The sequence below is a fragment of the Pseudomonas sp. NFACC37-1 genome, from assembly GCF_900101575.1.
In the GTDB taxonomy this organism is placed as follows: Bacteria; Pseudomonadota; Gammaproteobacteria; order Pseudomonadales; family Pseudomonadaceae; genus Aquipseudomonas; species Aquipseudomonas fluorescens_AA.
Map to the genome: position 1 here is coordinate 14071 of NZ_FMUZ01000003.1, position 113867 is coordinate 127937.

110 protein-coding genes (1 of these 110 running past the window's edge) are annotated in these 113867 nt (G+C 61.9%); 78 read left to right on the forward strand and 32 right to left on the reverse strand.

Annotated elements, in window-relative coordinates; translation table 11 throughout:
• Window positions 1-77 precede the first annotated feature (77 nt).
• Window positions 78-896, reverse strand: a complete 819-nt coding sequence (gene suhB / locus BLP82_RS04455) for a type III secretion system regulator SuhB (protein WP_003185165.1) — start codon at window positions 894-896, stop codon at window positions 78-80.
• A 144-nt stretch (window positions 897-1040) separates the two neighbouring features.
• Here suhB and trmJ point away from each other — a divergent pair, with 144 nt between their 5' ends.
• The 22 genes from trmJ (at window position 1041) to BLP82_RS04565 (ending at window position 20531) form a co-directional block, all read left to right on the forward strand.
• The gene (gene trmJ / locus BLP82_RS04460) at window positions 1041-1811 is read left to right on the forward strand and encodes a tRNA (cytosine(32)/uridine(32)-2'-O)-methyltransferase TrmJ (RefSeq protein ID WP_038856918.1); all 771 of its coding nucleotides are present in this window, start codon (window positions 1041-1043) and stop codon (window positions 1809-1811) included.
• Window position 1812: 1 nt separating this feature from the next.
• Window positions 1813-2589, forward strand: coding sequence for a serine O-acetyltransferase (gene cysE, locus BLP82_RS04465; protein ID WP_092165673.1), 777 nt, complete (start codon window positions 1813-1815; stop codon window positions 2587-2589).
• 250 nt (window positions 2590-2839) lie between these two features.
• On the forward strand, window positions 2840-3331 hold the full coding sequence (iscR, locus tag BLP82_RS04470; RefSeq protein ID WP_003185160.1) for a Fe-S cluster assembly transcriptional regulator IscR: 492 nt from the start codon (window positions 2840-2842) through the stop codon (window positions 3329-3331).
• 50 nt (window positions 3332-3381) lie between these two features.
• Window positions 3382-4596: an IscS subfamily cysteine desulfurase gene (locus BLP82_RS04475; protein WP_092165674.1), complete on the forward strand. Its 1215-nt coding sequence runs from the start codon at window positions 3382-3384 to the stop codon at window positions 4594-4596.
• 43 nt (window positions 4597-4639) lie between these two features.
• Window positions 4640-5026 (forward strand): Fe-S cluster assembly scaffold IscU, encoded by a 387-nt coding sequence (gene iscU, locus BLP82_RS04480; RefSeq protein WP_003185157.1) that lies wholly within the window; start codon window positions 4640-4642, stop codon window positions 5024-5026.
• Between the two features lie 24 nt (window positions 5027-5050).
• Window positions 5051-5374, forward strand: a complete 324-nt coding sequence (gene iscA / locus BLP82_RS04485) for an iron-sulfur cluster assembly protein IscA (protein WP_003185155.1) — start codon at window positions 5051-5053, stop codon at window positions 5372-5374.
• An 8-nt stretch (window positions 5375-5382) separates the two neighbouring features.
• Complete coding sequence (hscB, locus tag BLP82_RS04490) at window positions 5383-5904, forward strand: co-chaperone HscB (RefSeq protein ID WP_092165675.1); 522 nt, start codon at window positions 5383-5385, stop codon at window positions 5902-5904.
• A gap of 50 nt (window positions 5905-5954) precedes the next feature.
• Window positions 5955-7817 carry a Fe-S protein assembly chaperone HscA gene (gene hscA / locus BLP82_RS04495; protein ID WP_092165676.1) on the forward strand — a complete coding sequence of 621 codons (1863 nt, stop codon included), beginning with the start codon at window positions 5955-5957 and terminating at the stop codon, window positions 7815-7817.
• Window positions 7818-7820: 3 nt separating this feature from the next.
• Window positions 7821-8162, forward strand: coding sequence for an ISC system 2Fe-2S type ferredoxin (gene fdx, locus BLP82_RS04500; RefSeq protein WP_042727996.1), 342 nt, complete (start codon window positions 7821-7823; stop codon window positions 8160-8162).
• Between the two features lie 13 nt (window positions 8163-8175).
• Window positions 8176-8376 (forward strand): Fe-S cluster assembly protein IscX, encoded by a 201-nt coding sequence (iscX, locus tag BLP82_RS04505; protein WP_072408088.1) that lies wholly within the window; start codon window positions 8176-8178, stop codon window positions 8374-8376.
• 87 nt (window positions 8377-8463) lie between these two features.
• Window positions 8464-8889 (forward strand): nucleoside-diphosphate kinase, encoded by a 426-nt coding sequence (gene ndk, locus BLP82_RS04510; RefSeq protein WP_042727994.1) that lies wholly within the window; start codon window positions 8464-8466, stop codon window positions 8887-8889.
• 28 nt (window positions 8890-8917) lie between these two features.
• Window positions 8918-10066, forward strand: coding sequence for a dual-specificity RNA methyltransferase RlmN (gene rlmN, locus BLP82_RS04515; RefSeq protein ID WP_053118626.1), 1149 nt, complete (start codon window positions 8918-8920; stop codon window positions 10064-10066).
• Between the two features lie 12 nt (window positions 10067-10078).
• Window positions 10079-10837, forward strand: coding sequence for a type IV pilus biogenesis/stability protein PilW (gene pilW / locus BLP82_RS04520; protein WP_072408090.1), 759 nt, complete (start codon window positions 10079-10081; stop codon window positions 10835-10837).
• On the forward strand, window positions 10837-11871 hold the full coding sequence (locus BLP82_RS04525) for a RodZ domain-containing protein (RefSeq protein ID WP_092165685.1): 1035 nt from the start codon (window positions 10837-10839) through the stop codon (window positions 11869-11871). Before pilW ends, BLP82_RS04525 begins: the two co-directional genes overlap by 1 nt.
• Before the next feature lie 3 nt (window positions 11872-11874).
• Complete coding sequence (ispG, locus tag BLP82_RS04530) at window positions 11875-12984, forward strand: flavodoxin-dependent (E)-4-hydroxy-3-methylbut-2-enyl-diphosphate synthase (RefSeq protein WP_003185136.1); 1110 nt, start codon at window positions 11875-11877, stop codon at window positions 12982-12984.
• A 24-nt stretch (window positions 12985-13008) separates the two neighbouring features.
• Entirely contained in the window at window positions 13009-14298 is a 1290-nt protein-coding gene (gene hisS / locus BLP82_RS04535) for a histidine--tRNA ligase (RefSeq protein WP_092165686.1), read from the forward strand.
• 40 nt (window positions 14299-14338) lie between these two features.
• The gene (locus BLP82_RS04540) at window positions 14339-14980 is read left to right on the forward strand and encodes a YfgM family protein (protein ID WP_025212011.1); all 642 of its coding nucleotides are present in this window, start codon (window positions 14339-14341) and stop codon (window positions 14978-14980) included.
• Window positions 14973-16124, forward strand: a complete 1152-nt coding sequence (gene bamB, locus BLP82_RS04545) for an outer membrane protein assembly factor BamB (RefSeq protein WP_092165687.1) — start codon at window positions 14973-14975, stop codon at window positions 16122-16124. Before BLP82_RS04540 ends, bamB begins: the two co-directional genes overlap by 8 nt.
• A 201-nt stretch (window positions 16125-16325) precedes the next feature.
• Window positions 16326-17798 carry a ribosome biogenesis GTPase Der gene (gene der / locus BLP82_RS04550; RefSeq protein ID WP_053118638.1) on the forward strand — a complete coding sequence of 491 codons (1473 nt, stop codon included), beginning with the start codon at window positions 16326-16328 and terminating at the stop codon, window positions 17796-17798.
• 325 nt (window positions 17799-18123) lie between these two features.
• Window positions 18124-19272, forward strand: coding sequence for a pyridoxal phosphate-dependent aminotransferase (locus BLP82_RS04555; protein ID WP_092165688.1), 1149 nt, complete (start codon window positions 18124-18126; stop codon window positions 19270-19272).
• A complete protein-coding gene (locus BLP82_RS04560; protein ID WP_092166074.1) occupies window positions 19260-20054 on the forward strand; it encodes an amidohydrolase in 795 nt (264 codons plus the stop codon). The genes BLP82_RS04555 and BLP82_RS04560 overlap by 13 nt, the downstream gene beginning before the upstream one ends.
• A 63-nt stretch (window positions 20055-20117) precedes the next feature.
• Window positions 20118-20531, forward strand: coding sequence for a hypothetical protein (locus tag BLP82_RS04565; RefSeq protein WP_092165689.1), 414 nt, complete (start codon window positions 20118-20120; stop codon window positions 20529-20531).
• A 184-nt stretch (window positions 20532-20715) separates the two neighbouring features.
• Here the strand turns inward: BLP82_RS04565 and leuA are convergent, their stop codons facing one another.
• The 3 genes from leuA to xseA all read right to left on the reverse strand — a co-directional run bounded on the left by leuA (window position 20716) and on the right by xseA (window position 25064).
• Window positions 20716-22395, reverse strand: coding sequence for a 2-isopropylmalate synthase (gene leuA, locus BLP82_RS04570; RefSeq protein WP_060739084.1), 1680 nt, complete (start codon window positions 22393-22395; stop codon window positions 20716-20718).
• 464 nt (window positions 22396-22859) lie between these two features.
• Window positions 22860-23681, reverse strand: coding sequence for a peptidoglycan DD-metalloendopeptidase family protein (locus BLP82_RS04580; RefSeq protein WP_092165695.1), 822 nt, complete (start codon window positions 23679-23681; stop codon window positions 22860-22862).
• A gap of 3 nt (window positions 23682-23684) precedes the next feature.
• Entirely contained in the window at window positions 23685-25064 is a 1380-nt protein-coding gene (xseA, locus tag BLP82_RS04585) for an exodeoxyribonuclease VII large subunit (RefSeq protein WP_060739082.1), read from the reverse strand.
• A gap of 229 nt (window positions 25065-25293) precedes the next feature.
• On the opposite strand from xseA, the gene BLP82_RS04590 reads away from it, so the two are divergent.
• The 4 genes from BLP82_RS04590 (at window position 25294) to guaA (ending at window position 30143) form a co-directional block, all read left to right on the forward strand.
• Window positions 25294-26061 carry a sulfite exporter TauE/SafE family protein gene (locus tag BLP82_RS04590; protein WP_092165696.1) on the forward strand — a complete coding sequence of 256 codons (768 nt, stop codon included), beginning with the start codon at window positions 25294-25296 and terminating at the stop codon, window positions 26059-26061.
• Window positions 26062-26127: 66 nt separating this feature from the next.
• Window positions 26128-26676: a sugar ABC transporter ATPase gene (locus BLP82_RS04595; protein ID WP_072408104.1), complete on the forward strand. Its 549-nt coding sequence runs from the start codon at window positions 26128-26130 to the stop codon at window positions 26674-26676.
• A 294-nt stretch (window positions 26677-26970) separates the two neighbouring features.
• Window positions 26971-28440 (forward strand): IMP dehydrogenase, encoded by a 1470-nt coding sequence (guaB, locus tag BLP82_RS04600; RefSeq protein ID WP_060739079.1) that lies wholly within the window; start codon window positions 26971-26973, stop codon window positions 28438-28440.
• A 125-nt stretch (window positions 28441-28565) separates the two neighbouring features.
• On the forward strand, window positions 28566-30143 hold the full coding sequence (guaA, locus tag BLP82_RS04605) for a glutamine-hydrolyzing GMP synthase (RefSeq protein WP_092165697.1): 1578 nt from the start codon (window positions 28566-28568) through the stop codon (window positions 30141-30143).
• Window positions 30144-30638: 495 nt separating this feature from the next.
• On the opposite strand, the gene BLP82_RS04610 is transcribed toward guaA, so the two are convergent.
• Window positions 30639-30965: a hypothetical protein gene (locus BLP82_RS04610; RefSeq protein ID WP_092165699.1), complete on the reverse strand. Its 327-nt coding sequence runs from the start codon at window positions 30963-30965 to the stop codon at window positions 30639-30641.
• A gap of 211 nt (window positions 30966-31176) precedes the next feature.
• On the reverse strand, window positions 31177-32088 hold the full coding sequence (locus BLP82_RS04615; RefSeq protein ID WP_092165701.1) for a LysR family transcriptional regulator: 912 nt from the start codon (window positions 32086-32088) through the stop codon (window positions 31177-31179).
• A 101-nt stretch (window positions 32089-32189) separates the two neighbouring features.
• Between BLP82_RS04615 and BLP82_RS04620 the strand changes: the two genes are divergently transcribed.
• Together BLP82_RS04620 and BLP82_RS04625 are read left to right on the forward strand one after the other, a co-directional pair.
• Window positions 32190-32516: a nuclear transport factor 2 family protein gene (locus BLP82_RS04620; protein WP_092165703.1), complete on the forward strand. Its 327-nt coding sequence runs from the start codon at window positions 32190-32192 to the stop codon at window positions 32514-32516.
• Window positions 32513-33295 (forward strand): SDR family oxidoreductase, encoded by a 783-nt coding sequence (locus BLP82_RS04625; RefSeq protein WP_092165705.1) that lies wholly within the window; start codon window positions 32513-32515, stop codon window positions 33293-33295. The genes BLP82_RS04620 and BLP82_RS04625 overlap by 4 nt, the downstream gene beginning before the upstream one ends.
• A 142-nt stretch (window positions 33296-33437) precedes the next feature.
• On the opposite strand, the gene BLP82_RS04630 is transcribed toward BLP82_RS04625, so the two are convergent.
• Window positions 33438-34049: a TetR/AcrR family transcriptional regulator gene (locus BLP82_RS04630; protein ID WP_092165707.1), complete on the reverse strand. Its 612-nt coding sequence runs from the start codon at window positions 34047-34049 to the stop codon at window positions 33438-33440.
• Between the two features lie 104 nt (window positions 34050-34153).
• On the opposite strand from BLP82_RS04630, the gene BLP82_RS04635 reads away from it, so the two are divergent.
• The 3 genes from BLP82_RS04635 to BLP82_RS04645 all read left to right on the forward strand — a co-directional run bounded on the left by BLP82_RS04635 (window position 34154) and on the right by BLP82_RS04645 (window position 36172).
• Window positions 34154-35068 (forward strand): SDR family oxidoreductase, encoded by a 915-nt coding sequence (locus tag BLP82_RS04635; RefSeq protein WP_092165709.1) that lies wholly within the window; start codon window positions 34154-34156, stop codon window positions 35066-35068.
• A 299-nt stretch (window positions 35069-35367) separates the two neighbouring features.
• Window positions 35368-35643 carry a hypothetical protein gene (locus BLP82_RS04640; protein WP_092165711.1) on the forward strand — a complete coding sequence of 92 codons (276 nt, stop codon included), beginning with the start codon at window positions 35368-35370 and terminating at the stop codon, window positions 35641-35643.
• 4 nt (window positions 35644-35647) lie between these two features.
• Complete coding sequence (locus tag BLP82_RS04645) at window positions 35648-36172, forward strand: helix-turn-helix transcriptional regulator (protein WP_092165713.1); 525 nt, start codon at window positions 35648-35650, stop codon at window positions 36170-36172.
• A 38-nt stretch (window positions 36173-36210) separates the two neighbouring features.
• Here BLP82_RS04645 and treR read toward each other — a convergent pair whose 3' ends face one another.
• Window positions 36211-36915 carry a trehalose operon repressor gene (gene treR / locus BLP82_RS04650; RefSeq protein ID WP_092165715.1) on the reverse strand — a complete coding sequence of 235 codons (705 nt, stop codon included), beginning with the start codon at window positions 36913-36915 and terminating at the stop codon, window positions 36211-36213.
• A gap of 244 nt (window positions 36916-37159) precedes the next feature.
• Between treR and treP the strand changes: the two genes are divergently transcribed.
• From treP to tadA, 8 genes are all read left to right on the forward strand, one after another.
• Entirely contained in the window at window positions 37160-38602 is a 1443-nt protein-coding gene (treP, locus tag BLP82_RS04655) for a PTS system trehalose-specific EIIBC component (RefSeq protein WP_092165717.1), read from the forward strand.
• A gap of 70 nt (window positions 38603-38672) precedes the next feature.
• Window positions 38673-40316 (forward strand): alpha,alpha-phosphotrehalase, encoded by a 1644-nt coding sequence (treC, locus tag BLP82_RS04660; protein WP_092165719.1) that lies wholly within the window; start codon window positions 38673-38675, stop codon window positions 40314-40316.
• A gap of 142 nt (window positions 40317-40458) precedes the next feature.
• Window positions 40459-41682, forward strand: coding sequence for a maltoporin (locus tag BLP82_RS04665; protein ID WP_092165721.1), 1224 nt, complete (start codon window positions 40459-40461; stop codon window positions 41680-41682).
• A 71-nt stretch (window positions 41683-41753) separates the two neighbouring features.
• The gene (gene ptsP, locus BLP82_RS04670) at window positions 41754-44288 is read left to right on the forward strand and encodes a phosphoenolpyruvate--protein phosphotransferase (RefSeq protein WP_092165723.1); all 2535 of its coding nucleotides are present in this window, start codon (window positions 41754-41756) and stop codon (window positions 44286-44288) included.
• 2 nt (window positions 44289-44290) lie between these two features.
• Window positions 44291-44578 (forward strand): PTS sugar transporter subunit IIB, encoded by a 288-nt coding sequence (locus tag BLP82_RS04675; protein ID WP_092165725.1) that lies wholly within the window; start codon window positions 44291-44293, stop codon window positions 44576-44578.
• A 105-nt stretch (window positions 44579-44683) separates the two neighbouring features.
• Window positions 44684-45076 (forward strand): DUF6632 domain-containing protein, encoded by a 393-nt coding sequence (locus BLP82_RS04680; protein WP_092165727.1) that lies wholly within the window; start codon window positions 44684-44686, stop codon window positions 45074-45076.
• 195 nt (window positions 45077-45271) lie between these two features.
• Window positions 45272-46648, forward strand: coding sequence for a multicopper oxidase family protein (locus BLP82_RS04685; RefSeq protein ID WP_072408147.1), 1377 nt, complete (start codon window positions 45272-45274; stop codon window positions 46646-46648).
• On the forward strand, window positions 46648-47145 hold the full coding sequence (tadA, locus tag BLP82_RS04690) for a tRNA adenosine(34) deaminase TadA (protein WP_060739067.1): 498 nt from the start codon (window positions 46648-46650) through the stop codon (window positions 47143-47145). The genes BLP82_RS04685 and tadA overlap by 1 nt, the downstream gene beginning before the upstream one ends.
• 109 nt (window positions 47146-47254) lie before the next feature.
• Here the strand turns inward: tadA and cmoB are convergent, their stop codons facing one another.
• From cmoB to BLP82_RS04735, 8 genes are all read right to left on the reverse strand, one after another.
• On the reverse strand, window positions 47255-48211 hold the full coding sequence (gene cmoB, locus BLP82_RS04695; protein WP_092165729.1) for a tRNA 5-methoxyuridine(34)/uridine 5-oxyacetic acid(34) synthase CmoB: 957 nt from the start codon (window positions 48209-48211) through the stop codon (window positions 47255-47257).
• A complete protein-coding gene (gene cmoA, locus BLP82_RS04700) occupies window positions 48208-48951 on the reverse strand; it encodes a carboxy-S-adenosyl-L-methionine synthase CmoA (protein WP_092165731.1) in 744 nt (247 codons plus the stop codon). Before cmoA ends, cmoB begins: the two co-directional genes overlap by 4 nt.
• A gap of 152 nt (window positions 48952-49103) precedes the next feature.
• On the reverse strand, window positions 49104-49739 hold the full coding sequence (locus tag BLP82_RS04705; protein WP_092165733.1) for a lysoplasmalogenase: 636 nt from the start codon (window positions 49737-49739) through the stop codon (window positions 49104-49106).
• A 2-nt stretch (window positions 49740-49741) separates the two neighbouring features.
• Entirely contained in the window at window positions 49742-50134 is a 393-nt protein-coding gene (locus BLP82_RS04710; protein WP_014336724.1) for a protease inhibitor I42 family protein, read from the reverse strand.
• Window positions 50135-50349: 215 nt separating this feature from the next.
• Window positions 50350-52764 (reverse strand): endopeptidase La, encoded by a 2415-nt coding sequence (gene lon, locus BLP82_RS04715; protein WP_092165735.1) that lies wholly within the window; start codon window positions 52762-52764, stop codon window positions 50350-50352.
• A 210-nt stretch (window positions 52765-52974) separates the two neighbouring features.
• Window positions 52975-54288 (reverse strand): MFS transporter, encoded by a 1314-nt coding sequence (locus BLP82_RS04720; protein ID WP_092165737.1) that lies wholly within the window; start codon window positions 54286-54288, stop codon window positions 52975-52977.
• A gap of 414 nt (window positions 54289-54702) precedes the next feature.
• Window positions 54703-55944, reverse strand: coding sequence for an HlyC/CorC family transporter (locus tag BLP82_RS04730; RefSeq protein WP_092165741.1), 1242 nt, complete (start codon window positions 55942-55944; stop codon window positions 54703-54705).
• Between the two features lie 12 nt (window positions 55945-55956).
• On the reverse strand, window positions 55957-56769 hold the full coding sequence (locus BLP82_RS04735) for a cytochrome C assembly family protein (RefSeq protein WP_060739059.1): 813 nt from the start codon (window positions 56767-56769) through the stop codon (window positions 55957-55959).
• Between the two features lie 195 nt (window positions 56770-56964).
• On the opposite strand from BLP82_RS04735, the gene ffh reads away from it, so the two are divergent.
• From ffh to BLP82_RS04790, 11 genes are all read left to right on the forward strand, one after another.
• Entirely contained in the window at window positions 56965-58341 is a 1377-nt protein-coding gene (gene ffh, locus BLP82_RS04740) for a signal recognition particle protein (protein ID WP_060739058.1), read from the forward strand.
• 251 nt (window positions 58342-58592) lie between these two features.
• Window positions 58593-58844: a 30S ribosomal protein S16 gene (gene rpsP / locus BLP82_RS04745; protein ID WP_003198088.1), complete on the forward strand. Its 252-nt coding sequence runs from the start codon at window positions 58593-58595 to the stop codon at window positions 58842-58844.
• Window positions 58845-58849: 5 nt separating this feature from the next.
• Complete coding sequence (gene rimM, locus BLP82_RS04750; RefSeq protein ID WP_058544503.1) at window positions 58850-59386, forward strand: ribosome maturation factor RimM; 537 nt, start codon at window positions 58850-58852, stop codon at window positions 59384-59386.
• Window positions 59368-60141 carry a tRNA (guanosine(37)-N1)-methyltransferase TrmD gene (gene trmD / locus BLP82_RS04755; RefSeq protein ID WP_170842268.1) on the forward strand — a complete coding sequence of 258 codons (774 nt, stop codon included), beginning with the start codon at window positions 59368-59370 and terminating at the stop codon, window positions 60139-60141. The genes rimM and trmD overlap by 19 nt, the downstream gene beginning before the upstream one ends.
• 45 nt (window positions 60142-60186) lie before the next feature.
• Window positions 60187-60537: a 50S ribosomal protein L19 gene (gene rplS, locus BLP82_RS04760; RefSeq protein ID WP_003175895.1), complete on the forward strand. Its 351-nt coding sequence runs from the start codon at window positions 60187-60189 to the stop codon at window positions 60535-60537.
• A 132-nt stretch (window positions 60538-60669) separates the two neighbouring features.
• On the forward strand, window positions 60670-61566 hold the full coding sequence (xerD, locus tag BLP82_RS04765) for a site-specific tyrosine recombinase XerD (protein ID WP_092165743.1): 897 nt from the start codon (window positions 60670-60672) through the stop codon (window positions 61564-61566).
• A gap of 187 nt (window positions 61567-61753) precedes the next feature.
• The gene (locus BLP82_RS04770) at window positions 61754-62485 is read left to right on the forward strand and encodes a DsbC family protein (RefSeq protein WP_092165745.1); all 732 of its coding nucleotides are present in this window, start codon (window positions 61754-61756) and stop codon (window positions 62483-62485) included.
• A gap of 132 nt (window positions 62486-62617) precedes the next feature.
• Complete coding sequence (locus BLP82_RS04775) at window positions 62618-63922, forward strand: homoserine dehydrogenase (protein ID WP_072408170.1); 1305 nt, start codon at window positions 62618-62620, stop codon at window positions 63920-63922.
• A 104-nt stretch (window positions 63923-64026) separates the two neighbouring features.
• Complete coding sequence (gene thrC, locus BLP82_RS04780) at window positions 64027-65436, forward strand: threonine synthase (RefSeq protein ID WP_063322824.1); 1410 nt, start codon at window positions 64027-64029, stop codon at window positions 65434-65436.
• Window positions 65437-65556: 120 nt separating this feature from the next.
• Window positions 65557-66945, forward strand: coding sequence for a transporter substrate-binding domain-containing protein (locus tag BLP82_RS04785; protein WP_092165747.1), 1389 nt, complete (start codon window positions 65557-65559; stop codon window positions 66943-66945).
• A 163-nt stretch (window positions 66946-67108) separates the two neighbouring features.
• Entirely contained in the window at window positions 67109-67396 is a 288-nt protein-coding gene (locus BLP82_RS04790; protein ID WP_060739052.1) for a DUF3509 domain-containing protein, read from the forward strand.
• Between the two features lie 325 nt (window positions 67397-67721).
• Here BLP82_RS04790 and BLP82_RS04795 read toward each other — a convergent pair whose 3' ends face one another.
• Window positions 67722-68921, reverse strand: coding sequence for a CaiB/BaiF CoA transferase family protein (locus BLP82_RS04795; protein ID WP_092165749.1), 1200 nt, complete (start codon window positions 68919-68921; stop codon window positions 67722-67724).
• A 147-nt stretch (window positions 68922-69068) separates the two neighbouring features.
• On the opposite strand from BLP82_RS04795, the gene BLP82_RS04800 reads away from it, so the two are divergent.
• From BLP82_RS04800 to BLP82_RS04810, 3 genes are all read left to right on the forward strand, one after another.
• Entirely contained in the window at window positions 69069-69611 is a 543-nt protein-coding gene (locus BLP82_RS04800) for a YaeQ family protein (RefSeq protein ID WP_003198109.1), read from the forward strand.
• A gap of 167 nt (window positions 69612-69778) precedes the next feature.
• Window positions 69779-71488, forward strand: a complete 1710-nt coding sequence (gene recJ / locus BLP82_RS04805; protein WP_092165751.1) for a single-stranded-DNA-specific exonuclease RecJ — start codon at window positions 69779-69781, stop codon at window positions 71486-71488.
• Between the two features lie 391 nt (window positions 71489-71879).
• Window positions 71880-72986 carry an NADH:flavin oxidoreductase/NADH oxidase gene (locus tag BLP82_RS04810; RefSeq protein ID WP_092165753.1) on the forward strand — a complete coding sequence of 369 codons (1107 nt, stop codon included), beginning with the start codon at window positions 71880-71882 and terminating at the stop codon, window positions 72984-72986.
• A gap of 113 nt (window positions 72987-73099) precedes the next feature.
• On the opposite strand, the gene BLP82_RS04815 is transcribed toward BLP82_RS04810, so the two are convergent.
• Window positions 73100-74728: a glucan biosynthesis protein D gene (locus BLP82_RS04815; protein ID WP_060739047.1), complete on the reverse strand. Its 1629-nt coding sequence runs from the start codon at window positions 74726-74728 to the stop codon at window positions 73100-73102.
• Between the two features lie 360 nt (window positions 74729-75088).
• On the opposite strand from BLP82_RS04815, the gene BLP82_RS04820 reads away from it, so the two are divergent.
• Entirely contained in the window at window positions 75089-75274 is a 186-nt protein-coding gene (locus tag BLP82_RS04820; protein WP_003198116.1) for a hypothetical protein, read from the forward strand.
• 44 nt (window positions 75275-75318) lie between these two features.
• On the opposite strand, the gene BLP82_RS04825 is transcribed toward BLP82_RS04820, so the two are convergent.
• The 9 genes from BLP82_RS04825 to BLP82_RS04865 all read right to left on the reverse strand — a co-directional run bounded on the left by BLP82_RS04825 (window position 75319) and on the right by BLP82_RS04865 (window position 84450).
• Window positions 75319-75618 (reverse strand): type II toxin-antitoxin system RelE/ParE family toxin, encoded by a 300-nt coding sequence (locus tag BLP82_RS04825; RefSeq protein WP_063322817.1) that lies wholly within the window; start codon window positions 75616-75618, stop codon window positions 75319-75321.
• Window positions 75581-75844 carry a CopG family ribbon-helix-helix protein gene (locus BLP82_RS04830; RefSeq protein WP_063322816.1) on the reverse strand — a complete coding sequence of 88 codons (264 nt, stop codon included), beginning with the start codon at window positions 75842-75844 and terminating at the stop codon, window positions 75581-75583. The genes BLP82_RS04825 and BLP82_RS04830 overlap by 38 nt, the downstream gene beginning before the upstream one ends.
• 146 nt (window positions 75845-75990) lie before the next feature.
• Window positions 75991-77415, reverse strand: coding sequence for a gamma-aminobutyraldehyde dehydrogenase (locus tag BLP82_RS04835; protein ID WP_092165755.1), 1425 nt, complete (start codon window positions 77413-77415; stop codon window positions 75991-75993).
• 147 nt (window positions 77416-77562) lie between these two features.
• The gene (locus BLP82_RS04840) at window positions 77563-78381 is read right to left on the reverse strand and encodes an ABC transporter permease (protein ID WP_092165756.1); all 819 of its coding nucleotides are present in this window, start codon (window positions 78379-78381) and stop codon (window positions 77563-77565) included.
• Window positions 78371-79318 (reverse strand): ABC transporter permease, encoded by a 948-nt coding sequence (locus BLP82_RS04845; RefSeq protein WP_092165758.1) that lies wholly within the window; start codon window positions 79316-79318, stop codon window positions 78371-78373. Before BLP82_RS04845 ends, BLP82_RS04840 begins: the two co-directional genes overlap by 11 nt.
• 1 nt (window position 79319) lies before the next feature.
• Complete coding sequence (locus BLP82_RS04850; protein WP_092165760.1) at window positions 79320-80357, reverse strand: ABC transporter ATP-binding protein; 1038 nt, start codon at window positions 80355-80357, stop codon at window positions 79320-79322.
• A gap of 226 nt (window positions 80358-80583) precedes the next feature.
• Window positions 80584-81735: a putative ABC transporter substrate-binding protein YdcS gene (gene ydcS / locus BLP82_RS04855; RefSeq protein WP_060739040.1), complete on the reverse strand. Its 1152-nt coding sequence runs from the start codon at window positions 81733-81735 to the stop codon at window positions 80584-80586.
• A gap of 137 nt (window positions 81736-81872) precedes the next feature.
• Window positions 81873-83330: a gamma-aminobutyraldehyde dehydrogenase gene (locus BLP82_RS04860; protein WP_092165762.1), complete on the reverse strand. Its 1458-nt coding sequence runs from the start codon at window positions 83328-83330 to the stop codon at window positions 81873-81875.
• A gap of 205 nt (window positions 83331-83535) precedes the next feature.
• Window positions 83536-84450: a LysR family transcriptional regulator gene (locus BLP82_RS04865; RefSeq protein WP_092165764.1), complete on the reverse strand. Its 915-nt coding sequence runs from the start codon at window positions 84448-84450 to the stop codon at window positions 83536-83538.
• 184 nt (window positions 84451-84634) lie between these two features.
• On the opposite strand from BLP82_RS04865, the gene BLP82_RS04870 reads away from it, so the two are divergent.
• The 15 genes from BLP82_RS04870 (at window position 84635) to BLP82_RS04940 (ending at window position 101235) form a co-directional block, all read left to right on the forward strand.
• Window positions 84635-85345 carry a tellurite resistance TerB family protein gene (locus tag BLP82_RS04870; protein WP_060739037.1) on the forward strand — a complete coding sequence of 237 codons (711 nt, stop codon included), beginning with the start codon at window positions 84635-84637 and terminating at the stop codon, window positions 85343-85345.
• 258 nt (window positions 85346-85603) lie between these two features.
• Window positions 85604-87226 (forward strand): methyl-accepting chemotaxis protein, encoded by a 1623-nt coding sequence (locus BLP82_RS04875; protein ID WP_092165766.1) that lies wholly within the window; start codon window positions 85604-85606, stop codon window positions 87224-87226.
• Window positions 87226-87762, forward strand: coding sequence for a chemotaxis protein CheW (locus BLP82_RS04880; protein ID WP_092165768.1), 537 nt, complete (start codon window positions 87226-87228; stop codon window positions 87760-87762). Before BLP82_RS04875 ends, BLP82_RS04880 begins: the two co-directional genes overlap by 1 nt.
• The gene (locus BLP82_RS04885; protein ID WP_092165770.1) at window positions 87759-89024 is read left to right on the forward strand and encodes a CheR family methyltransferase; all 1266 of its coding nucleotides are present in this window, start codon (window positions 87759-87761) and stop codon (window positions 89022-89024) included. The genes BLP82_RS04880 and BLP82_RS04885 overlap by 4 nt, the downstream gene beginning before the upstream one ends.
• Window positions 89021-89689, forward strand: a complete 669-nt coding sequence (locus BLP82_RS04890; RefSeq protein WP_092165784.1) for a chemotaxis protein CheW — start codon at window positions 89021-89023, stop codon at window positions 89687-89689. Before BLP82_RS04885 ends, BLP82_RS04890 begins: the two co-directional genes overlap by 4 nt.
• On the forward strand, window positions 89686-91950 hold the full coding sequence (locus BLP82_RS04895; RefSeq protein WP_092165786.1) for a hybrid sensor histidine kinase/response regulator: 2265 nt from the start codon (window positions 89686-89688) through the stop codon (window positions 91948-91950). The genes BLP82_RS04890 and BLP82_RS04895 overlap by 4 nt, the downstream gene beginning before the upstream one ends.
• On the forward strand, window positions 91947-92957 hold the full coding sequence (locus BLP82_RS04900) for a chemotaxis response regulator protein-glutamate methylesterase (protein WP_092165788.1): 1011 nt from the start codon (window positions 91947-91949) through the stop codon (window positions 92955-92957). The genes BLP82_RS04895 and BLP82_RS04900 overlap by 4 nt, the downstream gene beginning before the upstream one ends.
• A 45-nt stretch (window positions 92958-93002) precedes the next feature.
• On the forward strand, window positions 93003-94004 hold the full coding sequence (locus tag BLP82_RS04905; protein WP_092165790.1) for a response regulator: 1002 nt from the start codon (window positions 93003-93005) through the stop codon (window positions 94002-94004).
• 295 nt (window positions 94005-94299) lie between these two features.
• A protein-coding gene (prfB, locus tag BLP82_RS04910; protein ID WP_095963568.1) for a peptide chain release factor 2 occupies window positions 94300-95395 on the forward strand; the annotation gives its coding sequence in 2 pieces (ribosomal slippage) (window positions 94300-94371 and window positions 94373-95395; 1095 coding nt in all).
• Between the two features lie 108 nt (window positions 95396-95503).
• The gene (gene lysS, locus BLP82_RS04915) at window positions 95504-97006 is read left to right on the forward strand and encodes a lysine--tRNA ligase (protein WP_092165792.1); all 1503 of its coding nucleotides are present in this window, start codon (window positions 95504-95506) and stop codon (window positions 97004-97006) included.
• A gap of 101 nt (window positions 97007-97107) precedes the next feature.
• Window positions 97108-97824 carry a TetR/AcrR family transcriptional regulator gene (locus BLP82_RS04920; RefSeq protein ID WP_053118752.1) on the forward strand — a complete coding sequence of 239 codons (717 nt, stop codon included), beginning with the start codon at window positions 97108-97110 and terminating at the stop codon, window positions 97822-97824.
• Window positions 97825-97989: 165 nt separating this feature from the next.
• The gene (locus BLP82_RS04925; protein ID WP_092165794.1) at window positions 97990-98544 is read left to right on the forward strand and encodes a hypothetical protein; all 555 of its coding nucleotides are present in this window, start codon (window positions 97990-97992) and stop codon (window positions 98542-98544) included.
• A 36-nt stretch (window positions 98545-98580) separates the two neighbouring features.
• Entirely contained in the window at window positions 98581-99858 is a 1278-nt protein-coding gene (locus BLP82_RS04930; protein ID WP_053118756.1) for a flavohemoglobin expression-modulating QEGLA motif protein, read from the forward strand.
• 145 nt (window positions 99859-100003) lie between these two features.
• The gene (locus BLP82_RS04935) at window positions 100004-100909 is read left to right on the forward strand and encodes an alpha/beta hydrolase (protein WP_092165796.1); all 906 of its coding nucleotides are present in this window, start codon (window positions 100004-100006) and stop codon (window positions 100907-100909) included.
• A complete protein-coding gene (locus BLP82_RS04940; RefSeq protein WP_092165798.1) occupies window positions 100906-101235 on the forward strand; it encodes a PA3694 family proteiin in 330 nt (109 codons plus the stop codon). Before BLP82_RS04935 ends, BLP82_RS04940 begins: the two co-directional genes overlap by 4 nt.
• A gap of 86 nt (window positions 101236-101321) precedes the next feature.
• Here BLP82_RS04940 and BLP82_RS04945 read toward each other — a convergent pair whose 3' ends face one another.
• The 3 genes from BLP82_RS04945 to BLP82_RS04955 form a co-directional block, all read right to left on the reverse strand.
• Window positions 101322-102110, reverse strand: a complete 789-nt coding sequence (locus tag BLP82_RS04945) for a lipotoxin F family OmpA-related lipoprotein LptF (RefSeq protein ID WP_092166076.1) — start codon at window positions 102108-102110, stop codon at window positions 101322-101324.
• A gap of 51 nt (window positions 102111-102161) precedes the next feature.
• Entirely contained in the window at window positions 102162-102575 is a 414-nt protein-coding gene (locus BLP82_RS04950) for a DUF4398 domain-containing protein (protein WP_003198164.1), read from the reverse strand.
• Between the two features lie 388 nt (window positions 102576-102963).
• Window positions 102964-103308 (reverse strand): hypothetical protein, encoded by a 345-nt coding sequence (locus BLP82_RS04955; protein WP_003198166.1) that lies wholly within the window; start codon window positions 103306-103308, stop codon window positions 102964-102966.
• Between the two features lie 180 nt (window positions 103309-103488).
• Here BLP82_RS04955 and ppc point away from each other — a divergent pair, with 180 nt between their 5' ends.
• The 7 genes from ppc (at window position 103489) to BLP82_RS04990 (ending at window position 110931) form a co-directional block, all read left to right on the forward strand.
• Entirely contained in the window at window positions 103489-106119 is a 2631-nt protein-coding gene (gene ppc, locus BLP82_RS04960; RefSeq protein ID WP_092166078.1) for a phosphoenolpyruvate carboxylase, read from the forward strand.
• A 291-nt stretch (window positions 106120-106410) separates the two neighbouring features.
• Window positions 106411-107058: an adenylate kinase gene (adk, locus tag BLP82_RS04965; protein WP_092165800.1), complete on the forward strand. Its 648-nt coding sequence runs from the start codon at window positions 106411-106413 to the stop codon at window positions 107056-107058.
• A gap of 94 nt (window positions 107059-107152) precedes the next feature.
• The gene (gene tsaB, locus BLP82_RS04970; protein ID WP_092165802.1) at window positions 107153-107830 is read left to right on the forward strand and encodes a tRNA (adenosine(37)-N6)-threonylcarbamoyltransferase complex dimerization subunit type 1 TsaB; all 678 of its coding nucleotides are present in this window, start codon (window positions 107153-107155) and stop codon (window positions 107828-107830) included.
• Between the two features lie 362 nt (window positions 107831-108192).
• Window positions 108193-108501 (forward strand): hypothetical protein, encoded by a 309-nt coding sequence (locus BLP82_RS04975; RefSeq protein WP_060739023.1) that lies wholly within the window; start codon window positions 108193-108195, stop codon window positions 108499-108501.
• Window positions 108501-109361, forward strand: a complete 861-nt coding sequence (locus BLP82_RS04980; protein WP_092165804.1) for a DUF72 domain-containing protein — start codon at window positions 108501-108503, stop codon at window positions 109359-109361. The genes BLP82_RS04975 and BLP82_RS04980 overlap by 1 nt, the downstream gene beginning before the upstream one ends.
• A 33-nt stretch (window positions 109362-109394) precedes the next feature.
• Window positions 109395-110216 carry an isocitrate lyase/PEP mutase family protein gene (locus BLP82_RS04985; protein ID WP_092165806.1) on the forward strand — a complete coding sequence of 274 codons (822 nt, stop codon included), beginning with the start codon at window positions 109395-109397 and terminating at the stop codon, window positions 110214-110216.
• Window positions 110217-110232: 16 nt separating this feature from the next.
• Complete coding sequence (locus BLP82_RS04990) at window positions 110233-110931, forward strand: extensin-like domain-containing protein (protein WP_092165808.1); 699 nt, start codon at window positions 110233-110235, stop codon at window positions 110929-110931.
• 1 nt (window position 110932) lies between these two features.
• On the opposite strand, the gene BLP82_RS04995 is transcribed toward BLP82_RS04990, so the two are convergent.
• Window positions 110933-111553 (reverse strand): energy transducer TonB, encoded by a 621-nt coding sequence (locus BLP82_RS04995; RefSeq protein WP_092165810.1) that lies wholly within the window; start codon window positions 111551-111553, stop codon window positions 110933-110935.
• Window positions 111554-111644: 91 nt separating this feature from the next.
• Between BLP82_RS04995 and BLP82_RS05000 the strand changes: the two genes are divergently transcribed.
• Window positions 111645-112427 (forward strand): class I SAM-dependent methyltransferase, encoded by a 783-nt coding sequence (locus BLP82_RS05000; RefSeq protein ID WP_092165812.1) that lies wholly within the window; start codon window positions 111645-111647, stop codon window positions 112425-112427.
• 123 nt (window positions 112428-112550) lie between these two features.
• Here BLP82_RS05000 and BLP82_RS05005 read toward each other — a convergent pair whose 3' ends face one another.
• Window positions 112551-113186 (reverse strand): TetR/AcrR family transcriptional regulator, encoded by a 636-nt coding sequence (locus BLP82_RS05005; protein WP_092165814.1) that lies wholly within the window; start codon window positions 113184-113186, stop codon window positions 112551-112553.
• A 94-nt stretch (window positions 113187-113280) separates the two neighbouring features.
• Here BLP82_RS05005 and BLP82_RS05010 point away from each other — a divergent pair, with 94 nt between their 5' ends.
• Window positions 113281-113867 carry the 5' portion of an efflux RND transporter periplasmic adaptor subunit gene (locus BLP82_RS05010; RefSeq protein ID WP_092165816.1) on the forward strand. Its footprint extends 514 nt past the window's final position, so the window shows 587 of its 1101 coding nt (coding positions 1-587); it begins with the start codon at window positions 113281-113283; its stop codon lies beyond the right edge, outside the window.

The window sequence follows — 113867 nt, forward strand, 5'->3', positions numbered from 1 at the left end:
GCGTGGGAACGATCAATTACCGAAATTCAGGCATAAAAAAAGCACCCCGAAAGGTGCTTTTTCTATAGCGGAGCTGCTTAGCGCTTCAACGAAGCCGGCAGATGCGGCTGGATAGCAGTGAGCACAGCCTTGAAGCATTTGGTGTTGCCGGCAACGATGTGGCCTTTTTCAAGGAAGTCGTGGCCGCCGGTGAAGTCGCTCACCAAGCCACCGGCTTCCTGGATCAGCAGGGCGCCCGCTGCCATGTCCCACTCGGACAGGCCCGACTCCCAGAACGCATCGAAACGACCCGCCGCCACATAAGCCAGGTCCAGGCTCGCAGCGCCAGCGCGGCGGATGCCGGCGGTCTGGCCGACCAGGGCGCGGAACATGCCCAGGTAGTTGTCCAGGTTGTCCATCTGGTCATCACGGAACGGGAAGCCGGTACCCAGCAGGGCGCCGTCCAGGCTGGTGCGGCCGCTGACGCGCAGGCGACGACCGTTCAGTTGGGCGCCACGGCCACGGCTGGCGGTGAATTCTTCCTGGCGAACCGGGTCCAGCACGACAGCGTGTTCCAGGCGGCCACGGTATTTGCAGGCGATGCTGACAGCGAAATGAGGAATGCCGCGCAAGAAGTTGGTGGTGCCGTCCAGCGGATCGATGATCCACAGGTACTCTTCGCCTTCGATGCCAGTGCCGGCGTGCATGCCGGTCTCTTCACCGAGGATGGAGTGGTTCGGGTAAGCCTTGCGCAGGGCGTCGACGATCTTCTGTTCGGCGGCGCGATCGACCTCGGACACGTAGTCCTTGGCGTCTTTTTCATCGACCTTGATGGTATCCAGGCGCTCGATGGAGCGGAAGATCAGTTCACTGGCGCTGCGGGCGGCGCGCAGCGCGATATTCAGCATGGGCTGCATGGATGTGTCACCTAAGGTTGTTAAAGAAAGCCGCGCATTCTATCAGAAAGTTTTCTCAGGAGAAGGTTGGTGTTCGCTTTCATAGCTTAACGGTAGGTGCTTCTGTAAGATTTGCTCCCTTTATCGTGTTCGAGAGCGCCTCCCTTGTTGCAGAACATTCGTGTCGTCCTGGTCAATACCAGCCATCCGGGTAACATCGGCGGAGCTGCGCGGGCCATGAAGAACATGGGCCTGTCGCGCCTGGTGCTGGTCGAGCCGCGCTTGTTTCCCCATCACGAAGCCGACGCCCGGGCCTCCGGCGCCGGCGACATCCTGGCCAACGCGCAAGTCGTCGCCACCCTCGAAGATGCCCTGGTGGGTTGCAACCTGGTGCTTGGAACCAGCGCCCGCGACCGGCGTATTCCCTGGCCGCTGCTCGACCCCCGGGAATGCGGCACCAAAGTGGTCGAGGAAGCCGCGCAAGGTTTTGAAATCGCCCTGGTGTTCGGCCGTGAAGACTCCGGCCTGACCAACGACGAGCTGCAGCGATGTCACTTTCACGTGCATATCCCTTCCGACCCTGAGTTCAGTTCCTTGAACCTGGGCGCGGCGGTGCAGGTGTTGAGTTATGAAGTGCGCATGGCTTGGCTGGCGGCTGAAGGCAAGCCCAGCAAAGTCGAAAAAACCGAGGTCACGTCGCCGCGCAGTGAGACACTGGCGACCATGGACGAGTTGGAACGATTCTATGAGCACCTGGAGCAGACCCTGGTGGACATCGAGTTCCTCGACCCGGAAAAGCCGCGGCACTTGATGGCGCGCCTGCGTCGGTTGTACGGACGAAGCTCGGTCAGCCGGGCGGAGATGAATATATTGCGCGGCATCCTCACGGAAACCCAGAAGGCGGCCCGTGGCGAGCTGATTAAGCGGAAGAAATAAAATGTTCGAACGTTTGCGTGAAGATATCCAAAGCGTTTTCCATCGTGATCCGGCGGCGCGCAATGCCTTTGAAGTGCTGACCTGCTACCCGGGCATGCACGCCATCTGGATCCATCGCCTGTCCGGCGCCTTGTGGAACATGGGCTGGAAGTGGCTGGCGCGGCTGGTCTCGAACTTCGGCCGCTGGCTGACCGGGATCGAGATCCACCCGGGCGCCAAGGTCGGCCGTCGGTTCTTCATCGACCACGGCATGGGTATCGTCATCGGCGAAACCGCCGAGATCGGCGACGACGTGACCCTGTACCAGGGCGTGACCCTCGGCGGCACCAGTTGGAACAAAGGCAAGCGTCACCCAACCCTGGAAGACGGCGTGGTGGTCGGTGCCGGCGCCAAGGTGCTGGGGCCGTTCACGGTGGGGGCGGGGGCGAAAGTCGGCTCCAACGCCGTGGTGACCAAGGCCGTGCCGCCGGGTGCGACGGTGGTGGGGATCCCGGGGCGGATCATCGTCAAGTCCGATGAGGAGCAGGATGCTCGCCGCAAGGCCATGGCCGAGAAGATCGGCTTCGACGCCTACGGTGTCGGCGAAGACATGCCCGACCCGGTCGCCCGGGCTATCAACCAGTTGCTCGATCACCTGCAGGCCGTCGATGGGCGCCTGGAGGGGATGTGCGGCGCCCTGAAGGACCTGGGCAGTAATTACTGTGCCAAGGACCTGCCTGAACTGCGCGAGGAAGACTTTGCGTGTGTGAAGGATAAGGATGAGAGCCAGGCCAGCTGAAACCCTGCTGGCCTCATCGCGAGCAAGCTCGCTCCCACAGGAATCGCATCAGCACCCGTGATCCAATGTGGGAGCGAGCTTGCTCGCGATGAACGATAACGCGGTATCACTGGTCGCCACTGGCCAGCCTTTGCTATCATGCGCGCGCTCTTTCGCGGGTAAACCTGAGTAAAGTACTAGGTCTTATACTTGACTTAAATACTCGGGAATTGCATACTCGCCCCCATTCCGAACTCCGTGGTAATTGTCCATGCGACTGACTACAAAAGGCCGATACGCCGTGACCGCAATGCTGGATCTGGCATTGCATGCGCAGCACGGGCCGGTGTCCCTGGCCGATATCTCCGAGCGCCAGGGCATTTCCCTGTCTTATCTTGAGCAGCTGTTCGCCAAGCTGCGCCGCAGTAACCTGGTGTCCAGTGTTCGCGGCCCCGGCGGCGGCTACCAGCTGTCGCGGGACATGCAAGGCATCCAGGTCGCCCAGGTGATCGATGCGGTGAACGAATCGGTCGATGCGACCAAATGCCAGGGCCTTGGCGACTGCCATGGCGGCGATACTTGCCTGACCCACCACTTGTGGTGCGACCTCAGCCTGCAGATCCACGAATTTCTGAGCGGTATCAGCTTGGCTGACCTTGTAACTCGCCGTGAGGTGCAAGAAGTAGCCCAGCGTCAGGACCAGCGCCGTTGCAACAGCAAGGCGCCGCACCTGGACAAGATTGAAGCGTCCGCCGTCGAATGACCGCCGCAGAGCAAGCGGAACGCCAGCCAGCCTGATTTAGGAGAGAGTCCATGAAATTGCCGATTTACCTTGATTACTCTGCGACCACCCCGGTTGATCCGCGTGTTGCGCAAAAAATGAGTGAATGCCTGCTGGTCGACGGAAACTTCGGTAACCCGGCGTCCCGTTCCCACGTGTTTGGCTGGAAGGCCGAAGAGTCGGTCGAAAACGCCCGTCGCCAGGTCGCCGACCTGGTCAACGCCGACCCGCGTGAAATCGTCTGGACCTCCGGTGCCACCGAATCCGACAACCTGGCAATCAAGGGTGTCGCGCATTTCTACCACACCAAGGGCAAGCACCTGATCACCTCCAAGATCGAGCACAAGGCTGTCCTGGACACCATGCGCCAACTGGAGCGTGAAGGCTTCGAAGTCACCTACATCGAGCCCGGCGAAGACGGCATCATCACCCCGGCCATGGTCGAAGCCGTCCTGCGCGACGACACCATCCTGGTTTCGATCATGCACGTGAACAACGAAATCGGCACCGTCAACGACATCGCGGCCATCGGCGAACTGACCCGCTCCAAGGGCGTCCTGTTCCACGTCGACGCGGCCCAGTCCACCGGCAAGGTCGACATCGACCTGTCCAAGCTGAAAGTCGACCTGATGTCGTTCTCGGCCCACAAGACCTACGGCCCTAAAGGCATCGGCGCCCTGTACGTCAGCCGTAAGCCGCGTGTTCGCCTCGAGGCGACCATGCACGGCGGCGGTCACGAACGTGGCATGCGTTCCGGTACCCTGGCGACCCACCAGATCGTCGGCATGGGCGAAGCCTTCCGCGTCGCCAAGGAAGACATGGCCGCTGAGAACGTACGCATCAAGGCCCTGAGCGACCGCTTCTTCAAGCAGGTCGAGCACCTCGAAGAACTCTACGTCAACGGCAGCCTGACCGCCCGCGTACCGCACAACCTGAACCTGAGCTTCAACTATGTTGAAGGCGAGTCGCTGATCATGGCGCTCAAGGATCTGGCCGTGTCGTCCGGTTCGGCGTGCACCTCGGCGTCCCTGGAGCCTTCGTACGTACTGCGCGCCCTGGGCCGCAACGACGAACTGGCCCACAGCTCCATTCGCTTTACCTTCGGCCGTTTCACCACCGAAGAAGAAATCGATTACGCCGCGCAGAAAGTCTGCGAGGCCGTTACCAAGCTGCGCGCTTTGTCGCCGCTGTGGGACATGTACAAAGACGGCGTCGACATTTCGAAAATCGAGTGGGCGGCGCACTGAAGAAGTCGCCACCAGAGCGACTCACTGATGAGGATTGAAGCAAATGGCATATAGCGAAAAGGTCATCGACCACTACGAGAACCCGCGCAACGTCGGCAAGATGGACGCGCAGGATCCTGATGTCGGCACCGGCATGGTCGGCGCCCCGGCGTGCGGCGACGTCATGCGCCTGCAGATCAAGGTCAACGAGCAAGGCATCATCGAAGATGCCAAGTTCAAGACCTACGGCTGCGGTTCGGCCATCGCGTCCAGCTCCCTGGCCACCGAGTGGATGAAGGGCAAGACCCTTGATGAAGCCGAAACCATCAAGAACACCCAGTTGGCCGAAGAACTGGCCCTGCCGCCAGTGAAGATCCACTGCTCGGTACTCGCCGAAGACGCCATCAAGGCCGCCGTTCGCGATTACAAGCAGAAGAAAGGCTTGATCTGATCCGCGTACGGTAAGGAGTTTTCCATGGCTATCCAGATGACAGAAGCGGCAGCTAACCATATCCAGCGCTCACTTGCGGGGCGCGGCAAGGGTGAGGGTATCCGCCTGGGTGTACGCACCACGGGCTGTTCTGGTCTCGCCTATGTACTGGAATTCGTCGACGAAGTGGGCGAAGACGATCAGGTGTTCGAAAGTCATGGTCAGAAAGTGATCATCGACCCGAAAAGCCTGACGTACCTGGACGGCACCGAACTGGATTTCGTCAAGGAAGGGTTGAACGAAGGCTTCAAGTTCAACAACCCTAACGTGCGCGGTGAATGTGGCTGCGGCGAAAGCTTCAACATCTGAGGCGGCTTGTGGGTACTCCTTGTCATTTTGCGTTGTTCCAGATGCAGCCTGCGTTCCAGCTGGATCTCGAGCAATTGTCCGCGCGTTATCTTGAATTGGCCCGTGGCGTCCATCCCGACCGCTTTGCCGATGCCTCCGAGGCGGAGCAGCGGCGGGCGCTCGAGCAGTCGGCGAACCTCAACGAGGCTTACCAGACGCTCAAGAGCCCTGCCAAGCGCGCGCGCTACCTGCTCGCCATCAGCGGCCATGAGTTGCCGCTGGAGGTCACGGTCCACGATCCCGAGTTTCTTTTGCAGCAGATGCAGTGGCGCGAAGAACTCGAGGACCTGCAGGACAGCGCCGACCTGGCCGGTGTCGCGGTATTCAAGCGGCGCTTGAAAGACGCCCAGCAAACACTGAACGAAAGCTTCGCAGCCTGCTGGAACGATGCCGCGCAACGCGAACAGGCCGAACGCCTGATGCGGCGCATGCAGTTCCTCGACAAGCTCACCTACGAAGTGCGCCAGCTAGAAGAGCGCCTCGACGATTAACCCAGTGCCGCTCCGGTCGCACGCCTGATTACAGATAAGTCCTGATTACGATGGCCCTACTGCAGATCGCCGAACCCGGCCAAAGTCCACAACCGCACCAGCGTCGCCTGGCTGTCGGGATCGACTTGGGTACCACCAATTCCCTGGTCGCTGCCTTGCGCAGCGGTCTTTCCGAGCCGCTGGCCGATGAGCAAGGCCAGGTGATCCTGCCGTCCGCCGTGCGTTATCACGCCGACCGCGTCGAAGTGGGCGAGTCGGCCAAGCTGGCCGCCGCCACCGATCCTCTGAACACCATTGTCTCGGTCAAGCGCTTGATGGGTCGTGGTCTGTCCGACGTCAAGCAATTGGGTGACCAGCTGCCGTACCGCTTCGTCGGTGGCGAATCCCACATGCCGTTCATCGAAACCGTGCAGGGCCCGAAAAGCCCGGTCGAGGTTTCCGCCGACATCCTCAAGGTCCTGCGCCAGCGTGCCGAGGCGGCGTTGGGCGGTGAACTGGTGGGCGCGGTCATTACTGTCCCGGCCTATTTCGACGACGCCCAGCGCCAAGCCACCAAGGACGCCGCCAAGCTGGCCGGCCTGAACGTGCTGCGCCTGCTCAACGAGCCGACCGCCGCTGCCGTGGCATACGGCCTCGACCAACACGCCGAAGGCCTCGTTGCCATCTACGACCTGGGCGGCGGTACATTCGATATTTCGATCCTGCGCCTGACCGGCGGTGTTTTCGAAGTCCTGGCCACCGGTGGCGACAGCGCCCTGGGCGGCGATGACTTCGACCACGCCATCGCCGGTTGGATCATCGAGCAAGCCGGCTTGTCCGCCGACCTCGACCCGGGTGCGCAACGCCAGCTGCTGCAAACCGCCTGCGCGGCCAAGGAAGCCCTGACCGACGCCGCCACCGTTGAAGTCGCTTATGGCGACTGGAAAGCCGCGCTGACCCGCGAAGCCTTCGATGCCCTGATCGAGCCCATGGTCGCCCGCAGCCTCAAGGCCTGCCGCCGTGCCGTGCGTGATTCCGGCATCGAGCTCGAAGACGTCAAGGCCGTGGTCATGGTGGGTGGTTCGACCCGCGTGCCTCGGGTTCGCGAAGCCGTCGCCGAGGCCTTTGGCCGCCAGCCGCTGACCGAAATCGATCCGGACCAGGTGGTCGCCATCGGCGCCGCGATCCAGGCCGATACCCTGGCCGGCAACAAGCGCGACGGCGGCGAACTGCTGTTGCTCGACGTGATTCCGTTGTCCCTGGGGCTGGAAACCATGGGCGGCCTGATGGAGAAGGTGATTCCACGCAACACCACCATCCCGGTTGCCCGCGCCCAGGACTTCACCACCTATAAAGACGGCCAGTCGGCCATGATGGTCCACGTGCTGCAAGGCGAGCGTGAACTGATCAGCGACTGCCGTTCCCTGGCCCGTTTCGAACTGCGCGGCATCCCGCCGATGGTGGCCGGGGCGGCGAAGATCCGCGTGACCTTCCAGGTCGATGCCGACGGTTTGCTCAACGTCTCCGCCCGCGAACTGGCTTCGGGCGTGGAGGCGAGCATCCAGGTCAAGCCGTCCTACGGCCTGACCGACGGCGAAATCGCCAAGATGCTCAAGGATTCCTTCCAGCACGCCAGCGACGACAAGGTGGCCCGTGTGCTGCGCGAGCAGCAGGTCGACGCCCAGCGCCTGATCGAAGCCGTGCAGGGGGCCCTTGAAGCCGACGGCGAGCGTTTGCTGGATGCCGAAGAACGCATGGTCATCGAGCTGCAGATGCAGGAACTGTCCGAATTGATCAAAGGCACCGATGGTTATGCCATCGAGCAGCAGACCAAGCGTCTGTCGCAAGTCACGGATGCCTTTGCTGCCCGCCGCCTGGACTCGACGGTGAAAGCCGCCCTGGCGGGGCGCAACCTGAATGAAATCGAGGAATAACTGATGCCGCAGATCATTTTTCTGCCACACGCCGAGCATTGCCCGGACGGTATGGTGGTAGAGGCCGAAACCGGCAAGTCCCTGCTTGAAGTGGCCCATGACAACCACATCGAGATCGAGAGCGCCTGCGGCGGCGTTTGTGCCTGCACCACGTGCCATTGCATCATTCGCGAGGGTTTCGACTCGCTGAATGAAGCCGATGAGCTGGAAGAGGACTATCTTGATCGGGCGTGGGGCCTGGAGCCGACGTCGCGCCTGACCTGTCAGGCCAAGGTCGGCACCGAAGACCTGGTGGTCGAAATCCCGAAATATTCGCTTAACCATGCGGCCGAAGCGCCGCACTGATGGTGACACTGTCATGAGCTATGGTTGGAATGACGTACAACGCATCGCGGAAGAGTTGGCCGAGGCCCACGAAGGGCTCGATCCGTACTCTGTAGGTTTCGTCCGTCTGCAGCAGATGATCCTGGATCTGCCTGACTTCGATGCCACCTCTGGCCGAGTCGGCGAGAAGGTGTTGGAAGCGGTTCAGGAGCTCTGGGCCAAAGAATTGGACTGATCGCCTCGCAGGTTAGGCAATACCCAAGAACCCGCGTATAATTCGCGGGTTTAATTTTTCGTAAATTACCGTTTCTGGAGTTACACCATGGCTGTTCAACGTACTTTCTCCATCATCAAGCCTGACGCCGTTGCTAAAAACGTGATCGGCAAGATCGTTACCCGCTTCGAAGACGCTGGCCTGCGCGTTGTAGCTTCGAAAATGAAGCAACTGTCCAAAGCCGAAGCCGAAGGCTTCTACGCTGAGCACAGCGAGCGCGGTTTCTTCGGTGAGCTGGTTGCCTTCATGACTTCCGGTCCGGTTGTCGTTCAGGTGCTGGAAGGCGAAAACGCCATCGCTCGCAACCGTGAGCTGATGGGCGCCACCAACCCTAAAGAAGCTGCTGCCGGCACCATCCGTGCCGACTTCGCCGAGTCCATCGACGCCAACGCCGTCCACGGTTCGGACTCCGAAGCCGCTGCCGCTCGCGAAATCGCTTACTTTTTCTCCGCTACTGAAGTAACCACTCGCTAAGCCCAGGCTTTTGAGTGAAGGTGAATCCATGACTACATCGAACGGCAAAACCAACCTGTTGGGCCTGACCCAGCCGGAAATGGAGAAATTCTTCGACTCGATCGGGGAGAAGCGTTTCCGTGCCGGCCAAGTGATGAAATGGATTCACCATTTTGGCGTCGACGACTTCGACGCCATGACGAATGTCGGCAAGGCCCTGCGTGAAAAGCTCAAGGCTGTTGCCGAGATTCGCGGCCCCGAAGTGGTCAGCCAGGACATTTCCAGCGACGGCACCCGCAAGTGGGTGGTGCGCGTGGCGTCCGGCAGCTGCGTCGAGACCGTCTACATTCCCCAGGGCAAGCGCGGCACCTTGTGCGTTTCGTCCCAGGCAGGCTGTGCCCTGGATTGCAGTTTCTGCTCCACCGGCAAGCAAGGCTTCAATAGCAACCTCACCGCCGCCGAAGTGATCGGCCAGGTGTGGATTGCCAACAAATCCTTTGGCAGCGTCCCGGCGACCGTCGACCGTGCCATCACCAACGTGGTGATGATGGGCATGGGTGAGCCGCTGCTGAACTTCGATAACGTCGTTTCCGCCATGCACCTGATGATGGACGACCTGGGCTACGGCATCTCCAAGCGCCGCGTGACCCTGTCCACCTCCGGCGTGGTGCCGATGATCGATGAGCTGGCCAAGCACATCGACGTCTCCCTGGCGTTGTCGCTGCATGCACCCAATGACGCATTGCGTAACCAATTGGTGCCGATCAACAAGAAGTATCCGCTTAAGATGCTGCTCGAGTCGTGCCAGCGCTACATGTCGTCCCTGGGCGAAAAACGCGTGCTGACCATCGAGTACACGCTGCTCAAGGATGTGAACGACAAGGTCGAGCACGCGGTCGAGATGATCGAGTTGCTCAAGAACATCCCGTGCAAGATCAACCTGATCCCGTTCAACCCGTTCCCGCATTCCGGTTACGAGCGTCCGAGCAACAACGCGATTCGTCGCTTCCAGGATCAGCTTCACCACGCTGGCTTCAACGTCACCGTGCGCACCACCCGCGGCGAAGACATCGACGCCGCCTGTGGCCAATTGGTAGGACAGGTGCTGGATCGCACCCGTCGCAGCGAACGCTACATTGCCGTGCGTGAGTTGAACGCCGCGGACGATGCGGTGCAAAACGCTGCGAACAGTCACTAAGAGAGGAACTCTATGTCCCTGCGCTTCGCGCTCGTTTTGCTGTTGGCCGGCCTGTGTTCCGGTTGTGTTCTGTCGGGTGACTACAACCCGATGAAGACCAGCAAAGGGCGTGACGAGGCACGTGTGGCCTATGTGCAACTGGGCATCGGCTATCTGCAGCAGGGCATGACCGAACGGGCCAAGGTGCCGCTCAAGAAGGCCCTGGAGCTGGACGATTCCGACCCGGATGCCAACGCGGCCCTGGCCCTGGTGTTCCAGGCCGAGATGGAGTCGGAACTGGCCGACCAGCACTTTCGCAAGGCGCTGTCCGGCCGGCCCCAGGATGCACGGATCCTGAACAACTACGGCAGCTTTCTTTTCGAGCAGAAACGCTACAAGGAAGCCTATGAGCGCTTCGAGCAGGCTGCCGCCGATACCCTTTACCCTGAGCGTTCGCGGGTTTTCGAGAACCTCGGCATGACGGCCGCGCAGTTGGGCCAGCGTGACCTGGCCCGCCAGCAGCTCGAAAAGGCGCTGCGGCTCAACCGCCAGCAACCGCGGGCGCTGCTGGAAATGGCTGAGTTGTCCTACGAAGACAGGCATTATGTGCCCGCGCGTGACTACTACGAGCGTTTTAGCCTGCTGAGCGAGCAAAATGCACGTAGTCTATTGCTCGGCGTTCGGCTGGCACATGTGTTTGAAGATCGCGACAAGGCTGCGAGTTACGGCTTGCAACTCAAAAGACTCTATCCCGGTACGCCGGAATATCAGCAATACCTGTCGGAGCAATGATGAAAGCGGCGCATCCCGAAGTTGTAGCAGCGACTCGCGTAAATCCCGGTGAGACCCTGCGTCAAGCCCGCGAAAGCAATGGTTGGTCGCTGGCCGAAGTGGCCCTCAAGCTCAATCTTACCGTGGCTTCCCTCGGCAATCTGGAAGCGGGCGCGTTCGACAAGCTGCCCGGGCACACCTTCGCCCGGGGCTACATCCGCGCCTATGCCAAGTTGCTCGGCATGGACCAGACCGTGCTGGTCCAGCAGTTCGATCAATACACCGGTTCTGATGCCAAGGGCAGCAACGTGCACAGCCTGGGGCGCATTGAGGAGCCGGTTCGCGTTTCCCACACCATTTTGCGAATCGTCAGCCTGTTGCTGCTGATCGCGGTGATCGGTGGCGGTTTTGTCTGGTGGCAGGACCAGGCGTCCTTGCGCAACAAGGAGCCCGTCGCCATGAACCCCGAGCACGTCGAGGTCGAGGGCGCTGACGGCACCACCCAGATTCATCCGCTGGACGAGCCGGAAGACCAGGCTGTCGTCGAAGGCCAGGCCGAAGGCGAAACCACCCTGGCGTTGCCACAAAGCCAGGACGACGCCGATGCCCAAGCCGGTGCCGAGCCGGCTGTTCCAGCACCGACCACGCCGACTGCACCGGCTGCCCCGAACACCGGCAGCGCACCGATCGCCACGGCACCGGCCGCGCCGAGTACGCCAGCACAGACCGCAGCTGCGCCTGCGACCCACGCCGCGCCTACCACTCCAGTCGCCCCGGCAGCTCCAGCGGCCTCGACCCCGGCGCCAGTCGCGGGTGAAGGCCAGGTGCAGATCCAGTTTGTCGCCGACTGCTGGACGCAGATCACCGACGGCAACGGCAAGGTGCTGTTCAGCGGCCTCAAGCGCAAGGGTGACAGCACCGCCGTCAACGGCAAGCCGCCGTTTGCCGTACGCCTGGGGTATGCCCGTGGCGCCCAGGTCAGCTACAACGGCCAGCCGGTCGACATCGCTCCGTTCACCAGTGGCGAGACCGCTCGCCTGAAGTTGGGTCAATAAGTCATGCACGGCGAATCTCCAATCAAGCGTCGCGAATCCCGAAAGATCTGGGTCGGTAACGTGCCCGTGGGCGGCGATGCGCCTATCGCTGTGCAGAGCATGACCAACAGCGACACCAACGACGTGGCCGCCACGGTCGCGCAGATCAACCGCCTGGAAGCCGCCGGTGTCGACATCGTGCGCGTTTCCGTGCCGGACATGGACGCCGCCGAGGCGTTCGGCAAGATCAAGCAACTGGTCAAGGTGCCTTTGGTCGCCGACATTCACTTCGACTACCGCATCGCCCTGCGCGTGGCCGAATTGGGCGTCGATTGCCTGCGCATCAACCCGGGCAACATCGGTCGCGAAGACCGGGTACGTGCCGTGGTGGATGCCGCCCGCGACCGGGGCATCCCGATCCGCATCGGCGTCAACGCCGGTTCCCTGGAAAAAGACCTGCAAAAGAAATACGGCGAACCGACCCCGGCGGCGCTGGTGGAATCCGCCCTGCGCCACGTCGAGCACCTGGAACGCCTGAATTTCCAGGACTTCAAGGTCAGCGTGAAGGCGTCCGACGTGTTCATGGCCGTCGAAGCCTACCGCCTGCTGGCCAAGGAAATCGTCCAGCCGCTGCACCTGGGCATCACCGAAGCCGGTGGGTTGCGTTCGGGCACGGTGAAATCCGCCGTCGGCCTCGGTATGCTGCTCGCCGAAGGGATTGGCGATACCATCCGCATCTCGTTGGCGGCTGACCCGGTCGAGGAAGTGAAAGTCGGCTACGACATTCTCAAGTCCCTGCACCTGCGTTCCCGTGGCATCAACTTCATCGCCTGCCCGAGCTGCTCGCGGCAGAACTTCGATGTGGTCAAGACCATGAACGAACTGGAAGGGCGCCTCGAAGACCTGCTGGTGCCGCTGGATGTCGCGGTGATCGGTTGCGTGGTCAACGGGCCGGGCGAAGCCAAGGAGGCCCATATCGGCCTGACTGGCGGTACACCGAACCTGATTTACATCGACGGCAAGCCGTCGCAGAAACTGACGAATGACAATCTGGTGGATGAGCTGGAACGGCTGATTCGCCAGAAAGCGGCCGAAAAGGTCGAAGCCGACGCTGCAGTGATTGCGCGTGGTTGAGTCGAACGAATTTAAGGATTACCTGTGAGCAAGTCTCTGCAAGCCATTCGTGGCATGAACGACATCCTGCCCGAGCAGACGCCCCTGTGGCGCTATTTCGAGGGCACCGTGGCGCGCCTGCTGGATAACTACGGTTACCGGCAGATCCGCATGCCGATCGTCGAGTTCACCGAGCTGTTCAAGCGCTCCATCGGTGAAGTGACCGACATCGTCGAAAAAGAGATGTACACCTTCGACGACCGCAACGGCGATTCCCTGACCCTGCGCCCCGAAGGCACGGCGGCCTGCGTGCGTGCGGTGCTCGAACACGGCATCACCGGCGGCGGCCAGGTGCAGAAGCTCTGGTACGTCGGCCCGATGTTCCGTCACGAGCGCCCGCAGAAAGGCCGTTATCGCCAGTTCCACCAGATTGGCCTGGAAGTGTTCAACCTCGAAGGTCCGGACATCGATGCCGAGCTGATCGTCATGACCTGGCGCCTGTGGGGCGAGCTGGGGCTGCGTGACGCGGTCAAGCTCGAGCTCAACAGCCTGGGCACCAGCGAGTCCCGTGGCCGCTACCGTGAAGCGCTGGTGGAGTTTCTTTCCGCGCACCTGGACAAGCTCGACGAAGACAGCCAGCGCCGTCTCAAGACCAATCCGCTGCGCGTGCTGGACACCAAGAACGCCGAAACCCAGGCGATCCTGGCGGACGCGCCGAAGATGGCTGACTACCTCGACGACGAATCCCGTGCGCACTTCGAAGGGCTGAAGGCGCGCCTGGACGCCGTGGGCATTCCCTACGTGATCAACCCCAAGTTGGTTCGCGGCCTGGATTACTACAGCAAGACGGTCTTCGAGTGGGTCACCGACAAACTCGGCGCCCAAGGCACCGTATGTGCCGGCGGCCGCTACGACGGTCTGGTGGAGCAGATGGGCGGCAAGCCGACCCCGGGCGTGGGCTTTGCCATGGGCATCGAGCGCCTGGTACTGATGTTGGAAGCCTTGGACAAGGTGCCTGAAGAACTGTCCCGTCAGGTCGACGTCTACCTGTGCGCCTTTGGCGAGGCCGCCGAACTGGCCGCCTTATCGTTGAGCGAGCGGATCCGCGACCAGTTGCCCAACCTGCGCTTGCAGATCAACGCCGGCGCCGGCAGCTTCAAGAGCCAATTCAAGAAGGCCGACAAGAGCGGTGCACTGTATGCACTGATCCTCGGTGACGACGAACTGGCCCAACAAGTGGTAGGTTTCAAACCCCTGCGTGGCCAGGGCGAACAACAAAGCATTGCCTGGGATGCGCTTGCTGCACACCTGGCCACCTGCGTCGTGCAGGGTTGAAGCTGTCAAACAGCCGATTTAGCGATTAAGGAGTATTGGGGTGTCGAGTACCGAAGATGAACAGCTGGCGGATTTGAAGGACTGGTGGACGCGCAACGGCAAGCCGCTGGTCACTGGCGGCCTGTTGGCGCTGGTCATCGTGTTCGGCTGGCAGGCCTACCAGAAATACCAGAGCAACCAGTCGCAAGGCGCCTCGGTGCTCTACCAGCAATTGCTGGAAACCACCCTGACCCCGGACGGCAAGCCTGACCCTGCCCGCGTGGCGGACCTGGCCGGCAAGCTGGACAAGGAATTCGGCGGCACTGCCTACGCGCAGTACGGTCGCCTGTTCGTGGCCAAGGTGGCGGTGGACAGCGGCAAGTTGGACGACGCGGCCACCGAGCTCAAAGGTATCGTCGACAAACCGGCCAACCCGACCCTGGGCGAAGTGGCGCGTCAGCGCCTGGCGCAGGTGCTGGCGGCCCAGAACAAGGCCGAAGACGCCTTGAAGCTGCTCGACGGCGATGCCGACAAGGCGTTCCTGGCGACCCGCGAAGAACTCAAGGGCGACCTGCTGGTGCAGCTGGGTCGTGCCGATGAGGCCCATGCGGCCTACCAAAAAGCCAAGGCTGCGCTGTCGGATGAAGCCGCGGTCGGTGGCCTGCAAATCAAGCTGGACGACCTGGCCAAAGGGGATGCGTGACGTGATCCAGTGGAAACATGCAGCATTGCTGGCCCTGGCCATTCTGGCCGCGGGTTGCAGCAGCAACAGCAAGAAAGAACTGCCGCCAGCCGAACTGACCGACTTCAAAGAAGAAGTCGTGCTGCAGAAGCAGTGGAGCCGCTCCATCGGCGATGGCCAGGGTGAAACCTACAACATGCTGGTGCCGGCCATCGATGGCGACACCATCTATGCCGGCGACGTCACGGGCGTGGTCATGGCGATGGATCGCAGCAACGGCGACGTCAAATGGGAGAAAGATCTCGAACTGCCTGTTTCCGGCGCCGTTGGCGTGGGTTACGGCCTGGTCATGATCGGCACGCTCAAGGGCGAGATCGTCGCCCTGGACGCGAGCAGCGGTGAAGAGAAATGGCGCGCCCGGGTGACCAGCGAAGTGCTCGCACCGCCGGCCACCAACGGTGACGTGGTGGTGGTCCAGACCCAGGACGACCGCCTGATCGGCCTGGATGCCGCCACCGGCAACCAGCGCTGGTTGTATGACAGTACCCCGGCGGTACTGACCCTGCGTGGCACCAGCGCGCCGATCGTCACCAACCGCCTGGCGGTGGCTGGCTTGTCGACCGGTAAAGTGGTGGCCCTGGATGTTTCCAACGGCGTGCCGGTCTGGGAACAGCGCGTGGCGATTCCGCAAGGTCGTTCGGAACTGGAGCGCGTGGTCGATATCGACGGCGGCTTGCTGCTGTCCGGCGGTACGCTGTACGTCGCCAGCTACCAGGGCCGCGTGGCGGCACTGGACCTGGAAAGCGGTCGTCCGTTGTGGCAGCGCGATGCGTCCAGCTACGCCGGTGTCGCCCAGGGCTTTGGCAGCGTCTACGTGAGCCTGTCCTCGGGCACCGTCGAAGGCGTTGACGAGCGTTCCACCACCGCCTTGTGGAGCAACGACTCCCTGGCCCGTCGTCAACTGTCGGCCCCGGAAGTGTTCTCCAGCTACGTCGCAGTGGGTGACCTGGAAGGTTACCTGCACCTGCTCAGCCAGGTGGACGGTCGTTTCGTCGGCCGTGAGCGCATCGACAGCGACGGCCTGCGTGCCCGTCCGCTGGTGGTGGGCAACATGATCTATGTGTATGGCAACAGCGGAAAACTGGAAGCCCTGACCATCAAGTAAGGCTATGCTTGGGGCTAGATCTCAAGCGGCCCGTCCTTTGTGGGAGCGGGCTTGCTCGCGAATACGGTGTATCAGAAGAAAATTTGTTAACTGACACACCGCTTCCGCGAGCAAGCCCGCTCCCACAGGACTGCCTCCGAGCACCAGCCGCTGCCTCGCAGCGGCTTTTGTATTTTCTGAAATAACGAAGTGGAGAGCCGCATGGTTCCCGTAATCGCCCTGGTGGGCCGACCGAACGTCGGCAAGTCCACCTTGTTCAACCGCCTGACCAGGACTCGCGACGCCATTGTCGGCGACTTGTCCGGTCTGACCCGTGATCGCCAATACGGTGAGGCCAAGTGGCAAGGGCGTACCTATATTCTGGTCGACACCGGCGGCATCTCCGGTGATGAACATGGCATGGACGAAAAAATGGCCGAGCAGTCGCTGCTCGCCATTGAAGAAGCCGATGTGGTGCTGTTCCTGGTAGACGCCAAGGCGGGTTTTACCGCCGCCGACCAGATGATCGCCGAGCATTTGCGCAAGCGTAACAAGCGTTCCTACGTGGTCGCCAACAAGGTCGACAACATCGACCCGGACATGGCCCGCGCCGAGTTCGCACCGTTGGGCATGGGCCAGGCGATCCCGATCGCCGGCGCCCACGGTCGTGGCATCACCCAGATGCTGGAAATCGCCCTGGAGAGTTTCCCCAAGGACGACGCGGAAGAGCCGGAAGAGGGCGAGGAAGAGATCGTTGCCGAGGGCGAGGAAGCCAAGCGCATTCCGGGCCCGAGCGAAAAAGACGGGATCAAGATCGCCATCATCGGCCGTCCCAACGTGGGCAAGTCGACGCTGGTCAACCGCATGCTCGGTGAAGACCGGGTCATCGTCTACGACCAGCCCGGCACCACCCGTGACAGCATCTACATTCCCTTCGAGCGTAACGAAGAGAAGTACACGCTGATCGACACCGCCGGTGTGCGCAAGCGCGGCAAGATCCACGAAGAAGTTGAAAAGTTCTCCGTGGTCAAGACCTTGCAGGCGATCAAAGACGCCAACGTGGTGATCTTCGTGATGGACGCCCGCGAAGGCGTGGTCGATCACGACCTGAACCTGCTGGGCTTCGCCCTGGAAGCCGGGCGTGCGCTGGTCATCGCGATCAACAAATGGGACGGCATGACGCCGAGCGAGCGGGATTTCGTCAAGGTCGAATTGCAGCGCCGGCTGTTCTTCGTCGACTTCGCCGACATCCACTTCATCTCGGCCCTGCACGGCACGGGCGTGGGCAACCTCTACGCTTCGGTGCAGAACTCGTTCAAGTCGGCGGTCACCCGCTGGCCGACCAACCGCCTGACCCAGATCCTCGAAGATGCGGTAGGCGAGCACGCGCCACCGATGGTCAACAACCGTCGGATCAAGCTGCGCTACGCCCACTTGGGCGGTGCCAACCCGCCGATTATCGTGATCCACGGTAACCAGATCGAGAAGGTGCCCAAGTCATACGTCCGCTACCTGGAAAACACCTACCGTCGCGTCCTGAAGCTGGTCGGCACGCCGATCCGCATCGAGTTCAAGGGCGGTGAGAACCCGTACGAAGGCAACAAGAACACGCTCACCGACCGCCAGGTCAACAAGAAGCGCCGCTTGATGTCGCACCACAAGAAGGCTGACAAGAAGCGCCGCGACAAGCGTTGATTGGCTGCTCACTGAGGGGCGTTGCCCACAGTGACTGAGGCAGCACACGGAACCTGTGGCGAGGGGATTTATCCCCGCTGGGCTGCGAAGCAGCCCTAAAACCCTCAACTCGGTGTGTCAGGTAGATTGAACTCACTGCTTTGGGGTTGCTGCGCAACCCAGCGGGGATAAATCCCCTCGCCACAGGGTTCTGTGTCGGGATGGCTGTTATGTCATTGAGTGAGATCGGGTGCCCACCGCGGCACCCTTTTTCACGCCCGGCGATTGGGCTATCCTCGGGCTCTCCCGCGCCGCACCAGAGCCGGGTGCAGAGCAGGGACCCTTCATGATCACCAGCAAGTTGCCGAACGTCGGCATCACGATTTTCACCCAGATGTCCCAGCTCGCCGCGCAGACGGGCGCGCTGAACCTGTCCCAGGGCTTTCCCGATTTCGATGGCCCGCAGGCCCTGCGCGATGCGGTTGGCCGGCACATTGCTCAAGGCCATAACCAGTACTCGCCGATGACCGGCCTGCCGGCGCTGCGCCAGCAGATCGCGGCGAAGATCGCCCGCAGTTACGGCGCCAACGTCGATGCCGATCAAGAGGTCACCGTGACCCCTGGCGCGACCGAGGCGATTTTCTGTGCCATCGCGGCGGTGGTCCACAGCGGTGACGAAGTGATCGTTTTCGATCCTAGCTATGACAGCTACGAGCCTTCCGTTCTCTTGGCCGGTGGGCGCTGTGTGCACGTGCCATTGGGCCTGGATGACTTCGCCATCGACTTCGAGAAGCTCGGCGAGGCCCTGAGCCCGCGCACGCGCATGATCATCCTCAATTCGCCGCACAACCCCAGTGGTGCCCTGATCAGTCGTGCCGAACTCGATCAATTGGCGACACTGATTCGCGACCGTGACATCTACCTGGTCAGCGATGAGGTCTACGAACACCTGGTGTTCGACGGCGTCGCCCACGCCAGTGTCCTGGCCCACGAAGAGCTGTACCGCCGCGCCTTCGTGGTCAGTTCGTTCGGCAAGACCTACCACGTCACCGGCTGGAAAACCGGCTACGTGGTGGCGCCAGAGGCCCTGACGGCAGAGCTGCGCAAGGTGCACCAGTACGTCAGCTTCTGCGGCGTGACGCCGTTGCAGTACGCCCTGGCCGACTACATGGCCGAGCATCCGGAACACGTCGACGAACTGCCGGACTTCTACCAGGCCAAGCGCGACCTGTTCTGCGACCTGCTGGCCCCGTCACGGTTCAGCTTCAAGCGCGTGACCGGTACTTATTTCCAGTTGGTGGACTATTCGCGGATTCGCCCGGACCTCAATGACGTCGACATGGCGGTGTGGATGACCCGCGAGCATGGCGTGGCGACGATTCCGATCTCGGTGTTCTACCAGGACCCACCCCAAGGCCAGCGCCTGGTGCGCCTGTGTTTTGCCAAACGCGAGGAGACGCTGCGTGAAGCGGCGGAAAAACTATGCGTGATTTGAGCGCGTTGCCTGACCTCGACATTGCCCTGGTCCAGACCACCCTGGCCTGGCACGATCGCCGGGCCAACCTTGAGCATTTCGAAGCGCTGCTTGAGCAGGCACGTGGGGCTGATCTGATCATCCTGCCAGAGATGTTCACCACGGGTTTCTCCATGGAATCCGAGACCCTGGCGGAGCCGGAGAACGGCCCGACGCGCCAATGGCTCAAGACCCAGGCCGCGAAGCTGGACGCGGTGATTACCGGCAGTGTGATCATCCAGGCCGGCGACGGCAGCCACCGCAATCGCCTGCTGTGGGCGCGACCGGACGGTGAAGTGCTGCATTACGACAAGCGCCATCTGTTTCGCATGGCCGGCGAGCACAACCACTACACGCCGGGTGAGCGACAGGTGCTGTTCGAACTCAAGGGCTGGCGGATTCGCCCGTTGATTTGCTACGACCTGCGCTTTCCGGTGTGGAGCCGCGACGCCGAGGACACCGACCTTTTGCTGTACACCGCCAACTGGCCCGGAGCGCGGCGTATGCACTGGAATCGGCTCCTGCCGGCCCGGGCGATCGAGAACCTGTGCTATGTGGCAGCGGTCAATCGCGTCGGCACCGACGGCAAGGGCTTCGCCTACACCGGAGACAGCCAGGTGCTGGATTTCCAGGGTGAAACCTTGCTCAGCGCCGGTGACGCGGATGGCGTGTTCACCGTGTGTTTGAAGGCGGCGGACCTGGCGGCGTATCGCACGCGGTTTCCGGCGAACCTGGATGCCGATCGCTTCGAATTCACGAGTTGAAACGATTCAGCCTCAAGGAACGCTGTTGCGTGCCGATAACCGGTCAGCCAAGGAGAAGTCCCTATGACCAGTATCAGCGCAACCACCGTAAACCCTTATCCGTTGTCAGCCCCTAAAGTTTCCATCCGCGGGGCTGAAGAAGAGAAAGCGGTCAGTCCAGTGGCATCGACTGACACTGACGACAAAGACAAGACATTGCAGGTCGATACCCGCGGCGCGAATGTCGCTGGCGCTCCCGCCAGCGGCGGTGGGGACATCATCGAACAACTGAAAAAGCAGATCGAGCAGGCCGAAAAACTGCTGGCCCAGCAGCAAGCCCAGTTGGCCCGCGTGCAGAAGAGTCAGGCCAACGAAGAGCAGAAGACTCAGCAAGCCATGGCCATCCAGACCCAGATCATGGGTACCCAGGCGATGCTGCAAACCTTGCGGGCGTCGTTGTTGCAGGCCATGACCGTTTCTGTCGATACCCATGCCTGACAGTTTGGTTGTCTGACAGGCCGCCATCGCGAGCAAGCTCGCACAGTGGATCTGTGGCTACCATAAATCCACTGTGGGAGCGAGCTTGCTCGCGATGAGGCCAGTACAGTCAGCCCCCAACCATCAGCCAAACAAAAAGGCCCCAGGGTTCACACCCCGGGGCCTTTTTGCATTTCAGCCCAAATCAGGCCGCCTTGGCCTCCGGCTGGCTCAGCGAGCGGTTCAGTGCACTGAACAGGGCCTTGAAGCTCGCCGTGGTGATGTTCTCATCGATACCCACGCCGTGCACCGCACGCTCGCCGTTAACCCGTAGTTCGATGTACGCCGCAGCCTTGGCGTTGGTGCCAGCACCGATGGCGTGTTCGTTATAGTCCATGATCTCCACTGGAATCGGCAGGCCGGCCACCAGCGCTTCCAGGGCGCCGTTGCCTTTGCCGCGCCAGTGCAGGTTGGTCTCGCCCTGGCCCTTGCTCGCCACTTCCACCTCTACGGCGCTGTTGCCGTTCTCTTCCTGCAGGCGATGGCTGACCAGCGCGTACGGGGTGTTGGCTTGCAGGTATTCACGCTGCAACAGGCCGTGGATCTGCTGGGCGGTCATTTCCAGGCCCAGGCGATCGGTTTCGCGCTGTACCACCTGGCTGAACTCGATCTGCATGCGACGTGGCAGGCTGATGCCGTATTCCTGTTCCAGCAGGTAAGCGATCCCGCCTTTGCCGGACTGGCTGTTGACGCGAATCACCGCCTCGTAGCTGCGACCGATGTCGGCCGGGTCGATCGGCAGGTACGGCACTTCCCACAGGGTGTCCGGTTTCTGCTGGGCGAAGCCCTTGCGGATGGCATCCTGGTGCGAGCCGGAGAACGCGGTGTGGACCAGGTCGCCGACGTAGGGATGACGTGGGTGCACCGGGATCTGGTTGCATTCCTCGACCACTTTGCGCACGCCGTCGATGTCGGAGAAGTCCAGCTCCGGGTTGATGCCCTGGGTGTAGAGGTTCAGCGCCACGGTCACCAGGTCGACGTTACCGGTGCGTTCGCCGTTGCCGAACAGGCAGCCTTCGACACGGTCGGCGCCGGCCATCAGGCCCAGCTCGGTGGCGGCCACGCCGGTGCCACGGTCGTTGTGGGTGTGCAGGCTGATGAGCACGCTGTCACGCCGGGTGATGTTGCGGTGGAACCACTCGATCTGGTCGGCGTAGATATTCGGGGTAGCGACTTCCACGGTAGCCGGCAGGTTGAGGATCACCTTGCGCTCGGGTGTCGGGTTCCAGACTTCGATCACCGCGTCGCAGACTTCCTTGGCGAACTCCAGCTCAGTGGCGCTGAAGGTTTCTGGCGAGTATTCGAACTGCCATTGGGTTTCCGGCTGCTGGGCGGCGTATTTGACGAACAGCTTGGCCGCGTTCACCGCGATTTCCTTCACGCCTTCCTTGTCCTGGTTGAACACGATGCGGCGGAACGACGGGCAGGTGGCGTTGTACAGGTGGACGATGGCTTTTTTCGCACCGCGCAGGGATTCGAACGTACGGGCGATCAGGTCTTCACGGGCCTGGGTCAGCACCTGGATGGTGGTGTCATCCGGAATGTGGCCTTCTTCGATCAGCGTGCGCACGAAGTCGAAGTCGGTCTGGGAAGCGGCCGGGAACGATGCCTCGATTTCCTTCACGCCCACCGCCACCAGGGTTTTCCAGAAGCGCAGCTTCTTGACCGCGTCCATCGGCTCGATCAGCGACTGGTTGCCGTCGCGCAGGTCGGAGCTGCACCAGATCGGCGCGGCGGTGATGGTCTTCGACGGCCAGGTGCGATCCGGCAGGTTGATGGTCGGGAACGCGCGGTATTTGGAAGACGGGTCTTTGAGCATGCTCATGGGGAAATCCTTATTGTCGTGGCCGGAAAAAGGCGGCCTGCCGGTGGTTCGAATGGGGTGGCTTGAAGCCTGGACGAGATGCCGCGATTCAGCCCGGCAGTCGTGCGCTGACGAGGCACAGGCTGCGGTGCTGGCGAAGCTGGATGAGGGTGTGAGAGGTTTTCATGCTCCAACCCTAACCGCGTGAACGGCGGATCGCAAGCAGTCGGAAAAAATTGAGAGAACTTCTGCTTTTGAGCGGGTTTACGAGATTTAATCGCGGATATTAGAGATGTCGATATTGGAAATTGCGCCGATGTTTTGAGCTTGGCAATTCATAGGCGGGCGGTGATGCGGCTGCCGTCATCGCGAGCAAGCTCGCTCCCACAGCGGATCTCTGTGGGTTGCAAGGGGGCGTGGTCACAACACATCCCAATGTGGGAGCGAGCTTGCTCGCGATGAGGCCGGTAGCCCCGGCACACATCTCAGGGCTGGAAAGCACCGATGAAAATCGCCGGATCCACCCGCGCATCGTTCAGGCTGATATTCCAGTGCATATGCGGCCCGGTCGCGCGGCCGGTGGCGCCGACCTTGCCCACCACGGTGCCCCGGGCCAGTTGCTGGCCGACCTTCACGTCGATCTTCGACATGTGGCAGAACATGCTGATGAAACCCTGGCCGTGGTCGACGAACACCGTATTGCCATTGAAGAAATAATTGCCGGTGAGGATCACCTTGCCCGCGGCCGGGGTCTTGATCGGTGTCCCGGCGGGCACGGCGAAGTCCAGGCCGGCATGGGGGTTGCGCTCTTCGCCGTTGAAGAAGCGGCGCACGCCGAACTTGCTCGACAGCGGGCCATTGACCGGTTTGTCCAGCAACAGGTTGCTGGGAATGTTCGGGCTGAAGCTGCGATAGGCCTTCAGTTGTACCGCCAGCTCGGCGTCGATGCGCTTGAGGTCCGCCGGGTTCGGATTGACCTGACGCTTGTTCTTCAAGGTGATGTGTTGCTCGGGGTACTTTTTGTAGCCGACCACAAAGGGCTGGGTGCCGCCGCCGCTGCTGATCTGTTGGGTGCCGGGTTGGACCGTCAGCGGGATGCCGACAATCGCCAGCCAATTCTGCTGTTCCTTGACCACCAGCACCGGCTTGCCCTGGTAAGTGGCTTTGGGTGCCTGGGCCGCGCTGCCCAGGTCCACCACGGCCACGCCGCCGGGCACCGGCTTGTTCAACAAGCGAGTGATGTAACTGTCGGCGTGGGCATTGAAGGTCAGGCACAGCAACAGCAATGGGGTGAGATAGCGCGGCATGAATCAATCCAGTAAAGAAAGGGTGACCGGCGTCAGGTGATTGTCTTCGACCCGCACCAGCAGTTCGCCTTCGCCGAGCTTGGCGGTCAGGCGCTGGCCGGTCTGGGTTTGCCCGGCGCTGCGGATCGCATGGCCGCGTTCGTCGAGCAAGATGCTGTAGCCCCGGCCAAGGGTCGCCAGGGGGCTGACGATGTGCAGCGTCTGCATCTGGTTGTGCAATTGCACGCGGCGCGCCTTGAGGCCTTCACGCATGGCCCGGGGCAGGCGTTCGGCCAGGCTGTCCAGGCGCTGGCGCAACATGGCCAGCTGTCGGCCCGGGTGTTGCCCGGCGAGGCGGGTTTCCAGGCGGATCAGCCGCTCGCGGCGGGTATTGAGGTTGCGTTCGAAGGCCCGGCGCAGGCGCATGTCCAGGTCGTCGAGGCGCTGGGCTTGCTGGCGCAGGCGTTCGCCGGGATGACGCAGGCGCCGGGTGAGGCCTTCGAGACGCAACTGATCGCGCATCAGCCGGTCGCGCATGCGCATCACCAGCCGGCGATGCAGGCTTTCGACCCGGCGCACCAGATCGCCGGCATCCGGCGCCAGCAGTTCGGCGGCGGCGGACGGGGTCGGGGCGCGCACATCGGCGACGAAATCGCTGATGGACACGTCGGTTTCATGGCCGACGGCGCTGACGATTGGCGTGACGCAGGCATCCACCGCCCGGGCCACGGCTTCTTCGTTGAAGCACCATAAGTCTTCCAGGGAACCGCCGCCCCGGGCCAGGATCAGCGCATCGAAGCCACGGGCATCGGCCAGTTTCAGGGCGCGGACGATTTGCCCGGTGGCTTCGCGGCCTTGCACGGCGGTGGGAATCAGGGTCAGGGAGATCTGCGGCGCCCGGCGGCGGAACACGCTGATAATGTCGCGGATCACCGCGCCCGTGGGCGAACTGATAATGCCGATGCGTTGCGGATGGGCCGGCAACGGCACTTTGCGTTCGGCGCTGAACAGGCCCTCGGCGCTGAGTTTTTCCTTCAGGGCATCGAAGGCCAGGCGCAGGGCGCCATCGCCGGCCGGCTCCACGGTGTCGAGAATCAACTGATAATCGCCACGGCCTTCGAACAGCGAAACCTTGCCGCGCACTTTTACTGCCAGCCCATCCTTCAAGGCCTGGCGCACCCGCGCGGCATTCTGCCGGAACAGCGCGCAACGCACCTGGGCACCGCTGTCCTTGAGGGTGAAGTACACATGGCCGGAGGCCGGACGGGCAAGGTTGGAAATCTCGCCCTCGACCCAGATGTTGCTGAACACGTCTTCAAGCAACACCCGCGCACGGCCGTTGAGCTGGCTGACAGTCAGGACCTCGCGGTCCAGGCCCAGTCGGGCGAAGGGATCTTTAATCATGGGCGGCATGATAAGGGCATTCGCTGGTGAATCTCCATGTGTGCAAACAAATCGGATCGAGTTGCCTTCATCGCGAGCAAGCTCGCTCCCACATTTGATTTCCAGTGCGACATAGGTCCAGTGTGGGAGCGAGCTTGCTCGCGATAGCGATAGGCCGGTCACCACAAATGCTGGATATGCCCCGACACATCTGGCTAAAGTCCCCGCTTCGTCATCAAGGAAGTGCCGGATGAATCTTCTGTCGTGGTTGGGCCAGTGGGCATTTGCCCCCATGCAATGGCTGGCGATCGGCTCGGCCATTACCCTGGCCTATATCGTGTTCGGCATCGCCGGGTTCGGCACGGCGCTGGTGGCCGCGCCCATCCTGCTGCTGTTCATGCCCTTGTCGAAGATCATCCCGCTGCTGGTCCTGCTGGATTTTGTCGCGGCCTTCGGCAACCTGTTGCCATCGCGTAGGGACGTGTCCCGGCCAGAGCTACTGCGGTTGCTGCCGTGCATGGCACTGGGCTGCACCCTGGGAGTGATTTTCCTGCTTAACCTCAAGTCCGATCTGTTGTTGCTGTTGATGGGGCTGTTCATCAGCAGCTATGCCATCTATAGCCTGTTGATAAAAACCCGGCCGACGCAGTTGTCATCGCGGTGGGCGTTTCCGATGGGCACGGTGGGCGGGATGTTCGGGGCGTTGTTTGGCAGTGGCGGCTTTTTATATGCCATTTACTTGAATAGCCGCCTGCCCAAGGACCCGGCCCGGGCCACGCAAAGTGCCTTGATCAGTTGCAGCACGGTGGTGCGCTTGAGCCTGTTTATCGTCGCCGGTGTGTATGCCGAGCTACCCTTGCTGGTACTGGCGCTGTGTTTGTTGCCGGCCATGGCGCTGGGGCTGTGGGTGGGTCGTCGCCTGACCATGAGGTTGTCGCGCGAGGCGTTCGTGCGCTTGGTGACCTGGCTGGTGCTCGCCAGTGGCATTGCCTTGATCGGGCGTTACCTGAGTGCTTGACCTGGCTTGGCCAGGGATTAAGCTGCCGGCCTTTATTCGCCCCCATGGGAACCTCCAGGCCTCGTCATGAATTCGCAAAGCATCATCGTCCCGAAAATTTCCACCCTGCCGGTCCACGAGCCCCGGGCCCGGGCGATCGTGCGCTGGCTGGTGCGCAAAAATATCGTCGAAGAACAACTGACCACCTGCGGGCGCACCGGCAATCGCATGGCCCACGCCATCGCCCCCGGTGCCCGCGACGTGGTAATGCACCCCGAAGCCTTGCCGTTCGGCGAAGCGATCAATGGCCTGGAGATCATTACCAAGCGCTGCATCTATACGCCGGCCAAGGGCTTTCTCGAAGAAGCCGGTTGCGCCGAGTGCCGCAAGGAAGTCGGCGAAGCGTTGTTCGAAAGCCTGGAAGACTGGATGCCAGCGCGCACCGACAACTTCACCTGCCCCGAATGCGGCCATGAAGATGACATCAATGGTTTTCTGTTCCTGCAGCCGTGCGGCTTTTCCAACCTGGGGTTCATCTTCAATAACTGGCTGGAGGCGGGGTTCAAGCAGGACTTTCTCGATGAGTTCGCCGATTGGCTCGATCAGCCGGTGAGTTGGGTGCGGGTGGAGTTGTAGATAGGCAGGCTGGAGATTGCTTTCGTGGCGAGGGGATTTATCCCCGCTGGGGCGCGAAGCGGCCCTAAACCCAGGCTATGCGGTACATCAGGCATATTGAGTCGACTGCTTTGGGACTGCTGCGCAGTCCAGCGGGGATAAATCCCCTCGCCACAGGATCAGGAGTGCTCCAGAGATTGTAGTGATTAGCCCCGTCAATCAGCCCGCCAATAATAGACAGAGTTTTACATTGAGCCAGACGGGGTCCATGAGTATAATGGCGCGCTTCCATTTTCCCGCTCGGGAGCCCCCGCGATGCTGCGTATCAGCCAAGAAGCTCTGACCTTCGACGACATTCTCCTAGTGCCCGGTTATTCCGAAGTACTGCCTAACGAAGTCAGTCTCAAAACCCGTCTCACCCGTGGCATCGAACTGAATATCCCCCTGGTTTCCGCCGCCATGGACACCGTGACCGAAGCCCGTCTGGCCATTGCCATGGCCCAGGAAGGCGGTATCGGTATCATCCACAAGAACATGACCATCGAACAGCAGGCCGCCGAAGTGCGCAAGGTCAAGCGGTTCGAGGCTGGCGTGGTCAAGGATCCGATCACCATCGAGGCTGACGCCACGGTCCGGGATCTGTTCGAACTGACCCGCATGCACAACATCTCCGGCGTTCCGGTACTGCACGATGGCGACCTGGTCGGCATCGTCACCTCCCGCGACGTACGTTTCGAGAACCGTCTCGATGCTTCCGTCCGCCAAGTGATGACGCCCAAAGAGCGCCTGGTCACGGTCAAGGAAGGCACCAACAAGGACGAAGTCCGCGAGTTGCTGCACAAGCACCGTATCGAGCGCGTGCTGATCGTCGACGACAAATTCGCCCTCAAGGGCATGATGACCGTCAACGACATCGAAAAAGCCAAGGCCTACCCGCTGGCGAGCAAGGACGACCAGGGTCGTCTGCGCGTCGGCGCTGCGGTCGGCACCGGCAAGGACACCGGCGACCGCGTCGCCGCCCTGGTCAATGCCGGCGTTGACGTGGTGGTGGTCGACACCGCCCACGGTCACTCCAAAGGCGTGATCGACCGCGTTCGCTGGGTCAAGCAGAACTTCCCTGACGTGCAGGTGATCGGCGGCAACATCGCCACCGGCGAAGCCGCCAAGGCCCTGGCCGAAGCCGGTGCCGACGCGGTCAAGGTCGGTATCGGTCCTGGCTCGATCTGCACCACCCGTATCGTCGCCGGTGTCGGCGTGCCGCAGATCAGCGCCATCGCCAACGTCGCCGCCGCCCTTGAAGGCACAGGCGTGCCGTTGATCGCCGACGGCGGTATCCGCTTCTCCGGTGACCTGTCCAAGGCCATCGTCGCCGGTGCCTACTGCGTGATGATGGGTTCGATGTTCGCCGGTACCGAAGAAGCGCCGGGCGAGATCGAGCTGTTCCAGGGCCGTAGCTACAAGGCTTATCGCGGCATGGGTTCGCTGGGCGCCATGTCCCAGGCCCAGGGCTCTTCCGACCGTTACTTCCAGGACTCCTCCGCGGGTGCCGAGAAGCTGGTGCCGGAAGGCATCGAAGGTCGCGTGCCGTACAAAGGCACCCTGAGCGCCATCATCCATCAACTGATGGGCGGCCTGCGTTCCTCCATGGGCTACACCGGCAGCGCCGACATCGAAGAGATGCGTACCAAGCCGGAATTCGTGCGCATCACCGGCGCCGGCATGGCCGAGTCCCATGTCCACGACGTGCAGATCACCAAGGAAGCGCCGAACTATCGGGTCGGCTGATGCCGACAGCTATAAGCCACAAGTTATAAGCTGCAGGCGGGGCTGTGTTCATACAGCTACCGCGCAGCTTCCGATTACTTGCAGCTTGCAGCTTGAAGCTTGCAACTGCTTTATAGAGTTTTCCCATGGCCCTCGACATTCACGCTCACCGCATCCTGATCCTCGACTTCGGTTCCCAGTACACCCAGCTGATCGCCCGCCGCGTGCGTGAAATCGGCGTGTACTGCGAACTGCATCCGTTCGACATGGATGACGAAGCGATTCGCGAATTCGCTCCGAAAGGCGTCATCCTCGCCGGCGGCCCCGAGTCCGTGCACGAAGCCGACAGCCCGCGCTGCCCGCAAGCCGTGTTCGACCTGGGCGTGCCGGTCTTCGGTATCTGCTACGGCATGCAGACCATGGCTGAACAGCTGGGCGGCAAGGTCGAAGGTTCGGACCTGCGTGAGTTCGGTTATGCCCGCGTCGACGTGGTCGGCAAGAGCCGCCTGCTGGACGGTATCGAAGACCACGTCGACGCCGACGGTCTGTTCGGCCTGGACGTGTGGATGAGCCACGGTGACAAGGTCACCAAGATGCCGGAAGACTTCCACATCCTGGCCAGCACCCCGAGCTGCCCGATTGCCGGCATGTTCAACGATGATCGCCGTTACTACGGCGTGCAGTTCCACCCTGAAGTGACCCACACCAAGCAGGGCGGCCGCATCCTGTCGCGTTTCATCCTCGACATCTGTGGGTGCGAAGCCCTGTGGACCCCGTCGAAAATCGCTGAAGACGCCATCGCTCAGGTCCGTGCCCAGGTCGGCAGCGACAACGTGCTGCTGGGCCTGTCCGGCGGTGTGGACTCCTCGGTGGTTGCCGCATTGCTGCACAAGGCCATTGGCGACCAACTGACCTGCGTCTTCGTCGACAACGGCCTGCTGCGCCTGCACGAAGGCGAGCAAGTGATGGCCATGTTCGCCGAGAACATGGGCGTCAAGGTGATCCGCGCCAACGCCGAAGAGCAGTTCCTGAACAACCTGGCCGGCGAGTCCGACCCGGAGAAGAAGCGCAAGATCATCGGCCGCACCTTCATCGACGTGTTCGATGCCGAATCCTGCAAGCTGGACAACATCAAGTACCTGGCCCAGGGCACCATCTACCCTGACGTAATCGAGTCGGCCGGCGCCAAGAGCGGCAAGGCCCACGTGATCAAGTCCCACCACAATGTCGGCGGCCTGCCAGAGGAAATGAACCTCAAGCTGGTCGAGCCGCTGCGCGAATTGTTCAAGGACGAAGTGCGTCGCCTCGGTCTCGAACTGGGCCTGCCCTACGACATGGTCTACCGCCACCCCTTCCCGGGCCCGGGCCTGGGCGTGCGGATCCTCGGTGAAGTGAAGAAGGAATACGCCGACCTGCTGCGTCGCGCCGACCACATCTTCATCGAAGAACTGCGCAAGGCCGACTGGTACCACAAGGTCAGCCAGGCGTTCGTGGTGTTCCAACCGGTGAAATCGGTGGGCGTGGTCGGCGATGGCCGTCGTTACGCCTGGGTCGTGGCCCTGCGTGCCGTGGAAACCATCGACTTCATGACCGCTCGCTGGGCACACCTGCCGTACGAGCTGCTGGAAACCGTTTCCGGGCGCATCATCAACGAAATCGAAGGCATCTCCCGCGTCACGTATGACGTGTCGAGCAAGCCGCCGGCGACGATTGAGTGGGAATGATCCTGCGTCCGGCACTGACCGGCACGATCTAGCAAACCAATGCCCTGAAGCTCGCGTAATTGCGGGCTTTTGGCTTTTTTGGCCTGGCAAGTTCTGGCCGCTTTGTGCATCGCCGAGACGGTGTTTATGCGGTGTGGTACGGGGCATTGACTGAGCCAAATGCCCATGCCTAGCGCTCGATACCATGTCGCCTTAGCAGGCAAGGGCATGGTATCAAATCTCATGACAAGCCCGGTTTCATTGGGTTTTATCATTGTGCGCGAGTGCTTTTCCAAGCAGGGTATTTTTTACATGGAATCCGATTGATTGCCATGTTGACCGATACCAAGCCTATTTAGCGAACAGCACACTAGTCTAATCAAAATCAAAAAATTAAAGTTATGAAAAATCATAACTCGAAATCACTTCTCTCTAGGGAGCCAAGAGCAACTCTATATAAGGAGTAGAACTCAACTAAATATTCAAGAGGCTCTTGGTATACACTGTCTTTAAAAATCAACCACCGAATGGAGTAGCACTAACTGGTGGCTGACCTTTTTTAGCACAGGATGGTGGGTTGGTCATGCCAAAGGTCAAGAGGTTCCCGCCGTTGATAATGCAATTAAACTGTTGATTATCTTTGGACTTCAACGCGGCGAACGTATTGGTTCCTTCCGTCCGGCGGCTTACCAAAGTCAGCTCCTCAGGAGAATACCCTAGGGCCCCGCCAGCCTGGGATTTTATTTGGTCATCAGTGAGTATATTAGTTTTGCTAGCGATGACATTACATCCAGCTAGTGCCACCAAAACAGAAACCGCTGCAACAAGTTTTAATTTTGTCATGGTTTTCTCATTTTTTTAGGGTGAATTAGAATCCTGTCAGTAGTTTAGAATTAAGCCTCGCATAGAAACCATAGTATAAATGTGCTATGGCCAAATCGTGGAGCTTGCCCTTTAGAAGCGGAAATGCGCATGCTGCTGCCACCTCTTTTGTGCTGGAAGCCATAGCTCACTCCGTGGTGTTTGCCGACGCTATGGCGACCCTTCCTGAGGCCTAGCGCCGATCGAACGGTTTTCGATCCAGGAGACAGTCGATGAACGCCCCGAGGAGGGCTGGTCGATGCTGGCGGCTCGGATAGTAGAGGAACAACCCCGGGCGCGAAATCGACCAGTCCGGCAGGACCTGGACCAGCCGTCCCTGGGTCAAGAGCTCGCCCACGCCATCTCGCTCGAAGTGATAGGCAATGCCGAGCCCGTTCAGCGCAGCAGCAATGCCGATGTCAGCATGATTGGTGACGACGGGGCCGTCCACCGCCACTTCGAGCCGCTGCCCTCGTTTCTTGAACTCCCAGCGATATTGCCTGCCGTCCATCTGGAGCCGCCAGTTGATGCATGTATGGTTATGCAAATCGGCAGGTGACTTGGGGGTTCCTCTACGCGCGATATAGTCCGGGGAGGCCACGGCCACCATGTTCAGGTCCGGCGTGAGGCGCACGGCAACCATGTCTTTCTCGAGCTGCCCACCTACGCGGATGCCCGCATCAAAGCGGCCAGAGACAATATCGGCGAGCGCGTCGTCGACCACGATGTCGAGAACCACGTCAGGGTGTGCTTGATGGAAGCGTGAAAGCCGGGGCGCGATGATGGTCCGCGCTGCGATCCCCAGCGTGTTGATGCGAAGCGTGCCGCTCATCTGCCCTGTCGCCTCACTGGCTTGGGCGACTGCAGCAGCCATCTCCCGAAACAAAGGCGCTATGCGCCTGTAGAGCAGTTCGCCACTGGCCGATGGCGCGACGCTTCGAGTTGTGCGATTCAGAAGGCGAGCGCCGATGCGGCCTTCGAGCTGCCGGATGGTCTGGCTGAGTGCCGACGGCGATAGGCCCAAATGCTCTGCAGCTCGGGCAAAGCTTTGGCGCTCCACGACGGCTACGAAGGCCTTCAGTTCAGCGAAGTCGGATCCACGCATTCTGTATCGTTTCCTAAGTAAGCTATAAAGATTCTAGTGTATTCACTGAATTCAGGTAGGCGCGCATCCTAAGGCCTTCGCTGACCCCATGGAGCCAAAACTTGAATACCTTGACCCTTCCTGAGCCTATTGCCGCGTACTTCGCGGCGCAACACAACCCCGACGCCTTGGCGCGTTGCTTCACCGCGCAAGCCGTCATGAAGGACGACGGCCGTACCTACACGGGCGTCGACGCCATCAAGGCCTTTATGGCCGAGGCATCGGCCAAGTACAGCGCGACGAGCGTGCCGTTCGCCATTGAGGGAGAGGACGGCTTTCAAGTTGTCCGCGCCAACGTCACCGGCAACTTCCCTGGCAGCCCGATCGTTCTGTCCTACCGCTTTCGCCTTGAACGCGGCCTGATCGCATCGCTGGAGATCACGGCATGAGCTTCGACCTTCATCTGAATGGCCTGCGGACATTGGTCACCGGCGGCACGCTGGGCCTTGGCGCTGCCGTCGTGAAAACCCTTGTGGAGGCCGGCGCTCGGGTGGCGACATCCGCTCGCACCTTGCCAGCGGAGCCGGTGGAGGGCGTCAATTACGTGGCTGCCGATCTGTCGACGGCGCAAGGTGCGAATCATCTTGCTCAGACCGTCCTGCAGGACTGGGGCGGCGTCGATATCCTGATCAACGTGCTCGGCGGTTCGCACACTCCCGGTGGCGGTTTCGCCGCGATCAGTGATGAGCACTGGTTCGCCGAGCTGAACCTGAACTTGATGCCTGCCGTACGCCTGGATCGTGCGTTGTTGCCAGCGATGCTGGCTCAGGGCTCCGGCGTCATCATCCACGTCAGCTCCATCCAGCGCGTGCTGCCTTTGCCCGAGTCCACCACCGCCTACGCCGCAGCCAAGGGGGCCCTCACGACCTACAGCAAGTCTCTGGCGAGAGAGGTGACGCCGAAGGGCGTTCGCGTGCTGAGCGTTGCGCCGGGCTGGATTGAGACCGAGGCTTCCGTAGCGTTTGCGCAGCGGATGGCGGCGGACGCCGGAACGGATTACGAGGGCGGCAAGAAAATCGTCATGGATTGGCTGGGAGGAATTCCAGTAGGTCGACCGGCCACACCACAAGAGGTGGCCGATTTGATCGCGTTCCTGGCGTCCCCGCGGTCCGCTTCGATCGCAGGGGCCGAGTATCGGATCGACGGCGGCACCGTTCCGACAGTTTAGCCAACAGCCGCGACTGGCTGAACACTGGCCGCGTGACCTCGCAGCATGGCCCCGGCGTACGCCGAGGCTTTTCCCGAACCGGACGCGGCAGTTCTGTCGCGTCCGGTATCAATGTCCACCCGCAAGCGCCCCGTCGCTACAGTCAAAGCTCTGTTCTCAAACTGTCAAAGGCGTCCTGCAGGAAGTTGGCCACCGGCTTTCGCTGGCCAGTCTGATCCCGCCACGCCTGAAGCGCGAGTCTCATCGCACCGACGGACACCACGGCCACCATCCGAAGGGCCAACCGCCGCTCAGGTTGCCGCCAGACCTCGCACAGCGTGTTGAACAGCGCTTGTTCCTGTTGCGCGTAGTACGCCTGCTTGCGCGCAAGCAGCGATTCGCTCGAACGCATGAGATTGTCCACGGCTGTCATCTGCTCGGTCGTATAGCGCGCGATGTGCTTGACCATCACATCGCGAACAGCATCGAGTGGCGGTACGTCGGGCGATGTCTTCAGCAGATCGGCAATCAACCTGGCCGAATCGGCGTCCTGCCAGAACAAGATGATGTCGTCCTTCGATTTGAAGTACGAGAAAAACGTGCGGCGCGAGATGCCAGCCGCTGCCGCGATGGTGTCCAGCGTTGTGCCGTCGTAACCGTTGGCGAGGAACAAGCGCTGGCCGGCCTCGGCGATGCGCTGGCGTGTTTCGCGGCGTTTGCGTTCCCGCAAGCCTTCTGTGGGGGCTGCACCTGCGGGAGGGAAGGTTTCTGACATTCGATGGCCTATTGCATTGTTGCACTGAGTGCATTAAGTTTTAGCACTAGGTGCATATTTATATGCACCTAGTGTGCATTTCAACTTCTCGGCAGGCAAGCATCATGACCCACTGGACAGTTTCCGACATCCCTTCCCAACGCGGCCGTACGGCGGTCGTCACCGGTACTGGCGGCCTTGGGTTCCAAGACGCGCTGGCGTTGGCCCGTGCCGGTGCGAATGTCATCATCGCCGGTCGAAATCCGTCGAAAGGCGCCGCAGCAGTCGATCAGATTCGCCAAAGTGTTCCCGGCGCGAATGTGACTTTCGCGGCACTGGATCTCGCCAGCCTCGAATCCATCGAGGCGTTTGGCGAGAGCCTGCGGAGTTCGCGCGACAGCCTGGACTTGCTGATCAACAACGCGGCTGTGATGGCGCCGCCGAAGCGTGAGGTGACTTGCGACGGATTCGAGTTGCAGTTCGGCACGAACTACCTGGGTCACTTCGCCTTGACTGCCCAACTGCTGCCGCTGCTACGCAAGGGCAACAAGCCACGGGTGGTCAGTCTTTCAAGCGTCGCCGCCCGAAGTGGCACGATCAACTTCGATGATCTGCAAGCTCAGCGCAGCTACAAGCCGATGCCGGTTTACAGCCAATCGAAACTCGCTTGCCTGATGTTCGCCCTTGAATTGCAACGCCGCAGCGATGCTGCTGGCTGGGGCATCCAGAGCGTCGCTGCCCATCCGGGCATTTCGCGCACCGATCTGTTGCCCAATGGCGCCGGTGCATGGAGCGTTCCGGGTATGGCTCGTCGCTACATGTGGTTCCTGTTCCAGCCGGCAGCGCAGGGGGCGTTGCCGACCCTCTTCGCCGCGACCTCACCGCAGGCTCAAGGCGGTGTCTATTACGGCCCGGACAGGCTCAGCGAAATACGCGGCTATCCGGCCATTGCCAAGGTTCCTGCGCAAGCACTGGACACGAGCGTCGCTGCGAGGCTGTGGGTTGAGTCGCAAGGGCTTACGGAAGCGGTCTTTCGGTAAACCAGCCGTGCATAAATACATTGCCTATGCTTCGCGACTGCCAATCGCGCCTACATACCGCGGCAGTGTTGGGAGGGTGGTGCCGTCACCTTTCGCTACGATTACCCGCCTTGGAGCGCACCAGGAAGCGCTTATCATCGGCTGCAGCCCTATGGGTATTTCACCGGCATGGTTCACGGAGACTTGTCGCATGCCGATCAATTTTGCCTTTCTGAGACGTTGCCGAGTGCGGCTGTTCGAAAGAAGGGAAGGTTGTCATTTGACAACTCTGCGGGTCGTGCGAATACTGGAGATCACGGATGATTCGTCCAACGCACCCGAAGAAAGAGATCGAAGACGCGCTCAGGCATGCCGAAGGGCGCGGGTGGCGCATAGAAGTTGGCGGCGGTCACGCCTGGGGACGGGTTTATTGCCCGTACAACGACGTGGAGTGCCGTTGTGGCGAGTTCTGCATCACATCGATATGGAGCACGCCGAAGAATCCTGGCAACCATGCGCGAGCGTTGCGACGCGTCGTGGACAATTGCTCGACGCATCGCAATCGGCGCGATGCGGATTACGATGTTAAGGAATAGAACAATGGAATTTACCTTTACCTTGAAATATCAGCTTGCTGACGATGGCTGCGCGCTGGATGAACTGGTCGAGCGGCTGGGTGAAGCGGGCTGCGACGATGCCTTGGTAGGCATCGGGCAGCCGGGGCGGCTGGCGCTTGAGTTCACTCGCGATGCGCCTGATGCGGTTGAGGCTGTGCTTAGTGCACTGGGCGACGTTCGCCGCGCCGTGCCATCGGCCAGACTGATCGAGGTAGCGCCTGATTTAGTCGGGCTGACCGACGTAGCCGAGATCGTCGGTGTATCTCGGCAAAACATGCGCAAGCTGATGTTGGCTCATCCGGGCAGCTTCCCGACGCCCGTGCACGAGGGGAGTGCGTCTATCTGGCACTTGGCAGACGTTCTGACCTGGCTACAGGCCAAGGGCAGCTATTCGCTGACCAAGAACGTGTTGGACGTGGCCCAGGTGGCCTTGCAGGTCAACGTTGCGAAAGAAGGCCGGCGGTTACCGGGCTTGCCTTTCAAAGGGCTGGAAGCTTTGGTTGGGTGACATGCTTGTGGCGTCGCTGACCGGGGATTCACACGACTTCAGCGCCGCGCCACATCCGAAAAATAAAACTTGTCCAGGGTGTGCCGTGATTCGGTGTACTCGAACTGTCGGCCGTCCTGGAGAAAGGTCTGGTTGCTGACCACGATGACGTGGCTTTGGCCGTCGAGGTCCAGGTGTTGCTGGTCGTCCTTGCCGCAGCGAACCGCTTCGATGGTGCGCTGGGCATAGGCGATTTGCAGCAGCAGGGTCTGTTCGATGAAGGCGTAGATCGAGCGCTCGGCGATGTCGCGGGTCAGGCCGGGGATCACATCGCTGACGAAATGGTTGATGTCCAGGATCACCCGTTTGCCGTCGATTCGTCGTACCCGCTTGATGCGCGTCACCTGGCTGCCGGCGGGAGCCTTGATGTGCTCGAGCAGGGCACCTTCCAGGGGCATCTGGCTGAATTCGACCACATCGGTGCTGACGTCGTCGCCCAGGCGCGGGTACGTCTCCTGGAAGCTGACGATGCCGCCGAGCTGGAATTCGATGGGGGAGGTCGACAGCACGAAGGTGCCCTTGCCGTGGATCTTCTGGGCAAAACCACGTTCCTGAAGCTGTTCGATGGCCTTGCGCACGGTGCCTCGACTGGCCTGGTAGCTGTCCATCAGTTCGGTTTCCGAAGGCAAGCGGGCGCCACGCTCCAGGCGTTCGGTGGTAATGCTGGTCAGCAGATCGTTGTAGATCCGGTTGTATTTACTCATGGAGAGGGCTCTGTACCGCGCTGTTCACCGGGGCGGAACCTTAAGGGCCAAGTGGGGGATTTGTCCATTCGGCTGTCATTATTTGATGAGAGGAGCGTAGGACGCTTCCCGTTTTGTCAGGGGCATCATAAACAATTTCAAAACTCGTCTGTACGAGTTGTTGATTTAACTCGTACAGACGAGTACTTTCCCTTCCACGTGCTGTCGACTCTCAATAACAAGAATGACGCGGAAGAAAAAAAGCATGAGCCACGACTACTCCAAAATCGCCAGTGAGCTGCTGCAAAGCCTCGGTGGCGTCGACAATATCGAGCAAGCAGCCCATTGCGTGACGCGCCTGCGCCTGTCCCTCAAGGACGCCGCCCGGGTGAACAGCGCCACGCTGAACCAGGTCGACCTGGTCAAGGGCTCGTTTTTTACCGGCGGGCTGTTCCAGGTAGTCATCGGCCCGGGCGAAGTGGAAAAGGTCTACGCCGCCCTGCGGGAGCTGACGGGCCTGGCCGCCGCGACCATTGCCGACGTCAAGCGCCAGGGCGCGCAGAAGGGCAACGGCATGCAGCGCCTGGTACGGGTGCTTTCCGACGTGTTCATGCCGATCCTGCCCGCCTTGGTGATCGCCGGCCTATTGATGGGCGTCAACAATCTGCTGGGGGCCAAGGGCATGTTCATTGCCGGCCAGACGTTGCTCGACGCGTATCCGAACCTGGACGGTGTCTGGAGCCTGATCAACCTGATGGCCAACACCTCCTTCGTCTTTCTTCCGGCCCTGGTGGGATGGTCGGCGGCCAAGCGTTTTGGCGGCAGTGAAATTCTCGGCATCGTGCTGGGCCTGATGCTGGTTCACCCGGACCTGCTCAACGCCTGGAACTACGGCAAGGCCGTGGCGGGGCTGGACGGCCAGAGCCTGCCCTATTTCGATATCTTCGGCTGGTTCCGGATCGAAAAAGTCGGCTACCAAGGGCAGATCCTGCCGATCCTGCTGGCGGCCTATGTCATGAGCGTGATCGAGAAGTGGTTGCGTGCCAGGGTGCCCAACGCCATCCAGCTGCTGGTGATTCCCATCACCACCATTGTGGTCACCGGGGTGCTGGCCCTCGCCATCATCGGGCCGGTTACCCGGCACCTCGGGATCCTGATCACCGAAGGCATGGTGGCGCTGTTCGACCTGGCGCCGGTGATTGGCGGGGTGATTTTCGGCCTGCTCTATGCGCCGCTGGTAGTCACCGGCATGCACCACATGTTCCTGGCGGTGGACCTTCAGTTGATCTCGACCCAGGGCGGGACCTTTATCTGGCCAATGATCGTCATGTCCAACCTGGCCCAGGGTAGCGCGGCGCTGGCGGTGTTCTACATGACCCGCAATGCCCGGGACAAGAGCATGGCGTCCACCTCGGCGATTTCCGCTTACTTCGGCATCACGGAACCGGCGATGTTCGGGGTCAACCTGCGCTACAAATTCCCCTTTTATTGCGCCTTGGCCGGTTCGGCCCTGGGCTGCATTTTCCTCTCGTTGAACAAGATCAAGGCCTCAGCCATTGGCGTGGGGGGCTTGCCGGGTTTCATTTCGATCATTCCCGACGCCATACCCATGTTCGTGATCGGCATGGTCATCGCCATGAGCGTGCCCTTTGCCCTGACCTGCGCGTTGAGCATGAAGATCGTCCGGCCCGGGTATCGCGTCGCCTGACCTCCATATAGCCGGGCTGCCTGCAATGAAACCTGCGGGCCAGCACCCAACAGATTGAAGGAATCTCGCCATGCAAGACTGGCAACGCTCAGTGATCTACCAGATTTATCCAAAGAGTTTCTACAGCCACGGCGGCCAGGCCACCGGTGATTTGCTGGGCGTCGTGGACAAGCTCGACTACCTGCACTGGCTGGGAGTCGATTACCTGTGGCTCACCCCGTTCCTGCGTTCCCCGCAACGGGACAACGGCTACGACATCAGCGATTACTACACCATTGACCCCAGCTACGGCACCATGGTCGATTGCGAGTTGTTGATCGCCGAAGCCAACAGGCGCGACATCAAGCTGATGCTCGATATCGTCGTCAACCACACGTCCATCGAGCATCCCTGGTTCCAGGCTGCTCGCAGCAGCCTCGACAACCCGTACCGCGATTTCTATATCTGGCGCGACCAGCCCAACAGTTGGGAATCCAAATTCGGTGGTTCTGCCTGGGAGTACGAAGCACAGACCGGCCAGTATTACTTGCACCTGTTCGACCACACTCAGGCCGATCTGAATTGGGACAACCCGCAGGTGCGCGCCGAAGTGTTCAAGATGATGCGCTTCTGGCGGGACAAGGGCGTGGGGGGCTTCCGTCTCGATGTGATCAACCTGATCTCCAAGCCGGCCGACTTTCCTGACGATCACACCGATGGCCGACGTTTCTATACCGATGGCCCGAACGTACACCGCTATCTGCAGGACATGCACCGGGATGTCTTCGAAGGCTTCGACCTGATCAACGTTGGCGAGATGTCGTCCACCAACCTTGAGCACTGCGTTCGTTACTCGTGCCCGGAATCACGGGAGTTGTCGATGACCTTCAACTTCCATCATTTGAAAGTGGATTACCCGAACCTGCAAAAGTGGGTGCGGGCCGACTTCGACTTTTTAGAGCTCAAGCGCATTTTGTCCGACTGGCAGACCGGCATGCAGGCCGGTGGCGGCTGGAACGCACTGTTCTGGTGTAACCATGATCAGCCGCGGGTGGTGTCGCGTTTCGGGCAAGACGGAAAGTATCGGGTGGTCTCGGCGAAGATGCTTGCTACCGCGTTGCACTTTCTCCAAGGCACGCCTTTCGTGTACCAGGGCGAGGAGCTGGGGATGACCAATCCGGGCTTCGATCACATCGATCAGTACCGCGATGTGGAAACCCTGAACATCTACCGCCTCAAGCGCAACGCCGGAGTGCCTGAAGCCGAGGCCATGGCGCCGATCATGCAAAAGTCCCGCGACAACGGGCGCACGCCGATGCAATGGACTGCCGGGCCGAACGCGGGTTTCAGCCGTGCCGAACCCTGGATCGACGTACCCGCCAACGCGGCCTTCATCAATGTCGAGCAGCAACTGCAAGACCCGACCTCGGTACTGCATTACTACCGTCGCTTGATTGCCCTGCGTCGCAGCGAAGCCTTGATCCAGGACGGGGTCTATCGCCTGCTGCTGCCCGAGCATCCCCAGGTGTGGGCGTACCTGCGCGAAGGGCAGGGCGAACGCCTGCTGGTCGTCAGCCACTTTTACGGTGGCGACTGCGAAGTCCAGTTGCCCGAAGGGATTCTCTCCGGCGACACGAAGCAACGCTGGGTGATCGGCAACTACGACCGCCAACACCGTGAGCGACGATTGTTCCTACGCCCCTACGAGTCGTTCGTGCTGCACCTGAGCGACTGAATAAACGTCATTTCTGACCCAGGCATTGCCTGATAGCGACCACGTTGCGCTCGACGCACCGTGTGCCCTTTATCGCCCATTCGTTGGCAGGCGAAGGACGATTGAAGTGCATCAAAAAACAATAAAAAAGAAGGAGCGGCATATGAAAACAACAATAAATCGTGGACTTGCGGTGTCTTGTATCTGCCTGGCGTTGCCATTCCCGGCCCAGGCCTTGGAGTTCTCCGGCTACCTGCGCAGTGGCGTCGGCAGCGCCACCAATGGCCGCTCCCAATCCTGTTTCCAGTTGCCTGGGGCACAAAGCAAATACCGATTGGGCAACGAGTGCGAACAATATGGCGAACTGGAGCTGCGCCAGGATCTTTTCACCCTCGACGACGGTTCGGTACTGAGCGTGGATGGCATGGCGTCGCTGTACAACCGCTACGACCGCACGCCGACGTTCCAGGGCGAAAACGGCGCGGCGCGGATGCCGCAGATGTATGCCCAGTGGTCGAACATGCCCAGCCTGAACGGAGGCTCGCTATGGGCCGGTCGGCGTTACTACAAGCGTAACGACATCCATATTTCCGATTTCTACTACTGGAACCAGAGCGCCACTGGGGCCGGAATCGAGGATGTGTTGATCGGCGGGCTGAAATACAGCTACGCCTTTTCGCGCAAGGACAACCTGTATCAGAAAGACCCAGTCAACCGGCATGATTTCAACGTGGGCGGCTTCGATACCAACCCCGGTGGCGAGCTGGAGTTCGGCGTAAGCTTCATCGATCAGGCGAATCGTCGTGATGCCCATCGCGGCTGGGCCTTGACCGCCCAGCATGTGCAGCAGGACTTCCTGGGTGGCAAGAATAAACTGGCCTTGCAATACGGTGAGGGGCCCGGCACCGGACTGGGTTATACCGGCGATACCGGACTGGACGACAGCAACAAGAGCTATCGTCTGGTGGAGTTTTTCGATTGGCAGGTCACGCCGCGTTTCGGCGGGCAAGTGCAGGCGGTGTACCAGAAGGACATTCGCCCTGATGGCGCCGATCAGGACTGGCTGTCGTTGGGGGTTCGGCCGGCCTATGCCATCACCGATCAGTTCAAGTTGGTGGCGGAACTGGGCCATGACCAAGTGCAGGCCAGCGATGGAACACGCAAGCTGAGCAAATTCACCTTTGCCCCTACCTGGTCGCCCAAGGGCCCGGAATTCTGGGCTCGCCCGGAAATACGACTGTATTACACCTACGCCAGCTGGAACGCGGCGGCCCAGCGCGCAGCCAATGAACTGGCGGCCGGTTCGGCGCTGTCCGACACCGGTGCATTTGGCGGCACGCGGCATGGTTCCAACGTGGGCGTGCAGGTTGAGTACTGGTGGAAATGACCCGTGTGACGCGGGTCGGTGGATGCGCTCTGCCCGCGATGCCAAAAGAACAGACAGCAGCAGGTGAAGTCATGAACACAACGCAACCTTTGCAATTGCTCGCACCGTTGTCCGGGGTCTTGATGCCCTTGGACAACGTGCCTGATCCGGTCTTTTCCAACCGTGTCGTGGGGGATGGAATCTGTATCGATCCGACTTCGCAGACCCTTTGTGCGCCGCTCTCCGGTGTTGTCGGCACGCTCCAGGACAGCGCCCATGCAGTGAGTGTCACCAGTGACAACGGTGTTCAGGTGTTGATGCACATCGGCCTGGACACGGTGAACCTGGCGGGCAAGGGCTTTACTTCCCGAGTAGAAATAGGTCAACGAGTCGAGGTCGGGCAACCGCTGATCGATTTCGATGCCGACTACATCGCCCTGCACGCGCGCAGTCTATTGACGTTGATGCTGGTGGTCACTGGCGAAGACTTCAGCCTGATACCGGCCCAGTCGTCCTGGGTGGAAAGCGGTCAGCCGTTGCTGCAGGTGAGTCAAGGGACGCCAGGGCAGGACACGCAGACGCAACAGGGCTCGGTGCTGTTTTCCAAGCCGCTGATCCTGCCTAATGACAGCGGTCTGCATGCGCGTCCCGCTGCGGTGTTCGCCCAGGCGGCCAAAGGCTTTGATGCGAACATCTGCCTGCACAAGCAGCAGGCCAGCGCCAATGCCAAATCCCTGGTGGCGATCATGGCGTTGCAGACGGTCAAGGGCGACAGTTTGCAGCTCAGTGCCGCCGGTCCACAGGCCGAACAGGCGCTCGAGGCACTGACGCAACTATTGTTGGCGGGCTGCGGTGAATCCGTCCAGGCGCAGCCGACGCCAGAAGTGCCCATGTGCGTCGAATCGCCCACGCCTGAGCGCTGGCAAGGCGTGTGTGCCTCGCCGGGCTCGGTGTCGGGTGTGGTGGTGCAGATCGCGACCCATACGTTGGAAGTGCAAGAGCCAGGCGCGGGAATCGAGACCGAGCAGGCCCTTCTGGACCAGGCGTTGAACCAGGCGAACCAGGCATTGAAGGCGTTGCAGAGCGAGAGTGCAGGCAGTGTCCAGGCCCAGATTTTTGCCGCGCATCAGGAGCTGCTGGAAGACCCCACCTTGCTGGAGCAGGCTCGGGATTTGATCGTCGAAGGCAAGAGTGCGGCCTTTGCCTGGAAAACCGCGACCGAGGCGACCGCCACGCAGTTCCAGCAGTCGGGCAGTGTCCTGCTGGCCGAGCGCGCGATGGATCTGTCCGATGTCGGGCATCGGGTCCTTAAGCTGATCCTCGGCGTACGGGACCACGCCTGGGATCTGCCCGAGCAGTCGATCCTGGTGACCGCGCAGTTGACGCCGTCCCAGACCGCCAACCTGGACACCTCGCGAATCGCCGGTTTCGTCACGGTGGGTGGCGGTGCTACCAGCCATGTGGCGATCCTGGCCCGTGCGCTGGGCCTGCCGTCGTTGTGTGGCGTGCCTGAGCAGGTATTGACCCTCGCCAACGGCACCCCGGTGTTGCTGGATGCCGACAGCGGAGAACTGCATTTGAATCCAGACGCGGCGCGGATTGAGCAACTCCAGGCCTCCCGTGACCGACAGTTGCGACGGCAGCGGCGCGACCTCGAGCAATCGGCCCTGGCGGCCCGTACCCTTGACGGTCATCGAGTCGAGATCACTGCCAATGTCGGCTCGCTTCGGGACGTGGAGCAGGCCATGACCCTGGGGGGCGATGGGGTGGGGCTGTTGCGCTCCGAACTGCTTTACCTGGATCGCGCCCACCCACCGGGACACGACGAGCAAGCGCTCCTGTATGGCGCCGTCGCCCGGGCCCTGGGAGCTGAGCGTAATCTGGTGGTGCGTACCCTGGACGTGGGCGGGGACAAGCCGCTGGCCTATGTGCCGATGGCCCACGAGGCCAATCCTTTCCTGGGCATGCGTGGTATTCGCCTGTGCCTGGAGCGACCTCAGTTATTGCGCGAACAGTTCCGGGCAATTCTCGCCTGTTCGGGGCTGACGCGGCTGCACATCATGCTGCCAATGGTCACGCAGCTGTCGGAGTTGCGGCTGGCGCGGCAGATGTTGGACGAAGAGGTGCGCAACCTGGGCCTGCCGCAAGCGCCGAAGCTGGGCATCATGATCGAAGTGCCGGCGGCGGCGCTGATGGCCGACCTGTTTGCTCCCGAAGTGGATTTCTTCTCCATCGGGACCAACGACTTGACCCAGTACACCTTGGCCATGGACCGCGACCACCCGCGCTTGGCCAGCCAGGCCGATGGCCTGCATCCGTCGGTGCTGCGCCTGATCGCCCGGACGGTCGAGGCCGCTCACGCCCATGGCAAATGGGTCGGAGTGTGTGGCGCGCTGGCATCGGAAACTTTGGCGGTACCGGTGTTGCTGGGGCTTGGCGTGGATGAGCTATCGGTCAGCGTGCCGCTGATTCCGGCCATCAAGGCCTGCGTGCGTGAATGGGATCTGAGCGAATGCCGCACGCTGGCCCAACAGGCCTTGACCCAGGAAAGCGCCGAGCAAGTGCGCGATCTCTTGCGTATTCATTCACCCACGGCCAGTCCGGCCACCCTGGCCATGGAGCATTGAACATGTTCGACAAACTGCAACAGGCATTCTGGAAAGCCCTGACCCCGGACCTGGTACTGGAAGAGTCCAGGCCTGCGACAGCGGTTGATGAGCTGTCACCGGCCATCGTCGCCGCGCTGGGTGGCGCGGATAACCTCAAGCACCATCAACCCGTAGCGCTGACGCGGCTGCGGGTGGAGTTGCGGGACGTGGCACGGATCGACCGGCCGGGGTTGAGCGCGGCCGGGGTGGCAGGGGTGATGACACTGGAGCACGGTGTGGTGCATCTGATTACGGGCATGCCGGCCTGAACCGTCAAGACGACTGACGGTATCGGTTGACGGGATATACACCGGGGAGCGTTCTATACTCACGGGCATCCAGTTACGGCAATCCGCCGCAATAAGGAGCCCGCCATGAACGACACCCAACGGCTCGCCGCCTTGCGCATCGTTTTGATCGTAGTTGGTCTGATCGCCATATTCGCGATCTGGCCGCTGATGATCCTGTGGCCGTCCGGCTGGGCGTGGCACAGCGGCCATTCCCAGTATCCGCTGATGATCGTCGGCATCTACGCGACCCTCGGCGTGTTCCTGCTGATGGCGTCGCGCGATCCGATGAAACATTTGAGCCTGATCTGGTTCACCGTGTGGTCGAGCGTCGTGCACGGTGCGATCATGGCCGTGCAGTCCTTCGGCGTCGAGATGGACGGGACAAGCCACGTCGGCCATCTGGTGGGCGACGTGCCCGCGTTGTTCATCGTTGCAGCGGCGTTGGCCTTCTTCACGCCGCGGCACAGCAATACGTAACCAGCGAATAGACTGATCCTGTCGAAAAGGCTTGTCTCGGAGTGCACGAAAATGCCCTGTGGATAACCTCCCCAGGGCATTTTTCATTTTGTTTTTTTCATTTTCGCTGGCCTTACTGTTTCTCATCTGCGGGTGTATCGTATTCGCCTTTTGCGGGCCCAACGGTTCGCGCGGATTCAATAGGTGGTTGCGTTCATGTCCTTTACCCGTCGCCAAATACTCGGTGGCCTGGCCGGTCTTGTTGTCGTTGGTGTGGGTGCAGGCGGTGCGTCGCGGTACTGGCTGGGCAAGCGGGCGGACGCCGAGGCCGGTCACGACTATGAACTCATCGCGGCGCCCCTGGACGTGGAGCTGGTGGCCGGGCACAAGACCCAGGCCTGGGCCTTCGGCCCCTCGGCGCCGGGCACCGAGCTGCGGGTGCGCCAGGGCGAATGGTTGCGGGTGCGCTTCATCAACCACCTGCCGGTCGCCACCACCATCCACTGGCACGGTATCCGTTTGCCGCTGGAGATGGACGGCGTGCCGTATGTCTCGCAACTGCCGGTGCTGCCGGGCGAATATTTCGACTACAAATTCCGCGTGCCGGACGCTGGCAGTTACTGGTACCACCCCCACGTCAACAGCAGCGAAGAACTCGGCCGTGGGCTGGTGGGACCGTTGATCATCGAAGAGCGTGAGCCCACCGGCTTCAAGTACGAACAGACCCTGAGCCTCAAGAGCTGGCATGTGGATGAGCAGGGCGAGTTCGTCGCGTTCAGCATTCCCCGCGAGGCGGCCCGTGGCGGCACGGCCGGGCGGTTGGCGACCATCAACGGCGTGCCGCAGGCGGTGATCGATCTGCCGGCCGGGCAGATCACCCGGGTGCGTTTGCTCAACCTCGACAACACCCTGACTTACCGTATCAACATCCCAGGCGTTGAAGCGCAGATCTATGCGCTGGACGGCAATCCCATCGAACCGCGTCCGCTGGGCAAGGAATACTGGCTGGGCCCGGGCATGCGCATTTGCCTGGCGATCAAGGCGCCGCCGGCGGGCGAAGAATTGTCGTTGCGCAATGGCCCGGTGCGCCTGGGCACCTTGCGTTCGGTGCCCAACAGTGATGCACCGACTCAGTGGCCGCCGGCATTGCCAGCCAACCCGGTGTCCGAACCGGACCTGGCCAATGCCGAGAAACTCAACTTCAATTTCGAATGGGTCGGCTCGGTGTCGGTCAATGTCGACAACGGCAAGCCGCCAAGCCTGTGGCAGATCAACGGCAAGGCCTGGGACATCACCGACAAGACCTGCGCTGACCGGCCGATCGCCACCCTGAAGAAAGGCCAGAGCTACATTTTCGAACTGAAGAACATGACCCAGTACCAGCATCCGATCCACTTGCATGGCATGAGTTTCAAGGTGATCGCGTCGAACCGGCACAAGGTCGTGCCGTATTTCACTGACACTTACTTGCTGGGCAAGAACGAACGGGCGCAGGTGGCGCTGGTGGCGGATAATCCAGGGGTGTGGATGTTCCACTGCCATGTGATCGACCACATGGAAACCGGCCTGATGGCCGCCATCGAGGTGGCGTGATGCGCCAGATTCGCCCCGCCCGGATCATCGACCGCAGTCGTGACCAGGACTTCATGCGCGAAGCCCTGGCCCTCGCCGCCCAAGGCGCCGCCCTGGGGGAAGTGCCGGTGGGCGCGGTGCTGGTGCAGGACGGCGAGATCATCGGGCGCGGCTTCAACTGCCCGATCAGCGGCCACGACCCCAGCGCCCATGCGGAAATGGTCGCCATCCGCGCCGCCGCCCAGGCGGTGAGCAATTATCGCCTGCCCGGCAGCACCCTCTACGTGACGTTGGAACCGTGCAGCATGTGCGCCGGCCTCATCGTCCACTCGCGCATCGCCCGGGTCGTCTACGGCGCCCTGGAGCCCAAGGCTGGCATCGTGCAGAGCCAGGGGCAGTTTTTCAGCCAGGGTTTCCTGAACCATCGGGTGATGTTCGAGGGCGGGGTGCTGGCCGAGGAATGCAGTACGGTGTTGAGTGAGTTCTTCAAGGCCCGAAGAGCCAAGTCTTCAGACTGATCCCCTGTGGGAGCGCGATAGCGGTCTGTCAGGCAACATGTCTGTTGAATGTCCGGCCGTCATCGCGAGCAAGCTCGCTCCCACAGGGGGCTTGTGGTGGTTGGGCGATTTATTTACGTGCCACAATCACCGCCCGCATCGGCGCCGGCAGCCCTTCGATGGTCTTGCTGTGGTCGGCGGGGTCGAGGAAATCACTCAATGACTGATACTTCATCCACTCGGTGCTGCGCTGTTCTTCCACGGTCGTCAGGCTCACGTCCACGCAACGCACGTCGCTGAACCCAGCGCGGCGCAGCCAGCGTTCCAGGGCCGGGACCGACGGCAGGAACCACACGTTGCGCATCTGCGCGTAGCGGTCCTCGGGTACCAGCACCTGGTGTTCGTCGCCTTCGATCACCAGGGTTTCCAGCACCAGTTCGCCGCCCTTGACCAGGCAGTCCTTCAAGGCGAGCAAGTGTTCGATCGGCGAGCGGCGATGGTAGAACACGCCCATGGAAAACACTGTGTCGAAGCCTTCCAGTTCCGCTGGCAGGGCTTCGAAGGGGAACGGCAAATGCCAGGCGTTGGGCTGCGACAGGTAGCGCTGTACCGCCTGGAACTGGCAGAAGAACAACCAGTTGGGGTCGACGCCGATCACCGTGTCCGCCCCGGCGCCGAGCATGCGCCACATGTAATAACCGTTGCCGCAGCCCACGTCGAGGATGCGCTTGCCCGCAAGATCCAGGTGCGGCGCCACCCGCGACCACTTCCAGTCCGAGCGCCATTCGGTGTCCACGTGCACGCCGAACAGGTCGAAAGGCCCTTTGCGCCAGGGTGACAGGCCCATCAACGCGGCACGCATTTGTCCACGGGTTTCGTCGGAACAATCGGCGTCGAGGGTCAGGCCATTCAGTAGGTCGACGGTGGTGGGTTGCAAAACCGGCAGCGCATCGAGGGCGCTTTGCCAACGCTCCAGGTCGCCGTGGCCCTTTTCCATCTTGCTGTCGAGTTGCGTCTGCAGCGTCGCGGCCCAATCGGCCAGGGGCGTGCCGGCCAGATGGCGGGCGAGGGGGGACAGATCGATCATGGCAGGGCAATCAACGAGGCGAAGTTAAGACACTGGAACCACGGCACGACTTTCGAGAAGCCAGCCGCCAAGAGGCGCTCGCGGTGCTCTTCGAGACTGTCGGGCTTCATGACGTTTTCGATGGCGCTGCGTTTCTGGGCAATCTCCAGCTCGCTGTAGCCGTTGGCGCGCTTGAACGCCACGTGCAGGTCGGTGAGCAGGGTGTGTTCCTCTGCATCGTTGAAACGCAATTTTTCCGACAGGATCAGGGCGCCACCCGGCAGCAGGGCCTGACGGATGCGGCTCAACAGTGCGGTGCGCTGGTCCGGCGCGATGAATTGCAGGGTGAAATTCAGTGCCACCACCGAGGCTGGCTGGAACGTCAGGGCGAGGATGTCGCCTTCGATCACTTCCACCGGCAGCAGCTCCTGGAACATCGAGTCCTGGCCGTTGAGGTATTCACGGCAGCGCTCAACCATGGCCGCTGAGTTATCCACCGCGATCACCCGGCAACCATCAGTGCGCACATGACGGCGCAGGGCCTGGGTCACCGCGCCCAGGGACGAGCCGAGATCGTAGAGCACGCTGCCCGGCTGGGCGAATTGCGCGGCGAGCACGCCGAGGTTTTCGACGATGGTCGGATAACCTGGCACCGAACGCTTGATCATGTCCGGAAACACCCGCACCACGTCCTCGTTGAAGGCGAAGTCCGGCACTTGGGCCAGGGGTTGGGCGAATAGGCGATCAGGGTCTTTGCTCACGGCGGTTCCAGCGGCATGGGTGGTGAAAAGGCCGGCATTTTAACCAAAAAACCAGTGGGAGCGAGCTTGCTCGCGATGGCCATGGTTCAGCCGGCCATAATGTTGACTGACAGACCGCTATCGCAAGCAAGCTCGTTCCCACATTATTTGGCTCAGTATGGCTTTCGGGCGAACGCCGACGCTGTAATGCCCCATTGGCCCAGCCAATAGCTGACGATGATCAGGTAAGGCGCGGCATGGAAGGGGTGCACGAACCGGTTGATGCCGATGAGGCTGTCGGAAAACACAAACGCCAGCGCCCCGGCGGCGGCCAGCCACGCCGAACGCTTGGGCACGTGGGTGCCCAGCCGTGCCAACGCCCGCCAGAGCATGGCGCTGATGACCAGGCCGTAGATCACCACCGGCACCAGCAACGGCCCGAGACCGCTCGACACCAGGATTGCCAGGAGCACCGCGCCGATGCCCAAGGCCAGGGCCAAGGGCAGCAGCGCCGGTCGGCGGCAGTCGCTGAGGTAGGCTTTCAGGTAGGCCAGGTGCGCCAGCAGAAACGCGCCAAGGCCGAACACGAACAGGTCCCCCGGCCAGGCCAGCAACACATCGCCCACCAGCGAGAAAATCAGCCCGAGGCTGATCCAGCGCCGATATTCGCTGGGCGGCGCATCGTGCAGCCAGCCGAGCAAGGCCAGCACCGGCATGGGCTTGACCAGCAGGCACAGCAGCGTGGCATGCATGGCCACGCCGTACAGGTAGGTGGCCGCACCCATCAGTGCGAGGATCAGCCAACCCACGGTCAGTTCACCGCGATGGCGCAGTCAAAGGTTTCCACGGGCGGCACTTCCGGCGCCCAAGGCTGTTGATAAGTCAGGCGCAAGCGCCCGGTGCCGGCGCTGAACGCCTGGAAGCGCCAGGTCGAGACCCCCGCGGCGCCAACGATGCCGGCGTCTTCCGGATTGCGATAAACCTCCGGCCCCAAGCCCTTCAACACGCCACCGGCCGAATCCTGGATCGCCCAGCGATAACCGGTGCTGGGGTTGCTGGGCAGGCTCAGGATCAGGTTTTGTCCGTTATTGAGCCTTACCGGGCACTGGCTCAGTTTTTCCACGGTCACGTTGTTGCTGGTTTGCGTGGCGCAGGCGCTCAGCAGGGCGAGGCTGAGGGGGACGAGCAGGCGAGTGAGGGACATATGGGCAAAGGCTCCGGCATTCACGACGAACGGCGAGCATAACCGAAGATGCTACTGGGTGTGTCAGACGGGTATGTGTTGTTGCTGATGGCGCCATCGCGAGCAAGCTCGCTCCCACAGGGGGATTTGTGGTGTTCACAGCATTTGTGATCCACACCAAACCTTGTGGGAGCGAGCTTGCTCGCGATGAGGCCCGTGCAGGCGCTACAAGATGCTCAGAACAACACCTTCGCCACATCCGCAAACCGCTTGGCAAAGTGCACCGTCACCCCTTCCTTGAGGTAGTCCGGCAATTCTTCGAAGTTGCCCCGGTTGGCTTCCGGCAGGATCAGTTCGTTGATTTTCTGCCGGCGCGCCGCGATGACCTTCTCGCGTACGCCGCCAATCGGCAGGACGTGCCCGGTGAGGGTCAGTTCGCCGGTCATGGCCACGCCTTTTTTCGGCGGCTGGTTGCGGGCCAGGGATAGCAAGGCACTGGCCATGGTCACGCCGGCGCTCGGGCCGTCCTTGGGTGTGGCACCTTCCGGTACGTGCAGGTGAACGAAGGCCTCGTCAAAGAACTTCGGATCGCCGCCGAATTGCTTCAGGTGCGAGCTGACGTAGCTGTGGGCGATCTCCGCCGACTCCTTCATCACCTCTCCCAGTTGCCCGGTCAGCTTGAAGCCGCGATTGAGGGTGTGGATGCGCGTGGCTTCGATCGGCAAGGTCGCGCCGCCCATGCTGGTCCAGGCCAGGCCGGTAATCACGCCGATGCCGGACAACACCTGCTCGTTGCGGAACACGGGCTTGCCCAAGGAGGCCTCGAGGTCCTTCGGCCCAAGCTTGATCACCGCTTTCGGGTCGTCGATCAGCTTCATCACCGCCTTGCGCACCAGTTTGCCTAGTTGTTTCTCCAACTGTCGCACCCCGGCCTCACGGGCGTAACCGTCGATCAGGGCCTTGAGGGCGCTGTCGTTGATGCTCAGGCTGCCCTTGGACACACCCGCCTTGGCCAGTTGCTTGGGCCACAGGTGCCGTTTGGCGATGGCGACTTTTTCTTCAGTGATGTAGCCCGACAGGCGGATCACTTCCATCCGGTCCAGCAACGGGCCGGGGATCGAGTCCAGGGTGTTGGCGGTGCACACGAAGAGCACTTTCGACAGGTCCAGGCGCAGATCCAGGTAGTGGTCGAGGAATTCGACGTTCTGTTCCGGATCGAGGGTCTCCAGCAAGGCCGAGGCCGGGTCGCCCTGGTAGCTCTGGCCCATCTTGTCGATTTCGTCGAGCATGATCACCGGGTTCATCACTTCGACATCCTTGAGCGCCTGCACCAGCTTGCCCGGCTGGGCACCGATGTAGGTGCGTCGATGGCCCTTGATCTCGGCTTCATCGCGCATGCCGCCGACGCTGAAGCGGTAGAACGGCCGGCCCAGGGATTCGGCGATGGACTTGCCGACGCTGGTCTTGCCCACGCCCGGCGGGCCCACCAGTAGCACGATGGAGCCGCTGATCTCACCTTTGTAGGCGCCGACGGCGAGGAACTCGAGGATGCGGTCCTTGATGTCGTCCAGGCCGGCGTGGTGTTGGTCGAGCACCTTGCGCGCATGCTTGAGGTCGAGTTTGTCCTGGCCATACACGCCCCACGGCACCGAGGTCGCCCAATCCAGGTAATTGCGGGTGACGGCGTATTCCGGCGAGCCGGTTTCCAGGATGGAGAGTTTGTTCATCTCCTCTTCGATACGCTTCTGCGCCTGGGCTGACAGCACTTTGCCTTCCAGCCGCTGTTCGAATTGTTCGATGTCGGCGCTGCGGTCGTCCTTGGTCAGCCCCAGCTCCTGCTGGATGACCTTGAGCTGTTCCTTGAGGAAGAACTGGCGCTGGTGTTCGCCGATCTTGTTGTTGACCTCGGCGGAAATCTCTTTCTGCAACCGCGCCACTTCGACTTCCTTGCGCAGCATCGGCAGCACTTTTTCCATGCGTTTGAGCATGGGCACGCAGTCGAGCACTTCCTGCAGCTCATTGCCGGTGGCGGAGGTGAGCGCGGCGGCGAAGTCGGTCAGCGGCGAAGGGTCGTTGGGGCTGAAGCGGTTGAGGTAGTTCTTCAGCTCTTCGCTGTACAGCGGATTGAGCGGCAGCAGTTCCTTGATCGCGTTGATCAGCGCCATGCCGTAGGCCTTGACCTCGTCGGTTGGCTCGCTTGGCTGATGCGGGTATTCGACTTCCACCAGGTACGGTGGGCGATGGTGCTTGAGCCAGGTGCGGATGCGCACGCGGGTCAGGCCCTGGGCGACGAATTGCAGCTTGCCGCCTTCCCGGCTGGCGTGATGGACCTTCACCAGCGTGCCGTACAGCGGCAGTTTCGAGGTGTCGAAATGGCGCGGGTCTTCCTGGGGCGTGTCCATGAAGAACAGCGCCAGGGAGTGATGATCGGACTTGGCCACCAGTTCCAGGGTCTCGGCCCACGGTTCTTCGTTGACGATGACCGGCAACACCTGGGCCGGGAAGAAGGGGCGATTGTGGATGGGGATGATGTAGACCTTGTCCGGCAGGTTCTGGCCGGGCAGCGCCAGGCCGGTGCCGGAGGAAGTGTGTTCGATGTGTTCGGAATCAGCGTAGTCGTTAGTGGCTTCAGTAGAGTGCTGGTCGCTCATGGGGCACCTGCGCAATGGGGTATGGGTCTTAGATGGGGCAGGTGGGGGGTGGTTTCAATGGTGGGCGATTGTTAACGGTTATTTCATTGGCCGGTTTTACCCCGTAGGAGCTGCCGAGCGAAGCGAGGCTGCGATCTTTCCTCTGACGCTTGAGTCTCAAGTGAAAGATCAAAAGATCGCAGCCTGCGGCAGCTCCTACGGGGAGGCGCGTCAGGCGACCCGGTTCAAGTCGTTGTGGCGCGTTTCCTTCAGGCACAGCACGGCGATGACGCTGAGCAGCGCGGCCGCCGAAACATAGCCTCCGACATAGCTCAAGCCGCCCATCGCCACCAGTTTCTGGGCGAAGAACGGTGCGGCCGAGGCGCCGACGATACCGCCCAGGTTGTAGGCCGCCGAGGCGCCGGTGTAGCGTACGTGGGTCGGAAACAGTTCCGGTAGCAAGGCGCCCATGGGGGCGAAGGTCACCCCCATCAGGAACAGCTCGATGCACAGGAACAGCGCCACGCCGCCGGTCGTACCGTGGGTCAGCAACGGTTCCATGAGGAAACCCGAGGCAATCGCCAGCAGGCCACCGAGGATCAATATCGGTTTGCGGCCGTAGCGGTCGCTGGCCCAGGCGGACAGCGGCGTAGCGGCGGCCATGAACAGTACGGCAAAGCACAGCAGGCCCAGGAATGTCTCGCGGCTGTAGCCGAGGGTGGACACGCCGTAGCTCAGGGAAAATACCGTCGAGATGTAGAACAGCGCGTAACACACCACCATCGCCGCGGCGCCCAGCAAGGTCGGCGCCCAGTATTGGCTGAACAGCTCGACCAACGGCACCTTGACCCGCTCCTGGCGGGCCATGGCATTGGCGAACACCGGGGTTTCATGGAGCTTGAGCCGCACGTAGAGGCCGACGATCACCAGCACGGCACTGAGCAGGAACGGAATCCGCCAGCCCCAGTCACGAAATTGCTCGTCGTCCAGGCTCATGGCCAGGGTCAGGAACAGTCCGTTGGCCGCCAGGAAGCCGATGGAGGGCCCCAGTTGCGGGAACATGCCGAACCAGGCGCGCTTGCCTTTGGGGGCGTTCTCGGTGGCGAGCAACGCCGCGCCGCCCCATTCACCCCCCAATCCCAGGCCCTGGCCGAAACGCAGCAGGCACAACAGGATCGGCGCCCAGGCGCCAATACTGGCGTAACCGGGCAGCACGCCAATGAGCGTGGTGCACACGCCCATCAGCAGCAGGGAGGCTACCAGCGTCGACTTGCGGCCGATCCGGTCGCCGAAATGGCCGAACAACGCAGAACCCAGCGGACGGGCGAGGAAGGCGATGCCGAACGTCAGGAAGGACGACAGCATCTGTGCCGTGCCTGAGGTTTGTGGGAAGAACACCGGCCCGATCACCAGGGCCGCCGCCGTGGCATAGACGTAGAAGTCGTAGAACTCGATGGCAGTGCCGATGAAACTCGCGGTGGCCACGCGAGTGGCCGAGTTGGTCGGCTGGGCAGGCACAGCCTCATTGCAGGTAGCGGTCGTCATGCGGTTATCCCTGACAGTCATGTGCTCCGTTGGAGCGAATTATTATGGTCGAACACCCAGGGATGTGGGCGGGTATCCCGTCGCTGTTTCGGGTAGGAACAGTCCCAGGGCTGATGCGGATTTTGCCGATGGTCTGGCCGGAACCGGCCGGGTGCGGGGTAGGCACGGGGTTCGGGCGGGGCTGGGTAAGCGGGTTGAGTATAGGAAGGGGGCTAACGAATCAACAATACCTGTTGACGCCGAAACGAGCTTTTGTGGCGAGGGGATTTATCCCCGTTGGACTGCGAAGCAGTCCCAAAAACGAAGTTGCGCTGAATCTGATGCAACTGAGCTAATAGTTTGGGGGCCGCTGCGCGACCCAGCGGGGATAAATCCCCTCGCCACAACAGTGTTTCACCTTGAGCTTGCGGGGAATCAGGAAACTGCAGGCACCGAACTGTTATGCCACGCCAGCACCTGGCTGACGCGGTTGTCCACGGTCTCGATGATTTCCAGGCGATAACGCCCGATCTTCAGGCAGACCGGGCTTTCGGGGATGGTTTCCAGGGCTTCGGTCACCAGCCCGTTGAGGGTCTTGGGGCCGTCGCAAGGCAGGTGCCAGCCCAGGGTCCTGTTCAATTCGCGGATCGACGCCGCGCCATCGATCATCAGGCGGCCATCGGGCTGGGGATGGACGTGGGGGTTGTCGAGGCTGTGCTGACTCTCGAATTCGCCGACGATTTCTTCGAGGATGTCTTCCAGGGTGACGATGCCCAGCACTTCGCCGTATTCGTCCACCACCATGCCCAAGCGCCGCTGCTGCTTGTGGAAATTCAGCAGTTGCAGCTGCAAGGGTGTGCTTTCGGGCACGAAGTAGGGTTCATGGGAGGCGGCCAGCAGCGCTTCCTTGGTCAGGCTCGCGTCCGCCAGCAAGTGACGGATCTGGCGGGTGTTGAGCACCGCTTCGACCTGGTTGATATCGCTGTGGAACACCGGCAGGCGCGTCCGTCGGTTCAGGCGCAACTGTTCGATGATCTCGCCGATGGGGTCGTCGAGGTTGATCCCATCGACCTCGCTGCGGGGCACGAGGATATCGTTGACGGTGATGTTGTCCAGGGCGTGGATGCCGGAAATCGGATGCAGCCGGCCGCTGCCCTGCTCTGACTCCTGCTCGCTGCGCGGTGGCGCGGGCATTTCGTCGTCGCTCTGCTGCACCATGCCGGGCTTGCGGGCAAATGGACGCAGCAACAACTGGCTGGCGCCATTCAACAGCCAGGCAAATGGATAGAGGATCTTCAACGGTATGCCCAGCAAGGCGTTACCCAGTGCCAGCACCGCGTCGGGCTGGCGGCTGGCCAGGGTGCGCGGCAAGTAGTCGGCGAACACCAGCAGGGCGGCGCTGGTGCCGAGCCAGGCGACCCAGGGGCCGTTTTCCAGCCAGGTAAAAATCGCCAGCAAGGTGCCGATGACCACGGCCAGGGCGCGACAGAGGGTATTGCACAGGATCAGGCTGGGCAGCGGGAAGGTCAGTGTCGCCAGTGGTTTGTCACTGGCGCGCGAAGCGGTGCGCTGGGCCAGCAGGTGTTGCTGGGCGGTTTCGATCGCCGTGAACAGGGCTGACCAGAGGATCAGCACCACCAGCACGGCGAACAACGGCGCTACGGGCAACGTATCCATCAGGGCCGTCCGTCAGATATGCAGGATGTATTCACGGACCAGCTTGCTGCCGAAGTACGCCAGCATCAGCAGGCAGAAACCGGCCAGGGTCCAGCGAATCGCTTTGTGTCCACGCCAGCCGAGGCGGTTGCGGCCCCACAGCAGCACGCTGAAGACCACCCACGCCAGGCAGGCCAGCAGGGTCTTGTGCACCAGGTGCTGGGCGAACAGGTTCTCGACGAACAACCAGCCGGAGATCAATGACAGCGACAGCAGGCTCCAGCCGGCCCAGAGGAAACCGAACAACAGGCTTTCCATGGTTTGCAGCGGCGGGAAGTTGCGGATCAGCCCGGAGGGGTGCTTGTTCTTGAGCTGGTGGTCCTGCACCAGCAGCAACAGGGCCTGGAACACGGCGATGGTGAACAGGCCGTAGGCGAGGATCGACAGCAGGATGTGGGCGAGGATGCCCGGCTCTTCGTCGATGATCTGCACGGTGCCCGACGGCGCGAACTGCGCCAGCAACACCGTGGCCAGCCCCAGTGGGAACAGCAGCACCAGCAGGTTTTCCACCGGGATGCGCGAGCAGGCCAGCAACGTCAGGGCGATCACGGCGACGGCGATCAGGCTGGCGGCGTTGAAAAAGTCCAGGCCCAGGCCGATGGGCGTCATCAGATGGGTATAAAGGCTGGCCGCGTGGCCGAGCACCGCCAGCACGCCAAGCGTGACCAGCAGGCGTTTGTTCGCCTTGGCACCGGTGGCCAGGCGGGTGCCTTGATAGAGGGTCGCAGCGGCATAAAGGCAAGCGGCGGCGAGGGTGGCAAGCAAGCTGGGTGACAAGGGGAGCATAAATCCTGTTAGGCAAGCCCGAAAGGCGCTGAGTTTGGCATAGAACCCCCTCCACACGAAAGACCACAGCAAGGTGTACGCCGCACGCTTCTTCGCTATAATCCGCGACCTGCCCACGCCGCAGGCTCGCCGAGCACATTTTCACGGTCTGGGCCGCCATTATCCCGGTCTCATCTGGGCCTGAAAGGATCGCGCATGTTTGAAAACCTAACCGACCGTCTCTCGCAGACGCTGCGCCATGTCACCGGCAAGGCGAAACTGACCGAGGACAACATCAAAGACACCCTGCGCGAAGTGCGCATGGCGTTGCTCGAAGCCGACGTCGCCCTGCCGGTGGTCAAGGACTTCGTCAATTCGGTCAAGGAACGCGCCGTCGGCACCGAAGTGTCGCGCAGCCTGACGCCGGGCCAGGCGTTCGTGAAAATCGTCCAGGCCGAGCTCGAAAGCCTGATGGGCGCCGCCAACGAGGACCTGAACCTCGCCGCCGTACCGCCAGCGGTGGTGCTGATGGCCGGTCTGCAGGGCGCGGGCAAGACCACGACCGCCGGCAAGCTGGCGCGCTTCCTTAAAGAGCGCAAGAAGAAATCGGTAATGGTGGTGTCGGCGGACATCTACCGTCCGGCGGCGATCAAGCAGCTGGAAACCCTGGCCAACGACATCGGCGTGACGTTTTTTCCGTCCGACCTGAGCCAGAAGCCGGTGGACATCGCCCAGGCGGCTATCAAGGAAGCGAAGCTCAAGTTCATCGACGTGGTCATCGTCGATACCGCCGGTCGCCTGCACATCGATGAAGAGATGATGGGCGAGATCAAGGCGCTGCATGCCGCGATCAACCCGGTGGAAACCCTGTTCGTGGTCGACGCCATGACCGGCCAGGACGCGGCCAACACCGCCAAGGCGTTCGGTGATGCACTGCCGCTGACCGGCGTGATCCTGACCAAGGTCGACGGTGACGCCCGTGGCGGTGCCGCGCTGTCGGTACGGGCCATCACTGGCAAGCCGATCAAGTTCATCGGTATGGGCGAGAAGAGCGAAGCGCTCGAGCCGTTCCACCCCGAGCGTATCGCCTCGCGCATCCTCGGCATGGGCGACGTGCTCAGCCTGATCGAGCAGGCCGAGCAGACCCTCGACAAGGACAAGGCCGACAAACTGGCCAAGAAGCTGAAGAAGGGCAAGGGCTTCGACCTCGAAGACTTTCGCGACCAGCTGCAACAAATGAAGAACATGGGCGGCCTTGGCGGCCTCATGGACAAACTGCCGAACATCGGTGGCGTGAACCTGGCGCAGATGGGCAATGCCCAGGGCGCGGCTGAAAAGCAGTTCAAGCAGATGGAGGCCATCATCAACTCCATGACCCCGGCCGAGCGCCGCGACCCTGAGCTGATCAGCGGTTCGCGCAAGCGCCGCATCGCCATGGGTTCCGGCACCCAGGTGCAGGACATCGGTCGCTTGATCAAGCAGCACAAGCAGATGCAGAAGATGATGAAGAAATTCTCCGCCAAGGGCGGGATGGCCAAGATGATGCGCGGCATGGGCGGTATGTTGCCCGGCGGCGGCATGCCGAAAATGTAAAGAATCTGCGCCGGCTGTCGTGCCGACGTTGCCCCGCACGGATGCGGGGATCTCCAGCAAACCCGTGCTATGCGGGAGCTGACCTGCCGTTTTCCATGACGGCTCTATGGCAAATCTTGATCGCATGGCGCCAGGCGCCGGAAAAAGACATTTGCAAAAGTCCGGATATTCCTTAGAATATGCGGCCTTTCGGGCACCTATGCCCGCTGTGCATTTAGATTTGCAGCACCGACTACAGGAACGATGTTCACATGCTAACAATCCGTCTTGCCCTTGGCGGCTCCAAAAAGCGCCCGTTTTACCACCTGACCGTAACCGACAGCCGCAACCCGCGTGACGGTTCCCACAAGGAGCAGGTTGGTTTCTTCAACCCTGTTGCCCGTGGTCAGGAAGTTCGTCTGTCCGTGAACCAAGAGCGCGTAGCCTACTGGCTGAGCGTTGGTGCACAACCTTCTGAGCGCGTTGCTCAGTTGTTGAAGGAATCGGCTAAGGCTGCGGCCTGAGCAATATGAACGCGACGCCAAAAGATGCTGATGATTTGATCGTTGTCGGCAAGATCTATTCTGTACATGGCGTTCGCGGCGAAGTGAAGGTGTATTCCTTTACTGATCCGATCAAGAACCTGTTGGACTACAAAACCTGGACGCTCAAGCGCGAAGGTAGCGTGAAACAGGTGGAGCTGGTCAGCGGACGCGGGAACGACAAGTTCCTGGTCGCAAAGCTCAAGGGTCTCGATGATCGTGAAGAAGCGCGTCTTCTGGCCGGTTATGAGATCTGCGTGCCGCGCAACCTGTTCCCTGAACTGACCGACGGCGAGTACTACTGGTACCAGCTGGTGGGTCTGAAGGTCATCGACCACCTCGGGCAATTGCTCGGGAAAATCGATCACCTGCTCGAGACCGGTTCGAACGATGTCATGGTGGTCAAGCCTTGCGTCGGCAGCCTGGATGATCGCGAACGCCTGTTGCCCTATACCGAGCAATGCGTGTTGGCCGTCGACCTTGCCGCAGGCGAGATGAAGGTGGAATGGGATGCGGATTTCTGAACGTGGCTAATTTGCGCGTTGAAGTCATCACATTGTTTCCCGAGATGTTTTCCGCCATCAGCGAGTACGGCATAACCAGCCGCGCGGTGAAACAGGAGCTGTTGCAGCTCACCTGTTGGAATCCGCGGGACTACACCACGGATCGGCATCACACTGTGGACGATCGCCCGTTTGGCGGTGGTCCGGGCATGGTGATGAAGATCAAGCCCCTGGAAGATGCGCTGGTTCAGGCCAGGACGGCAGCCGGGGAGGGTGCGAAGGTGATCTACCTGTCGCCCCAAGGCCGCCAGCTGACCCAGTCGGCGGTACGCGAGCTGGCGAAATCGGATGCATTGATCCTGATTGCCGGCCGTTATGAAGGCATTGACGAGCGTTTCATTGAAGCTCATGTCGATGAAGAGTGGTCGATTGGCGACTATGTACTGTCTGGCGGCGAGCTGCCGGCGATGGTCCTGATCGATGCGGTTACACGACTGCTGCCTGGAGCTTTAGGGCATGCAGATTCCGCTGAGGAAGATTCCTTTACGGATGGTCTGCTGGATTGCCCGCACTACACCCGACCGGAGGTGTATGCGGATCAGCGTGTTCCCGACGTGTTGCTAAGTGGCAACCACGCGCACATCCGGCGTTGGCGTTTGCAGCAGTCCCTTGGTCGGACCTACGAACGACGCGCCGATCTTCTGGAAAGCCGCTCGCTTTCTGGAGAAGAGAAGAAGCTGCTCGAGGAATACATCCGCGAGCGGGACGATAGTTAACAACGTATCGATGGTGAGTCCGACGACTCGCCTTAGGAGCACAGCATGACTAACAAAATCATCCTTGCACTCGAAGCAGAGCAGATGACCAAAGAAATCCCTACCTTTGCCCCAGGCGACACCATTGTCGTCCAGGTGAAAGTGAAGGAAGGCGACCGTTCCCGTCTGCAAGCGTTCGAAGGCGTCGTTATCGCCAAGCGTAACCGTGGCGTGAACAGTGCATTCACCGTTCGTAAAATCTCCAACGGTGTTGGCGTAGAGCGTACTTTCCAGACCTACAGCCCGCAAATCGACAGCATGGCTGTCAAGCGTCGCGGTGACGTACGTAAAGCCAAGCTGTACTACCTGCGTGACCTGTCGGGTAAAGCAGCTCGCATCAAGGAAAAACTGGCTTAAGTCCAGCTTCCGATGCAAAAAAAGCAGCCTGCGGGCTGCTTTTTTGTTGCCTGCGATTTGCGCTTTGAGCACCCTGCATAGCTTCATTTTCCATTTCGATGCCGTGTGTGCCCGCATCCTTCAAGAGTTCTTATGCCAGCCATCGATCATCCGCTGATAGACCAGTTTCTCGACGCCCTGTGGCTGGAGAAGGGCCTGTCCGACAACACCCGTGATGCCTACCGCAGCGACCTGGCGTTGTTCAACGGCTGGTTGCAGGACAATCACCTGGAACTGCTCAATGCCGGCCGTGAGTTGATCCTCGATCACTTGGCGTGGCGCCTGGAGCAGAACTACAAACCCCGCTCGACGGCGCGGTTTCTCTCCGGTCTGCGTGGGTTTTATCGCTATTTGCTGCGGGAAAAGCTGATCGCGGTAGACCCGACCTTGCGTGTGGAAATGCCGCAACTGGGGCGTCCGCTGCCCAAGTCCCTGTCGGAAGCCGATGTGGAGGCGCTGCTGGCGGCACCCGATCTCAGCGAGGCCATCGGTCAGCGCGACCGGGCCATGTTGGAAGTCCTGTATGCCTGTGGCTTGCGCGTCACCGAGTTGATCAGCTTGACGTTGGAACAGGTCAACCTGCGCCAGGGCGTGCTGCGGGTGATGGGCAAGGGCAGCAAGGAGCGCCTGGTGCCGATGAGCGAGGAAGCGATTGTCTGGGTCGAGCGTTACATGCGCGATGCCCGTCATGAATTGCTGGGCGGGCGCCCCAGCGATGTGCTGTTCCCCAGCTTGCGCGGCGAGCAGATGACTCGCCAGACGTTCTGGCACCGCATCAAGCACCAGGCCAAGGTGGCCGGGATCAATAAATCCCTCTCGCCCCACACCTTGCGCCATGCCTTCGCCACACACCTGCTCAATCACGGTGCCGACTTGCGGGTGGTGCAGATGCTGCTCGGCCATAGCGACTTGTCCACCACCCAGATCTACACCCATGTGGCCCGGGCGCGGTTGCAGGACTTGCATGCCAAGCATCATCCACGGGGCTGACATCTGCCGCGATGACGGCGTGTCAGCCGACATCAATCCTGAGTGTGCTTACAAAACGTCGTGCGTCAGCGGCATTCGGCCACGCCAGCCTTATGTGGTAGGCTTTGCCGGTTTGCACAGTGGGCGGTTGGAACCCGAATCTGCGGGTCGGCGTTTCCCGTCTCATTTGTTCGCCTCAGGAGTCCCCATGCGTTTGATCCAGATGTTCACCGCCGCCGCCATTGCGTTGGCCAGTACCTTTGCCATCGCCGACGACGCGGCCGACAAGGCTATCCGCAAAAGCCTGGAAAACCTCCAGCTCGAAGTGCCGATCGAAGCCATCTCGGCCAGCCCCATGGCCGGCCTGTATGAAGTCAAGCTCAAGGGCAGCCGCGTGCTGTACGCCAGCGCCGACGGCCAGTACATCGTCCAGGGCAACCTGTTCGAGCTCAAGGACGGCAAGCCGGTCAACCTCACCGAGATGACCGAGCGCCAGGGCATTTCCAAGTTGATCAACGGCATTCCGGTCGCTGAAACCGTGGTTTATCCGGCGATCGGCGAAACCAAGTCCCACATCACCGTGTTCACCGACACCACCTGTCCGTATTGCCACAAGCTGCATGCCGAAGTGCCGGAGCTGAACAAGCGCGGCATCGAAGTGCGTTATGTGGCGTTCCCGCGCCAGGGCCTGGGCTCGCCGGGCGATGAGCAGTTGCAGGCGGTCTGGTGCTCCAAGGACAAGAAAGCGGCCATGGACAAGATGGTCGACGGCAAGGAAATCAAGGCCGCCAAGTGCGAAAACCCGGTTTCCAAGCAGTTTGCGCTCGGACAGTCAATAGGCGTGAACGGTACGCCGGCGATTGTTTTGGCCGATGGTCAGGTAATTCCGGGCTACCAGCCGGCGCCACAAGTGGCCAAACTGGCCCTGGGCGCGAAATGATCATGGGCGGTCCGCTTTTGAAGATCACGGCTCGGCGAACACATTCGTCGGGCCGTTAAACACAGAGTCGCGTTGCTGCGCGGCTGTATTTCACGGCCGACCTTGCGTCGGCCGTTTCATGGGGAGTCAAGAGTGAATCCGGTCAAAGTAGGCATCTGTGGGTTAGGTACCGTCGGTGGCGGCACCTTCAACGTACTTCAGCGCAACGCCGAGGAAATTTCTCGTCGTGCCGGGCGTGGGATCGAAGTGGCACAAATTGCCATGCGCACGCCAAAGCCTCAGTTCCAGACGACCGGTATTGCGATTACCAACGATGTCTTCGAAGTGGCCACGAACCCTGAGATCGACATCGTCATAGAGCTGTTGGGCGGCTATACCGTTGCCCGCGAGCTGGTACTCAAGGCCATCGAGAATGGCAAGCATGTGGTCACCGCGAACAAGGCGCTTATCGCCGTTCACGGTAATGAGATTTTCGCCAAGGCCCGCGAGAAGGGCGTGATCGTGGCATTCGAAGCCGCCGTGGCCGGTGGTATCCCGGTGATCAAGGCGATCCGCGAAGGCCTGTCGGCCAACCGCATCAACTGGGTCGCGGGGATCATCAACGGCACCGGTAACTTCATCCTCACCGAGATGCGCGAGAAAGGTCGTACCTTCGAAGACGTGCTCGCCGAAGCCCAGGCCCTGGGCTACGCCGAGGCCGATCCGACGTTCGACGTGGAAGGCATCGACGCAGCGCACAAGCTGACGATCCTGGCGTCCATTGCGTTCGGCATTCCGTTGCAGTTCGACAAGGCCTACACCGAAGGCATCACCAAGCTGACCACCGCTGACGTGAACTACGCCGAAGCCTTGGGCTACCGCATCAAGCACCTGGGCGTGGCGCGCAGCACCGCCAGCGGCATCGAGCTGCGCGTGCACCCGACCTTGATCCCGGCCGACCGCCTGATCGCCAACGTCAACGGCGTGATGAACGCGGTGATGGTCAACGGCGATGCCTCTGGCTCGACGTTGTTCTACGGCGCGGGCGCGGGCATGGAACCGACGGCCTCTTCGGTCATTGCCGACCTGGTGGACGTGGTTCGCGCCATGACCTCGGACCCGGAAAACCGCGTGCCGCACCTGGCCTTCCAGCCGGATTCGCTGTCGGCGCACCCGATTCTTCCGATCGAGGCGTGCGAAAGCTCCTACTACCTGCGCATCCAGGCCAAGGACCATCCGGGCGTGCTGGCCCAAGTGGCGAGCATCCTCTCGGAACGCGGCATCAACATCGAGTCGATCATGCAGAAGGAAGTCGAGGAACACGACGGCCTGGTGCCGATGATCCTGCTGACCCACCGGGTGGTCGAGCAGAACATCAACGACGCGATTGCGGCGCTGGAAGCGCTCCAGGGTGTCGTTGGGCCGGTGGTCCGTATCCGCGTCGAACATTTGAATTAATTTAGCGGCAAGTTATAAGCTGCAAGCCGCAAGTAGAAGCCGAGCCGCTTTGACTTGTCGCTTGCCGCTTGACCTTGAAGCTCAAACCGAAGGTTTGCCAAAAAATGCGCTATATCAGCACCCGCGGCCAGGCACCGGCCCTGAATTTCGAAGATGTCCTCCTGGCCGGCCTGGCCACGGATGGCGGTCTCTACGTGCCGGAAAACCTGCCGCGCTTCACCCAGGAGGAAATCGCTTCCTGGGCCGGCCTGCCGTATCACGAGCTGGCGTTCCGGGTCATGCGCCCGTTCGTCACCGGCAGCATCCCGGACGCCGATTTCAAAAAGATCCTGGAAGAGACCTATGGGGTCTTTTCCCACAATGCCATCGCACCGCTGCGCCAGCTCAACGGTAACGAATGGGTCATGGAGCTGTTCCACGGCCCGACCCTGGCGTTCAAGGACTTCGCCCTGCAACTGCTCGGTCGCCTGCTGGACTACGTGCTGCAAAAGCGTGGCGAGCGCGTGGTGATCGTCGGTGCCACCTCTGGCGACACCGGTTCGGCGGCCATCGAAGGCTGCAAGCATTGCGAAAACGTCGACATTTTCATCCTGCACCCGCACAACCGCGTCTCGGAAGTGCAGCGTCGCCAGATGACGACGATTTTCGGCGACAACATCCATAACATCGCCATCGAAGGCAACTTCGATGACTGCCAGGAAATGGTCAAGGCCAGCTTCGCCGACCAGAGCTTCCTCAAGGGCACGCGCCTGGTGGCGGTGAACTCGATCAACTGGGCGCGGATCATGGCCCAGATCGTCTATTACTTCCACGCGGCCCTGCAATTGGGCGGTCCGGCCCGTTCCGTGTCGTTCTCGGTGCCGACCGGCAACTTCGGCGATATCTTCGCCGGTTACCTGGCGCGCAACATGGGGCTGCCGATCAACCAATTGATCGTCGCCACCAACCGCAACGACATCCTGCACCGCTTCATGAGCGGCAACCAGTACGTCAAGGAAACCCTGCACGCCACGCTGTCGCCTTCGATGGACATCATGGTGTCGTCGAACTTCGAGCGCCTGCTGTTCGACCTGCACGGTCGCAACGGTGCGGCGATTGCCGGGCTGATGGACAGCTTCCGCCAGGGCGGCGGTTTCAGCGTCGAGCCTGAGCGCTGGACCGAAGCCCGCAAGTTGTTCGACTCCCTGGCCGTGGACGATGAGCAAACCTGCGAAACCATCGCCGAGGTGTTCGCCCAGAGCGGCGAACTGCTCGACCCGCACACGGCCATCGGCGTCAGGGCGGCCCGTGAATGCCGTCGCAGCCTGGACATCCCGATGGTGATCCTGGGCACGGCTCACCCGGTCAAGTTCCCGGAAGCGGTGGAGAAAGCCGGTGTAGGAAAAGCGCTCGAACTGCCTGCGCATCTTTCTGATTTGTTTGAGCGAGATGAGCGTTGCACCGTGTTGCCCAACGACTTGAAAGCCGTGCAGGCCTTTGTCAGCCAGCATGGCAATCGCGGCAAGCCACTCTGACCGGATAAACCTGTCACATTTTGAAGCCCGTCTCCTGACGGGCTTTCTTGTTTCTGCATGCCAAACTGGCCGGGTTTTCGCCCTTGGAGGGATGGGCGAGTCATCTCGAAGGAAATGCAGATGTCGTTTTTTATCAAAGGCAAACCAGCCCTGGGCTGGGTAATGGGCCTGGCCCTGATGTACTGGACGCAGGGAGGCAACGCGGCGCCGCTGGCGGCTTTCGAAACGCCACCGCCCAACCCAGGCGAACGGCTGGTGCTGGACGCGCAGGAATTGAAATGGATCAAGGAGAACCCCCGGGTCATCGTGGCCACGATGCAGTTTCCGCTGTACCTGTTCAAGAATGAACAGGGGCAGTGGAATGGGCTGAACCACGACGTTCTCCAGCGCATCGCCCACATGACCGGCCTTGAGTTCGTGCATCGGGAGTCATTCTCCCCCGGCGAGTTGCTGACAATGCTGGAGAATGGCGAAGCCGACATGACGACCCTGCTGGCGATGAACGAAGAGCGTCGGGACTTCCTGAGTTTCAGCCATGCATTCGGTGGTTCCGGTTGGGTATTCGTCGGCCGTGACGGGGAGTCGTCCCTCCATTCGCTGGAGCAGCTCGAAGGGAAGGTCCTGGCATTGCCGGCACGCCATGCATTGGAGGCGGAAATCAGGCGCGATTACCCGGCGATCAAATTGCGCACGACCAAGACTTTTGGCGAGGCGCGGGCGCTGGTGGAGAGCCGGGAAGCCTACGCCACCATCGAAAATGAAACCGGGGTGCATCTCTATCCCGCCGGACAGTTGCAGGTCGGCAGCGGCCTTGAGGGCAAGTGGGAACCGGACTACCTGGCGGTGCGCCAGGACCTGACCGTGCTGTTGAGTATCTTGAATAAAGCGCTGGAAGCCTTCCCCGCCGAGGACATGCGTGCACTGCGTTCGAAATGGATGGCCGGTGCGACGCCCGTCCAGGCGCCATCGATCTGGGAGCGGATGTCCCGCTGGGGTTACTGGTGTGTGACCGTGGTCGTGGTGTTTGGTCTCTTGTCCCTGCTGTGGAACCGTCGCCTGCAGATACAGATCGACCAACGCCTCAAGGCCGAAGCGGTCCTCAACGACCAGTTGATGCTCCAGCGGGCCTTGATGGATGCCATTCCCGACCCGATTTTCATCTGTGATCTGGAAGGGCGCCTGATCATGTGCAACAAAAGCTATGAAGACCAGTTTGCGACCCGCTTCGAAAAACTCCGGGGCACGCGGCTTACCGACTCGGCATCATTCCCGCCGGCTACCGCCGAGCTGCTGCATGGGGAAGTGATGGAGCAATTGCGCACCGGCCAGTCTCGATTCGTCGACCGGCAATTGATGTTCAGCGGCGGACTGCGGGAAATCTATCATTGGTCGGTGCCGTTCTATGGGGCTGATGGACAGTTGCGCGGCATTCTGGGCGGCTGGACCGATGTCGGACGGCGGTGGCGCCGTTGCGACAGGGGCCTGACTGAGCCGGCCGTCACCCCGTAACGGCTCTCGGAGAACGCTGTTGTCTGCCTGTCATATTGGACGCGCATGCTCGGTTGAACAGGTTGAAGGCATGCCGGTTCGGTGCGCTGACGAACTTTCTGCTGCGGCCCACGGTCATTTACTGTGCACATGCAGTTGTTTCGGACTATTGAAGGGTGAGCGAATGGAAAGTATCAGCCTATTGCTGAATGAAGCCTTGAGCCCGTATCAGGTGTCGCTGACTCCCTCCGGCGCCAAGGGCGAATGCCGGGTGACGCTGAAGAATGCCAGCGGGGTCATCATGGTCGAGCGAGTGTTCAATCAGGCCCAATTGACCGACAAGCGTCAGTTGACGGACGTGGTCGATGGCCTGCATCGCGATGTGCTGATTGCCGAGGGTCGCCTGGAGCCCTGTGTGATTGCGGCGCTGCGCAATCTGGCGCGCGACAAGGTCATGGTCGCGGCGAATTGACTGGGCTTTTGTGGGAACCTTCCTACGTCTTGATGAGTCAGACCCTTTACCAGCAAGAGCGAGCATTGTGCTCCGGTGCTTGTCGCTTGTTGTGCGGACCTTGAATGGTCACGTTTAACCCCGAGTCGTCTCCCCACTTCTCGGGGTTTCTTTTTGCCCGGCGTTTATGTTTTTTGGTGTGTTCTGTCGGGCGCAGGAAGCTTTTGTGGGAGCGAGCTTGCTCGCGATAGCGGAGTGTCAGTCGAGATCGATGCGGCTGATCTGACGCCATCGCGAGCAAGCTCGCTCCCACAGTTTGATCTCCCGTGACTGCCCCTGCAGTGCCTCAAATGGCGCCGTCACTGCGCAGTTTGGCGATCTGCTGTGGGTCGTAGCCCAGCTCACCGAGCACTTGTGCGTTGTGTTCACCCAGTGCCGGCCCGACCCATTCGCAGGTGCCCGGGGTGTCGGAGAGCTTCGGTACGATCCCCGGCATCTTGAACGCCTTGCCGTCCGGCAGCTTGGCCTGCAGAAACATCTCACGGGCCAGGAACTGCGGGTCGCTGAACATATCCTCGGCGCTGAAGATCCGACTGGCCGGCACCCCGGCCTGGTTCAGTTGGTCGATAACGCTGTCGAGCGGCAGCGCGTTGACCCAGCGATCGATGACCCCGTACAGCTCGTCACGCCGACTGTCACGGCCATCATTGCTGGCCAGTTGCGGGTCATTGGCCAGGTCGTCACGGCCGATGATCTGCATGAAACGCTTGAAGATCGCATCGCCGTTGGCGCCAATCTGCACGTGCTTGCCATCGGCGCTGGTGTGGATGGACGAGGGGGTGATGCCGGGCATGATATTGCCGGTGCGCTCGCGGATGAAGCCGAACACGTCGAACTCCGGCACCATGCTTTCCATCATGGCGAAAATCGCCTCGTACAAGGCCACGTCCACCACTTGTCCGGTGCCGCCGTTGATCTCCCGGTGACGCAGGGCCATCAATGCGCCAATCACGCCCCAGAGGGCGGCGATGGAGTCGCCGATGGAAATCCCGGTGCGCACCGGTGGGCGGTCTTCGAACCCCGTGATGTAGCGCAGGCCGCCCATGGATTCGCCCACCGCGCCAAACCCCGGCTGGTCTTTCATCGGCCCGGTCTGGCCGAAGCCCGAAAGCCGCACCATCACCAGTTTCGGGTTCAAGGCATGCAGCACCTCCCAGCCCAGGCCGAGCTTTTCCAGCACGCCGGGGCGAAAGTTTTCGATCAGGATGTCGGCTTCGCCGAGCAGTTTTTTCAGGATCGCCAGGCCTTCGGGGTGCTTGAGGTTCAAGGTCAGGGACTTCTTGTTGCGCGCCTGGACGAACCACCACAACGAGGTGCCTTCGTACAGCTTGCGCCACTTGCGCAGCGGATCACCGCCGTCGGGCGATTCGACCTTGATGACTTCGGCACCGAATTCGCCGCAGATGCGCGAGGCGAAGGGCCCGGCGATCAAGGTGCCCAATTCGATGACTTTGACGCCGGCAAGGGGTTTGGCAGTAAGCGACATGGCGGATCCTGTAGGACAAAGGCAGAACGAATAGAGCGTTTTATCATAGGCCAGGGCCGGTCGCCGCAGGTTGATGGTCGGCAATTCGTGGATTGCCTGCGTCATCGGTTAGACTTGCCGCCTTTCCTCGTATCAAGAAGTCCGTTCATGGCCCAGCCGTCCACGACCTACAAGTTTGAACTGAACCTCACCGACCTCGACCGCAATGTGTACGAGAATGTGAAGCAGACCATCGCCCGCCACCCTTCGGAAACCGAAGAGCGCATGACCGTGCGCCTGCTGGCCTACGCGTTCTGGTACAACGAGCTGCTGGCATTTGGTCGTGGTCTGTCAGACGTCGATGAACCTGCGCTGTGGGAAAAGAGCCTGGATGACCGTGTGCTGCACTGGATCGAAGTCGGCCAGCCGGATGCCGATCGCCTGACCTGGTGTTCGCGCCGGACCGAGCGCACCAGCCTGCTGGCCTATGGCAGCCTGCGGGTGTGGGAAGGCAAGGTGATCCCGGCGGTCAAGAACCTGAAGAACGTCAACATCGCCGCCGTACCCCAGGAAGTGCTCGAAACCCTGGCCCAGGACATGCCCCGGGTGATCAAGTGGGATGTGATGATCAGCGAGGGCACGATTTTCGTGACCGACGACCGGGGCCAGCATGAAGTCCAGCTGCAATGGTTGCTGGGCGAGCGCGGTTGAACCGCCCCGGCATCAAGTGAACTCATTGTGGGAGCGAGCTTGCTCGCGAATACGGTAGATCAGTTTGCATTTATGTTGAATGTGCCGCCGCTTTCGCGAGCAAGCCCGCTCCCACACAAGCTCCCTGCCAGAACTTTCACGATTATCCAGAGAAATGTCGTCACCCCATGCGCATAGAACCCCGCCAACTGCCCGACACCCTGCCATTTCTCGGTGACCTGCCGCCCCTGTTGACGCGCCTGTACGCGGCACGCGGCGTACAATCCGAGGCTGAACTGGACAAGAGCCTGGCGCGCCTGATTCCCTTTCAGCAACTCAAGGGGATCGACGCCGCGGTGGATCTGTTGGTGACGGCATTGGAGCAGCGCCAGCGCATCCTGATCGTGGGGGACTTCGATGCCGATGGCGCGACCGCCAGCACCGTGGGGATGCTCGGGTTGCGCCTGCTCGGTGCAGCCCATGTCGATTACCTGGTGCCCAATCGCTTCGAATATGGCTACGGGCTGACCCCGGAAATCGTCGAAGTCGCCCTGGCCCGCGCACCGCAGTTGCTGATCACCGTGGATAACGGCATCTCCAGCGTGGAAGGCGTGGCGGCGGCGAAAGCGGCGGGGCTCCAGGTGCTGGTCACCGACCACCACTTGCCTGGTCTCGAATTGCCGGCGGCCGATGCCATCGTCAATCCGAACCAGCCGGGCTGCGAATTCCCGAGTAAAGCCCTGGCGGGTGTCGGGGTGATTTTTTATGTGCTGATGGCCCTGCGGGCGCGTCTGCGCGGCCTGGGGTGGTATGCCAGCACCCCCCAGCCGAACATCGGCGAATTGCTCGACCTGGTGGCCCTGGGCAGCGTGGCCGACGTGGTGCCCCTGGACGCGAATAACCGGATCCTGGTGCACCAGGGCCTGGAACGGATTCGCGCCGGACGCGCCCGGCCCGGCATCAAGGCGATCCTGGAAGTGGCCAAGCGCGACGCTTCACGGATTACCTCCACCGACCTCGGATTTATCCTCGGGCCGCGTCTGAATGCGGCAGGGCGCCTGGACGACATGAGCCTGGGCATCGAATGCCTGCTCACCGACGACCCGGCCCTGGCGCGGGAGATGGCGGCGCAACTGGACGGCATGAACCAGGACCGCAAGTCCATCGAGCAGGGCATGCAGCGTGAAGCCCTGGCTCAACTCAAGGACCTGCCGGTGGAGTCGATGCCATTCGGTTTGTGCCTCTTCGATCCACAGTGGCACCAAGGGGTCATCGGCATTCTCGCCTCGCGGATGAAAGAGCGCTATTTCCGCCCGACCATCGCCTTTGCCGATGCCGGGGACGGTTTGCTCAAGGGCTCGGGGCGCTCGGTACCGGGCTTTCACATTCGCGATGCGCTGAGCGTGGTGGCGGCGCAGCATCCGACCCTGATCAGCAAGTACGGCGGTCACGCCATGGCGGCGGGGCTGACGTTGCCGGAAGCGAATTTTCCGTTGTTCGCCGAAGCGTTCGACGCGGAAGTGCGCCGGCAATTGCGCGAAGAAGACCTGACCGGCCGGTTGTTGTCGGATGGCACCCTGGCGGTGGAGGAATTCCACCTCGAACTGGCCCGGGCGCTGCGCCATGCCGGTCCCTGGGGCCAGCATTTCCCGGAGCCGATGTTCCATGGCGTGTTCCAGTTGGTCGAACAACGGGTGGTGGGCGAACGGCACCTGAAGGTCATTCTCAAGAGCGAGTGCGGCTCGGTGAAGCTCGACGGCATCGCCTTCGGCATCGACCGCGAGATCTGGCCAAACCCTACCGTGCGCTGGGTGGAACTGGCCTACAAGCTCGACCTCAACGAGTTCCGCGGCCAGGAAACGGTGCAGTTGATGATTGCCCATATCGAACCGCGCTAGCCTCTAGCTGTGAGTTCCTGTGGGAATACTTTCTGTGGCGAGGGGATTTATCCCCGCTGGGCTGCGCAGCAGCCCCAAAATATCCCAGCCCCGAATTTCTTCAGCCAAACGGCATTGGCCGGGTTCACGGCTGCTTCGCAGCCGAACGGGGATAAATCCCCTCGCCACAAAGTCACAGGCCTGATCGAGAGTAATCTGGTCACACCGTCGGTTTTTAAGTTCTGAACCCTCCTGCCTCCCGGGTTGTCGACTAGGCTCTAAGCACTGCTTGATAGCCCTTGTGACGTCTTGTCGATTTTTTGCCCGCGGGGGCGGGTGTTGCACCTTCTTGTCACTCGTCGACTTTTCAAACAGAACCCTGGAGCCTGCCCACTGATTCGAGAGGTGCCCCATGAGTCTGCTGCTGGAACCCTATACCCTTCGCCAATTGACCCTGCCCAATCGCATCGCGGTATCGCCGATGTGCCAGTATTCGAGCACCGATGGCCTGGCCAACGATTGGCACCTGGTGCACTTGGGCAGCCGCGCCGTGGGCGGTGCCGGCCTGGTGTTCACCGAAGCCACCGCCGTGACCGCCGACGGTCGTATCACCGCCCAGGATCTGGGGCTGTGGAGCGATGAACAGATCGAACCCTTGCAACGCATCACCCGGTTCATCACCGCCCAAGGCGCCGTGCCGGGCATACAACTGGCCCATGCAGGGCGCAAGGCCAGCACCTGGCGACCTTGGCTGGGCAAGCATGGCAGCGTCAAACCGGCGGATGGCGGCTGGGTGCCGGTCGGTCCGTCGCCGATTGCCTTCGATCCGCAACACACCCAGCCGGTGCAGTTGGACGAAGGGCAGATCGCCGGGGTGATCCAGGCCTTCGTGGATTCGGCCAGGCGCGCCCTCACGGCCGGTTTCAAGGTGGTCGAGGTCCACGCGGCCCATGGTTATCTGCTGCATCAGTTCCTGTCGCCCTTGAGCAATCAGCGGCGCGATCAATACGGCGGCTCGTTCGAGAACCGCATCCGCCTGGTGCTGCAAGTCACCGAAGCGATCCGGGCCGTATGGCCGCAAGAGCTGCCGGTGTTCGTTCGCGTCTCCGCCACCGATTGGGTCGAGGACGGTTGGAACCCGGATGAAACCGTGGAGTTGGCGCGGCGCTTCAGGGCGCTGGGGGTGGACCTGATCGATGTGTCATCGGGCGGCACGGCCGCCAATGCGGAAATCCCCACCGGCCCGGGTTACCAGACACGCTTCGCCGAGCGGGTGCGCAAGGAGTCGGAAATCGCCACCGGCACCGTCGGCATGATTACCGAGCCGGCCCAGGCCGAACACATTCTGCGCACCTGCCAGGCCGACATCATTTTCCTGGCCCGCGAACTGTTGCGCGATCCGTACTGGGCCCTGCATGCCGATGATGACCTGGGCGGCCGCAAGGCCACGTGGCCGGCGCAGTACCAGCGGGCCACGCATCGGGACCAGCCGATTCATGAGTCGGATTTGCGCGATTGAGTGCCCAGTAAAACAAAAAGCCCCGGTCGTCATTGGCCGGGGCTTTTTCTTATTTGAAATCGTTGGTGCCTGTACTGCCGCCTTCGCGAGCAAGCCCAGGCACCCGATCACTGTCAGGGATACTTGCGCTTATCCGGTGCCGGCGGGAAGTACTGGTACAACCAGGTCTCGCTCAAGGTGCGGTCCTTGGTGCGAATGAACAGGCGCATCTGCACCGGGTCCACCCGGTCATCGGTCGGGTACCAGTCGAAGGTAATGCGGTAACCCTTGATCGCATCCAGCACCAACACATTGAAGTCCTTCACTTCGCCGTGGGAGCAGGTCACCACCGGTTCGATGCCGGTGCCCGGCGGCAGTTGATCGAGGCCGCCGCCGCTGAAGTCCACGGCGAAACGACGTGCCCAGACGGTCGGGTAATGCTCGCCCGGTGCCCAGCCTTCGATGAAACCGCCCATGCCAGAACGGGTGGCGTCGACGTGGGCCAGGTCGGTGCTGACCGGCGGCAACGCGCTCCAGTAGAGCTTATAGCCATAGTTCAGCGAATCACCGGCGGCCACCGGTTTTTTCGGCGTCCAGAACGCGACGATGTTATCCAGGGTCTCTCCGGTGGTAGGAATTTCCAGCAGGTCCACCGAGCCTTCGCCCCACGCCGTCGTCGGTTCGACCCACAGGCTTGGACGCTTGCTGTACCAGTCCACGGTGTCCTGGTAACTGGCAAAGTCGTGGTCGGTCTGCACCAGGCCGAAACCTTTCGGATTGTTGTCGGCGAAGGCATTGAATTGCAGGGTGGCAGGGTTGTTCAACGGACGGCAGACCCACTCGCCGTTGCCGCGCCACATGGCCAGCCGGTCGGAGTCATGGATTTGCGGGTGAATGGTGTCGCACATGCGCCGTTCCACGGTGCCGCAGCTGAACATGCTGGTCATGGGGGCGATACCCAGTTGCTCGATGGCGGTACGGGCATTGATGTGCGCATCGATTTCCATCACCACCCGGGTCGGCTGGCAATCGATGTCGAACCGATAGGCACCGGTGGCGCTGGGGGAGTCGAGCAGGGCGTAGACCACGAAACGGGTGCTGTTCTTGTCCGGGGTTTCGAACCAGAACTTGGTGAAGTCCGGGAATTCCTCACGCTTCTTGGCGTAGGTGTCGATGGCCAGGCCGCGGGCCGACAGCCCGTACTGGCCGCTGGCATCCACGGCGCGGAAATAGCTGGCCCCCAGGAACGAAACGATGTCATGTCGATCCAGCTCCGGCGCCTTGAAGACACGAAAGCCGGCGAAGCCCAGGTCACCCGTCAGTTGCGAGGTGTTGACCGTGGTTTTCTCATAGTTGAACAGTTCCGGACGGAAGTGCACTTCACGAGCCATACGCGTCTTCGGGTCGACGCTGTACATGCGCACCGGCTGCTTGAAACCCATGCCGACGTGGAAGAACTGTGCGTCCAGTTGCCGCCCTTCCAGGTCATTCCATAACGAGTGATTGACGTCGTATTGGATGGCGTTGAACTGCAGTGGCGACATTTGCGCCAGGGTGGGTGGCAGGACTTGCTTGGTGTCGACGTAGCGGCTTTCGGCCAGCCGCCGGGCCTGATCCTTCAAACCGTTGAAATCGAAGGGACGGGCTTCGCCGTCGGCAGTCTGATCGGCGGCCCAGGCGCGTGCGGCCATGAGCCCGGAGGCCGACAGCCCGGTGTAGGCGGCGAAGGCCATGGAGGCCTTGAGCAGATTCCTGCGGTGCATAAATACAACCTTTCTCGAAACAATCCCGCGCCGATCCTGGCAACAAAGACTGATAAAGGAGTTCGGACATGCCTTTGGCCAAACGCTACGAACGTTAGAACAGATGCCTGAGAGCTGGATCGGTTCACCGAGGCGCAAAATCATAGGGGAAATACGGGCTTTGAGAGCAGGGAAAGCGTGGCTTGGTCAAATTTTCTTACAGTTATTTCTTTTTTTATGTCGATTCCAACTTTTTTTGACTAATTACTCTAAAACTCCCTTTTCACGCTTTGAATCCTCCCTATTCTTTAGCGTGATAGACGATCTAACCCGGGTTCAGACGGCGCTATCAGGTCAACCTCGACGTAAGAAGGACAACTCATGACAAAAATACAGGGCATTACCGAAATGCTGGGGATCTTTCCAGGCCTGACCAACCCGCGCAGGACACGCCGGCTCAGCCTTGAAGAATTGAGGCTGGTGGAGCGTTATCGGGAGTTGTCGGAAAACGACCGCATCGCCATGCGCTACCTGGTGGATGCGATGAGGAGTGTTTCGCGGTTTTGAAGCGTGGCGCAGGTGAGCGGTCGGGGCAGGCGCGCCGGCCGACATCACTCCACCGACCAGTCCTGGGGACGTTCGGTGCGCTGGTGCAGTATCCGCAGGACTTGCAGTTGTCCCTGCTCGAGCCGGTACGGGGCAACGAACGGGTAGCGTGTCAGCACCAGCTCTCGAATATCGGGAACGACCGAAGGACGGCCCGAGCCGGGAAAGCGTTGCAGTTGGCGCAATGTCTCCAGGATGGCGAGGATGACCTCATCGGCGCCTTCTGCGCCGATAGCGCTTTGGTAATGTTCGTGGATCGAGTCGAGGTCACTCTGTGCTTTGTCGGTCAGTACGATGCTCGGCACGCTTTGCCCACTTAGCCTTCACGGCGTCCAGATCGGTCAGGTTTCCAGCGTCGGCATCGGCCATGCCTTCGCTGATGGCTTGCAGATGCCAGGATTCGGCTTCCACATATCGAACCAGTGCACGCTTGAGGTGATATTGGCGGTCGCGGTCGGTGGCGGCAGCCAGCAAGTCCAGCTGTTGGGCCAGACCTTCTTCCACACGAAAGGACAAAACGGGCGAGGCCATGGCTGATCTCCAAGGTGTATACGTTGTAGACACCCTAGGTGCTGCCAGGATTTCCGTCAACCGGCGGGCGTGCACCGATCGACGAAAACCTTAGCAGGACGAACGCCGGGCAGGCGCGAGCATGTGTTGCCAACGTTGTCTTGTCGTCAATGCTTGAACATCACATGCCGCACCACCGTGTAATCCTCCAGCCCATACATGGACATGTCCTTGCCATAGCCGGAACGTTTCTGACCGCCATGGGGCATTTCGCTGACGAGCATGAAGTGGGTGTTCACCCAGGTGCAGCCATATTGCAGGCGTGCCGACAGGCGATGGGCACGGCCGACATCGCTGGTCCAGACCGATGAAGCCAGGCCGTAGTCCGAGTCGTTGGCCCAGGCCAGCACTTGCGCTTCGTCTAGGAACGGGGTGACGGACACCACCGGCCCGAAGACTTCCCGGCGGACGATTTCGTCATCCTGCTGGGCGTCGGCCAGCACCGTCGGTTCGAAGAAGAACCCGTTGCCGTCCACCGCCTTGCCACCGGTGACCAGGCGGATATGCGGCTGGGCGATGGCCCGCTCGACGAAAGCGGCCACGCGGTCGCGGTGCTGGGCGGTGATCAGCGGGCCCATCTCGGTGTCGGATGCGGTTTGCAGGCCGTACTTGATGCTGCCCACCGCGGCGCCGAGTTTCTCGACGAATTGTTCGTAGATGCCTTGCTGGGCATAGATGCGGCAGGCGGCGGTGCAGTCCTGGCCGGCGTTGTAGAAACCGAAGGTGCGGATGCCTTCCACGGCCGCGTCGATGTCGGCATCGTCGAAGATGATCACCGGGGCTTTGCCGCCCAGCTCCATGTGCATGCGCTTGACGCTGTCGGACGTGCTGGAAATGATGTTCGAGCCGGTGGCGATGGATCCGGTCAGCGACACCATGCGCACTTTCGGGTGGGTGACCAGCGGGTTGCCGACGGTCTGCCCACGACCGAAGATCACGTTGAGTACGCCGGCCGGGAAAATCTCCGACGCCAGTTCCGCCAGGCGCAGGGCCGTGAGCGGGGTCTGCTCCGACGGCTTGAGCACCACGGTATTGCCTGCGGCCAGGGCTGGGGCGATTTTCCAGGCGACCATCATCAGCGGGTAGTTCCACGGCGCGATGGAGGCGATGACGCCCACCGGGTCGCGACGGATCATCGAAGTGTGCCCCGGCAGGTACTCGCCGCCCGCCGAACCGCTCATGCAGCGGCTGGCACCGGCAAAGAAGCGGAACACGTCGGCAATCGCCGGAATTTCGTCGTTCAGCGCGGCGCCAAGGGGTTTGCCGCAGTTGTCCGACTCCAGCTTCGCCAGTTCTTCGCCGTGGGCTTCGATGGCGTCGGCCAGCTTGAGCAGCAACAGGGAACGGTCCTTGGGCGCAACCTGCGACCAGCTGTCGAAGGCGCTGTCGGCCGCACGGACGGCGGCATCGACCTGGGCTTCGCTGGCCTCGTTGATTTCCACCAGCACTCGCCCCAGCGAGGGGTTAAACACGGCCTGGCCGGGGCCTTCGCCGTTCACCAGGTGGCCGTTGATCAGCAGTTTGGTTTGCATGTCCAAGTCCTCTTGAGTTTTGTTTGTTGTCTGGGTGGGAGCGGGCTTGCTCGCGAATGCGGTATGTCATCCAATATTTGCACCGCCTGACACGCCGCTTTCGCGAGCAAGCCCGCTCCCACAAGGGATCCGGTTCCACAGTGACATTTATTTCCCGCCGCTACCGGCCACGCTCTCACCCCCGCGGGTCAGGTAATACGCGCCCAATATCGGCAACATCGTGACCATCATCACCAGCATCGCCACCACGTTAGTCACCGGCACGTCGCGCGGGCGGCTGAGCTGGTTGAGCAGCCACAGCGGCAGGGTGCGTTCGTGGCCCGCGGTGAAGGTGGTGACGATGATTTCGTCGAACGACAGCGCGAAGGCCAGCATCCCACCGGCCAGCAGTGCCGACCCCAGGTTAGGCAGGATGATGTAGCGAAAGGTCTGCCAGCCGTCGGCGCCCAGGTCCATCGAGGCCTCGATCAGGCTGTGGGAGGTGCGGCGCAGGCGGGCGATCACGTTGTTGTAGACGATCACCACGCAGAAGGTGGCGTGGCCGACGACGATGGTGAACATCCCCGGTTCGATGCCCAGGGTCTTGAAGGTCGCCAGCAGGGCAATGCCGGTGATGATCCCCGGCAAGGCAATCGGCAGGATCAGCATCAGCGAAATGCCCTGTTTGCCGAAGAACTCGCGACGGTACAGCGCCGCCGAAGCCAGGGCGCCGAGCACCATGGCGATCAGCGTGGCGATGGCCGCGACCTGCAACGACAGCTTGATCGCCTCCAGCACATCCGGGCGCGAGAAGGCGACGCTGAACCACTTCAGGGTCAGGCCCTTGGGGGGGAAACTGAAGGCCGCGTCCTCGGTGTTGAAGGCATAGAGGAAGATGATCAGGATCGGGAAATGCAGGAACACCAGCCCGCCCCACGCCGCGATCCGCAAGCCCCACGAGGCTCGGTCTTGAGAGTCAGAGCGCATCGAAAGCTCCCAGTCGCTTGACGATGGATAGATAGACCGCGATCAGCACGATAGGCACCAGCGTGAACGCCGCGGCCATGGGCATGTTGCCGATGGCGCCTTGCTGGGCGTAGACCATGCTGCCGACGAAGTAACCCGGCGGGCCCACCAACTGGGGCACGATGAAATCCCCCAGGGTCAGCGAGAAGGTGAAGATCGAGCCGGCGGCAATGCCCGGGATCGACAGCGGCAGGATCACCTGCGTGAACGTCTGGCGTGGCCTGGCGCCCAGGTCCGCCGAGGCTTGCAGCAGCGAGGGCGGCAGGCGCTCCAGGGACGCCTGGATCGGCAGGATCATGAACGGCAGCCAGATGTAGACGAACACCAGGAAACGCCCCAGGTGTGAGGTGGACAAGGTGCTGCCCCCCACGCCGGGGATCCCCAGTACGAACTGCAACACCGGCCCCAGGCCCAGGTGCTGGACGAACCACTGTGCAACGCCGCCCTTGGCCAGCAGCAGCGTCCAGGCATAGGCCTTGACGATATAGCTGGCCCACATCGGCAGCATCACCGCGATGTAGAAAAACGCCTTGGTCTTGCCGCGGGTGTAGCGCGCCATGTAGTACGCAATCGGGAATGCGACGATGGCGCTGGCGATGGACACCGCTATCGCCATGCTCAGGGTGCGCAAAATGATGTCGAAGTTCGACGGTTGGAACAGCGCCGCGAAATTCGCCAGAGTCAGGTCCGGCGTGACCGCCATGGTGAAGTCGTCGAAGGTGTAGAACCCCTGCCACAGCAAGGTCAGCAGCGAGCCGAGGTAGATCGCGCCGAACCAGAGCAGCGGCGGCACCAGCAACATCGACAAGTACAGGTTGGGCCGTCGGTACAGCAGGTTGGCAAAGCGCCGCAGCGGCGAACCGGGCGCAGGCGCTTGGGTGATGGTGAGGGTGTTCATCTCACACCTCGCCGCTGACGGTGTCGTGCAGCGCGACCATCGCCTCACGGGCCCAGCGAACGCTGAGGGGCTGGCCGGTCTGGTGCCGGACTGTGTTGTCGAGCCACTGGGTGTTGGCCTGGCTGAGGTTCAGGGTCTGGCCGTTGGCAAGTTTCAACTCGTAGCGTGTGGCGCTGCCCTGGTACTGGATGTCGTGCAGCAGGCCGTGGACCTCGATCTCATCGCTGGCCAACGGGCCCTCGGCGAAACGCACGTGTTCCGGGCGGATCGAGAACGGCTGTGGATAACCACTCAGTTCCCGGGCCAGCTCCCCACGAATCACGTTGGAGGTGCCGACGAATTCGGCGACGAAGGTGGTCGCCGGTTTCATGTACAGGTTGCGTGGGGTATCGACCTGTTCGATGCGGCCCTTGTTGAACACCGCCACGCGATCGGACATCGACAGCGCTTCGGTCTGGTCGTGGGTGACGAAAATGAAGGTGATGCCCAGCTGGCGTTGCAGCTTCTTCAATTCGCCCTGCATCTGTTCGCGCAGCTTCAGGTCCAGAGCGCCCAAGGGTTCGTCCAGCAACAACACCCGCGGACGGTTGACTAGCGCCCGGGCCAGGGCCACGCGTTGGCGTTGGCCGCCGGACAGCTGGACCGGCTTGCGTTCGCCATAGCCACCCAAGGCCACCATCTCCAAGGCTTCGTTGGCGCGCTGGATGCGTTCGGCCTTGGCGACGCCTTTGACTTTCAAGCCGTAGGCCACGTTGTCGCGTACGTTCATGTGGGGGAAGAGGGCGTAATCCTGGAAAACGGTGTTGACGTCCCGCTGGTACGGCGCGAGCCCGGTGGCTTCTTCACCGTGGATGCGAATCGAGCCGGCACTGGGTTGCTCGAACCCGGCGATCAGCCGCAGGCAGGTGGTCTTGCCCGAGCCGGACGGACCCAGCATGGAAAAGAACTCGCCGTCCTGGATATCAATGGAGACCCGGTCAACGGCTTTCACATCGCCGAACTGACGGGATACCTGGGTGAACTGGACTGCAAGCGTCATGGTGCGGGGCTCCAAAAAGCGGGGCTTATGTTCTGAGTTATCGGGCACGGACCTGTGGCGAGGGGATTTATCCCCGCTGGGCTGCGAAGCAGCCCCAAAGCAGTCGACTCAGTCTGCCTGATAGTCAGAGGCGTCAGTTTTGGGGGCGCTTCGCGCCCCAACGGGGATAAATCCCCTCGCCACAAGAGCAGATGTTCATCTGCTATTTTCATGCGACTGAAGGGACTTACCGCCCACCCATGATCGCAATGTAGTCCTGGGTCCAGCGGCTGTACGGCACGAACTTGCCGCCCTCGGCCTGTGGGGTTTTCCAGAAGGCGATCTTGTCGAACTGATCGAAGCCGTTGGTCTTGCAGCCTTCGGCGCCCAGCAGTTCGCTGCCCTTGCACGCTGCCGGCACCGCAGGCAAGGAGCCAAACCACGCGGCCACGTCACCCTGGACTTTCGGTTGCAGCGACCAGTCCATCCACTTGTACGCGCAGTTGGGATGCTTGGCCTCGGCGTGGAGCATCGTTGTATCGGCCCAGCCGGTGGCGCCTTCTTTCGGAATGGTCGAGGCGATCGGTTGCTTCTCGTTCATCAGGCCGTTGACCTGATACGGCCAGGCACCGGACGCCACCACGCCTTCGTTCTTGAAATCGCTCATTTGCACGGTGGTGTCGTGCCAGTAGCGGTGAATCAGCGGCTGCTGAGCCCTCAGCAATTCCAGCACGGCCTTGTATTGCGCTTCGTCGAGCTGGTACGGGTCCTTGATGCCCAGCTCAGGCTTGGCGGTCTTGAGGTACAGCGCCGCGTCTGCGATGTAGATCGGGCCGTCGTAGGCTTGCACGCGGCCTTTGTTCGGCTTGCCGTCCGGCAGGTCCTGGGCATTGAACAGCACGCTCCAACTGGTGGGCGCCTGCTTGAACACGTCGGTGTTGTACATCAGCACATTCGGGCCCCATTGATACGGGGTGCCGTAGGTCTGCTGGTTGACCACGTACCACGGCGCATCCTTCAGGCGCGGGTCGAGATTCTTCCAGTTGGCGATCAGCGCGGTGTTGATCGGCTGCACGCGCTTGCCGGCAATCAGCCGCAACGAGGCGTCGCCGGAGGCGGTGACCAGGTCATAGCCGCCCTTGGTCATCAGGCTGACCATTTCGTCGGACGTGGCGGCGGTTTTCACATTGACCTTGCAGCCGGTTTCTTTCTCGAAACCGCTGACCCAGTCGTAGGCCTTGTCGCTTTCGCCGCGTTCGATGTAACCCGGCCAGGCAACGATATCCAGTTGACCTTCGCCGGCACCGACGGCCTTGAGCGGTTCGGCGGCCTGGAGGCTGACGCTGGTCAGCAGCGCCGTTGTGAGTGCACTGAGCAATACGGTCTTGTGCGCGTACATGGAAATCCCTCTTGCTTTAATTGTGGTAGGGGCAGTTGAGAGGCGTGTCGCTGATTGTTGTTTTAGCTTAGCCGCAAGCTTCAAGCTTCAAGCTTCAAGCCATGCATTGCTGTTGCTTGCAGCTTGCAGCTTGCAGCTCAAAGCTCCCAACTATGTCGGGCCATGATGTGGCGCACCACGCTGTAGTCCTGGAGTGAATCGCTGGACAGGTCTTTCCCGTAACCCGAACGTTTCAGGCCGCCGTGGGGCATTTCGCTGACCAGCATGAAATGGCTGTTGATCCAGGTGCAGCCGTATTGAAGCCGCGCCGCCACCTGCATGGCCTTGTCCAGGTTCTGCGTCCACACCGAGGAGGCCAGGCCGTATTCGGAATCGTTGGCCCAGTCCACCGCCTGGCTGAGTTCGTCGAAACGGGTCACGGTGACGACCGGGCCGAACACCTCGCGCTGGACGATTTCATCGCTTTGCTTGCAGCCGGCCAGCAGCGTCGGTTGGTAATAGAAACCGGCGCCGGAATGCACCGCCGCGCCGGTGATGCGTTCGATGTGCGGCTGGCCGAGGGCGCGCTCGACAAAACTGGCCACGCGGTCGCGCTGGCGGGTGCTGATCAGCGGGCCGATCTCGTTGTCGGCATCGCGCTTGCCGGCAAAGCGCAGGCTGCTGACCGCTGCGCCGAGTTCGGCCACCAGGCGGTCGTGAATCCCGTCCTGGGCGTAGATCCGGCACGCCGCGGTGCAATCCTGCCCGGCGTTGTAATAGCCGTAGGTGCGCACGCCTTCGACCACGGCCTGGATGTCGGCGTCGTCGCACACGATCACCGGCGCCTTGCCGCCCAGTTCCAGGTGGGTGCGCTTGAGGGTTTTCGCCGCCGCCTGGAGGATCTTCTGCCCGGTGACGATGTCGCCGGTCAGCGAGACCATGCGCACTTTCGGGTGGCTGACCAGATGGCTGCCCACACCTTCGCCACCCCCGCAAATGATATTGATGACGCCTCGCGGCAGGATCCTGGCCAGTGCCGGCGCCAGCGCCAGGATCGACAGCGGCGTATGTTCCGATGGCTTGAACACCAGCGTATTGCCCGCGGCCAGGGCTGGGGCGATTTTCCAGGCGGCCATCATGATCGGGTAATTCCACGGTGCAATGGACGCCACTACGCCAATCGGGTCGCGGCGCACCATGCTGGTGTAGCCGGGCAGGTATTCGCCACTGAGCTGGCCGGTCTGACAGCGCACGGCGCCGGCGAAGAAACGGAACACATCCACCGTGGCGCTCAGATCATCCTGGCGCGCCAGGTGCAGCGGCTTGCCGCAGTTCAGGGATTCGAGGCGGGCCAGCTCATCGGCGTTCTTTTCGATGGCGCTGGCGATGTCCAGCAACAGGTTCGAGCGTTGTTGCGGCGTGGTGCGCGACCAGCCGTCGAAGGCGCGATGGGCGGCGAGGATCGCGGCTTCCACCTGTTCGGTGCTGGCCTCGGCGATGTGAGCCACCACCTCACCAGTGGCCGGGTTGAGGATCGGCTCGACAAGACCTTCACCGGCAACGAGCTCTCCGTCGATCAGCAACGCGGTGCACAAGGGGGGTTGCGTGCCAGCCATGTCCGATTTCTCTTTTTATATCGGTTGAAACACAGAACCTGTGGGAGCGAGCTTGCTCGCGATGGCCGTCTATCCATCGACAATTGCTTTAATGACACTCCGCCATCGCGAGCAAGCTCGCTCCCACAAGGGATTGTGCTGATGCAGCAAGACTAGTGCTCAGCCCCGAGGCCGACAAATTCGAAATTCTCAAGGCTGCGTTCGATTAAATAGATGGCTTGCGCCCGCCATGAGGTTGTTCCCGGGCGACGGCCAGGAACGGGTCGACCGACGCCGGTCGCGCCGTGCCCCGGCGCCAGGCCAGGCCTACGTCGAGGGTCTGGTTGAGGTCGGCGATCGGCCGGGCTTCGATGATGTCGCCTTCCAGCGACCAGGGGCGGTAGGTCATGTCCGGCTGGATCGACACGCCCAATCCAGCCGCCACCAGGCTGCGCACCGCTTCGGTCGAGGCGGTGCGCAGGGTGATCCTCGGTTGCAGGCCGGCGCCGCGCCACAGGCGTTGGGCGTTGCGGTCCATTTCATCGACGTTCAGCTGGATCAGCGGTTCGCGGGCCACGTCGGCCAGGTTGATGCTGTCGTGTTCCAGCAGTGGGTGCTGTGCCGGCAACCACAAGCGGTATGGCGAATGGGTCAGGACTTCGGTCTGCAACGCGTGGCGGTCTTCCAGGTTGGACAGGATCAGCACCCCGACATCGATTTCGCCGCTGACCAGCAAATGCTCGATGTACGGCCGTTCGTCCTCCATCACGCGGATCTCCACGTTGGGGTAGGCACGCTGGAAACGGGTGAGCAGGTCCGCCAGGTAATAGCCGGCGACCAGGCTGGTGACGCCAATGGTGACTTGGCCGGCCACCTGATCGGTGCTTTGTTGCAGGCTGCGCTTGGCGTTGTCGACAGTGGCCAGGATCAAATGGGCCTGGCGCAGGAATTGATGGCCCTGGTGGGTCAGGGTCATGCCCTTGGCGTGGCGGCTGAACAGGCTGACGCCGATGTCCTGCTCCAGTTGCTGGATTGCCAGGGTCAGGGTGGACTGGGAAATGAACGCCGTTTGCGCAGCCGCGGAGATGGAGCCGGTTTCGGCCACGGCGATGAAGTGGCGGATCTGACGCAGGGTCATCATGGGCGTATACCCGGTGGGTGATTTTTATCGATGTGCTGGAGTGTATATCGTTTTTTTAGAAGGGTAGGTGAGTGCTTCTTTGAATGAGCCAGGCAACATCTGGAAGCAATCTCGCCTGCGGCGTCAGGGCACTTTCGATCTAGGCTGGGGGCCTTACGTTGACCCGACAATGTGGAGGCAACAAATGAACACCCGTGGATTGCTCGATCAGCTTCTCAAGTCCGGCCAGGAAATGTTGCAGAACAAGGCTGGCGGTTCACAGGGCAAGTCGTCCGGCGGCCTGGGCGGGTTGCTCGGCGGCTCCGGCAACCTGGGCGGGATGCTTTCCGGCGCGGGCGGTGGGGCCCTGGCCGCTGGGGCCATGGGCTTGTTGCTGGGTAACAAGAAAGCGCGCAGCTTCGGTGGCAAGGCCCTGGCCTACGGTGGCCTGGCTGCCTTGGGCGTGATCGCCTACAAAGCCTATGGCAACTGGCAGGCCCAACAGGGCACCGCGCCGAAAACCGAACCGCAGACCCTCGACCGCGTGCCCCCGGCGCAGGTGGAACAGCATAGCCAGGCGATCCTCAAGGCCCTGGTGGCGGCGGCCAAGGCCGACGGTCATGTGGACGAGCGGGAGCGGCAGTTGATCGAGGGTGAATTCACCAAGCTCGACAACGACCAGGAGCTGCAACACTGGCTGCACGCCGAGCTCAACAAACCCCTGGACCCCACCGACGTCGCCCGCGCCGCCAGCACCCCGGAAATAGCCGCGGAAATGTACATCGCCAGTGTGATGCTGGTGGACGAGGAAAACTTCATGGAGAAGTCCTACCTCGACGAACTGGCCCGCCAACTCAAGCTGGAGCCGGGGTTGAAGGTAGAACTGGAAAAGCAGGTGCGCCAGGCGACTGCCTAAACAGCCCCAACGCTATTTCCTGTGGGAGCGAGCTTGCTCGCGATGGCGCCCGGTCAGTCACAGCGTTTTTGACTGGTACACCGCTATCGCGAGCAAGCTCGCTCCCACAGTGGTTTTGTAGTGTCTGGCAGTTCTGTGTCCAACGCATTTCCTGTGGGGGCGAACCTCGACCTGGTCAAAATCCTCCCACGCCGCCATACAGACGCCACGCCGCCCTCGGCTATACTCCCCAGCATTTCAAGTGCCCGAGGTTTTACTGTGAAGAATTGGACATTGCGCCAACGCATCCTGGCGAGTTTTGCGGTGATCATCGCCATTATGCTGCTGATGGTGGTTGTCTCGTATTCACGGTTGTTGAAGATCCAGGACAGTGGCGAAAAGGTCCGGACCGACGCGGTGCCAGGGGTGTATTTCAGTTCGATGATCCGCGGTGGCTGGGTCGACAGCTATGTCCTGACCCAACAGATTGTCGGCCTCTCGGGGAACCGGGAAATCACCGCCGAGGACAAGGCTCGCTATCAGGGTTTCGAGCAGCACCTGCGCGAAGAGATACAGAACTACCAGAAGTTGATCCAGAACCCCGCCGACCAAGCCTCGTTCGACGAGTTCGAGGCCTTCCACCTGGCGTTCAATCAGGCGGTGGCAAAGGTCCTGGACTTGTACCAGCGCAAGGACTACGAGGGCGCACGGCTGGCGCTGGAGAAAGACCTGACGCCCGCATGGATCGGTGGCCGCGGGCATTTGAATCAGATCATCGAGCGCAATCGCGAGCTGGCGCAAAGCGCCACCCAGACCATTGGCGATGCGGTGACGGCGGCCAAGGTCGCCATGGGCCTGTCGTTCCTGGTCGCACTGATCGTCGCCGTACTGTGCGGGCTGTTGTTGATGCGGGCGATCATGGCGCCGATGAATCGCATCGTCGAGATCCTCGCGATCATGCGCAGCGGAGACCTGAGCGGGCGCCTGAACCTGGCGCGCAAAGACGAATTCGGCGCCGTGGAAACCGGCTTCAACGACATGATGGCTGAACTGACCTCGCTGGTGTCCCAGGCCCAGCGCTCTTCCGTGCAGGTCACCACCTCGGTCACCGAGATCGCCGCCACCTCGCGCCAGCAACAGGCCACGGCCACCGAAACCGCTGCCACCACCACCGAGATCGGCGCGACGTCCCGGGAGATCGCCGCCACCTCCCGGGACCTGGTGCGCACCATGACCGAAGTCTCCACCGCCGCCGACCAGGCTTCGGTGGCCGCCGGCTCCGGCCAGCAGGGCCTGGCGCGCATGGAGGAAACCATGCATTCGGTGATGGGCGCCGCCGACCTGGTGAACGCCAAGCTGGCGATCCTCAACGAGAAGGCCGGCAACATCAACCAGGTGGTGGTGACCATCGTCAAAGTGGCCGACCAGACCAACCTGCTGTCCCTCAACGCGGCCATCGAGGCCGAGAAGGCCGGTGAGTACGGGCGCGGTTTCGCCGTGGTGGCCACGGAAGTGCGGCGCCTGGCGGACCAGACTGCCGTGGCGACCTATGACATCGAGCAGATGGTGCGTGAGATCCAGTCCGCCGTATCGGCGGGTGTGATGGGCATGGACAAGTTCTCCGAAGAAGTGCGCCGAGGCATGGCCGAAGTGCAGCAGATCGGCGAGCAACTGTCGCAGATCATCCATCAGGTCCAGGCCCTGGCCCCGCGTGTATTGATGGTCAACGAAGGCATGCAGGCCCAGGCCACCGGCGCGGAGCAGATCAATCACGCCTTGGTGCAACTGGGCGATGCCAGCAGCCAGACCGTGGATTCCCTGCGCCAGGCCAGTTCCGCCATCGACGAGCTGAGCCAGGTCGCCGTGGGGCTGCGCAGCGGCGTCTCGCGTTTCAAAGTCTGATGGGCGAAATCGATACCCGGCGTGGTGCCGCACCGACGGCCCGCCAGTCGTTGTTCCTGGTGTTCTGCATCGGCAATGAACGGTACGCCCTGCAGGCCATCGATGTGGTGGAGGTGCTGCCGCGCTTGCCCCTCAAACCGATTGCCCGGGCGCCGTCCTGGGTGGCGGGGGTGTTTGCCTGGCGCGGCACGATGGTGCCGGTGATCGACCTGTGCGCCCTGACATTCGGCCAGAATGCCGAGGCCCGGACCAGTACGCGATTGGTGCTGGTGCGTTATCAAAGCGACGGGCAACAGGCCGGGCACGTGCTGGGATTGATCCTGGAACAGGCGACCGACACCGTGCGTTGTGATCCGGCCGATTTCAAACCCTATGGCCTGGATAACCGGCAGGCGCGGTACCTCGGCCCCGTACGCGAGGATGCCCACGGATTGCTGCAATGGGTGCGGGTCAATGATCTGCTCGACGAGTCCGTTCGGGCGCTGCTGTTTCCTGCGCCGCCGCTGGACCTCGACGACCTCGGGGCAACGCCATGAACAACGATCAGCGTTTTTTCGATTTTCTCAAGGAGCGCATCGGCCTCGATGTGACCTCCGTCGGCACCGCGATCATTGAGCGGGCCGTGCGCCAACGCATCAGTGCCGTGCCCGGGCGAACCGCCGATGAATACTGGCAGGCCCTGCAGCATTCGGCCCCGGAGCAGCAGGCGCTGATCGAAGCGGTGATCGTCCCGGAGACCTGGTTCTTCCGCTATCCCGAATCCTTCGCGACCCTCGCCAGGCTGGCCGTCAAGCGCCTGGCCGAGATCAAGCACCTGCGTGCGCTGCGCATCCTCAGCTTGCCGTGCTCCACGGGCGAAGAGCCGTATTCCATCGCCATGGCCTTGCTCGACGCGGGCCTGGGGCCACATCAGTTCAAGGTCGACGGCCTGGACGTCAGCCCGCTGTCGGTGGCGCGGGCCAAGGACGCGCGCTACGGCAAAAACTCCTTCCGTGGCGCCGACCTGGGTTTTCGCGAACGGCATTTCGATTTCGCGGACGAGGGTTACCGCCTCAGCGAACGGGTGCGTGAACAGGTGCGCTTGCAGGTGGGCAACCTGTTGGATCCGGCCTTGCTGGTGAACGAGGCGCCTTACGATTTTGTGTTCTGTCGCAACTTGCTGATCTATTTCGACCAGCCGACCCAGCAGCAGGTGTTCGAGGTGCTCAAGCGCCTGACCCATCAGGACGGTGTGCTGTTTATCGGCCCCGCCGAGGGCAGCTTGCTGGGACGCCTGGGCATGCGCTCGATCGGGATAGCCCAATCGTTCGCCTTCAGCCGCCACGGGGCTGCGGAGCCTCAACCGTTGCCAGCGTTGATGCCGCCGCCGTTGCCGGTTCGTCAGCCGCCGCCCCGGGTCGTTGCGCCGGTGATTCGGCCGCGGCCGTTTGCCGCGAACGTCACGCCGATTGCCCCGCCCAAGAGCAGCGACGCCGCGACCTTGCTGGCCAATATCGCCGCCCTGGCCAACGGTGGCGAAAGCGCCGAGGCCCGCGGGGCGTGCGAAGAGTATTTGCGCAGCCATGCGCCGAACGCCCAGGTGTTCTATTGGCTGGGCCTGCTCAGCGACATGGCCGGCAGTGCACTTGAAGCCCAGGGTTTTTATCGCAAGGCGCTTTATCTTGAACCGCAACACGCCGAGGCCCTGGTGCATCTGGCGGCGCTGCTGGCTTCCCAGGGAGACGCGGCCGGAGCCCGTCGATTGCAGGAACGCGCCGCCCGTAGCGGGCGCACGGTAGACAGTGAGCACAAACGATGAGCGGTTCGGCTTCTTACAACGTCACCCATGACGATGCCCAGGCAATCGATGATTGCTGGAACCGCATCGGAGTGCATGGCGATAAATCCTGTCCACTGTTGGTCGAGCATATCCACTGCCGCAATTGCTCGGTGTATTCGGCGGCGGCCACCCGGCTGCTCGACCGTTATACCTTGCCGCAGGATCAACGGGACTTGTCGCCGGCCCCAGTGGACAATGATGTGGTCACACGCTCGCTGCTGATGTTCCGTCTCGGCGAGGAGTGGCTGGGCCTGACGACACGCAGCCTGGTGGAAGTGGCACCGTTGCAGCCGATCCACTCGTTGCCCCACCAACGCTCGCGGGCCTTGCTGGGCGTGGCGAATGTGCGCGGGGCGCTGGTGGCCTGCCTGTCGCTGGCGGAGCTGTTGGACCTGGAGCCCGGGGCGGCGGTTGCCGGTACACGGGTCATGCCGCGCATGTTGATTGTCGCGGCCAAGGGCGGGCCGGTGGTGGTGCCGGTGGATGAGGTGGACGGCATCCACGCCATCGATGAGCGCATCCTGGCGAGCGCTTCGCCATCGGCGGGCAAGTACACCCGTGGCGTGTTGCCCTACAAAGGCCGCAGCCTGCGCTGGCTGGATGAAGAACAGCTGCTGTCCGCCGTGGCCCGGAGCCTGTCATGACCCCTGACCAGATGCGCGACGCTTCGTTGTTGGAACTGTTCAGCCTGGAGGCCGAAGCCCAGGTCCAGGTGCTGAGCACTGGCTTGCTGGCCTTGGAGCGCGATCCGAACCAGGCCGATTACCTCGAGTCGTGCATGCGCGCGGCGCATTCCCTCAAGGGCGCGGCACGGATTGTCGGGGTGGATGCCGGCGTCAGCGTGGCCCACGTCATGGAAGATTGCCTGGTCGGTGCCCAGGAGCGGCGCCTGATGCTGGGGCCCGAGCACATCGACGCCTTGCTGCAAGGTACCGACCTGCTGACGCGCATCGCTACGCCGGGCAACAACGTCGGAGCCCCGGACGTCGACGCCTATGTGGCGTTTATGGGGCGTTTGCTCGACCCCAGCGCTGCGCAACTGCAGGCGCCGGTACCGACAAGCCTCGAGGTGCCTTTCGATCCCGTCAGTGTCGAGCGGCTCGTTCCGGAACCGTTCGCGGCACCGGAGCCGGCTTCGAAGAATAAACGGGTCACCGAAGGCGGCGAGCGGGTCTTGCGGGTCACGGCCGAACGCCTCAACAGCTTGCTCGATCTGTCGAGCAAGTCCTTGGTCGAGACCCAGCGCCTCAAGCCCTGGCTGGCGACGCTGCAACGGCTCAAGCGCCAGCAAGGCACTGGCTTGCGCGCCCTTGAAGAGCTGAACGTGCACCTCAAGGACCATGCCTTGAGCCTGCAGGCCCAGGAAGCCCTTGGCGATGCCCGCCGCTTGCTCGCCGAGACCCAGCAGTTGCTGGCGCAGAAAACCGCCGAGCTGGATGAGTTCGCCTGGCAGGCCAGTCAGCGGGCGCAGGTGCTGTACGACACGGCGCTGGCCTGTCGCATGCGGCCGTTCGCCGATGTGCTGTCGGGGCAGGTACGGATGGTCCGTGACCTGGGCCGCAGCTTGGGCAAGCAGGTGCGCCTGGAGATCGAAGGCGAGAAAACCCAGGTCGACCGCGATGTGCTGGAAAAGCTCGAAGCGCCACTGACCCACTTGCTGCGCAACGCCGTGGACCACGGCATCGAAGCCCCGGAGCAACGGATACTGGCCGGCAAGCCCGCCGAAGGCCTGATCCGCCTGCGTGCTTCTCATCAGGCTGGTCTGCTGGTCTTGGAGTTGGCGGACGACGGCGCAGGGGTGGACCTGGAGCGGGTGCGCCGCAGCATTGTCGAGCGCGCGCTTTCCCCTGAGCAAACAGCCGCCAGCCTGAGCGAAGACGAACTGCTGACCTTCCTGTTCCTGCCCGGTTTCAGCCTGCGCGACAAAGTCACTGAAGTGTCCGGGCGTGGCGTCGGCCTGGACGCCGTCCAGCACATGGTCCGGCAGTTGCGCGGGGCGGTGGTGCTGGAGCAGGCGGCGGGCGAGGGCAGTCGTTTCCATCTCGAGGTGCCGCTGACGCTGTCGGTGGTGCGCAGCCTGGTGGTGGAGGTCGGCAATGAGGCGTACGCCTTTCCCCTGGCCCACATCGAACGCATGTGCGACCTGGCGCCGGAAGACATCGTCCAGGTCGAAGGGCGTCAGCATTTCTGGCACGAAGGCCGGCATATCGGCTTGGTCGCCGCCAGCCAGTTGCTCAATCGCCCGTCGACGCAGAACAGCGGCCAGACCCTCAAGGTCGTGGTGATCCGCGAGCGCGAGACGATCTACGGGGTGGCGGTGGAGCGGTTCATCGGCGAGCGAACCCTGGTGGTCCTGCCCCTGGACGAACGCCTGGGCAAGGTCCAGGACATTTCCGCCGGGGCCCTGCTCGACGATGGCTCGGTGGTGTTGATTATCGATGTCGAAGACCTGCTGCGCTCGGTGGAAAAGTTGCTCGATACCGGGCGCCTGGAGCGCATCGCCCGGCAGAACCAGGCCCAGGCCCCGCGCAAGCGGATCCTGGTGGTGGACGATTCCCTGACCGTGCGCGAGCTGCAACGCAAGTTGCTGCTCAATCGTGGCTATGACGTGGCGGTGGCGGTGGATGGCATGGATGGCTGGAATGCATTGCGCTCAGAGGATTTCGACTTGCTGATCACCGACATCGACATGCCGCGCATGGACGGTATCGAGTTGGTGTCGCTGTTGCGGCGCGACAACCGCTTGCAGTCGTTGCCGGTGATGGTGGTGTCCTACAAGGATCGCGAAGAGGATCGTCGCCGTGGTCTCGACGCCGGCGCCGACTATTATTTGGCCAAGGCGAGTTTCCACGACGACGCCTTGCTCGACGCCGTGGTTGAATTGATCGGAGGGGCGCGCGCTTGAAGATCGCCATCGTCAATGACATGCCCTTGGCGGTCGAGGCCCTGCGCCGCGCCCTGGCGTTCGAGCCGGCGCATCAACTGGTCTGGGTGGCCGCCAACGGGGCCGAGGCGGTGCAGCGTTGCGCCGAGTACACCCCGGACCTGATCCTGATGGACCTGTTCATGCCGATCATGGATGGTGTCGAGGCCACCCGGCGGATCATGGCCGACAGCCCCTGCGCTATCGTGATTGTCACCGGGGACAGCCAGCAGAACGTCCACCGGGTGTTCGAGGCCATGGGCCATGGCGCGCTGGATGTGGTCGATACCCCGGCCCTGGGCGTCGGTAACCCGGCGGACGCGGCGGCACCGCTACTGCGCAAGATCGCCAACATCGGCTGGCTGATCGGTGAGCGCAACAAGCATGAGCGCCCCGCGCCAGCGGCGCAGCGTACGGCGGTGTCGCGCAAGAGCCTGGTGGCCATCGGGTCATCGGCGGGCGGGCCGGCGGCGCTGGAAGTGCTGCTCAAGGCGTTGCCGCGGGACTTTGCCCCAGCGATCGTGCTGGTCCAGCATGTGGACGAGGTGTTCGCCGCGGGCATGGCCGAGTGGCTGGGCAGCGTGTCGGGCCACACGGTGCGCCTGGCCCGGCACGGCGAGACGCCGCAAAGTGGCACGGTGTTGCTGGCCGGGACCAACCATCATCTGCGTTTGTTGAAGGACGGCACCCTGGCCTACACCGCCGAGCCGGTGAACGAGATCTACCGGCCCTCCATCGACGTGTTTTTTGAAAGTGTCGCCCAGTACTGGAGCGGTGACGCGGTGGGCGTATTGCTCACCGGCATGGGCCGCGACGGTGCGCAAGGGCTTAAACTCATGCGCCAGCAGGGCTATGTGACCATCGCTCAGGACCAGCGCAGCAGCGCGGTGTACGGCATGCCCAAAGCAGCGGCCGCCATCGATGCCGCCGTCCATATTCTTGCCCTGGACGCCATTGCGCCACGGCTGTTGGAGATTGTGACCCCATGAAGAACCCCGCGCGCCTTGCCCCGGGCCGTACCCAGGTAAGCCATCATGAATGACCTGCAGCTCGACGATTTCAAGCGCGATGAGAACGCCGCCATGGTCTTGCTCGTCGACGACCAGGCGATGATCGGCGAAGCGGTGCGGCGTGGGCTGTCGAATGAAGAAAACATCGACTTCCATTTCTGCTCCGACCCCCATCAGGCCATCGCCCAGGCGATTCGCATCAAGCCGACGGTGATTCTCCAGGACCTGGTGATGCCCGGCCTCGACGGCCTGAGCCTGGTGCGCGAGTACCGTAACCATCCCGCCACCCGCGATATTCCGATCATTGTCCTGTCCACCAAGGAGGACCCGCTGGTCAAGAGCGCGGCGTTCGCCGCCGGGGCCAACGACTACCTGGTCAAGTTGCCGGACAACATCGAACTGGTGGCGCGCATCCGCTATCACTCGCGTTCCTACATGATGCTGTTGCAGCGTGACGCGGCCTATCGCGCACTGCGGGTCAGCCAGCAGCAACTGCTCGACACCAACCTGGTGCTGCAACGGTTGATGAACTCCGACGGCCTGACCGGGCTGTCCAATCGCCGGCATTTCGATGAGTACCTGGAGCTGGAATGGCGCAGGGCGATGCGCGACCAGAGCCAATTGTCGCTGCTGATGATCGACGTGGACTACTTCAAGGCCTACAACGATAACTTCGGTCACCTGGAAGGCGACGAAGCCCTGCGCAAGGTCGCCACGGCGATCCGTGAGGCGTGCAGCCGTCCGTCCGACTTGCCGGCCCGCTACGGCGGCGAAGAGTTCGCCCTGGTGCTGCCTGGCACCTCGCCGGGCGGCGCCCGGTTGATGGCCGAGAAACTGCGCCAGAGCGTCGGCGCCCTGAAAATTCCCCATACCACGCCCGACGGCGGCGAGAACCTGACCGTCAGCATCGGCGTCTCGACCGTCACGCCGCAGCAAGGTGGCGATTGCCGGCAACTGATCTCGGCGGCGGACAAGGGGCTGTACCTGGCCAAGCACAATGGGCGTAATCGGGTGGGGGTCGAGTAGCCTTCGGTCGGTGATGGACGCTTTTGTGGCGAGGGGATTTAGCGAAACGTCGCACCGCCCCGCTGGGCTGCGAAGCGGCCCCAGAATCGGACCCTGCGGTGCTTCAGGCAAATCGCGTCGGCTGCATTTGGGGCTGCTTCGCAGCCCAACGGGGATAAATCCCCTCGCCACAGGGGTGTGTACCAGGCTCGGTCTTGATCTCATTGTCCCTAAAGCCGCCAGGCGGGCTGCCGCTGGCGCTTGATTACGTTATACTCGCCGGCTTTCAAAAGTTCGCCAACGAGTGCTGCCCGCCATGGAAATCAACCCGATCCTTAACACCATCAAGGACCTGTCCGAGCGCTCCGAAACTATTCGGGGGTATCTTTGACTACGATCAAAAGCATGAGCGCCTGACCGAAGTCAATCGCGAGCTTGAAGATCCGAACGTCTGGAACAACCCGTCGTACGCCCAGGAACTGGGCCGCGAGCGTTCTGCGCTGGCGCAGATCGTCGAGACCCTGGACGAGTTGTCCAGCGGCCTGGCCGATTGCCGCGACCTGCTGGACATGGCTGTCGAAGAGAACGATGAAGGCGCGGTCGGCGATGTCGTCGCCGAGCTGACACGCCTTGACGAGAACCTCGCCAAGCTGGAATTCCGTCGCATGTTCAGCGGCGAGATGGACATGAACAACGCCTACCTGGACATCCAGGCCGGTTCCGGCGGCACCGAGGCCCAGGACTGGGCCAACATCCTGCTGCGCATGTACCTGCGCTGGGCTGACAAGCGCGGTTTCGACGCCACCATCATGGAGCTGTCGGCCGGTGAAGTCGCCGGGATCAAGGGCGCCACCGTGCACATCAAGGGCGAATACGCCTTTGGCTGGCTGCGGACCGAGATCGGCGTGCACCGCCTGGTGCGCAAGAGCCCGTTCGACTCCGGCAACCGTCGCCACACCTCGTTCTCGGCCGTGTTCGTTTCGCCGGAAATCGACGACAACATCGAGATCGAGATCAACCCGGCGGACCTGCGCATCGACACCTACCGTTCCTCCGGGGCCGGTGGCCAGCACGTCAACACCACCGACTCGGCGGTACGGATTACCCACGTACCGACCAACACTGTGGTCAGCTGCCAGAACGAGCGTTCCCAGCACGCCAACAAAGACACCGCGATGAAGATGCTGCGGGCCCGCCTGTACGAGCAGGAAGTGCAGAAGCGCAACGCGGCGTCCCAGGCGCTGGAAGACACCAAGTCGGACATCGGCTGGGGTCACCAGATCCGTTCGTACGTGCTCGACGCCTCGCGGATCAAGGACCTGCGTACCAGCATCGAACGCAGCGATTGCGACAAGGTGCTCGACGGCGATATCGATGAATACCTGATCGCCAGCCTCAAACAAGGGCTGTAACGCGACACCCATGCGGCGGGCGGGCACGCTTCCATCAAGAAGCGCGGCTCGCCCGCAAACTCCGGCCCGGGCCGGGGGCAACGAACCTGTGATGGAATCCTTAAAGACATGAGCGACCTAGAACTCGACCCGCAAGCCCTGCAACAGGAAGAAAACTCCCTGATCGCCCTGCGCAAGGAAAAGCTTGCTGCCGAGCGCGCCAAGGGCCAGGCCTTCCCCAACGACTTCCGCCGCGACGCCTACTGCGACGTCTTGCAGAAGCAGTATGCGGACAAGACCAAGGAAGAGCTGGCCGAGGCGGCGATTCCAGTCAAGGTGGCCGGTCGTATCATGCTCAATCGTGGTTCGTTCATGGTGATCCAGGACATGACCGGGCGCATCCAGGTCTACGTCAACCGCAAGACTCTGTCGGAAGAAACCCTGGCCGCCGTCAAGACCTGGGACCTGGGCGACATCATTGCCGCCGAAGGCACCCTGGCCCGTTCCGGCAAGGGCGACCTGTACGTCGAGATGACCAGCGTGCGCCTGCTGACCAAGTCCCTGCGCCCGCTTCCGGACAAGCACCATGGCCTGACCGACACCGAGCAGCGCTATCGCCAGCGCTACGTCGACCTGATCGTCAACGAAGACGTGCGCCAGACGTTCCGCGTGCGTTCGCAAGTCATCGCCCACATCCGCAGCTTCCTGATGAAGCGTGACTTCCTGGAAGTCGAGACGCCGATGCTGCAGACCATTCCTGGCGGTGCGGCGGCCAAGCCGTTCGAAACCCACCACAATGCCCTGGACATGGAAATGTTCCTGCGCATCGCGCCGGAGCTGTACCTCAAGCGGCTGGTGGTCGGTGGCTTCGAGAAAGTCTTCGAGATCAACCGCAACTTCCGTAACGAAGGCGTTTCGACCCGGCACAACCCCGAGTTCACCATGCTCGAGTTCTACCAGGCCTACGCCGACTACGAAGACAACATGGACCTGACCGAAGAACTGTTCCGCGAGCTGGCGCAGCTTGTTCTCGGGACTACCGACGTGCCGTACGGCGACAAGGTGTTCCACTTCGGCGAGCCGTTCGTGCGCCTGTCGGTGTTCGACTCGATCCTCAAGTACAACCCTGAACTGACTGCCGATGACCTGAACGACATCGAAAAGGCCCGTGCCATCGCCAAGAAGGCCGGCGCCAAGGTGCTCGGCTTCGAAGGCCTGGGCAAGCTGCAAGTGATGATTTTCGAAGAACTGGTCGAGCACAAGCTGGAACAGCCGCACTTCATCACCCAGTACCCGTTCGAAGTGTCGCCGCTGGCCCGTCGCAACGACGAGAACCCAAGCGTGACCGACCGTTTCGAGCTGTTCATCGGTGGGCGTGAAATCGCCAACGCCTATTCCGAGCTCAACGATGCCGAAGACCAGGCCGAGCGTTTCATGGCCCAGGTGGCTGACAAGGACGCCGGCGACGACGAAGCCATGCACTACGATGCCGACTTCGTGCGCGCCCTGGAGTACGGCATGCCGCCGACCGCCGGCGAAGGCATCGGCATCGATCGCCTGGTGATGTTGTTGACCAACTCACCGTCGATCCGGGATGTGATTCTCTTCCCGCACATGCGGCCTCAAGCGTAAGTGCTTCAACTAAAAAGCCGCCTGGAAGGGCGGCTTTTTATTGCCTGTCTGGTACAAACGTATCAATTGGTTAGTTTTTCAAAGAGCGAGGAAGACCTGTCGTGAATCGTGCAATGGCTTCAGAAGGTGCAGCGGGCGTCGCCACGGCTGTCGCTGAAAGTGTTCAGTACCAGGGCCGCAAGGCCAGCCGACAGGGCAGTGAGCAGCGTCGCCAGGAGATTCTCGATGCGGCCATGCGCATTGTCGTGCGCGATGGCGTGCGTGCGGTGCGTCACCGCGCGGTGGCCGCTGAAGCGGGTGTGCCGCTGTCGGCCACCACGTATTATTTCAAGGACATCGATGACCTGCTCACCGACACCTTCGCCCAGTACGTGGAGCGTAGCGCGGCGTTCATGGGCAAGCTGTGGGCCAACAACGAAGGCCTGCTGCGGGAAATGGTCGCCTATGGTGACGGCAGCGCCCAATCGCGTTCGCAGTTGGCGGACGACATTGCCCGGATGACCGCCGACTACGTGCGGCATCAGCTGGACAGTCGTCGTGAATACCTGATGGCCGAGCAGGCCTTTCGCCAGGAAGCCCTGCTCAACCCGCGCCTGGCGGAGTTGGTGCGCTCCCACCAGCAGATTTTGCTGCACGGCACGTGTCAGTTTTTCCAAGTATTAGGCTCCCGCGAGCCGCAACAGGATGCCAAAGTGTTGACGGCGATTATCGGACGGATGGAATATCAGGGCTTGCTCAATGGCGCCGAGCCGGTCGCCGATGAAGATATGCTCGGCATCCTGACCCGCTACATGCACCTGGTACTGGCGTCGGTGTGAATTACACAGATCCCTGTGGCGAGGGGATTTATCCCCGCTGGGGCGCGTAGCGGCCCCAAAACCAGCCAACTCGGTACGTCTGGCTAACTGAGCTGACTGCAAGGGGGCTGCTCCGCAGCCCAACGGGGATAAATCCCCTCGCCACAGATGCCATAGGGAGTTCAAATGAAAGCCTGGCGTGCCGTTGTCCTGGCCGTGTCGTTGCTGCTGCTCAGTGGCTGCCTGGTGTCGTTCAAGGCGCCGTTGCCTGACAGCGAAGCCGCGCCCGCGGGCCTGCTCGGCCACTGGACCAGCACCAATGCCTGGGGCGAACCGTTGAACCTGGAGCTGACGCAGGTCGGCAAGCACCGCTACCAGGCTATCAGCTATTTCAGGGCCAGGCCCCAGGAGCGCGAAGCCATTCCCCTGACCGTCTCCCGTCACGGCAGCCGCTGGTACCTGTCGGCCAAGGTGCCGGCACGCTATGGCGGCCATTTCCTGATCGCCGGTTTCGAATTGACCGATAAACAGGAGCTGGTGGTCTACAACCTGGACCTGGAGCAGATCAACCAGGCCATCGGCCAGAAGCTCCTCAGCGGCCAGCCGAACCAGAGCGAGGAGGGCGAAGGCGTGTTGGTGGACAGCGACATGAACAAGGTTTTCAGCTACCTCGACGACCCGGCCAATTCCGACGTGTTTTCGGAAGCCGTGCGTTACCAGCGACTGGCCAAATCCCAATAATTGCTACAAGCGGACGTTTTTTCACAGGAGTTCCGGGTGGACGATTACCAGCAGACGATACGCACCTTGTCCGATCGCATTGTGCTGGCGCAAACGCCGATTCGCATCCTCGATGCGGTGAAGTGGGACGAGAATATCCGCAAGGGGTTTCTCAAGGCCAAGGGCAAGGAAATGCCCGCGGTGGATCGCGACTATTACCTCAACCGGCCACTGTCCTTCGATTCCAGCAAAGTGAAGCTGGAGTTCCAGAACATCGAGCGTGACATCACCCGTCAGTTGGGGCAGTTCAACCCGGTTGGCCAGATCATGCGCCGCATGTGCAAGGAGTACCGCATGGTGGTGCGCATGCTCGAAGCCCGTGGCACCGAGGATTTCGGGCTGATCTCCCAGGAACTCTACGGCGCCGCCTCCGATGCCTTCCACGCCGGCGACCCGACTCTGGCCGACCTGGGCCTGATGCTCTCCGATTACCTGAATAACATCGATGGCCGTGGCGACCTCAAGGACGAGCCGAAAGTCCTCAGCGCCAAGGAAGCCGTCAACCTGCTGCAACACCGTCTCAACCGGGTGTTCGGCGAAGCCGAGGAAACCATCCGGGTGTTCGAGTCCGATGGCATCGTGGCCGACGCGGCGGCGGGCGCGGACTACATCAAGATCCGCACCGATGCGATGTTCAACGAACGCGATGTGCGGGCGCTGGAGGTCCATGAAGGGCTGGTGCACGTCGGCACCACCCTCAACGGCCTGAACCAGCCGATCTGCACCTTCCTGTCCAAGGGCCCGCCCTCGTCCACGGTGACCCAGGAAGGCCTGGCGATCCTGATGGAAATCATCACCTTCGCCTCCTACCCCAGCCGCCTGCGCAAGCTGACCAACCGCACCCGGGCCATTCACATGGTGGAGGAGGGCGCCGATTTCCTGCAGGTCTTCGAGTTCTTCCGCGAGCAGGGTTTTGAAATGGCCGAAAGCTACGGCAACGCCAGCCGGGTGTTCCGTGGCTCGGTGCCGACCGGGCTGCCATTCACCAAAGACTTGTCCTACCTCAAGGGCTTCATCATGGTTTACAACTACATTCAGCTGGCCGTGCGCAAAGGCAAGCTGGAGCAGGTGCCGCTGCTGTTCTGCGGCAAGACCACCCTGGAGGACATGCGCACGTTGCGCCAGTTGGTGGACGAAGGCCTGGTGGTGCCGCCCAAATACCTGCCCGAGCAGTTCCGCGACATGAACGCCCTGTCGGCCTGGATGTGTTTCTCCAACTTCCTGAACCACCTGAGCCTGGACCGGATCGAGGCGGATTATTCCAATATCCTTTGAACAACACAGGATCATGTGGGAGCGGGCTTGCTCGCGAAGACGGTGTGTCAGTCACCTGAGAGGTAGCTGGCCCGACGCTTTCGCGAGCAAGCCCGCTCCCACAGAAGCACTGCATTTCAACTTCAAGTCTGCGAGGTTTCACCGGATGCGAATCCTCGGCATCTTTTGCCTGTTGCTGGCCCTGAGCGGCTGCAGCTCACTGCTGTTCTACCCCGAGCACGGCCTGCCGTTTACCCCGGAGCGGGCCAAGCTCGAGTACCGCGACGTCACCCTGACCACCGCTGACGGCCTCAAGCTCCGAGGCTGGTGGCTGCCCGTCAAACCAGGCGTGGAGGTCAAGGGCACGGTGCTGCATTTGCACGGCAACGGCGGCAACCTGGCCTGGCACCTGGGCGGGAGCTGGTGGTTGCCGGAGCAGGGTTACCAGGTATTGATGGTTGATTACCGGGGGTACGGCGTGTCCGAAGGCGAGCCGAGCCTGCCGGCTATTTACCAGGACATCGACGCCGCGTTCCAATGGCTCGATCAGTCCCCGGATGTCCAGGGCAAGCCGCTGGTGCTGCTCGGCCAGAGCCTGGGCGGCGCGCTGGCGGTGCATTACCTGGTGGAGCATCCCCAGCGGCAACGGCAGCTCAAGGCCCTGGTGCTCGATGGCGTGCCCGCCAGTTACCGCGACGTCGGGCGTTTTGCCCTGAGCACATCGTGGCTGACCTGGCCGTTCCAGGTGCCGTTGTCCTGGCTGGTGCCGGACGGTGACAGCGCGATCAGTTCCGTGGCGCAATTGAATGGCGTGCCGAAATTGATCTACCACAGCCTGGACGATCCCATCGTGCCTCTTTCCAACGGCATCCGCCTGTATCAAGCTGCGCCGCCACCGCGGGTTCTGCAATTGACCCGCGGCGGCCACGTGCAGACATTCGCCGACCCGACCTGGCGCACCGTGATGCTGCGCTACCTCGACGACCCCCAGCACTTTGACGGCCTGCGCCGCCTGGGCGAAGTCCCGAACTACCCGAAATCACCCGTTGAATCACCAGAGAAGCCGCAATGAGCGAAGAACGTAACGCCATCCCCCTGATCATCACCGGTATCTGCAGCATCATCGGCACCGTCGCGGTGCTGTGGTATTACGGCTACCTGCACTTCGCCAAGCCCGAGGACGCGTTGCTGCTCAACCAATTCACCATGCTCAAGACCGTGCCGGGAGAGGACTACAAAGTGGCCCTGGAACCGGCCCCCCAGGTCGCCCAATGCATCGACGGTGTACTGGTGTTGTTCGACACCGAGCAGAAAGGCCTGACCGGTGTGCTGATCAACGAGAAGAAGCGCGCGGTGCGCTGCATGGGCCAGGAGACGCCGCAGAAGCTTCAGCCGTAACCCCAAGGACGCCACAGGGTGAATAAGCCATGAAAAAGCCCCGCCTGATTGAAGTCAGGCGGGGCTTTTTTGTTGCACTCAGCCGATCAGTTGGCGCTCATGGACGAGCGCGGGGCCACTGGCTGGTTGTCGTTGGAGATGGTCACTTCCACACGACGGTTCATGGCGCGGCCCGAGACGCTGGTATTGTCAGCCACCGGGAATTCCTTGCCGTAGCCCTGGGTCACGATACGGGCTGGGTCGACGCCCATCTTCACCAGCTCGGTGCGCACGGAGCCCGCGCGGCGTTCCGACAGCGACTGGTTGTAGGAATCCGAACCGGTGCTGTCGGTATAGCCTTCGATGATCACCTTGCGGTCCGGGTTTTCCTGGAGGAATTGCGCCAGTTTGTTCACGTTCGTCATGCCGCTGGCGCGCAGGTCGGACTTGTTGGTGGCGAACAGCACGTCGCCGAAGGTCACCAGCGTACCGCGTTCGGTCTGCTTGGCGTTCAGGCTGTCCTGCAGTTGCTTGATCTGCGCATTGCGAGCGTCGAGCAGCGCACGGGCACGTTCGTCGCCAGCGTTTTTCAGCTCGGCTTCGGCGTTGCGCAGGGCGATGGTCTGCTTGGCCACTTCAACGCGCTGGTTGGTCAGGTAGGCCAACTGGTCGACCTTGGCTTCGTCTTCCTTGTCCATATAGGCTTTGTCGGCCTTGGCCAGGAAGTCGGCGGCGTCTTTGGTTTCCAGCGCAGCCACCTTCGTCGCGGCCGGGTCAGCCTGCAGGCCGTTGTAGTTGGTACGGGCCTGTTCCAGGTTGGCGTTCGGGTCGTGGGAGCAAGCGGCCAGGGCTACGCAGGCGGCGAGCAGGGCGGGCATCATCAAGTGTTTGTGCATCATAGTCTGTCGTCCTTTTATCAATGAGAAGTACGTCGTGGCGTGAACGGTTTACTGAACCTTGTTCATGCCTTCCTGACGCAGTTCCTGAACCCCTTTCTGAGAATCCTTGAGTGCTTGTTCGGCCTTGGCGGCCTGGGCCTTGCGCTCGGCGACGCGGGCATCCCACTCGGCCTGTTCGGCCAGTCGCTTGGCTTCATCGTATTTCTTGTCATGCATGGCGATTTCGGCTTGCTTCAGTTTGTCCTGGGCCGATTTCATTTCCACAGCGGCGAATTCGGTGCCGCCAGCGCTGACCGCGCTGTTGACCGCCGATTGGGTCACCGCGTACTGCTCAGACGGTGGATTGCCGGCGCAACCGGCGAGAATGAAGCTGCTACCGATCGCCAGGGCAGCCAACTTCAAGCCGCGCAAGCCAGTGGATGAGGGTTTGGCAGTGCAGGTATTCATAGGCTTCAACTCCATTGGAAAACTCCTGAAAAAAAGACAAATCCATGCTGGGACCGAAACCGTGACGTCTGGTTTGGTGTTGGCGCCAAGGCGCGTTTATTTAAACAACCGTTCCAGTATGGTTACTCGGTGTGACCCGAGGCGTTTTTCAAAAGTTCAGCGAGGATGGCCATTCGCCAAAAGAATTACTGACTGATCGGTCAGTGACAGAAAAGCTGAACTTTCAAGGCGCGCCGCGGTATTCACGGCGTAGGGAGACGTGCGATTTTTTTGGAGGGCGCGTGTGTAGGAGCTGCCGAGCGAAGCGAGGCTGCGATCTTTCCCCTGCCGCTTGAGCCTCAAGCGAAAGATCAAAAGATCGCAGCCTTCGGCAGCTCCTACAAAGATTTTCGCCGTAGAGAAATCAGTGTTTGGATTTGTCGTTCTGCGAGGAAAGTTCGTGCAGATGCCGACGGGACAACGCGAGGAATCGCGGAGTCGGCCCCACATCTTCGTACAGCGGGTCACCCTCTTCATCGGTCGCCACGACTTGCGAACCCTTGATGTAGGGGAAACTCGCCTCCAGCTCTTCCAGCGCCGCGCCGATCAACTCGCCCAGCAGCTCCTCTGGCTGGCGCTTGGGGTACATGTCGCAAATCGCTGCCAGGCGCGCGGCGGCTTCCACGTCCAGATGGATCGTGTAGCCAGTCTGGGTCAGGCGACCCTTGGCGTTTTCTTCCCAATGCTGGGCAAGCTCACGAATTTTCATGATGACCTCAATCAGCCTGCTCGTGGCAGGCGCGGTGAGTGACAAGCCGTTGTGTGGCTTACTCATGAGACTAGCTTTGTTGGACAAGGTTTAAAGTCCCTTCGTCGCTTGTCATAAGCGACGGGCATCGGCACTCTCTAAGCCAAGAGCTGTCCGGACTTTTTTGCTGGAGAAATGCTGATGACCGATATCGATGCCCGCTTGCGCGAGGATGTCCACCTGCTCGGCGAACTGCTGGGCAATACCATCCGCGAACAGTACGGGGATACGTTTCTCGACAAGATCGAGCAGATCCGCAAGGGGGCCAAGGCTGACCGACGCGGCTCCGTGGACGCCGAACTCAGCGCCAGCCTCAACCAACTGAGCGAGGATGAGTTGCTGCCGGTGGCGCGTGCGTTCAACCAGTTTCTGAACCTCGCCAACATTGCCGAACAGTACCAACTGATCCACCGTCGCGACGAGTCGCAACCGGCGCCCTTCGAGGCACGCGTCCTGCCCGAGCTGCTCGCCCGGTTGCGGGCTGAAGGCCATGGCGCCGAGGCCCTGGCCCGGCAGTTGGGACGCCTGGAGATCGAACTGGTTCTCACGGCCCACCCCACTGAAGTGGCCCGCCGCACGCTGATCCAGAAGTACGATGCCATTGCCGCGCAACTGGCCGCCCAGGATCACCGCGACCTGACCAGCGCCGAGCGCGCGCAGATTCACGAACGGCTGCAACGCTTGATCGCCGAAGCCTGGCACACCGAAGAGATCCGCCGCACCCGGCCGACCCCGGTGGATGAAGCCAAGTGGGGGTTCGCGGTGATCGAGCATTCGCTGTGGCAGGCCATCCCCAATTACCTGCGCAAGGCCGATCAGGCCCTGCATGCCGCCACCGGCTTGCGTCTGCCGCTGGAGGCCGCACCCATCCGCTTTGCCTCGTGGATGGGTGGCGACCGTGACGGTAACCCGAATGTCACTGCCGCCGTGACCCGCGAGGTGCTATTGCTGGCGCGGTGGATGGCGGCGGACCTGTACCTGCGTGACGTCGACCAACTGGCAGCCGAGCTGTCCATGCAAAACGCCAGTGAGGCCTTGCGTGCCCAGGCCGGCGACAGCGCCGAACCGTATCGCGCCGTGCTCAAGCAACTGCGTGACCGCCTGCGCGCCACTCGCAACTGGGCCCACGCCTCCTTGAGTGCCACCACGCCAGCCAGCGCCGAGGTGCTGCAGCACAACCGCGAACTGTTGGACCCCTTGGCGCTGTGCTACCACTCCCTGCACGAGTGCGGCATGGGCGTGATTGCCGACGGGCCGTTGCTCGATTGCCTGCGCCGGGCGGTGACCTTCGGCTTGTTCCTGGTGCGCCTCGATGTGCGCCAGGACTCGACGCGTCATAGCGCCGCCATGACGGAAATAACCGACTACCTGGGCCTGGGCCGCTATGAGGATTGGAACGAGGAGCAACGCATCAGCTTCCTGCTCGAGGAACTGAACAACCGGCGCCCGCTGCTGCCGGCCCATTTCAAGCCCTCGGCCGACACCGCGGAAGTATTGGCGACGTGCCGGGAAGTGGCGGCGGCGCCGGCGGCGTCCCTGGGTTCCTATGTGATCTCCATGGCTGGCGCGGCTTCCGATGTCCTCGCCGTGCAGTTGTTGTTGAAGGACGCCGGCGTGTTGCGGCCGATGCGGGTGGTGCCGCTGTTCGAAACCCTGGCCGACCTGGACAACGCCGGGCCGGTGATCGAGCGGCTGTTGCTGCTGCCCGGCTATCGCTCACGGCTGCAAGGCCCCCAGGAAGTGATGATCGGCTATTCCGACTCGGCCAAGGATGCCGGGACCACGGCGGCGGCCTGGGCACAGTATCGGGCCCAGGAGCGGCTGGTGGACATCTGCCGCGAGCAGCAAGTCGAACTGCTGTTGTTCCACGGGCGTGGCGGCACCGTGGGCCGTGGCGGCGGTCCGGCGCACGCGGCGATCCTGTCCCAGCCACCCGGTTCGGTGGCCGGGCGTTTTCGCACCACCGAACAAGGCGAAATGATTCGTTTCAAATTCGGCCTACCGGACATCGCCGAACAGAACCTCAATCTTTACCTCGCCGCGGTGCTTGAAGCGACGTTGCTGCCACCGCCACCCCCCACGCCGCAGTGGCGGGACTTGATGGACGAGCTGGCGGCCGACGGCGTCAGTGCCTACCGCGCCGTGGTGCGGGAGAACCCACAATTCGTCGAGTACTTCCGCCAGTCCACCCCCGAGCAGGAACTCGGGCGCCTGCCCCTGGGCAGCCGTCCGGCCAAGCGTCGGGCCGGCGGTATCGAAAGCCTGCGGGCGATCCCGTGGATCTTCGGCTGGACCCAGACGCGCCTGATGCTGCCGGCCTGGCTCGGCTGGGAAACCGCGCTGAGCAAGGCCCTGGAGCGCGGCGAAGGTGAGTTGCTGGGGCAGATGCGCGAGCAATGGCCATTCTTCCGGACCCGCATCGATATGCTGGAGATGGTGCTGGCCAAGGCCGACGCCGATATCGCGCGCTCTTACGACGAGCGTTTGGTGGAACCTGAGTTACTGCCTTTGGGTGCGCATTTACGCGACCTATTGTCGCAGGCCTGCTCGGTGGTCCTTGGCTTGACCGGTCAGTCGCAGCTACTGGCACATAGCCCAGCCACGCTGGAATTCATTCGCCTGCGCAACACCTACCTCGACCCGTTGCACCTGTTGCAGGCCGAGCTGTTGGCGCGCTCGCGGCAGCAGGATGTGGCCCAGGGCAGCCCCGTGGAACAGGCGTTGCTGGTGTCTGTGGCGGGAATTGCCGCCGGTTTGCGCAATACCGGCTAACATCAGGCAGCGCACCGAAACGGCTCGTCCGACGTTCCCGGGCGCTGTCCGCTGGGGGAGGGAGCAGGTCGAGCAGGCGACAGTTTGTTGTTCGGTTGCGACGCTTGCCACCCCCTCCGAAGGTCGTATCGGGCGCGGGTTACTCCGACTTTCGGCGGCTTGTGTGGGTCGGGCCTGCTGTGTATCTTGATCAGCCTTTGGCCGTTTGGGCGGTCACGATCCTGTTTTTCGAAGATTGGCCCCACGAGGCGAATCCGAGCGTTTTACATAAAAAAATTGAGGAGCACATCGATGCGCGTCATTCTGCTGGGAGCTCCCGGGGCCGGTAAAGGTACTCAGGCAAAGTTCATCACCGAAAAATTCGGTATCCCGCAAATCTCCACTGGCGACATGCTGCGCGCCGCGGTCAAGGCGGGCACTCCACTGGGCGTTCAAGCCAAGAGCATCATGGATGCCGGCGGCCTGGTGTCGGATGACCTGATCATCGCCCTGGTCAAGGATCGCATCGCTCAACCCGACTGCGCCAATGGCTTCCTGTTCGATGGTTTCCCGCGCACCATTCCCCAGGCTGAAGCCCTGGTGACGGCTGGTGTCGAATTGGATGCGGTGGTCGAAATTGCCGTCGAAGACGAGGAAATCGTCCAGCGCATTGCCGGTCGACGCGTTCATGAGCCTTCCGGTCGCGTTTACCACACCGTCTACAATCCGCCGAAAACCGAAGGCAAGGACGACGTGACAGGTGAAGACCTGGTGCAACGCAAGGACGACACCGAAGAAACCGTGCGTCATCGCCTGTCGGTCTACCATTCCCAGACCAAGCCGCTGGTGAATTTCTACCAGAAACTGTCGGCTGCCAATGGCAAGCCGAAGTACAGCCACATCGAAGGTGTCGGTTCGGTCGAAGCGATCACGGCCAAGGTGCTTGCAGCCTTGAGCTGAAAAGCCTGATCAGCTGCATCAACTACGGCCCGCTTGCGGGCCGTAGTTGTTTATACTGGCGCACTTTTTTCCCACCTGATTTACGGACACATCGATGAGCACCTTGCTGGCCCTGGACACCGCGACTGAAGCTTGCTCCGTTGCCTTGCTGCACAACGGCAAGGTGACGAGCCATTACGAGGTGATCCCGCGTCTGCATGCGCAGAAACTGTTGCCGATGATCCAGCGACTGTTGAGCGACGCGGGGACGACCTTGCAAGCGGTGGACGCGATTGCCTTCGGTCGTGGGCCAGGGGCTTTTACTGGCGTGCGCATCGCCATCGGTGTGGTGCAGGGGCTGGCTTTTGCCCTGGAGCGGCCGGTGTTGCCGGTCTCGAACCTGGCGGTGCTGGCCCAGCGGGCGATGCGTGAGCACGGCGCCCGCCAGGTCGCAGCGGCCATCGATGCGCGCATGGACGAGGTGTACTGGGGCTGCTACCGCGAAACCGACGGCGAGATGCGCCTGGTGGGTTCTGAGGCGGTATTGCCACCCGAGGCCGCGGCGTTGCCAAGCGGGGCCGACGGTGACTGGTTTGGCGCCGGCACAGGTTGGGGTTACGGCGAGCGCATCGCCGTCAGCCTGACCGGCCAGGACGCAACCCTGCTGCCTCACGCCGAAGACCTGCTGGCCCTGGCCCGCTTCGCCTGGGCACGGGGCGAAGCCATTCCCGCCGATGATGCGCAACCGGTGTACCTGAGGGACAAGGTGGCAACGCCCAAGTCCGAGCGGTAGAACTCAAAACGGTGAGCAATCGAGTGGGCAGCGTTGTGGCGAGGGGATTTATCCCCGTTCGAGTGCGCAGCACTCGCTAAATAAGGCATGGCCCAGCACCGTCGGGGGGCGCTTCGCACTCCAGCGGGGATAAATCCCCTCGCCACAAAAGCATCCTCCAACACCGTGGATTGTTTCGCGCACAACCGGCGTCCACCCAAAGTCATTTCTTCCTTCAAAAGTCACACTCAATATTGCCAGTCGTCACTTTTTCGGCCCGTTTTTAAACCTTTTTGACTTTATGTGTTCTAGTTATCACTTGCGCATTTGCGCGGCTGCGAAAGTGCCGCTAAATTGCCATCATTGATACCGAGCATTCTGTTATGCGTATAGACGGCTTTCCATCCCAGTCCTACCCCATCAAGCGTCGGCCTCGTGCGGGTAAAGCCACTGAGCCGGAAAACTTCGATGATATCGAAGGCGACCTGGAGTTTCCGTCCGAGGAGCAACTGGCCGCCCGCGCCGCCAAAGCTTCTGCGCAACGCCTGAGCAATCTTCCTGCCCGTCAGCAAGACATGATTTATCACCGTGCGATGAGCCGCAGTGTCGCCACGGCCCTGGCGAGCTACCTGAGCACCGCCGGTTTCGTCGATTGGGATATGGAAGTGCTGGGACTCGATCTCTACATCTGATGGTCTTGCCTTATTACCTGGGCTGTCCGTCCTGGAGCGAAAACGCCTGGCGCGATTACCTTTATCCCCAGGACGCCAAAAGCACCGACTTCCTCAATCTCTATTCCCAAGTGTTCAATGCCGTGGAAGGCAATACGACTTTCTACGCCAGCCCGTCTGCGGCCACGGTCCAGCGCTGGGCCGACATCATGCCCGAGCACTTTCGTTTCACCGCCAAGTTTCCCGGTGACATCAGCCACAATGGCGACTTGCGCGAGCGCCTGACGGCCACCGAAACTTTTCTGCAACTGCTCAGCCCCTTGGGCGAGCGTGTCGCGCCGTACTGGCTGCAACTGTCCAAGGCCTTCACCCCGAATCGGTTAGCGGAATTGGCGGGGTTCATCGACGCTTTGCAGCGTCCCTTGGCCGTGGAAGTCCGTCACGATGAGTTCTTTGCCAAGGGCGACGCCGAGCGGCGCCTCAATCGGCTGTTGCTCGATCGCGGCGTCGAACGCATCTGCCTCGATCCCCGGGCCTTGTTCAGCTGCACCTCCCTTGATCCCGCGGTGCTTCATGCACAATCGAAAAAGCCCCGCGTGCCGCCCCGGCCTGCGGCGTTCACGCAGTGTCCACAAGTGCGCTTCATCGGCCATCCGGTGCTGGAAGCCAACGAGCCGTTCCTGACGCCCTGGGTGGAGAAAATCGCCGGTTGGGTCGAAGAGGGTCGCACGCCCTATATCTTTCTGCACACTGCCGACAACCTGCTGGCGGCCCGGCTCGCGCAACGCTTTCACGAGCGTTTGATGAGTCGATTGCCTGGCTTGCCGGCCCTGCCTGCGCTATATAGAGAGCCCGCCGCCGAGCAACTGGGTTTGCTCTGAGGCCCACTCCTTCTCTGCTCAGGAGCGAACTACATGGATGCGCAAATTCGTCGAGCCCAGGCGTTCAAGGCCTTGCACGAACGCGAAGGGGCCTTTGTCATTCCCAACCCGTGGGATGCCGGTTCGGCCAGGATGCTGGCCAGCCTCGGCTTCGAAGCCTTGGCGACCACCAGTGCCGGTCATGCCTTTTCCTTGGGCCGACCCGATGGCGCGCTGGGCCTGGAGAACACGTTGGCTAACGTACGGGCGATTGTGGCGGCCACTGACCTGCCGGTGGCCGTCGACTTGGAGAACGGTTTTGCCGATGCCCCCGAGGACTGCGCCCGTAACCTGCTCCGTGCGGCGCAGGCCGGTGCGGTGGGTGGTTCGATCGAGGATGCCACGGGACGTGAAGACAGCCCGATCTATTGCTTCGACCACGCCGTGGCGCGGGTCAAGGCCGCCGCCGAGGCCGTGCGCAGCTTGCCGTATCCCTTCCTGCTGACGGCCCGGGCGGAAAACTTCCTGCACGGTAATCTGGATCTGGACGACACCCTTCGCCGCTTGAAGGCTTTCGCGGACGCGGGGGCCGACGTGCTGTATGCCCCGGGGCTGAGCAGCGCCGGGCAAGTGCTCGCGGTGGTGCAGGCCGTGGCGCCGAAACCGGTGAATGTGCTGATGTCCGGGGCGCTGGACCTGACCGTCGCGCAGTTGAGCGAGTTGGGCGTCAAGCGCATCAGCGTCGGATCGGCGCTGGCCTTGGCCGCGTATGGCGAGTTCTTCCGCGCCGCCGAGGAAATCCAGCAACAGGGCACGTTCACCTTCACGCGCCGCTCGATGCCGTTCAAGCAGGCCAACCAATTATTCAAGGGTTGATGCCCGAGGCATTGTCGTGCGGTTTTTGAAAGCTCTTGCGATCGTGGCACTGCTCGTTGGCGTTGCCGTGCTGGCGGTATGGCGTGGCTGGGTGGCGCTGCCGCCCCAATGGAATCCCTGGGCGCCCTTGGACGTCAATCTCGCGCCCAACCTGCTGACCCGCTACAAGCTCATGGCCCTGCGCAACGACCCGCAGCTGTGTGACCAGGCCCTCGCCACCTCGGGGCTGCGTACCGCGCGCCAGGCCGACAGCGGCGCCAATACGACGTGCCCGTTGACCAACGTGTTGAGGGTGCAGGGCGGTGAGGTGGCGCTGAGCAGCAGTTTCCTCGCCAGTTGCCCGCTGGCGGTGGCGTTCGCGCTGTTCGAGCGCCATGGGTTGCAGCCGGCGGCAGTGGCGGCCTACGGGCAGAGGGTGACACGGGTCGATCATCTCGGCAGTTTCGCCTGCCGCAACATGTACGGTCGTGAGAGCGGTGCGCGTAGCCAGCACGCCACCGCCAGTGCGTTGGATATCGCCGGATTTCGCCTGGCCGATGGGCGCACGATCAGCGTGCTCAGGGACTGGCCCAAGGACAATGCCGATGCACGTTTTCTGCGTCAGGCACGGGACGGCGCCTGCGATATGTTCAGTGTGGTCTTGAGTCCGGATTACAACGCGGCGCACCGCAACCATTTTCATCTGGACGTGGGGCCATGGTGGATCTGTCGCTGATTCAGGCGGCGATGCGCAGGTTCTGCAGCACGATCGGACGTGCCCAGCGGGTGTCGAAGTCCAGTTGTTTCTGCTGTGCCACGAGCTCTTCTTCCGGGAAGGGCGGGAACGGTTTGTCCAGCAGGTCCAGTTCGAACTCGGCGATCGGCAGGTGCAAGGGGCGTGGTTGTGGCGCCGGGCCTGGCTCTGGCAGCGGTTGGCCAGCGGCGAGGACGAGTGGGCGAACCCAGTTGCTTTCGAAGGTCTGCTGTTTTTGCTGGGCGGCGATTTCTTCCGGCGGGAAGGGCGGGAAGGGCTTGTCCAGCAGGTCGAGTTCGAATTCGGCGATGGGCAGGAACAGCGGTTCAGGCGGCTTGACCGGCGTGTCGGTCACTTCACAGGTGCGCTGGCTGACGATGTGCGCCAGCAGCTCGGCGCCGAGGGTCGGTTCAACGGCCTCATCGAGGGGCTCTGGCTGGTAGCTGCCAGGCGCCGGTGCGTTATCACCCAGTTGATCGGCCAGGGCCCGGGCAAAAAAATCCTGCCACAGGTGACTGACGCCGCTCAGCGCTTGGGTGTTACGCAGGCTGTAATCGCCGTAAGGGGAGATAACGCCTATCGATGTGGATTGAATGTCTGACATTTTTCTCGGTCGACGCTCAGCTCTGGCAAAATGCCGTTCACCGTTGTTATCGGCCGTTTTTGCCGATCCTTAATTTTTTGAGCATGTTTCCATGAATGAGCAACCCGCGGTCTGCCGCATCCATGTCGAGGCCCTGGCCCCGGCCTTCCAACCGCAGGCCGAACACTGGGCCGAGCGGCTTGGCCTGCCTTTGCAAGGGGACGATGGCGAGTTTGCCTTGCAGGTCGGTGAGCAGGGGTTGCAATTGCAGCAGTTGGGCCCGGATGCACCCGGGCCGGTGCGCGTGGACTTCGTCGAGGGCGGTGCGGCTCACCGTCGGTTGTACGGCGGCGGCAGCGGCCAGATGATCGCAAAGGCGGTCGGTATCGCCCAGGGTGTGCGTCCGCGGGTGCTCGATGCCACGGCAGGGTTGGGCAAGGATGCGTTTGTGCTGGCCAGCCTGGGCTGCGACATGAGCCTGATCGAGCGCCAGCCGCTGATTGGCGCCTTGCTGGAGGATGGCCTGGCCCGTGGGGCCGAGGACTTCGAGGTGGCACCGATCGTGGCGCGCATGCGTTTGCTCAAGGGCAACTCCATCGAGGTGATGCGCAACTGGGAAGGCGAACCGCCCCAGGTGATCTACCTCGACCCGATGTTCCCTCATCGTGAGAAAACCGCCCTGGTGAAGAAGGAAATGCGCCTGTTCCGCCCCCTCGTGGGCGATGACCCGGACGCTCCGGCACTGCTTGCCGCGGCCCTGGCCCTGGCGACGCACCGGGTGGTGGTCAAGCGCCCGCGCAAGGCCCCGTGCATCGAAGGGCCGAAGCCGAGCCATGGGCTCGATGGCAAATCCAGTCGCTACGACATCTACCCGAAGAAAGCGCTCAAGCCCTGAGACCGGGTCGCCTGCATCGCGAGCAAGCTCGCTCCCACATTGGATCTGTGGCTCATCAAGCCCTGTGGGAGCGAGCTTGCTCGCGATGAGGCCCTTCCAGCCAGCAAAAGGCTACCGGTCGAGCTAAGGCCGATAAGCCCGCATGAACAACCCCACCACTTCCTGCACATGAGCCTCGGCCGCTTCCGGTTCCTGGGGTTCGCCGCAGCCAGACAATAACCGGAAATTCGCCGCGCCCTTGATCAGGCAGAAGAAATGCTCGGCGGCATTGCGCGGTTTATCGATGCTCAAGGCACCGCTCTGGTTGACCTTGGTCAGCAGCCGCTCCATGCCTGAGAGCATCCGCTGTGGGCCTGCTTCGTAGAAAATGGTCGACAAGTGCGGGTCCTGGCTGCCCAGGGCCATGATCAGTCGATGCAGGTTCAGGGATTCGTCGCTGTTGATCAGTTGGTTGAACCCGCGGGCGATGTTCAACAATACCTGTTCGATCGGAACGCCATCGGGCCATTCATAAAACAGCGGCGGCACCTGCTCTTCACATTTGGCCATCACGGCAGCGGAGAACAGCGTCTCCTTGTCGTTGAAATGGCTGTAGACCGTCAGTTTAGAAACCCCGGCCTCGGTGGCGACGGCGTCCATGCTGGTATTGGCATAACCCAGGCTCAGGAACAGGTGTTTCGCCGCGTCGAGGATGGCCTGGCGCTTGGCCAGGTCCTTGGGGCGACCAGGGCCGCTGGGGGGGGAAGGATTGTTCGACATTTCTTCGCTTTAATACTGGACTGGTGAGTTTGCTATTAATAACATACTCGCCAGTATAATTATTCCAAGCACCATTAGCGAAAGGTCACTCGTCATGTTCCGCTATGCCCTGCCCCTCGCCGTGCCAGTCACCCTGGTTTTTTTATTGTCTGCGTGTGGTCATGACGAGCCGGTGCCCGTCGCCGTGCGCCCCGCCATGGTGGTCAAGCCCGAGCCGTCGGCCCAGGCGATGGACAGTTACCCTGGCGAAGTGCGGGCCCGTTTCGAGCCCGACCTGGCCTTTCGCATTGGCGGCAAGGTGAGCCGGCGACTGGTGGAAGAGGGGCAGCGGGTCAAGGCCAATCAACCGTTGGCCGAGCTCGATCCCGAAGATGTGCGCCTGCAACTGGAAGCGACCCGTGCCCAGGTCGCCGCCGCCGAGGCCAACCTGAACCTGGTCCGCGCCGAGCGTGACCGCTACAAAACCTTGATGGAGCGGCAGATGGTCAGCCGCTCCCAGTACGACAACGCCGAAAACCTTTATCGCTCCGGCACCGCACGGCTCAAGCAGATCAAGGCCGAGTTCGATGTCGCCAACAACCAGGCCAGCTATTCGGTATTGCGTGCGCCCCAGGATGGCGTGGTGGCCCGGCGTTCGGTGGAAGTCGGGCAGGTGGTCTCGGCCGGGCAAACCGTCTTCAC

Bases quoted from the DNA above. Each gene is read 5' to 3' on its own strand.
- suhB (WP_003185165.1), bottom strand. From the start codon at position 896: ATGCAGCCCATGCTGAATATCGCGCTGCGCGCCGCCCGCAGCGCCAGT.
- cysE (WP_092165673.1), top strand. From the start codon at position 1,813: ATGTTCGAACGTTTGCGTGAAGATATCCAAAGCGTTTTCCATCGTGAT.
- iscR (WP_003185160.1), top strand. From the start codon at position 2,840: ATGCGACTGACTACAAAAGGCCGATACGCCGTGACCGCAATGCTGGAT.
- BLP82_RS04475 (WP_092165674.1), top strand. From the start codon at position 3,382: ATGAAATTGCCGATTTACCTTGATTACTCTGCGACCACCCCGGTTGAT.
- iscU (WP_003185157.1), top strand. From the start codon at position 4,640: ATGGCATATAGCGAAAAGGTCATCGACCACTACGAGAACCCGCGCAAC.
- iscA (WP_003185155.1), top strand. From the start codon at position 5,051: ATGGCTATCCAGATGACAGAAGCGGCAGCTAACCATATCCAGCGCTCA.
- hscA (WP_092165676.1), top strand. From the start codon at position 5,955: ATGGCCCTACTGCAGATCGCCGAACCCGGCCAAAGTCCACAACCGCAC.
- fdx (WP_042727996.1), top strand. From the start codon at position 7,821: ATGCCGCAGATCATTTTTCTGCCACACGCCGAGCATTGCCCGGACGGT.
- iscX (WP_072408088.1), top strand. From the start codon at position 8,176: ATGAGCTATGGTTGGAATGACGTACAACGCATCGCGGAAGAGTTGGCC.
- ndk (WP_042727994.1), top strand. From the start codon at position 8,464: ATGGCTGTTCAACGTACTTTCTCCATCATCAAGCCTGACGCCGTTGCT.
- rlmN (WP_053118626.1), top strand. From the start codon at position 8,918: ATGACTACATCGAACGGCAAAACCAACCTGTTGGGCCTGACCCAGCCG.
- pilW (WP_072408090.1), top strand. From the start codon at position 10,079: ATGTCCCTGCGCTTCGCGCTCGTTTTGCTGTTGGCCGGCCTGTGTTCC.
- BLP82_RS04525 (WP_092165685.1), top strand. From the start codon at position 10,837: ATGAAAGCGGCGCATCCCGAAGTTGTAGCAGCGACTCGCGTAAATCCC.
- ispG (WP_003185136.1), top strand. From the start codon at position 11,875: ATGCACGGCGAATCTCCAATCAAGCGTCGCGAATCCCGAAAGATCTGG.
- bamB (WP_092165687.1), top strand. From the start codon at position 14,973: ATGCGTGACGTGATCCAGTGGAAACATGCAGCATTGCTGGCCCTGGCC.
- der (WP_053118638.1), top strand. From the start codon at position 16,326: ATGGTTCCCGTAATCGCCCTGGTGGGCCGACCGAACGTCGGCAAGTCC.
- BLP82_RS04555 (WP_092165688.1), top strand. From the start codon at position 18,124: ATGATCACCAGCAAGTTGCCGAACGTCGGCATCACGATTTTCACCCAG.
- BLP82_RS04560 (WP_092166074.1), top strand. From the start codon at position 19,260: ATGCGTGATTTGAGCGCGTTGCCTGACCTCGACATTGCCCTGGTCCAG.
- BLP82_RS04565 (WP_092165689.1), top strand. From the start codon at position 20,118: ATGACCAGTATCAGCGCAACCACCGTAAACCCTTATCCGTTGTCAGCC.
- leuA (WP_060739084.1), bottom strand. From the start codon at position 22,395: ATGAGCATGCTCAAAGACCCGTCTTCCAAATACCGCGCGTTCCCGACC.
- BLP82_RS04580 (WP_092165695.1), bottom strand. From the start codon at position 23,681: ATGCCGCGCTATCTCACCCCATTGCTGTTGCTGTGCCTGACCTTCAAT.
- xseA (WP_060739082.1), bottom strand. From the start codon at position 25,064: ATGATTAAAGATCCCTTCGCCCGACTGGGCCTGGACCGCGAGGTCCTG.
- BLP82_RS04590 (WP_092165696.1), top strand. From the start codon at position 25,294: ATGAATCTTCTGTCGTGGTTGGGCCAGTGGGCATTTGCCCCCATGCAA.
- BLP82_RS04595 (WP_072408104.1), top strand. From the start codon at position 26,128: ATGAATTCGCAAAGCATCATCGTCCCGAAAATTTCCACCCTGCCGGTC.
- guaB (WP_060739079.1), top strand. From the start codon at position 26,971: ATGCTGCGTATCAGCCAAGAAGCTCTGACCTTCGACGACATTCTCCTA.
- guaA (WP_092165697.1), top strand. From the start codon at position 28,566: ATGGCCCTCGACATTCACGCTCACCGCATCCTGATCCTCGACTTCGGT.
- BLP82_RS04610 (WP_092165699.1), bottom strand. From the start codon at position 30,965: ATGACAAAATTAAAACTTGTTGCAGCGGTTTCTGTTTTGGTGGCACTA.
- BLP82_RS04615 (WP_092165701.1), bottom strand. From the start codon at position 32,088: ATGCGTGGATCCGACTTCGCTGAACTGAAGGCCTTCGTAGCCGTCGTG.
- BLP82_RS04625 (WP_092165705.1), top strand. From the start codon at position 32,513: ATGAGCTTCGACCTTCATCTGAATGGCCTGCGGACATTGGTCACCGGC.
- BLP82_RS04630 (WP_092165707.1), bottom strand. From the start codon at position 34,049: ATGTCAGAAACCTTCCCTCCCGCAGGTGCAGCCCCCACAGAAGGCTTG.
- BLP82_RS04635 (WP_092165709.1), top strand. From the start codon at position 34,154: ATGACCCACTGGACAGTTTCCGACATCCCTTCCCAACGCGGCCGTACG.
- BLP82_RS04640 (WP_092165711.1), top strand. From the start codon at position 35,368: ATGATTCGTCCAACGCACCCGAAGAAAGAGATCGAAGACGCGCTCAGG.
- BLP82_RS04645 (WP_092165713.1), top strand. From the start codon at position 35,648: ATGGAATTTACCTTTACCTTGAAATATCAGCTTGCTGACGATGGCTGC.
- treR (WP_092165715.1), bottom strand. From the start codon at position 36,915: ATGAGTAAATACAACCGGATCTACAACGATCTGCTGACCAGCATTACC.
- treP (WP_092165717.1), top strand. From the start codon at position 37,160: ATGAGCCACGACTACTCCAAAATCGCCAGTGAGCTGCTGCAAAGCCTC.
- treC (WP_092165719.1), top strand. From the start codon at position 38,673: ATGCAAGACTGGCAACGCTCAGTGATCTACCAGATTTATCCAAAGAGT.
- BLP82_RS04665 (WP_092165721.1), top strand. From the start codon at position 40,459: ATGAAAACAACAATAAATCGTGGACTTGCGGTGTCTTGTATCTGCCTG.
- ptsP (WP_092165723.1), top strand. From the start codon at position 41,754: ATGAACACAACGCAACCTTTGCAATTGCTCGCACCGTTGTCCGGGGTC.
- BLP82_RS04675 (WP_092165725.1), top strand. From the start codon at position 44,291: ATGTTCGACAAACTGCAACAGGCATTCTGGAAAGCCCTGACCCCGGAC.
- BLP82_RS04680 (WP_092165727.1), top strand. From the start codon at position 44,684: ATGAACGACACCCAACGGCTCGCCGCCTTGCGCATCGTTTTGATCGTA.
- BLP82_RS04685 (WP_072408147.1), top strand. From the start codon at position 45,272: ATGTCCTTTACCCGTCGCCAAATACTCGGTGGCCTGGCCGGTCTTGTT.
- tadA (WP_060739067.1), top strand. From the start codon at position 46,648: ATGCGCCAGATTCGCCCCGCCCGGATCATCGACCGCAGTCGTGACCAG.
- cmoB (WP_092165729.1), bottom strand. From the start codon at position 48,211: ATGATCGATCTGTCCCCCCTCGCCCGCCATCTGGCCGGCACGCCCCTG.
- BLP82_RS04710 (WP_014336724.1), bottom strand. From the start codon at position 50,134: ATGTCCCTCACTCGCCTGCTCGTCCCCCTCAGCCTCGCCCTGCTGAGC.
- lon (WP_092165735.1), bottom strand. From the start codon at position 52,764: ATGAGCGACCAGCACTCTACTGAAGCCACTAACGACTACGCTGATTCC.
- BLP82_RS04720 (WP_092165737.1), bottom strand. From the start codon at position 54,288: ATGACGACCGCTACCTGCAATGAGGCTGTGCCTGCCCAGCCGACCAAC.
- BLP82_RS04730 (WP_092165741.1), bottom strand. From the start codon at position 55,944: ATGGATACGTTGCCCGTAGCGCCGTTGTTCGCCGTGCTGGTGGTGCTG.
- BLP82_RS04735 (WP_060739059.1), bottom strand. From the start codon at position 56,769: ATGCTCCCCTTGTCACCCAGCTTGCTTGCCACCCTCGCCGCCGCTTGC.
- ffh (WP_060739058.1), top strand. From the start codon at position 56,965: ATGTTTGAAAACCTAACCGACCGTCTCTCGCAGACGCTGCGCCATGTC.
- rpsP (WP_003198088.1), top strand. From the start codon at position 58,593: ATGCTAACAATCCGTCTTGCCCTTGGCGGCTCCAAAAAGCGCCCGTTT.
- rimM (WP_058544503.1), top strand. From the start codon at position 58,850: ATGAACGCGACGCCAAAAGATGCTGATGATTTGATCGTTGTCGGCAAG.
- trmD (WP_170842268.1), top strand. From the start codon at position 59,368: ATGGGATGCGGATTTCTGAACGTGGCTAATTTGCGCGTTGAAGTCATC.
- rplS (WP_003175895.1), top strand. From the start codon at position 60,187: ATGACTAACAAAATCATCCTTGCACTCGAAGCAGAGCAGATGACCAAA.
- xerD (WP_092165743.1), top strand. From the start codon at position 60,670: ATGCCAGCCATCGATCATCCGCTGATAGACCAGTTTCTCGACGCCCTG.
- BLP82_RS04770 (WP_092165745.1), top strand. From the start codon at position 61,754: ATGCGTTTGATCCAGATGTTCACCGCCGCCGCCATTGCGTTGGCCAGT.
- thrC (WP_063322824.1), top strand. From the start codon at position 64,027: ATGCGCTATATCAGCACCCGCGGCCAGGCACCGGCCCTGAATTTCGAA.
- BLP82_RS04785 (WP_092165747.1), top strand. From the start codon at position 65,557: ATGTCGTTTTTTATCAAAGGCAAACCAGCCCTGGGCTGGGTAATGGGC.
- BLP82_RS04790 (WP_060739052.1), top strand. From the start codon at position 67,109: ATGGAAAGTATCAGCCTATTGCTGAATGAAGCCTTGAGCCCGTATCAG.
- BLP82_RS04795 (WP_092165749.1), bottom strand. From the start codon at position 68,921: ATGTCGCTTACTGCCAAACCCCTTGCCGGCGTCAAAGTCATCGAATTG.
- BLP82_RS04800 (WP_003198109.1), top strand. From the start codon at position 69,069: ATGGCCCAGCCGTCCACGACCTACAAGTTTGAACTGAACCTCACCGAC.
- recJ (WP_092165751.1), top strand. From the start codon at position 69,779: ATGCGCATAGAACCCCGCCAACTGCCCGACACCCTGCCATTTCTCGGT.
- BLP82_RS04810 (WP_092165753.1), top strand. From the start codon at position 71,880: ATGAGTCTGCTGCTGGAACCCTATACCCTTCGCCAATTGACCCTGCCC.
- BLP82_RS04815 (WP_060739047.1), bottom strand. From the start codon at position 74,728: ATGCACCGCAGGAATCTGCTCAAGGCCTCCATGGCCTTCGCCGCCTAC.
- BLP82_RS04820 (WP_003198116.1), top strand. From the start codon at position 75,089: ATGACAAAAATACAGGGCATTACCGAAATGCTGGGGATCTTTCCAGGC.
- BLP82_RS04830 (WP_063322816.1), bottom strand. From the start codon at position 75,844: ATGGCCTCGCCCGTTTTGTCCTTTCGTGTGGAAGAAGGTCTGGCCCAA.
- BLP82_RS04835 (WP_092165755.1), bottom strand. From the start codon at position 77,415: ATGCAAACCAAACTGCTGATCAACGGCCACCTGGTGAACGGCGAAGGC.
- BLP82_RS04840 (WP_092165756.1), bottom strand. From the start codon at position 78,381: ATGCGCTCTGACTCTCAAGACCGAGCCTCGTGGGGCTTGCGGATCGCG.
- BLP82_RS04845 (WP_092165758.1), bottom strand. From the start codon at position 79,318: ATGAACACCCTCACCATCACCCAAGCGCCTGCGCCCGGTTCGCCGCTG.
- BLP82_RS04850 (WP_092165760.1), bottom strand. From the start codon at position 80,357: ATGACGCTTGCAGTCCAGTTCACCCAGGTATCCCGTCAGTTCGGCGAT.
- ydcS (WP_060739040.1), bottom strand. From the start codon at position 81,735: ATGTACGCGCACAAGACCGTATTGCTCAGTGCACTCACAACGGCGCTG.
- BLP82_RS04860 (WP_092165762.1), bottom strand. From the start codon at position 83,330: ATGGCTGGCACGCAACCCCCCTTGTGCACCGCGTTGCTGATCGACGGA.
- BLP82_RS04865 (WP_092165764.1), bottom strand. From the start codon at position 84,450: ATGATGACCCTGCGTCAGATCCGCCACTTCATCGCCGTGGCCGAAACC.
- BLP82_RS04870 (WP_060739037.1), top strand. From the start codon at position 84,635: ATGAACACCCGTGGATTGCTCGATCAGCTTCTCAAGTCCGGCCAGGAA.
- BLP82_RS04880 (WP_092165768.1), top strand. From the start codon at position 87,226: ATGGGCGAAATCGATACCCGGCGTGGTGCCGCACCGACGGCCCGCCAG.
- BLP82_RS04885 (WP_092165770.1), top strand. From the start codon at position 87,759: ATGAACAACGATCAGCGTTTTTTCGATTTTCTCAAGGAGCGCATCGGC.
- BLP82_RS04890 (WP_092165784.1), top strand. From the start codon at position 89,021: ATGAGCGGTTCGGCTTCTTACAACGTCACCCATGACGATGCCCAGGCA.
- BLP82_RS04895 (WP_092165786.1), top strand. From the start codon at position 89,686: ATGACCCCTGACCAGATGCGCGACGCTTCGTTGTTGGAACTGTTCAGC.
- BLP82_RS04905 (WP_092165790.1), top strand. From the start codon at position 93,003: ATGAATGACCTGCAGCTCGACGATTTCAAGCGCGATGAGAACGCCGCC.
- lysS (WP_092165792.1), top strand. From the start codon at position 95,504: ATGAGCGACCTAGAACTCGACCCGCAAGCCCTGCAACAGGAAGAAAAC.
- BLP82_RS04925 (WP_092165794.1), top strand. From the start codon at position 97,990: ATGAAAGCCTGGCGTGCCGTTGTCCTGGCCGTGTCGTTGCTGCTGCTC.
- BLP82_RS04935 (WP_092165796.1), top strand. From the start codon at position 100,004: ATGCGAATCCTCGGCATCTTTTGCCTGTTGCTGGCCCTGAGCGGCTGC.
- BLP82_RS04940 (WP_092165798.1), top strand. From the start codon at position 100,906: ATGAGCGAAGAACGTAACGCCATCCCCCTGATCATCACCGGTATCTGC.
- BLP82_RS04945 (WP_092166076.1), bottom strand. From the start codon at position 102,110: ATGCACAAACACTTGATGATGCCCGCCCTGCTCGCCGCCTGCGTAGCC.
- BLP82_RS04950 (WP_003198164.1), bottom strand. From the start codon at position 102,575: ATGGAGTTGAAGCCTATGAATACCTGCACTGCCAAACCCTCATCCACT.
- BLP82_RS04955 (WP_003198166.1), bottom strand. From the start codon at position 103,308: ATGAAAATTCGTGAGCTTGCCCAGCATTGGGAAGAAAACGCCAAGGGT.
- ppc (WP_092166078.1), top strand. From the start codon at position 103,489: ATGACCGATATCGATGCCCGCTTGCGCGAGGATGTCCACCTGCTCGGC.
- adk (WP_092165800.1), top strand. From the start codon at position 106,411: ATGCGCGTCATTCTGCTGGGAGCTCCCGGGGCCGGTAAAGGTACTCAG.
- tsaB (WP_092165802.1), top strand. From the start codon at position 107,153: ATGAGCACCTTGCTGGCCCTGGACACCGCGACTGAAGCTTGCTCCGTT.
- BLP82_RS04975 (WP_060739023.1), top strand. From the start codon at position 108,193: ATGCGTATAGACGGCTTTCCATCCCAGTCCTACCCCATCAAGCGTCGG.
- BLP82_RS04980 (WP_092165804.1), top strand. From the start codon at position 108,501: ATGGTCTTGCCTTATTACCTGGGCTGTCCGTCCTGGAGCGAAAACGCC.
- BLP82_RS04985 (WP_092165806.1), top strand. From the start codon at position 109,395: ATGGATGCGCAAATTCGTCGAGCCCAGGCGTTCAAGGCCTTGCACGAA.
- BLP82_RS04995 (WP_092165810.1), bottom strand. From the start codon at position 111,553: ATGTCAGACATTCAATCCACATCGATAGGCGTTATCTCCCCTTACGGC.
- BLP82_RS05000 (WP_092165812.1), top strand. From the start codon at position 111,645: ATGAATGAGCAACCCGCGGTCTGCCGCATCCATGTCGAGGCCCTGGCC.
- BLP82_RS05005 (WP_092165814.1), bottom strand. From the start codon at position 113,186: ATGTCGAACAATCCTTCCCCCCCCAGCGGCCCTGGTCGCCCCAAGGAC.